Raw genomic sequence first — 115,343 nt, 5'->3', positions numbered from 1 at the left:
CAGCCCAAAGTCGATATCACGACCAAGCAGATAACCGCCATGGAGGCCCTGCTGCGCTGGCAGCATCCGACGCTCGGCCTTGTGGCTCCGTCGGAATTCATTCCTCTGGCCGAGGAGACGGGGCTCATCGTTCCCATCGGCGAATGGGTGCTGCGTGCCGCTTGTCTCCAGAATCGGAAGTGGCTCGAGATGGGGCTGCCGCCCATGAAGGTGGCAGTCAATCTGTCCGGTTATCAGTTCCAGCAGCCTAACCTGTTGGATATCATACGCACCGTGCTGGCTGATACCGGCCTTGACCCCGGACTTCTGGAACTGGAGATAACCGAGAGCGTCATCATGCAGAACCCGGATTTTGCCGTGGCGGTCCTGGCGGAAATCAGAGACCTGGGCATCCACATATCCATCGACGACTTCGGCACCGGTTACTCGTCTCTGGCCCACCTGAAGCGCTTCTCCATCAATACCCTGAAGATCGACAAATCGTTCGTGCGCGATGTGGAGATCAATTCAGCCGACGCCGCCATCGCCACGGCGATCATTGCCATGGGGAACAGTCTCAACCTTAAGGTAATTGCCGAGGGAGTGGAAACCGAGGGACAGTTGACGTTTCTGTCCGAAAACAAGTGCGATGAGGTTCAGGGGTTTTTGTTCAGTACGCCCATGCCTTCGGAGGATGTGGCCGATTTTCTTCGGGGCAGGACCACCTTGGTGGCGCCTGTCAGTCTGAACTCAGCCCCGTAACGAGCAGGTAGTCGTCGAGGATTTTTCGATGATCGAAACAGAGCGTGGCTGGGAGTTTGTTTGATGGAAAAACGGCGAGCCCGGCCGCGTCGTCGCCCGCCCGGGGCGTGCCCTGTGCGGTGGCGATGAAAACGGTTGATATGGTGTGCTGACGTGCGTCGCGCCGGGGGTCGGAATAACACCCCAGGAGCCTGAGCCCTGCCACACGGAGAGAGGTTTCTTCCCATGCCTCGCGGACGGCCGCGTCCTCAAGGGACTCGCCGTAATCCACGAATCCCCCCGGCAGCGCCCATCCCAACGGTTCGTTTTTTCGTTCAATGAGAACAATGCCGTCCGGCGTTTCGATGATAATGTCGACCGTGGGGACGGGATTGCGGTACGCACGGACTTTTTCCCCGCAACGGGGACAGGAGAGATACTCGAAGGGCATGGCGTCCTCCGGGGAAATGAAAAGGGGAGGAATCGCTTCCTCCCCCCTCGGTCTTGTTGCGGCCGGCCGGCTTACTTCTTCTTGCCGCCGGAGGCCTTCTTGGAGGCCTTGAGCGGGTTGACCCTGACGTCCTCGCTCTTTATCTCGACCTTCACGTGGGTGGCGAAGTTGCAGATACCGCCGACCCACTTTTTGCCCGGAGCCGGGTAGGCGCTGCAGACCTTGCCGATGGTCCCCTCGACGATCCGCTCGCATCCTTCGCAGTTCTCAACCACGTTTTGGCAGGAACCGCCGGTGAAGATGCAACCTTGTTTTCCCCAGAAGGTACACTCGGTACCGGGAAGTACCGTTTGACACAGCATCCTGAATCCTCCTAACAAGTGTTTTTTCCGTAAACCTGTGTAGTATCAAATCTAGCAATTTCAAAAGAATAAAGTCAACGGAAAAATCCCGCCGCCACAGGGATCGCGAAGCCTTTCGGACATACCCCTGGCGACCCGGTCCCTCGGGGCCGCATATGCAAATCAATGAGGCCACTCCGGTCGCAGGGTTGACTCCCCACGGGGTATGTATTACCCTTTGGTGGCCGGTTAATCACGGTCTCCACGGCTCGGTGGCGGCCATGCTCCCAGGGGAGGGACTTCATGCATCGCATTACCTTCGGCACTTCCGGTTGGCGTGGCATTCTCTGCGAAGATTTCACCTTCGAGAACGTAAAGGTGGTGAGTCAGGCCATTGCCGACCATGTGAAAGCAATAGGCGAACAGGACAAGGGGATCATCGTCGCCTATGACACCCGATTCATGGGAGAGCGTTTCGCCAAGGAAACGGTCCGCGTGCTGGCCGGTGCCGGCGTCAAGGCCTATTTCTGCCGGCGCGACACGCCTACCCCGGTAATTTCCTTCGAGATTCTGCGCCGCGGTACTGCTGGAGCAGTCAACTTTACCGCAAGCCATAACCCGCCCGAATACAACGGCATCAAGTTTTCTCCGTCTTGGGGCGGACCGGCGCTGCCCGAGACGACCGGCGACATTGAGCGCCGGGCCAACGAAATGATGGGCGAGGTCTGCTACCGGGAGATGGCCCTTGACGAGGCGGTGAAGGCGGGGCTGCTGGAAGAGATCGACCCCCGGGAGGAGTACCTGAAGGCCCTGGAGTCAAAGGTCGACTTCGACGCCATCGGTCGTGTCGGTTCCGTTGCCGTGAACGCTCTCTACGGGACCGGCCGGGGGTATCTGGAAGAGCCCCTCATAACTCGGGGACTGGACGTGAAGGCGATCAACATGCATCGCGATCCCTACTTCGGAGGTTTTCCGCCCGAACCGTCCGAGAAGTACATCCAGGATTTCATCCGGCTCGTGAAAGATGACCCGGCCATAAGGCTGGGGATCGCCACCGACGGCGACGCCGACCGCTTCGGTATTGTGGACGGCGACGGTACCTTCATTGAGCCGAATTACATCATTGCTCTGCTGTTCGACTATTTGGTCCGGGTCAGGAAAATGACCGGCGCGGTGGCCCGCAGCGTGGCAACGTCCCACCTTGTGGATGCGGTGGCTAAGAAGCACGGCATCGAAGTTATCGAGACGCCGGTGGGCTTCAAGTATATCGGCGAACTGATCAGCCAGGACCGGATCATTATCGGCGGAGAGGAGAGCGCCGGCCTTTCCATTAAGGGACACGTGCCTGAGAAGGATGGTATTCTCGCCTGTTTCCTGGTTGCCGAAATGGTTGCCAGGGAAGGGCTGTCCGTGAAGGCTCTGCTGGCAAGGCTCTATGAGGAGGTCGGCACCTTTGTGACAAAACGGGAGAACATTACCCTTTCTCCCGCCGTGGAAGAGGGCTACGCCGAAAAGCAGCGCCAGGCGCCCGATTCCTTTGCCGGCCTGAAGGTGACGCAAAAGGTTACCGTGGACGGCAGCAAGTTCATCCTTGAGGACGACAGTTGGCTGCTGTTCCGCAAATCAGGGACCGAGCCGGTGGTTCGCCTGTACGCCGAGGCGTCCAGCGAGGAGAAGCTCGCGGCGGTCATGGCTGCCGGGAAACAGTTCATCCTCGGCTAATCAGCAGACGAACAGACAGACGGACGGTGCAACGGCGCCCATCCGCCCAAGGCGGCGGGGCGCCTTTTTCTTTGCCGGGTGAAAACGGAGTATTGAATACCTGACAATTTTGCTATAGTATTATGAAGCGATGACTACAATCCGAGGAGGAATCCATGTGGGATTACACTGAGAAGGTTCGGGAGCACTTCCTGAATCCCAGAAACGTTGGAGAGATACCCGATGCGGATGCGGTGGGCGAGGTGGGAAGCCTTGCCTGTGGCGATGCGCTCAAGCTCTATATCAAACTTGACGAGGCCAAGGAGAAGATCGTCGATGCCAAATTCCAGACCTTCGGTTGCGCCAGCGCCATTGCATCGTCGTCGGCCCTGACCGAGATCATAAAAGGAAAGACCCTCGACGAGGCCCTGGCAACCACCAATCAGGAGATCGCCGAGTTTCTGGGAGGGCTTCCCGAGGAGAAGATGCACTGTTCGGTCATGGGGCAAGAGGCCCTCGAGGTGGCAATTGCCAAGTTCCGCGGCGGTCCGGTTCCGACTCACCATGACCACGGTCACGAGGAGGCCGAGGGTGAGATTGTCTGCAAGTGCTTCGGTCTGACCGATGTCTTCCTGCGCAAGGTGATCGAGACGAACAAGCTGACCACTGCCGAGCAGGTGACCCATTTCACCAAGGCCGGCGGAGCATGCGGCGGATGTATCCCTAAAATCAAGGAGATCATCAATGAGGTTCTGGGCGCCAAACCAGCGGAAGAACACAAGCGGCCCGAGAAGCTGACCAACCTTCGCAAGATGCAGCTTATCCAGGAGACCCTGGAGAAGGAGATTCGCCCTCAGCTCTGGGCCGATGGCGGAGATCTTGAGTTGATAGATATTAGCGGCAGCGAAGTGCAGATTGCATTCCGCAAAGCGTGTGCCGGGTGCGCCGCTTCGGGCAATACCGCCAAGTTCGTCGAGATGAAGCTGCGCGAGCTTGTGGCCGAGGATATCACTGTCACGGAGGTGGAGGGATGAAGGAGATCTACCTGGACAACAACGCCACCACCAAGGTGGACGAGGCTGTTTTCGAGGAGATGCGTCCCTATTTCTGTGACCTCTACGGCAACCCCAGCTCCATGCACTATTTCGGCGGTCAGGTCCAGAGGAAGGTGGACGAGGCCCGGAATCGGGTCGCAGCGCTCCTGGGCGCCCTGCCCGAAGAGATCATCTTCACCGCCTGTGGTACCGAGAGCGACAACGCGGCCATCCGTTCGGCCCTTGAAGTTTTCCCGGAGCGCCGCCACATCATTACCACCCGTGTGGAGCATCCGGCAGTCCTTACCCTCTGCCGCAACCTGTCAAAGCGGGGGTACCGGGTCACCGAACTGGGTGTTGACGGGGAAGGCCGGCTTGACCTGAATGAACTGCGGAGCGCGATTGACGAGGATACCGTCGTGGTATCAGTTATGTGGGCCAACAACGAAACAGGCGTGATCTTCCCGGTTGAGGAGATCAGCCGGATCGTCAAGGAGAAAGGAAAGGGGGCGCTGTTCCATACCGACGCGGTTCAGGCCGTGGGGAAAATACCCATCAACATGGCCACGTCGTCCATCGACATGCTTTCCATTTCGGGACACAAGCTCCATGCTCCTAAGGGTACGGGGGTTCTTTACCTGCGCAAAGGGGTACCGTTCAGGCCGTTCATGGTCGGCGGGCACCAGGAGCACAGTCGCCGGGCCGGCACCGAAAATACCGCAGGCATCATCGCGCTCGGCAAGGCATGCGAACTGGCAGGACACTGGATGGAAGACGAAAATACGCGGGTCAAGGCCCTGCGCGACCGGCTCGAGGCAGCGCTGCTCGAACTGATCCCCCGGGCCAGGATCAACGGGGGCGAAGCTGAGCGCCTCCCCAATACCCTCTCCATTGCCTTCGAGTTTGTGGAAGGGGAGGCGATCCTTATGCTGATGTCCGAGAAGGGGATTTGTGCATCGTCGGGGAGCGCCTGCACCTCCGGCTCCCTTGAGCCGTCCCACGTGCTGCGGGCCATGGGGGTTCCGTTTACCTGTGCCCACGGTTCCATCCGATTCTCGTTGTCTCGTTACACCACGGACGAAGAGATCGACACCATAATCCGCGAGTTGCCGCCCATCATCCGTCGGTTGCGGGAAATGTCGCCCTTTGGTCGGGAGTTTCTCAACGCCTGAACCGACCGACATTACAGAAGAAAAGGAAAAAGGGGGCCGTCACTGACGTGTCCCCTTTTTCCTTTTCAAGCGGTTTGTGAGTTGTCTGGCCAGTCCGGGCCGTGAGCCCAGGGTGCCGACTTATTTCTTGCAGGCATCCGGGTCCTTGCAGATCTCGATCAGTGCCTCAAGAGCGTTGGTGACGGTGAGGATTCCGACCAGCCGGTCGTTGTCGTCCACCACCAGGACGCCATTGAGTTTGCGATCGTGGAGAAGTTGGGCCGCCTCGGTCAGATCGGTGTCGGGTTTTACCTTGTAGGGTTTCGGATTCATGGCCTCGGTGACCGAGGTTTTGGAAAGAATGTAGTGGACCTCCCAGGTATCCAGCGACGTGGCCTTGGACGGTCTGAAATCGGCCACCATCTTCTCGGTGAGGATTCCCACGATCGTTTCCTTGTCCATTACCGGCAACCGGCGGATGCTCTTTTCCTTCATCAGATGGACCGCCTCAATGACTGTGGCGTCCTTTTCGATGGTGACGGGATTCTTCGTCATCCAGGTTCCTACTTTAGTCATGTCAGTATCCTCCTATGGTTGCCTCTACATTCCCAGGAATGCTTTCTTCACATGTTCGTCGTTCAGGAGAGCCTCACCGGTGCCGGAGAGGACAACCCTGCCGGTCTCCAGAACATAGGCCCTGTGGGCGATTCTGAGCGACTGGAAGACGTTCTGCTCCACGAGGAGGATGGTGACCCCCTGTTTGTTGATCTCGGTGATGATCTCGAAGATGAACTTGACCAGGAGCGGCGCGAGACCGAGGGACGGCTCGTCCAGCAGCAGAAGCTTGGGGTTCGTCATTAGCCCCCGTGCAATGGCGAGCATCTGTTGCTCGCCGCCGCTCATGGTGCCGCCCAGCTGTTTTGCCCGCTCCTTGAGCCGGGGGAAGAGGCCGAAGACCCGGTCCACGTTGGCCTCCCGGTCGCCGCGGGTACTCTTGAGATAGGAGCCCATCCGCAGGTTTTCGAGAACTGTCATTTCCGGGAAGATCTTCCGCCCCTCGGGTACCTGGACGATTCCCTGAGCCACCACCTCGTGGGATTCCAGTTTGGTGAGATCTGTGCCGTTGAAGGTGAGGGTGCCCGAGTCGGGTTTCACGAGCCGCGAAATGTTCTTGAGTGTGGTGGACTTGCCGGCGCCGTTGGAGCCGACAACGGTGACGATTTCACCCTGCTTGACCTCCAGGTCGATATCCCAGAGGACCTTGAGGTCTCCGTAGCTGAAATTGAGTTTTTCTATCTTGAGCATGGCATATCCTTTGTCAGAACAGTGAAATCAGTGCTCGGAGCCCAGGTAGGCCTCAACCACCGCCTGGTTGTTGACGATCTCCTCCGGCGTTCCTTCTGCCAGTTTCTCCCCTGAGTTGAGGACCACGATGCGTTCGGAGATCCTCATGATCGCCTTCATGTCGTGCTCGATGACCATCTGGGTGATCCCGCCGCGCTCTTTGATGTCGAGGATCAGCTGGATGATCTCTTCGCTTTCGGCCGGGTTCAGTCCTCCCATAACCTCGTCAAGGAGCAGCATTTTGGGCTGGGTGGCAAGAACGCGGGCTACCTCCAGCTTTTTTCGCTCGCCGATGGGGAGCCCGCCGGCGAGGAAGTTGGACTTGTTATCCAGTCCCACCACCTTGAGCTGCTCGTGGGCAATCTCGCGGGCAACCTTGAGGGAGCCGGTCCGGCAGAGGGCGCCGACCATGACGTTGTCGAGCACCGAGAGCTTGGCCAGGGGACGGACCTTCTGCCAGGTGCGGACCATGCCGAGTTTGCAGACCTTGTCGGGCTCCATGCCGTTGAGTTTCCTGCCGTCGAAGATCACATCCCCCCGCGACGGGGGGTAGTAGCCGGTAATGCAGTTGAACAGGGTGGTCTTGCCGGCGCCGTTGGGGCCGATGAGCCCCATGATCATCCCCTCCTCCATGGAGAAGGAGACGTCCGAGTTAGCGGCGAGACCGCCGAAGAATTTACTGACGTGCTTTATTTCCAGTATCGCCATGGGATTGACCTCACATCGCCTTTTTCTTGGTGAGTTTCTTGACGTAGCCCAGGACGCCGTCGGGCATGAAGAGGATGACCACTACGACCAGGATACCGTAGATCAGGGCGTGGGCGTGGGCCAGGTGGTCCTTGAGGAAGATCCCGACTCCGGACTCCTCGCTGGCCAGGCCGATCTTGAATATTCCCTGGGCGATCAGGTTGCTGCGCAGGGCTTCGGAGAGAGGTACCAGCACCAGTGACCCCACCACCGGTCCCCAGATGGTGCCGATGCCGCCGATGATGCAGATAAGAACGATCTGAACCGAGATGTCCAGGGCGAGCACTGTAGGGGGGTCGATAAAGCCGATGTAGATGGCGTAGAAGCTGCCTGCCAGCGACGTGAAGACCGCCGAGATGGCCAGGGCGATGTTCTTGTAGATAGAGAGGTTGATCCCGAGAGAATGGGCCGCATCCTGGTCTTCGCGGATGGCCTGGAAGTAGTAGCCGAGTTTGGAGTGCTGCACCAGATAGGTGACTGCGATGGTCAGGATGGCGATCACCAGGCCGATGTAGTAGAAGGGGACCTTGGAGAGAAAGTCGGTGATTACCGTCCCACCCAGGGTGAAAGGGGGGATGTCTGTGGCCAGGATACCTTCGGCACCGTTGGTCAGGTCCTTCAGATTCATGGCGCAGAGGCGCATAATCTCGGCCACGGCAATGGACGCGAGAACAAAATAGGGTCCCCGGAGTCGGAAGCAGATGCTGCCGATGATGAGGGAAACCACCAGCGCCACTGCGATGCCGGCAATCATCCCGTACCAAGGGGGGATCTGCTTGAACTGCATCAGAACCATGGTGGTGTAGGCGCCGGCCCCGAAATAGGCGGCATGGCCCACTGAGTACTGTCCCGTGTAGCCGCCGACGATGTTCCAGCTCTCCCCCATGATGGTGCTGAGGAAGAAGAGGATCATGATGTGAAGGGCGTAGGGGCTCTCCACTGCTTTGGGAAAGAGGAATAGGCCCGCGAGGATGACCACCCCGAGGATGATCGACACCGGCGAGGCCCCCCGCGTATTGGTTATCAGAGCATTGATCTGTCTCATGTCAGTCGGACCCCGCTACATTTTGGATTTGCCGAGCAGACCCGCCGGCTTGAAGAGAAGCACCAGGAGGAAGAGGACGAACACGACCACGTCCTTCCAGCCGGAGGAGATGTAGACGGCCCCGAGGGACTCCGCCACCCCGATGATGACGCCGCCGATGGTGGCCCCCACGATGCTCCCCATTCCCCCGAGAACCGTGATGACGAATGCCTTGAGGGTGAAGGTGCTCCCGATCTGGGGGAAGATGTAGTAGGTAGGGGAGATGAGCGCACCAGCCGTGCCGGCCAGGGCCGCACCCATGCCGAAGGCCAGGATTGACATCCGCTTCACGTTGATCCCCATGAGCTGGGCCGCTTCCCGGTCCTGGGCCGTTGCCCGGATCGCCTGACCCGTGTCGGTCTTCATCAGGAACCAGTACAGGAGCAGCGTTATCGCCGCGGTGATCAGGAAAGAGATGGCCAGCGGCCATGAAATGGAGATGGTGCCGATATTGAAGCTGCTCGACGAATAAGATGTAGTCAGGATCTTGTAGTCGGAGGTATAGATGAACATCATCGTGTTGCTCATAATCAGTCCCAGGCCGATGGTAAGCAGTATTTGGTTCTGGGGCAGGGCTCCGAGCACGCGGTTGATGAATGTTTTCTGGAGAATGGCTCCGAAGAGGAACATGAGCGGGATGGTGAGGGCGATGGAGACGAACGGATCGACCCCCGCCAGGGAGAAGAAGTTATAGGTCAGGTACATGCCGATCATCATGATGTCGCCGTGGGCGAAGTTGATGACCCGCATGACACCGAAGATGATGGTGAGTCCTATGCCGATCAGGGCGTAGACGCCGCCGATCAGAATGCCGCTGATGAGCGATTGGAGGAAAATGGTCATGGATAGCTCCGGGTAAAAAATCTGGTTCACGCATCAAGGGTCAAGGGACGGAACGATGGAAAACCTCCATTCCGGCCCTTGACCCTTGACCTGCCTCAGTGGTCCTTCAGACTATTTCCAGCCGGGGAACGGATACACGGCCTTCTTGGTGGCGAACTTGGCCGGGTAGACCGTCTCGTACTTGCCGTTCAGGATTTGCTGAACCAGCATCTGGTGGTTGTTCTGGTTGGTGAATCCGGCGTAGTCCTCGAACTTGACCTCACCCATGATGCCGTTCCACTTGCCGGCCTTGAGCCCGGCGCGAGTCTTTTCTCGGTCACCGTTGGCAGCGGCCGCGGTCTGGGCCATGATCATCATGGCTTCGTAGGCGCAGGCGGCGTGGTAGGTGGGCTCTTTGCCGAACTTGGCCTTATAACGCTTGGCGAAGTCCGCGGCTCCCGGCCAGTTCACGTCATCAGTCCACTGGGTGCAGGAAAGGACGTAGTTGGAAATCTGCTTCTCGTTCGCAAACTGCACGGTGGTGAAGCCGGCGCCGCCGCCCAGGAACGCCTGGGGCTTCAGGCCGATTTCACGGGACTGGCGCATGAGAAGGATGGCATCTGCCACATAGGAAACCATGAAGACCAGATCGGGGTTCTTGGCCTTGACCTTGGTCAGGGTCGAGCGATAGTCGGGAGATCCCTTTGAGTAGGGCTCATCGGCAACCACCTGGATGCCTTTCTTGGCCACGTACTCTTTGGCGGTCTTGACCGTGGAGGTGCCGAAATCGGTGTTCTCATAGATGAATGCGATGGTCTTGGGCTTGCCGAGGCCGGTGGCAGCGTCGATGAGGCTCGCCGCATACTGGTCGGCCGGGGCATTCAAGCGGTAGACCCACTTGAGACCCTGGCGGGTGATTTCTTCCTTGGCGGCAGCGGGCACGAGCAGGGGCACTTTGTAGCGCTCGGCAAGCTTCGATACGGCGTTGGAGCAGGCGGAGGTGTAAGGGCCGACTACGCCGGCCACGCCGTCGCGGGTGGCGAGCTTTTCCATTGCGCTCATGGCAATCTGGGGCTTACCGGTGTCGTCTTCCCAGACGAGGTCGGCGTTGATTCCTTTCTTTTTCAAATCCTCCTGGGCAAGCTTGATGCCGTTGGTCAGGTTCTCGCCGATGGGGGCCTCGGGGCCGGTCATGGAGTTGATGACCCCGATCTTTACGTTGGCTGCCATGGCAAGGCCGGGAATGGCCAATGCGGCTGCCAGGACGCATGAGACAAGCTTCTTCATCATGTTCTGCCTCCTTGGTGGGTAGTGACTGACAATACTTTATAATAACACTTCAAAAATACATTTCCAGAACGCCCAGTTCGGGTATAACTGGGGCAAATCTGCTCTCTGACCGGCTTTTCGTGACGTGAGATATTGTTTTATTTTAAGCAACTACAGTGCCATCCCGTAAACGGTTTGTAACATGCCGAATTGCCGTAGTCGGGCAGATAAATAACAACCTTTTGAGTGTCGAGCGATGAGTTGGTGGCTGAAATTGGCCATCTTCCGGTGGCTAAAATTGGCCAGTTGTTACTATCACCGTTGACTTGAGCACTGGGCATAGTTAGAGTGCGGATGCATGCTTATCACCGACTGCCTGCATGGCTGAGCGGTCAATTGGGGAGGATCTGCGGGGCATGGGCTATCGCAATCTGCAGGAATGTGTGAAGGAGCTGGAACGGACCGGCCAGTTGATCCGGATCGACGTGGAAACCGATCCGTACCTCGAAATCGGCGCCATCCAGCGCCGCGTCTACCATGCGGAGGGGCCGGCCCTTCTGTTCACCCGGGCGAAGGGGTGCCGCTTTCCCCTGTTGGGGAACCTGTTCGGCACCATGGACCGCACTACCTTCATCTTCCGAGACACCCTGCGCGTTATTGAACGTCTCGTGGCTCTCAAGATCAATCCCACGGCGTTTTTGAGGGACCCCCTTGGCCATCTCGGCATTCCCCGGGCGGCACTCCACCTTCTGCCGCGCCACGTGTCGGACGGGCCGATTCTCGCCAATCACACAACCCTTGACCAACTCCCCTCCCTGGTTTCCTGGCCCCGGGACGGTGGTCCCTTTGTGACGCTGCCCCAGGTTTATTCCGAAAGCCCGTCCCGTCCCGGCTTCCGCTTCTCCAACCTGGGAATGTACCGCGTTCAACTTTCGGGGAACGAGTATGCGCCGAACCAGGAGGTCGGAATTCATTACCAGATCCATCGCGGCATCGGTGTCCACCATGCTGAGGCGATCGCCCGGGGTGAGCCCCTGAAGGTGAGCGTCTTCGTGGGCGGGGCACCTTCAATGGCCGTGGCGGCAGTCATGCCGCTCCCCGAGGGGCTGCCGGAACTTTCCTTTGCCGGACTCCTGGCCGGCCGCCGCATCGACATGATCTGCCGCCCCGACCGTCTTCCTCTTCCGGCCGAGGCGGATTTCGTCATCACCGGCACCATCGACCCGAACCGGACGCTCCCCGAGGGCCCCTTCGGCGATCACCTGGGGTATTACAGCCTCGCCCATCCGTTCCCGGTTCTCACGGTCGAGAACGTGTACCATCGTGCCGACGCCATCTGGCCCTATACCACCGTCGGCCGCCCTCCCCAGGAGGACACCACCTTCGGCGCCTTTATCCATGAGCTGACCGGCGCCCTGATCCCCGAAGTGCTTCCCGGCGTGAAGGCGGTTCATGCCGTGGACGCGGCCGGGGTCCATCCCCTGCTGCTGGCCGTGGGCTCAGAACGCTACGTTCCCTATGAAGAGGAACGCACACCCCGGGAACTTCTCACCATTGCCAGCGCCATCCTGGGCAATGGTCAACTCTCTCTGGCAAAGTACCTCTTCATTGCTCCCCATGAGGATGAGCCCCCCGACATCCACGACATTGACGGTTTTATCCGCTTTACCCTGGAGCGGGCCGACTGGCGCCGTGACCTTCACTTCCATACCCGCACCACCATCGACACACTCGATTATTCGGGTACAGGCCTGAACGAGGGGTCAAAGGTCATCGTGGCGGCGGCAGGTTCTCCCAGGCGCGAGCTGCCCGGCGAGCTGCCCGTCGGGCTGCGCCTTCCCGACGGGTTTAGCGCGCCCCGGGTCTGCTTCCCCGGCGTTCTGGCAGTGCAAGGCCCCGCCTTCCCCGGCTACCGCGACTGCGTTACCCCGGACATGGAGCGCTTCTGCGCCGGCATTTCCGTCGACGATCCTCTGAACCGCTTTCCCCTGGTGGTCATCGTGGACGACAGCGATTTTGCCGCCCGGACCCTCAATAATTTCCTCTGGGTTACCTTTACCCGCTCCAATCCTGCAGCGGATATCCACGGCATCGGCGCCTCGGTCCGCTGCAAACACTGGGGGTGCGACGGCGCATTGGTCATCGATGCCCGCATCAAGCCGCACCATGCGCCGCCCCTGGAGGATGTCCCCGAGATTGAACGACGGGTCGATGAGCTTGGTGCTCCCGGAGGTCCGTTGCACGGCATCATCTGAGCAGCGTTCGATGGCTGTTCATGGCGGGAGGTGTTTCGTGGCGCGATACCTCTGTATGGCGATTCTCTTTCTTCTGCTGGGTCCATGGCGCTCGATGGCCTTCACTGCCCACCAAGTGACGACCGACGCGCGAATCGCGTTTGAGCAGATTCTCGACTTGTGGCGGGCGGAGGATCTGGAACGGCTGTACGAGCGCCTCGATCATCCGGCGGCATGGGGATGGGACTACTTTGCCGAGCGCATGGTCTACGCTTCCCGGGTCCCGGCTTGCTGCTGGGAAAAGCTTCAGGATGTATCCGTAGCGGCCCGTGATGCCGACTATGTGGTCATCAATGCCAAGGTCGGCTTCGAGGTGGAAGGGGTAGGGACCAGGTTCGTTACCCGCGATTTCCACCTGCGACGGATCGACGGTATCTGGAAGCTCCCCATGAATGATGTCCTCACCCTCTCCAAATACAATTTCCAGCGCATACCCAGGAAAATTTACCAGCGGACACCCTGAGCCGCTGTCTGAACAGCCGGAAACGCATCCGGGCGGACGGAGACGGTTGCTGACGGAAGCCGTCCCTTGACGCCCAATTCAGTCGATTGACGCAGCGGCCAAAACGGGGTATCGTCAAAAGTCCTCGGGGAGTTCCTCCGGGGGTTTTTGCTTTTGGCCGAGGGTGCACCCTGGCCGGTGGAGGTGCAATGGAACAGCAGATGTATGACGTCCTCATCGTGGGGGGCGGTCCGGCAGGGATCGCCTGTGCCTACCTGTGTCACAGAAACGATCTCTCCTATCTCCTCATCGAACAGGGGAAGAGTGTTTTTCAGGGAATCACCAACACCTACCCCGAAGGGAAGAACGTCTACCCGTCGCGGCCCAAGGAGAGCCCCGAGCCGTTCCTGGTTGAAGAGCTCCGCCCCCCCGACAAGCCGGTGGCCGTGGAAAAGTACATCCAGTATGTGCAGCACTTCGTCCAGCACGAGAACCTGAATATCCGGACCGAGGTCCAGTTCGAGGACCTAAAGGACGCCCGCGATCACCTCATCGTCCAGACCTCTGTGGGGAATTTCGCCGCCCGCAAGGTGGTCCTGGCCTTCGGCAGCAGCATTCCCCGGGAACTTTCGGTCTACGGCGATGCCAAGATGGTGGCCAAGACCCTGGATGACCCGAAGAAGTACGTGGGGGCCCGGACCCTGGTCATCGGCGGCGGCAACACGGCGGCGGACGTAATCATTTCCATCCTCAGGGCCAAACGCGAGGCCGGGGACACCCAGTCGGTCTACTGGGCCCATGTGGCGGAAAAATTCGACGTGAACAAGGAGACCGCCCAGCGCCTGGGGGAGGAGATCCTCCTGGGTGGCAATATCAGGCTGCTTCCCGGCGCCATCCCCCGCATCGGCGAGGTTGACCAGGAGGGGGTCGACCGGCTCGTAATCCGGGTGAACGAGTTCACCCAGCCCGACGGCATCGAGATCTACCATGCCATGAGCTTCCCCATGAAGAACGTCATTGCCTGCATCGGCTCCCAGGGACCGCTTCCTATCTTCGACAAGATCGGGGTCCAGACCATTGCCTGCGCCGAAGGAGTCTGCACCGTGGCCAAAGAGGGGGACCGGCTCATCCTGCTCAACGCCGAGTTCGAGTCGACCCGCAAGGGGGTCTACGTCATCGGCGGCGCCATCTCACCCTCGTTTATGAAGATCTGCGGCGGCAGCATCCAGGAGGAGAAGCATCCCAACCTGATCTACACCGCAATCAACGATGCCTTCCACGTAGTGGAAGCCGTCAAGAGGAAGCTTGCCTGATGCCACACCGGATCAGGATACTGCCCGAGATACTCACCAACAAGATCGCTGCCGGCGAGGTGGTGGAACGCCCCGCATCGGTGGTGAAGGAACTGGTGGAGAACGCCCTGGATGCCGGCTGCGGCGAGATAATCGTAGAGATCGAGGGGGGAGGGCGGCGCCTCATCCGGATCACCGACGACGGCTGCGGCATGTCGCGGGAAGACGCCCTCATGGCCCTTGAGCGTCACGCCACCAGCAAGATCGCCACGGACGACGACCTGTTCTCCCTGGCCACGCTCGGCTTCCGCGGAGAGGCGCTCCCCTCCGTGGCCTCGGTCTCCCGCTTCACCCTCGCCACCCGCGAGCGGGGGAGCATCGAAGGAACCGAGATTTACGCCGAAGGGGGAAAGATCCGCGAGGTGAAGGCCTGCGGCATGGCCGAGGGGACCGTGGTCTCGGTCCGCAATCTCTTCTTCAATACTCCGGCCCGTCTCAAGTTCATGAAGAGTGTTGAGACCGAGGGGGGCCACGTGGCAGACCTGGTCACCCGGCTGGCCCTTTCCCGCCCGGAGGTTCGCTTCACCTGCGTGAGCGACGGCAAGACCCTGTTCCGGGCCCTGGACGGCACCCTGCTGGACCGGGTGGCCGCACTTCTGGGCAAGACCGTTGCCTCAGCCCTCCACCCCGTGGATCTGGCCACCGAGGGGGTGCGGGTGACCGGACTCGTGGCTCGCCCCGATGTGAGCCGTTCCGCGGCATCGCACCTCTACACCTACATCAATGGTCGTTTCATCCGCGACCGCGTCGTGCAGCACGCCATACTCCAGGCCTATCGCAACTTCCTGGAGCGGGGGCGCTACCCGGTGGTGGTTCTCTTTATCGAGGTTTCTCCCGGCGAAGTAGACGTGAACGTCCATCCTACCAAGCACGAGGTCCGCTTCAGGCAGCAGGGGATCGTGCACGATGTGATCCAGGGGGCCGTGGAGGAGACGCTCCGGCTCACGCCCTGGATTCGCCGCTCCGAGTCACCCGTTGCTGCGCCGCTGGCGGTGCCCCGGCCGCAACAATACGTTCAGGGCACGGGTGCTCGTCAGGTGGAAGAAGTGCGGGAGCTTCTGGAAAACTACCGTCCCGCCGTGGCTCCCCATCGGCCGCTCTTCGCGCCACAACCCGCACCGCAGCCGGATCGGGAGCCGCCTTTGCCCGATTCTGGCAGCCGGATGCTGGACGACACGGCCGTGCGTCGTCACGGGGGCTATTTCTCTTCCCTTGCCGTCATCGGCCAGTACAACGCATCCTACATCCTGTGCCAGGATGGCTCTGATCTGGTCATCATCGACCAGCATGCGGCCCACGAGCGGGTCGCCTTCGAGCGCCTCAAGACGCAGTTCGCTGCCGGCCGGGTCGAGGGGCAGGGGCTTCTTTTCCCCGAGACCGTGGAGCTGTCTCACCGGGAATCGGCGGTGGTGCGGGAACACGGCGGCGAACTGGGCCGGCTCGGTTTCGATCTAGAGGATTTCGGGGGTACTACCTGGATCGTAAAGGGGATTCCGCGCCTGCTGGCAGGCACCGACTACCTGCGCCTGCTACGCGACACCCTTGAGGAGCTCCAGTCCCTCGGAGCCAGCCGCAGCATCGCCGATGCCGTGGAGGATATCCTGACCCGCGTCGCCTGCCACAGCGTTGTGCGGGGCGAGCACCCCCTGACCACCGGCGAGATTGAGGCCCTCTTCGCCCATATGGACGCCACCGACTTTTCCACCAATTGCCCCCATGGCAGGCCCGTCCTCCAGCGACTTACGCTGGGGGAGGTGGAGAAGATGTTCAAGAGAGTGTGACCGCTATCATGGGCAATCAGGCCGGGTCAAAGACAAAACTCGTCATAATCCAGGGGCCGACTGCATCGGGCAAGTCAGAACTTGCGGTCCGGCTGGCGGAGGCCTGCGGCGGGGACGTGGTGAATGCCGACTCCATGCAGGTCTACCGGGGAATGGACATCGGCACGGCAAAGCCGTCCCCGGAGCTCGTGGCCCGGGTTCCCCACCACCTCTACGACATCGTCGACCCGGACGTGAACTTCACCGCAGCCGACTATCGCAGAGAGGCGGGGCGGGTCATCACCGAGATCCACAGCCGGGGAAAGCGCCCCATTCTCGTGGGTGGGACGGGACTTTACATCAAGACCCTTATTGGTGGGCTCGCCCCATCGCCCGGCGCTGACGATACGATCCGGGCCGAGTTGGAGGAAGATGCCCGGAGCGAAGGGGCGGCTGCGCTCCACGACCGGCTGGCACAGGTGGATCCGGCCGCGGCGGCGCGGCTCCACCCCAATGATCGGGTCCGGATCGTCAGGGCGCTGGAGGTGTTCCTAATGACCGGGAAGCCTCTTTCGGAGTTCCAGGAGGAGCACCGTTTCGCCGATGAGCCTTATGATTGCCTGAAATTAGGCATTTCCGTGGAACGTGACGATCTTTACCGGCGCATCAACGAGCGGGTGAACCGGATGTTCGCTGAAGGCTTTGTCGAGGAGGTGAGCGGTCTGTTGAATGCGGGCTATTCGCCTGACCTCAAGGCCATGGGGGCCATTGGTTACAAGGAAGTCTGCGCGTATCTGGCCGGAACCTGTTCGCTGGACGAGGCGCGGGAACTCGTTCAACGGAACACCCGCCGCTATGCAAAGAGGCAATTGACGTGGTTTCGCAAGGATCCTGCAATAAAGTGGGTTGAATATCCGGCCAATTTTGATAGTATCTCTACCATTGCGATGAAATTTTTTGGATGAAGGAGCGGCACTATGGCGAAAGCACCATTCAACATTCAGGACCAGTACCTCAACCAGTCGCGTAAGGAGCGGATCAAGGTCGCCGTGCGGCTCATGTCGGGCGAGAAGCTAGAAGGATACATCAAGTCGTTCGACAACTTTTCCGTGCTCATGGAGATCCAGGGTGACATGCTCATCTACAAGCACGCCATTACCTCCATTACCTCCGTGGACGGTCACTTCAGGCTGCACCAGTAGCACACTGTTCGCCGGTCCGGGACGTCGCGGATTCCCGTGGTCTCCCGGACCGGCCGTACTCATCTCCCCCTGGTTGATTCCTTGAAAGAAAAACTACCCTACATCCTGTGCGGGCTCCTGGCCCTGGCGGGTGTTCTCCTCGTCTGGTCCCTCGGCTCGACCTTTCTACCGGTGCTCCTGGCCCTGATTCTTGCCTACGTGCTGAATCCGCTGGTGACGTGGCTGGAGGCCAGGCGGGTTCCGCGCGTTGCGGCAGTGCTGCTGGTGATGGCTCTCATCGTTGTGGTTACGGCGGGCGCCGTTACGTTTTTCGCCGTCTCCATCCAGAAGGAGGTGGCTCGGGTCGAGATAAACCTGCCCGCCTACGCCACCCGGCTCTATGATCTCATTCCCGGCCAGGCCAAGGCCTATCTTGAGATCGAGACCCCCGACAAGCTCTACGCGCGCATCGATAGCCTTGTGGACGAACTGCGCGGTGCCTCGTTTGACCTGGTCAAGGGGGCACTCGGCGTGGTCCAGCGCGCCTTTTCATCAACCCTCGGCTTTCTCCTGACAGTGGCAGGCTACTTTATTACACCAGTCTATCTTTACTACTTCCTGGCCGACCTGCCCCGGCTCAGGGACGGGATCATGGCCCTCGTCCCCGGCCGCGCCCGCGACCGGGCAGCCATGCTGGGCTCCGAGATCGACGGTGTCCTGTCGGGATTCGTGCGCGGGCAACTGGCGGTCTGTGCCATTCTGGCGGTGCTCTACAGCATCGGTCTCGTCATGATCGGCATCGACCTCGCCATCGTCATCGGCAGCCTGTCGGGGTTCCTCTTCATCATTCCCTACGTGGGGACCGTCTTCGGCATCGTGGTTTCCATGATCATGGCTTTTCTCAAATTCCACGACATGCTCCATCCACTCCTCTGCCTCGGCTGGTTCGCCATTGTCCAGGCCATCGAGGGGGCGCTCATCACACCGGCCGTGGTCGGCAACACCGTGGGACTCCATCCGGTTGTGGCTATCCTCGCCCTCTTCATCGGCGGCCAGTGGTTCGGCATCTTCGGCATGCTCCTGGCGGTCCCCGTGGCTGCAGTCATCAAGGTGCTGCTCCGGCATGGCGTTGAGTGGTACCGGGCCACTCCGTTCTTCGAGCGACCATGAGCGGGGGGCTCCTGATAGAGAGCGTCATCCCCGGCAGCATTGCCTCGGAGCTGGAGATCGAGCCGGGGGACCGTCTTGTTGCCGTCAACAACCGCCCCCTGCGCGACATCGTCGACTACAATTTTCATGCGGACGGCGAAGAGCTTCTCTTGGAGATTGTAAAGCCTTCCGGCGAAGTGTGGGAGGTGGAGGTCGAACGGGACGACGACGAAGCGCTGGGCCTCGTTTTTGCCGCGCCCGAGCCGGCCCGTTGCGGCAACAGGTGTGTGTTCTGTTTCGTTCACCAACTGCCGAAGGGGCTTCGTCGACCGCTCTATGTAAAGGATGAGGACTACCGGCTTTCCTTTCTCTACGGCAACTACGTCACCCTTTCGAACATTGGTGAGGAAGACCTGCAGCGCATCATCGAGCAGCGCCTCTCCCCCCTCTATATTTCCGTGCATGCCACCGATCCGGCCCTGCGTGAGCGTCTTCTCGGCAGAAAAGGCATCATTCCCATTCTCGACATCATGACCCGGCTCGCCGAGGCCCGCATCACCATGCATACCCAAGCGGTCCTCTGCCCCGGCTGGAATGACGGCGATGCCCTTCGGCGGACCGTTGCCGATCTCGCGTCCTTGTATCCCCGGGTTGCTTCCCTGGCCATCGTGCCGGTGGGGCTCACACGGCACCGGGACCGCCTGCCCCTGCTGGAGCCGGTCAGCGCCGACTATGCGCGCGACTTCATCTACGAATGGCTGCCTGAGGCCCAGAGGCTCGCCGATGCCTTTGGCGAACCGTTCCTTTTCCTGGCGGACGAGTTTTTTATCAAGGCCGACGCACCCTTTCCTCCTCTGGACTTTTATGGCGACTTCCCCCAGATCGAGAATGGAGTCGGGATGATTCCCCTCTTCATGGATGAAGCTGATCGGGTGCTGCGCCGCGCCCGCCGCATGAAACCTCGTACCCTCACGGTTGTCACCGGCCATTCACCCTATCGCTACCTGGCCGATTTTCTCGCACGGCTCTCCGCCCGAACCGGCATCACTTTTCAGCCGGTGGCGATTCCCAATCGGCTGTTCGGTGAGTCGGTCACGGTTACCGGTCTTGTTGCCGGCCGCGATATTCTGTCCGAACTGGCGGGGAGGAATCTGGGCGATGGGGTCCTGATCCCTGATGTGATGCTGAAGGAGGGGGAGGGTGTGTTTCTCGACGACCTGACCATTGGCGCGCTGGAGCAGGGACTCGGCGTACCGGTTGTTGTGGTCCCGTCATCGCCAGCAGGGGTGATGGAGGGGATTAGGGCTCTTCGCCCCTGACCCGGAGAGGGAACAGATAGCAGGAATAGAGAAAGGCGGGCGCCGGAGCGGCCCGCCTTTCTTTGTGCAAAAGCCGGAAAACGGCTGCGTTACATGTTGTGGCACTTCACACAGTCATCGGCCACGCTGAAGGCATCCTTGCCGTTATGGCAGACACCGCACGATTTGCCCTTCTCCATGTCGGCCATGGTCGCCGGCGCAGAGCCCTTGCGGTACTTGAAGACCTTGGTGTGGCAGTCGGCGCACTTGAACATGCTCAGGTGAATATCATGGTCGAAGTAGGCTTCACCCACGCTGGTCTTGTAGGTGAGTTTGGCCGGCTTCAGACCCGGATGGCATTTGCCGCAGTCGCTGGCGGAAGAGAAGGCGTCCTTGCCGTTGTGGCAGGCGCCGCAGGACTTGCCCTTGTCCATGTCGGCCATGGTGAAGCGCTTGGCGCCGGCCTTATAGGCGAAGAGCTTGGTGTGGCACTCATTGCACTTGTACATGCCCAGGTGGAATTCGTGGCTGAAGGCCGCATCCGCCACGCCCTTCATTTTGAAGTTCACCGTTTTCGGCGGGGTCATGCCCTTGTGGCACTTGCCGCAGTTGCCGGCAACGGTGAACGCCATCTTGTCATTGTGACAGGCCCCGCACGATTTGCCCTTTTCCATCTGGGCCATGGTCACGTTACGGCCGCCGGTGATCTCACGGTTCGAGTGGCAGGTTCGGCACTTGCCCTCCAGCATGGGGACGTGGACTTCGTGGCTGAACACCGCTTCTCCGGCACCCTTCATCCGGTAGGCCACGGGGCGTGCTGAGCCACTGTGACAGCGCACGCACTGGGAGTCGTCCGCAACACTGAAAGCTTTCATGCCCGTGTGGCAGGCGCCGCAGGACTTGCCCTTTTCCATGTCGAGCATCGTGTAACGTTTCGGCTTCCGCAGGTCAAAGAGAGCGATGTGACAAATTCGACAGTTGTTGTTATACTTTTTCAGGTGAATATCGTGGCTGAAGATGACCGGTGCGGCGTTTTTGAGCTTGAAAGGAACATTTTTCGTCTCCTTGGCCATTGCCACAACCGCCACAAGCAGAACCAGCGACACGATACCCGTCACGACCCCGTTGAGACGCATTTTCATGATAAGCTCCTAATATAGTGAATTTGTTAAATAAACGCCCTTTAAACGCCGTACTATACATGGCAGGGGAGAGGTCGTCAATGCGAAATGTCGCATGAAGAGCCCCTTTTCGTGGCTTGTTTACCGCACAAGCGGCAGTACTGTTTGTCAATTCATAGAGGAGATGCCGTGATCCGCACATGCACCGGATTTGCCGTAATTGCCGTATTGTCGCTGCCTGGCGCCGCTTTGGCGGAAACGTACCAGTGGACCGACGATGCGGGCATTGTTCATTTTACCGACAATCTTGAACGGATACCATCCAAGTATCTCAAGCGGGTGAAGGAACTCCCTTCCGTCAAGGGAGAGACGCCTTCGTCTCCTTCCATGGAATCGCCTGGCGCTCCGGCAGAGGTAAAACCCGCCCTCAAGTCTCAGCCGCCCCTTCTCTATGGTGGCCTGGACGAACGGGGCTGGCGTTCGCGCTTCAGTTCCCTGCGGGAAGAACTCAAAGTAATAGAGGAAAGTCTTCCAAAGAAGAGGGAAGAGTTGAATCAACTCCACCGTCGTTGGGTTATCAGCATGGGCAGAGTTCCCAGCCAGGGAGAGCTAAAAGATTTTGCCGAGAAACAAGCCGAGGGTTCCGCCACTGTCGAGGACAACCCCTATGTCAACAAGAGTGCGCTCAGCACGCCGGGGCGCCATCGTGAAGCTTACTACGCTAAGCTTCAGGAGGTACGCCAGGAAGAGGCGCGGGTCGGAGAAATCAAGAAGCAACTCGAAGATCTGGAACTTGAAGCCTCGCGGGTGGGAGTGCCGTTCGAGTGGCGGAGGTGATGTCGGGCAGGTCGGAATGCAGAAATAAAAAGGGGGAGCTCACGGGCTCCCCCATTGTGCATCCGGCGAAACGAAAGGTTTATGCTCTTTTGCGTCTGATATACAGACCGACACCAACCAGCCCTGCGCCGAGCAGCATGATGGTTCCCGGCTCGGGGACAGGAGCGGCGACAGTTTCAAAGGTGTAGTCCTGGCCGGGAAGGGGGACTATGGCACCAATGTTGAAACCGAGTCCCTTCACGTTGCTGAGGTCAACGTTGAGTCCTGTGAAGTCAAGCTTGAGGGTGCCTGTGCTGCCATTGTTTATTGTCGACCATGCACTTTGTACAAGGTAGTCGACGCCGTTTGTCTGACCGGTTATGTAGAGGCTGTATGCCCAGGGGTTTTCGTTGAAGTTGCCGATCTGGAGCATGAAGGAGTCATAGGAGGAAAGGTCAAACGCGCCGGTTGTCCCCAGCCGGATCTCTGCCCAGCTGCCGCTGGTTGTCGGGTAAATGTTGCCGATGAACTTCGCCCCGTTTTCCAGTGCCTGTACGTCGAACAGCTTTGTCCCAGCGGTTACCGGGTTTTCGGATATGTAGCCAAAATTCTGAATCAGGGATGAGGTCGGGGAGTACGGTGTTGCGTTGCCGAGCATGGGCAGTGCCACGAGGATGGCCAGCAACAAGAGTGCGGATAGGGTCTTTTTCATGACGTCTCCTTTTGTGATATATTTTACTTCATAATTTGGCTAAACTCGGATAGCTCATTTGAGCATTAGCATTTGTTGTGCCCACAATGAAAAATCAACAAAAACAGTGCGATATGTGGGATAATATATTAATGAACCTTATTTTTGTAAACAAATCCGACGCACATTTCGGACAAGCTTACATGGTGCTGATGCGAGAGAATCCGCAACGGCCGGTCTGACCCGGCACGCAGAGCCGGTCAGGCTGTAAATGAATTGCTGGCATGTATTTTCATACGGTATGAACACCGAAGTTCAGACACTACTGTAAACGGTTGCCGAGACGGGCGTACGTGGTCAGACGCGGTTGGATAGAACTATCCGCCGGAACATGGTGGACGAGCTGCCGGGAAAGGGTGATTGCTCATGGCGCACGCACAGGAAGGAATCAAACAGGCGGAAGTGGAGCGTATTCTCGGGCGCCTTCCTTTTTTTTCGTCGCTCTCGGGGGATGAACTGCTTTCTTTGAAAGCGGCACTCAGAAAAAAGAGTTTTCCCCGAAACGCCATGATTCTTTGTGAAGAAGATTCAAATCGTTATATGTATATTGTAATATCTGGTAAGGTGAAGGTCGTCCGGACCGGGAGCGATGGTCGAGAGCGGATTTACGCGATTCACAAGCGGGGGGACTTTTTCGGCGAGATGGCTATGTTGGATGGTAAAACGTCACCGGCAGCGGTTGTGGCGCTTGAGGACACAACCGTGGGGCTGATTGCCAAGGATGACTTCGACCGGTACCTGATGTCCAACTCCAAAGTTGTTGAGAGAATCATCGAGATGCTTTGCGGACGGCTGCGCGAATCGTGGCTCATGCTCAAGGTGCTGAGCAGCTCCGATGCCGAGCAACGGGTACGGACCGTGCTCGGTCACCTTGCCGACACGCATGGTGTGAGCGACGCCCGTGGAACCATCATTGCCATGAAGCTTACCCATAAAGAGATTGCGGGTTACGCGAACCTTGCGCGTGAAACGGTGAGCAGGCTGTTGACGTCATTGCGGAAGGGGGAGGAGATAGAAATTCTCGACTCGCACCAGATCGTGCTCAAGCCGGACTTCAGGAGAGATGACCCTGCGGCCGTGTAGGCTGCTTACCAGAAGTGCCACGCCTGGCGGTTGATCACGTGGAGGCCGAGCGCCAGGTTCGTTACCGCATGGGCGAGTATGCAGAGCACGATGCTCCCGGTAAACCTGAGCAGCAGGGTGTAGGCAATACCGGCCATGATCCCGGCAACGATGTAGTGGTGCTCCAATCCGAACAGGATCGTCGAGAAGAAAAATGCCGGCCAGGTAAGCTTGCCGATCGGTACGGTTTCGAATTCCTTGTCGATCAGGTAGCGCAGGAGAAAAGACCGCCAGAAAAGTTCTTCAAGTACGGGGATTATGAGGGCGGCCCCCAGCAGCCTGAAGACGATCATCGACATCCTGAGTGCATCATTGTCGATGCCGGTCGGATCAAAGCCGGGGGGAGGGGACTGGAACGGAAGGAGCCAGTCCATGCCTACCCAGAGGACGTAAACCGCAAAGCCGGTTGCCACGCTCGCGGCCGCGTGCAGCGGCCGGCGCAGATCAGACAGGTGCAGTTCGTCACAGCGCTTCAAGCAGAAGGCAAGTACTGCCCCCGCAATGATTATCCTCACGGGGTACAGGTAAAGGAACCACCCGGGGGGAAAGGGCACGATGCCCCGTGTCGTCATGGCCCGGAGCACCTCTTCCACTCCGATAAGGGTCATGAGCGAAGCGAAGGGGAGAATTCGCGGGGCAGCACTGGAACTGAGAAACGTGACGGCCGCGGAGCCGGAAGGATGGTTCGAGGGCATTGATAGTACTCCAGGGCGGGAGACGGACACTGCTGCTTCCACGCCGGCGGCGGTAGCTTTTCGGTAAGAACTGTAGCCTATCACGGGCAGATCGTAAAGGACCGATGTAAAACAGGGAGGTTGAACGGCATACGCGAGAGTCCGCTTCGGGCAAATCGCTCTTTGCCGGAATGGATGGTTATGAGACGATACTCATTTATGGTCGACGATCAACTGCGGCTCGTGGCACGAGACGATCTGCACCGTTCGGTGGGGAACGATCCCTTGTTGGGTATTCCCTATTACGAATGCTATCCCCGGCTTTGGAACGGCAACGTTGATGCCGTTCGTACCGTCGTGGATCAGGGAGAGCCTCTGGTTCTCAACGGTTATCGCCACTACTGCTTTTATGGCGAGTTCAGTGCGGCAGACATTGAAATTCGCCCCGTTTTCGATGGTGCCTCCCGATGCACCGGCGCAATGGTGCAGGTTTCCGTGCTCCCTGGATGTACGGTCTATGGTGAAATGGACAGCGCCCGGGCGCTGATAGACATCGGCAAGATGTCGGTGACGCTTGCCCATGGCGTACGCAACCCGCTCAATGCCATCAAGGGCGCCGTGGTCTATCTCAAGGACAAGTACTGCACTGACGCAACCTTTGCCGAATTCGCCGATATTATCGACGAAGAGATTTGCAAGCTCGACGGGTTCATTACCGAGTTCCTCGGTACCTCGCACCTGGAACCGGTCAGAGAGGAAATCCAGCTCAACGATCTCCTTGAGCGCGTCGTAAAATTCGTTTCCCTGCAGGCAGATGCGAATCATGTGCGATTTGACGTGGAGTACGGTGAGTTGCCGCTCGTCATGCTCGATTCGTTCAATTTCGGTCACGCCATACTCAATATCGTCAACAACGCTCTCGGGGCCATGGAGGCGGGAGGCTCCCTTACCATGCGAACCAGCACATTGCTGGAAGGTGGAGTGGAGATGATTGTGGTCGAGGTGGCCGATACGGGGTCGGGCCTTCGGTCGGGGGGCAAGGGGATGCTTGGCAGTTTTCCCGGAGCCGGCAGCAGGAAGCAGGGGAAAGGGTACGGCCTGTTCATCACCCGTGAGATTGTACGCCACCACCAGGGGAAGATTGAAATAACCGGGAATCATGAAGGCGGAACCACCGTCAAGATCATGTTGCCGGCGGTATAGCCGGATCGGTGCGGTCCAGGAGGAGCGAAGTGCAGGGTCTTGTTCTTATCGTCGACGATGAGCCGAATGCGGCCAGGGTTCTTTCGGCAATCCTGGCCGGTGAAGGGCATACCGTACTTACCGCTTCTGATGCCTCAAAGGCAGAGCATATCCTCAAGTCGCGCGACGTTGACGCTATCATAACCGACCTGCGCATGCCGGGCAGGGATGGCATGCAGTTGTTCGAGCACGTGACCGAACATCTGCCGGATATTCCGGTGATTTTTCTGACCGCCTACGGAACGGTCGACTCCGCCGTCAACGCCATCACCCGTGGCGCCTTTTACTATTTCATCAAACCTCCTGATTACGTGAAGCTCAAGAGCATGGTTGCGCGAGCCGTGGAGCAGCGCGCACTCAAGCGCGAAGTGGCCGAGCTGCGCAAACGGGTGGCTGCGGGCAGCGGGGCTGATCGGATTATCGGTGTCAGTCCGGGAATGCTCAAAATATTCAATACGATCGAGGCGGTCAAGGACTCCATGAGCAGTGTGCTGGTCAGTGGGGAAACCGGAACCGGCAAGGAGCTCATCGCCCGTTCGCTCCATTACGGCAGTGTGCGGCGCGATCGCCCTTTCGTGGCCGTAAACTGTGCAGCCATACCCCGCGAGCTCATGGAGTCAGAGCTGTTCGGTTATGAGAAAGGAGCGTTCAGCGGCGCTTCCGCCCGTCGAATCGGGCGCTTCGAAGCTGCTGCCGATGGCACTATATTTCTCGATGAAATCAGCGAGTTGGAGCTCTCTCTCCAGGCAAAGCTGCTGAGAGTGCTCCAGGAAAAGGAGGTTGAGCGGCTCGGCAGCAATCGCAAGATCAAGGTTAACTTCCGGGTGATTTCATCCACAAACCGTGATCTCATGCGTGAAATAGCTGCCGGTACGTTCCGGGAAGATCTTTACTACCGGCTCAATGTCGTCCAGTTGAATGTACCGTCTCTGCGCGAACGCAGAGAGGATATTCCTCTCCTGGTCTCCGAGTTCGTCAAAGAGTTTGGTCTCAGGGAGGGCAAGTCCCTTACTCTTTCTGACGATGTGTTGCGCGCTCTTGTCGGCTACGAGTGGCCCGGCAATATCAGGCAGCTGCGTAACACCATCGAACGGGCCGTCGTCCTCGCCCGCGGAGCTAAGATCACCCTGAAGCACTTGCCTGAGGAGGTTGCCGCTGGTGCCGGTTGTCGCGACGTAGCCGAGCCGCGGACGCTCCGCGAACTTGAGGAGGAGGCAATCCAGAGTGCCCTGCGGGAATGCCGGGGCAATAAATCACTGGTTGCGAAGAAGCTCGGCATATCCCGCAAGACCCTTTATAAGCGTCTGGAGCAACTGGGACTTTGAGGGGCGGGCAGGCAAAAGGGCGGGCAGTGTTACCATTGGAGACATTGCCAGGTTGAATACGTGGGAAGTTTCGAAGGCTCCGTTAAAAAGGTGTATCCATTGGATACACCTTTTTTCTTTGTCATGGCAGTTCGGTGTCAATGTGTTTCCCTTGGAAACAATTATGATGTTTTGATGCCGCAAGGTGCAGATTACAGCCATGTTTGCCGGTGAGATGCAAGAATATGGCAAAAAGAAACCTGAATAAAATATGGCTGTAAACATAATACGTTATATGCAACGGGAGGTTGCCGCGCCGGCAAAAGCTCCGTAAAACTGCATGGAACTGCACAAAGGGTATCATTATTGCTCTCTCAATAAACGCAATGGAAAAAGAAAAGATTCTTATCATCGATGAAGACGGTTTTTCCCGGGTATGCGCCGCCATTCTCGCTTCGGAGGGGTATACGGCGGAACGCCTCCTCCACGACACCAAGCAGGTGGCCGGTGATCGCGTCGGTCTCGTTATCGCCAGTTATCCGTTCGGGGAGAGCTACTCTACCGATCTGAGTCAGATCAATCAGCCCGTCATCGTACTTACAGACCACATCAGTCGGGATCTCCTCTCGTTTCTCGAGGGGCTCGACCGTTCCTACTGCCTCATGAAACCTCTGAATTTCGAAAAATTTGTTCTGCTCGTGAAAAATATCATGAGCGGAGTTCAAACCTGTCCGGGAGGGTACAGCATTGTCTAGATCATTCATCATCACGGGCCTCGTCGTTCTCATGTTCACCCTGTCCGGTTGCGGGGGCAAGAGCAGGGACGAGTTGTACACCGAGGGGGTGAAACTGCTCCAGGAGGGGAATCCGGGCGGTGCGGTCGTTCTCTTTAAAAGCGCCCTGGAAAAAGATCAGAATTTCCAGGATGCACGCTACCAACTGGCCAAAGCGTATCAGGCCTTGGGCAAATACGAACAGGCTGAGAAAGAATATCTCAAAGTTCTGAAGCAGAATCCGTCCAAAACCGACATCGTTCTTGAACTGGCCAAGCTCTACAACTCACAGAGGAAGCCGGATCAGGCTGTCGAGCAGGCCGGTAAATACCTCCAATCAAATCCCGGCTCTGCAGAGGCCCTTGAAGTACTGGGTCTCGGTTATGCACTGAAGGGGATGCCTGCAGAGGCTGAACGGAATTTCCTGCTTGCCCTCGAAAAGGAGCCGCGACGGACTTCCGCGAAGCTCCAGTTGGCGGTTCTCCTGATGGAACAGAAATCGAGCCGTGAAAAGGAAGCCCGTGCACTCATAGACGAAATCCTGACGGCTGATCCCGGCAACGTGAAGGCCCACAATCTTCTGGCCAGCTACGAGCTGTCTCTCGGCAATCGCGAACAGGCGCTGGAGATCTATCGGAAGGTTGCGGCGCTGACGCCTGGGGACCCGGCCCCACTTTACCGCCAGGGGGTCATTCTCCTGGAAAAGGGTGAGATGGATAAAGCCGAGAAGACTGCCGAGACTCTGGTGCAAAAGTTCCCCCAAAAGTCCGAGGGAGCCCGTCTGAAGGGACTGATAGCGTACCAGCGCAAGAACTATGCTGACGCTATTACCGCTCTCCAGACTTCGGTGAAGATAGCGCCTTCCCTGGAAGGGCTCTACTACCTCGGGTTGAGCATGTACAGCCGCGGCGAGCTCGAGAATGCTCTGAGCCAGTTCCGCCGCATCCTGGACCATACGCCGGATTTCGTCCAGGCCCGGCTCCTGACCGCCTTGATTCTGCTCAACCAAAAGAGGGTCGACGATGCCATTGCCGAGGCAAACCGGGCCATCGAGACCGACAGCCGGAGCGCCCTTGCCCGCAATATACTCGGGAGTGCGTATCTTGCCAAAGGAATGTACGACGAGGGCATTCGCGAACTCAACCGTGCCACCGAGCTCGATCCGAAAATTGTCGATGCCCATCTTAAGAAAGGCATTTTCAATCTCAGCAAAGGACGCGTACGCGAGGCCGAGAGCGATTTCACCACAGCCGTCAGAGTTGCCCCGGAGATGCTCAACTCGCGGTTGGTGCTTGCTTTCCACTACATGCGGCAGCACCGCAGCGACCGTGCCCTGGCCACTCTGAAGGAGGGGCTGACGGGCACCAAAGGGGATGCCTCCCTTTACAACACCATGGCCGCCATCATGTTCAACGAGCGGAAGCCGGCCGAAGCCGTCAAGTACCTCAATATGGCGAGAAAGAGTGACCCGGCGTTCCTGCCGGCCCGGTTCAATCTGGCAACCTATCACGCCTCCACCGGAGATCTGGATGGGGCAATAGCCGAGTATTCCCGCATGGTTCAGGAATATCCCCATAACCTCAGGGCAATTCTCGGACTCGCTTCCCTGTCTGAATTGAAGGGAAGGGAAAGTGATGCTCTTGCCTGGTACACCAAGGCCCGGGATACGGGCGAGTATGCCGGCTATCTCTCTCTTGCCGGTTACCATGAGAAAAAGGGGAACCTCGACAAGGCCCTTGCCGTGCTGGACGATGCTGTCAAGGCAAAGCCCCGCGCGGCAGAGGCGTTCGTAATGAAAGGACGGATTCTCCTCGCTCAGAAAAAAGGGAAAGACGCAATCAGAGTTTTCACCGACCTGGAATCGATTGCCCCCGAGCAGGGGCTTGCCCTGAAAGTGGCGGCCTTCGTTCAGATGAAGGAGTCTGCAAAGGCCATCGAAGAGGCGCGCCGTGCCGTGACACTCAAGCCTGGCGCCGCCTTTGGTCATTCGATTCTCGCGTCGGTCTATGCGGAACAAGGGGATCTCCCGCGGGCAATTCAGGAGGTGAAAGCCGGCCTCAGGGCAGAACCCGGCAATATCGGGGCTGCCATGCAACTGGGAGAGTATCTCGGCCGCAGCGGCAATACCGCCGCCGCCATGGCGCAGTACGAAGCCGTCCTCAGAAACAACCCCAACCATGCTCCGGCCCTTTTTGCCCAGGGTATGCTCCTGGAAATGGGCGGCAAAAAGCGGGAGGCCGTAACGAAGTACCGGCAGACCCTGGAGAAGGCCGAATCCTTCGCGCCTGCTCTCAACAACCTGGCGTTTCTTTACGCCGAGGGCTACGGTCCCCGTGAAGAGGCCCTCCGCATGGCGCTTACCGCTCTCAAGCAGGAACCTGCCAATGCTGCCATTGCCGATACCTACGGTTACGCCCTCGTGAAAAACGGCCGGGCCGGCGAGGCCGTAAAGATTCTGGAAAAAGTGGTCAAACTCATGCCGTCAAATCCGGCGGTTCGCTACCACCTGGCGCTTGCCTATCGCGACACGGGCGATCGTGCCCGCGCTGCGACGACTCTCCAAGAGGCTCTCAATCAGGGGGACTTCCCCGAGTCCGGCCAGGCGCGCATCATGCTCGCCGAGCTTTCCGGTGCTGCTGGAACGGTGAAAAAAGGGAAATACTGATATGAAACGTTCAATTGCACTAATGGTGGGGGATGGTTTCTGTGCAGTTACGGCCATACTGGCGGCTCACCTCTTCCGCTTGGGCGAAATACCCGGAGTGGAAAGCTTTACCGGCCAGGGAGGAGTGAGGCTGGCATTGTTCGTAATCGTCATGCTTTTCTGCGCCTTCTTTGTCGAGGTGTACCACCAGGAGCGGGAGCTGACCCCGCTGGATCTCATCGGGCGCATCAGCATCGAGCTCGTTCTGGCGTTTTTTGTCCTTTCGGCGCTTTATTTCTTCCTGCCGATCGTTATGGACGGACGGGGCGTGCTCATGATTGCCACGGTGGTATTCGGATTTTTCCAGTTCCTCTGGCATGCCGGCAGCAGGGGGGGCTTCATATTCCCCTCGTTCGCCAAGCGAGTGCTTATCCTCGGTACCGGTCCCCTGGCAAACCAGATGGGCAGCCTCGTCACGGCCTCGGGCGCCCGGTACGTGCTTTCCGGCTACGTGGCCTGCTCCCGTGAGCCGGTCTATGTCCCGGCCCAATCCATCGTCGGGAGCGAGGACGGCCTCTACGAAACGGTTCGTCGCGCGCGGGCCCACAAGATCGTCGTCTCCCTGGGCGAGCGCCGCGGCGTCTTCCCGCTCAAAGATGTTCTCAACTGCAAGCTGAGCGGAGTGGAGGTCATGGACGCTCCCTCCTTTTACGAGCGGGTCACCGGCAAGCTGCTCATCGAGAGCATCAACCCCAGTTGGTTCATCTTCTCGTCCGGTTTCCGCGTAACCGCCCTCAACCGCCTCCTGAAGCGGGCTCTCGACATTTTCTGCGCACTCTTGGGCGGGGTGCTCTTCCTGCCGTTCCTGCCGATTGTTGCCTTGGCCATCCGGCTTGACTCGCCCGGCACGATCCTTTTCCGGCAGGAGCGGGTCGGTGAGCGGGAAAAGCCGTTCCATCTTTTCAAATTCAGGACCATGCGCCAGGACGCCGAGAAGGGGACGGGTGCGGTCTGGGCGCAGAAGGATGATCCGCGCGTTACCAAGCTCGGCCGTTTTCTCCGCAAGAGCCGCATTGACGAGATACCCCAGTTGTACAACGTTCTGATCGGCGACATGAGCCTGGTGGGACCCCGGCCGGAGCGTCCCGAGTTCGTGGAGCAGCTCAAGAAGGTCATTCCGTACTATTCCGAACGCCATTTCGTCAAGCCGGGCGTGACGGGGTGGGCCCAGGTACGATATCCCTACGGGGCATCGGTGGAAGACGCCGTTGAAAAGCTGCGCTACGATCTCTACTATATCAAGAATCTGTCAGTTGCCTTTGATATAATGATTATCTTTGAAACCGTGAAGGTCGTACTGTTCCAGCGGGGGGGGAGGTAAATCCCCTGGGGACATCCTAAAGGAGATGCGATGCGATTGAAATTTCTGATCTGTGCCCTGTCCCTGCTGTTGCCGATGCTCGCGTGGAGCGCGGACTATGTCATCGGCGAAGGGGACGGTCTCGATATCTCCGTCTGGGGAGTGAAAGAGCTCAATGTCGGAGTCAAGGTCCGACCCGACGGGAAGATCACCATCCCCGGCCTGGGAGATGTGGTGGCAAGCGGCTTTACCCCGGCCCAGCTGCAGGCTGATCTGGCGCATCGGCTCAAAGAACTGGTGAAGAACCCCATAGTGACAGTTACGGTACGAGAGATAACCAACAGCAAGGTCTACATTTTCGGTGGCGGCGTGCAGTCCGGTGTGGTTGACCTGAACCGCCGCACCACGCTGCTCCAGTTACTCTGCTCCATCGGAAACGTCGGTGCCGGCGACGGCAAGGGGGGCGGTTCCGCTGCCGGTCCTTCCACCAAGGTGGCCGACTACCGCAAGGCCTACGTTCTGCGCAACGGCAAAAAAGTGAAGGAGGATTTCTACCGGCTCTTTATAACCGGCGATACGAGCGAAGATATCGTCATCGAGTCCGGCGACGCCATCTTCATCCCGCAGGCACAGGAAAAGAACGTGTACGTCCTCGGCGCTGTCACCAATCCCCGCTTCATCGAATACCGCGAGGGGATGACCGTCATGGAGGCCATTCTCGAATCGGGCGGTTTCACCAAATTCGCCCGCCAGAACGATACGGTGATCCGCAGAAGGGACGGCGACAAAGAGGCACTTATCGAGGTGAAGGCCAAGGATCTGGTCAAGGACGGCGACCTGAGCCAGAACGTAAAGCTCAGCCCGGGAGATTACATCATCGTTAAGGAAGGGATGTTCTGATGCAGCAGTCCGAATTCGACTACCGGCACTATCTCACGCTTATCGTCGCCCGTAAGCGCCTTTTTGTCGTGGTGGCCCTCGCGGTCATGGCTGCCGCAGTGGTCTACAGCTACGTCCTTCCCAAGAAGTATGAGGCCAGGAGCACCGTATTCATCGAGAAAAATGTCATCAGCGAACTGGTCAAGGGGATTGCCGTAACTCCTTCCATGGAACAGGCCATCAAGGGCCTTAGCGAGGCAATAACCAGCCGTACGCTCGTCACCAAGGTGATCAATGATCTCGACCTCGACGTGACCACCAAAAGCAATGCCGAGATCGAGGCCCGGGTTCGCGCCATCCAGCAGAACATAACCATCAAACTCAAGGGCGACAACATTTTCACCATCTCCTACGTGGACAAGGATCCCCGAGTGGCCCGCGATTTCGTCAATACCCTGGTCCGGCGCTACGTGGAGGAAAACATATCCTCCAAGCGGGAAGAATCCTACGGTGCCATCAAATTCCTTTCCGAGCAGATCGACACCTTCCGCGGCAAACTCGAAGAAGCCGAAGGCGAACTCAACCGGTACAAAACCGAGAAAGGGGGGGTCATCGCTATCGACGAAGCAAAGCTGTTCGAGGAGATCAACGTCGCTCAGCAGAAACTCTATGATATCCAGCTGCGCAGGCGCCACCTGGAAGGACTTCGACCGGTCACGCGCAAGGCGGGAGACCCCCTCCAGGTAAAGCTCGTCGCCCTCCAGAAGCAGCTTGAAGAGCTCCGTGTCTCTTACACCGACAGCTACCCCGAGGTGCTCCGCGTCAGGGGAGAAATCGAGACCCTCAAGGAGCAGATGAAAAATCGTTCGCCCCAGCAGGAAACGGTCGTTGACCCCCAGGAGTACGAGAAGGCCGAAGCGGAACTCCAGGCGCTCAAGGTCAGTGAAGACGGCCTCAAACGCTACATCGCCACCAATCAGGCACTGCTCAGGAATATCCCTTCGGCCAAGGCCGGGCTTGAAAAGCTCGAACTGGAAAAGAAGAACCGCAAGGACCTTTACGACCAGCTCATGGCGCGTCATGGCCAATCCGAGGTGTCGAAGCAGATGGAAGTCCAAGACAAGACAACCACCTTCCGCATCGTCGACCCGGCGGTCACGCCGTCAAGTCCCATTAGCCCCAACCGGGTCAAGATCATGCTGATGGGGATTGTCGCTGGACTCGGCTGCGCCCTGGGACTCATCGTCCTCCTCGACCGGCTTAATAATTCAGTGCATTCGGTTGATGCGCTGAAGGAAACCAGGATTCCCGTCCTGGCCGTCATCCCCAAGATTCGCACCATCGAGGCGGTTGCCCGGGAGCGGAGCGAGAACATCAGGGTATTTGCTGCGGCTGGGGCGTGTTTCATGGTTATTCTCGCGTTTCTCGTCATGGAACTGCTGAATATCTCACCCGTGGATCGGATCATCAGCAGGTTGCATGGAATGCTGTAACTCATTTCTATCGCAGCATTGATGTGATGTCTGAATGGAGAAAGGAAACGCATGAGCAGAATTGAACAGGCCCTTGAGAAAGCGGCAATGCTGCGGGGGACGACTGATCGCGGCCAGGCCGTCGCTCCGCGTCAAATGGAAGACCTGCAGCCGCTCGAGCGTGCAGAACTGCCGCCGCTTCCTGCGGAACCGCTCGAAGGCATCCGCCACGACAATCCGCTTCTTGCCACCCTCAATGATCCCCATTCGTATGTGAGCGAAGAGTACCGGAAGCTGAAGTCGGCCATAGTTGCTGGGACCTCGGTGGGGGAGTTCCGCAATACCATCATGATTACCAGCACCCTTGGCGGGGAGGGTAAGAGCATAACCGCCCTTAACCTGGCCATAACCCTTGCCCAGGAGTATGACAACACGGTATTGCTGATCGATGCCGATCTCAGGAAACCGATGACGGCACAGTATCTCGGCATTCCGGGGGAGCGGGGGCTTTCCGAGTATCTCAGCGTGGGCGCCCATCTGCCGGAGCTGTTGGTCAGGACAGGCATCGGCCGGCTTTCGATCCTGCCCGCCGGCAAGCCTGCCGCCAATCCGGTTGAACTTCTTTCATCCCAGCGGATGAAGGATCTGCTGGACGAGATCAGGCATCGCTATCCCGACCGCTATGTCATCATCGATGCTCCTCCGGCGCTGCCGTTTGCCGAGGTGCGCTCACTGTCCAACCTCGTCGACTCCATCGTCTTCGTGGTCAGGGAAGGGCAGAGCTCCCTGGCGAACATCGACGAGGCGATCAGCGCTCTCAACCGCAAGAAGATCCTCGGCATCGTTTTCAACGAAGCCAGTGCCGTGGGAATAAGCTCCAAATACGGGTACGGCTACGGGTATGGCGGTTACGGCCCGAGTGCCGAGCCGGCTGAGGCCCGATCCACGGCGGAAAAAACGGGCAAACTCTCCAGGATTCTGGGTAAGCGCGGGAGCAAGTGACAGAGGGACGTGAGATGGCGAAGCGCCAGCCGTGAGTGAAAGCGAGAATCATGTACGAGGCCTATTTCAACCTGACAACTAAACCGTTCGAACTGCTCCCGAACCCCGACTTCATCTTTCCGAGCAAATCCCACAAGCGGGCGCTCATGTACCTTGATTACGGCATCAGCGAGCGGGCCGGCTTCATCCTGCTCACGGGCGACATCGGGACCGGCAAGACCACCCTCATTCGCAACATGATTCAGCTCAAGGATGAACGGACAATCATCTCCCGCATCTTCAACACGCGGGTGGAGCCCGAACAGCTTCTGGCCATGATCTGCCATGACTTCGGCATTCCGGCCGAAGGCAGGGGCAAGGTTGCTCTCCTCAACGAACTGAACGACTACCTGATTGAGCAGTTCGCCCTCGGCAACAGGCCGGTGCTCATCATCGACGAGGCCCAGAATCTTTCCGCCGATCTTCTGGAAGACATCCGCCTCCTTTCCAACCTTGAGACCAGCGATACCAAGCTGCTGCAGATCGTTCTCGTGGGGCAGCCGGAGCTTCGGGAAGTCCTTGCCCTGCCGCAGCTTCTCCAGCTCCGTCAGAGGATCAGCATCAACTGCCACATAAGCCCCCTGTCCCGAGAGGAAACCGAAGGCTATATCTTCCATCGCCTTGACCGGGCCGGCAATCGTAATGCCGTTGCCTTTTCGAGCGATGCGCTCGATATCGTGTACCGTTACAGCAGGGGCATCCCGCGGCTCGTTAACATCATCTGCGATTTCATCCTCCTTTCCGCCTTTGCCGAGCAGACAACCGAGATACCGGGCGAGATGGTCCGCGACATCATCGGCGACCTGGATTTCGAGAACCATTACTGGGGGGGAGCGGAAGTGGCCGCTTCCGAGCGCGCACCGGAAGCGGCCCGGTTGGCGCCGGGTCGTTCCGACGAGGCCACCGAGCTTGTGGCTACCCTGCGTGCCGTAATCGACCGGCTTGAATCCCTTGAGGGAGACTTTGCCCGCATGAGCCGCGGCGTGCTCGATGAGATGAGTGAAAAAGTCGCTTCCCTGGAGAACGCCTTCCGGTTCCACGTGGATGAGACCGACAGCCATATCTCCGAAATCAGAAGGCGGATCGAAAAGGTCCAGAACCTGGAGGTCGGGACCACCGGCGAATGCCAGCCGCAGGACTCTCCCAAAGGGCTGCTGAAGAGGATGTTCGGTGCCTGACGGTGCCTTGTGCAATGCTATGAATAGTACCTCAAGGGAGAGAACCATGAAACAGGCAGCCCCGCTTCTCATCTGCTGTGCATGCGCCGCGCTCGTTCCGTTTCCAGCCAATGCCGCTGATTTCCGGTTTACCCCCAACATAACCGTGAGCGAGGAGTTCACCGACAACGTCTTCGAGACGGCCGAGGGGAAGCGCTACGACTTCATTACCCGCCTGCTTCCGGGCCTTTCACTTGATTATAAGGCCCCAGTTCTGGACCTCTCCGTGGCGTACAATTACGACTACCGCTACTATGCACGCAACAGCCGCAGCGACGACACCACCCACAACCTTGACGCCCGTGGCCTGGCGCGAATTGTCGACGAGTTCCTCTTTCTGGAAGCCAGCGATACCTACAAACGTGTCTCCCTCGACGTTTCCCGCGATACCAGCAACGAAAGCCTGTTCCGCAACCAGTCGGACCAGAACATCGTCACCGCTTCGCCCTATTTCGTCATCAGCACCATCCCCCACTACACCATTAAGGGTGGGTATCGCTACACCAATACCTGGTACAAGGATCCATCCGGCATCGACAAGACCGAGCACCGCGCCTTTGCCGACCTCAGCTATGAGGTGACCAAGCAGCTTTCCCTGACCGGCACGTATTCCTACGTGATCGAGGACACTGCGGAATCGGACCTGAACCGCCACGAGGCCATGGCGGGCGGACGCTATGAGTACGCCGACAAGAGCTTCGTCTTTGCCAATGGCGGTGCTTCCCGCATTTCCTACCGGGGAGGGGACACCTTCACCAATCCCATCTGGAATGCCGGGCTTACTCATGCCTTCGATTCCTTCACCGTTACGCTGTCCACCGGCGTCCAGTACAGCGAAGACCCCCTGCGCGCCTCCACGGAGGAGACCTTTTACTCGGCCGTATTCGATATGCCCCTGAAGCGTGGGGCGCTGAACCTGAACGCTTCCTACTCTGACTTCGTCAATACCGCAACCGATGAGCGGGAAACCAGACGGTACGGCGGTGGATTCACCCTGCACCATGAGCTCACTCAACGTCTTACCGGCACCCTCGGCTTTGCCGCCGAACGTTACGAACAGAACCTGCTGGATGCCTATACCCGCAAATTCTTCGTGGATGCCGGCCTTCGCTACGAACTGGGCGAAGGGTTTTCCCTGGGGCTTACCTACCGCTACATCGATTACCACTCCCCCCGGATCGTAGCAGACAACTACACCGTAAACCGGGCGATGGTGGAGATCAGGAAGGTCTTCTAGTGCGTAACGCGCTCTCTATAGATGTGGAGGATTACTTCCAGGTAAGCGCCTTTGAAGGGTGCTCTCCTCCGGAACAGTGGGACTGTTTTCCCCTTCGGGTGGAGAAGAATACGTCCCGTATCCTCGACATGCTCGATGCCGGGGGCGTTAAGGCCACGTTCTTCGTCCTCGGCTGGGTGGCGGAACGCGCGCCGGAACTGGTAAAAGAGATAGCACGACGGGGCCACGAGGTTGCCAGCCACGGCTATGGTCACCGCCGGGTTTCTACCCAGACCAGGCAGGAATTCCGGGCCGACATCCGCAGAAGCAAGGCGCTGATCGAGAATCTTACCGGCAGTCCCGTCCACGGCTATCGCGCGCCCAGCTATTCGATCTCACGAAAAGTCCTCTGGGCCTTCGACGAACTGCTCGACGCCGGTTACTGTTACGACTCCAGCGTCTTTCCCGTCCGCCATGACCTCTACGGCATCCCTGACTGGCCGAGCCACCCCTTTCGGGTCGTGAAGGGGAACGGTGGGTGGGAGCCGTCCGCAACTGCCCCTGACAGCGAAGACGGCATCACCGGCCAGATGCCGTCCATCCTTGAAATGCCGATAACCACCCTTACCCTCGGGGGCAGGAACATTCCCATTGCCGGGGGCGGCTATTTCCGCTTTTTCCCCTATGCCTTCACCCGGTGGGGACTGCGGCGCATCAACCGGCGTGAGAAACGGTCGTTCATCTTCTATCTCCATCCCTGGGAGATGGACCCCGACCAGCCCAGAATGGCCGGTGCTCCGGCCAAGAGCCGCTTTCGGCATTACCTGAACCTGCACCGGACCGAAGAGCGGTTCCGCCGACTGTTGGGAGAATTTCGCTTCACCCCCGTGATGGACCTTCTGGCCGTAGGGATGGTTGAACCATGAATACGAACGAGATGACCACGAACGGGAACATATCCATGGGTGGTAAAAGCGCCGGGGCCAGGCTCGGACTGCTTGCCCTGTTCTGCTGCGCCTTTGTGGCGGCGTTTCTGCCGGTGATAACCGGACTGGTGCAGGCATGGTCCGGCTCCGAGGACTATTCCCATGGGTTTCTGATCGCTCCGCTGTCGGCCTATATCATCTGGCAGAAGCGGGAGATCTTCTCCCGCCCGGGTTCCGCCGGCTCTTCGGGCGGGCTGGCGTTGGTGGTTCTGTCTCTCGCGGCCTATCTGTTCGCCCATGTCGCCGGTATTACGACCCTGGCCGCCCTGTCCATGGTTGCATTTCTGTGGGGCACGGTTGTGTACCTGTTCGGTTTCCGTGTCTATTGCCAAGCCTTGTTCCCCTTGACACTGCTCCTGTTCATGATTCCGATCCCCGCGCAGATCTATGCAGCCCTCACCATCCCGCTTCAGCTCATCGTGAGCAAACTGGCGGTGGGGCTGGCATTGGCGACAGGTATCCCGGTGTATCGCGAGGGCAATGTCATTCACCTTGCCCAGGGGACATTTGAGGTCGTGCAGGCCTGCAGCGGTCTCCGCTCTATCATGGCGCTACTGACCATCGGTGCCGTTCTTGGCTACTTTTCTCTCACCTCGAATTTGCTGCGGGCCATCCTGTTCGCGACCGGCATTCCCATTGCCGTTGCCGTGAACATTCTGCGGGTATTCGTGCTTATCGTCGCGTTTCATTATCTGAACATCGATCTTGCCAAAGGGACCGCTCATACCGTCCTTGGACTGGCCCTGTTCGTGGTGTCGTTCGGCCTGTTTCTGCTGATCCGGAAGGGGTTGTCGCTATGCGATCGGTGAGTTGCACGAAACTGCTTGCCGTCTCTGTTCTGCTCGCGGTTACGGCGTTTTTAATCCATGGTCGTTCCCAGGCAGTGACGGCGAACGGTTCGGGCGCGCCGTTGCGCTCTGAATTCGAGCGGGTGGCAGGCTGGAACCCGCTGGGCGATCAGCCTCTGGAACCCCGTGTTGTCGAAGAACTCAGGCTCGACGACTATCTTTACCGCAGTTTCATCCGTGACGGAGCCGTGGTGACCCTCTACATCGGCTATTACCATACTGCCGGAAAAGTGGGGGCCGCCCACGATCCCCTCGTCTGCTTCAACGGGCAGGGGTGGCGCATCACGGGGCGCAGTAAGGGGCAACTGAGCCTGGCCGGTTCACCCGAACTCCGGGTGAATTACTCGTCCATGATCGTTGAGCGCGATGGCCAACGGGAACAGATCGTCTACTGGTTCCAGACGAACGGCAAGACCGCCGCCACTACCTTGGCCCAGAAGGTTCACATGGTTCAGGACCGCCTGTTCGGCTCAGGTGAGAATAATGCCTTCGTGCGGATCAGTACGCCGGTCGCCGGTGATTCAACCGCCCGTCCCCTGGAGCGTATCACGCATTTCGTCGAAGCGTTTTATCCCTCCTTCCACCGCTACGCGGCTGGGGCCGGTCCGTTGGAGACGAGATAATGATTGAACTGGTGCTGCTCATATCGCTCTTCATGGTGTTCTACGTGTATGGAGGATACCCGGTGCTGGCCGCAGCGCTCGGTCTGGTCGCGGGGCGTCCGGTTCGCAAGGGCTCCATCGAGCCCATGGTTACCATCGTCATTGCCGCATACAACGAGGAAGACGTCATCGGTGCCACCATTGAGAACAAGCTGGCACTGGACTATCCCCAGGGCCGCCTCGAAATCATCGTGGTTTCCGATGGCTCTACCGACCGTACCGACGAGATTGTCGGCATGTATGCCGTGCGGAACGTCAGGCTGATCCGCCAGGAGCCCCGCGCCGGCAAAACAAGCGGCCTCAACCTGGCAATCCCCCAGGCGCGTGGCGAGATCATTGTCTTTTCCGATGCCAATTCGCTCTATGCTCCTTCGGCCCTGCGCCACCTGGTGGCGAACTTTGCCGACGAGGAGGTGGGCTACGTGACCGGCCGGATGATGTATGCCAATCCCGACGGCACCACCATCGGCGAGGGGTGCAGCACCTACATGCGCTATGAGAACTATTTACGCGTCATCGAGAGCCGCATCGGATCGGTGGTCGGGGTGGACGGCGGGGTCGACGCCATGCGCAAGCGGCTCTACCGCCCCATGAATGCCGACCAGCTCCCGGATTTTGTCCAGCCGCTCAAGGTCGTCGAGCAGGGGTACCGTGTCGTGTACGAGCCCGAAGCGCTCCTGTGGGAGCCGTCTCTCAAGGAGGCCGGCGACGAGTACCGGATGCGGGTCCGCGTTTCCTTGCGGGCTTTCTGGGCCCTGTTCGACATGAGAAAGCTCCTGGCCCCGTGGCACGATCCCCTGTTCGCCTGGCAGCTCTGGTCGCACAAGGCCCTGCGTTACCTCTGCTTCCTGTTCCTGGTGGCCGCTTATGTCTCCAACCTGGCCCTGCTGGGCAAGGGAACCGGGTACGTGGCCCTGTTTCTCCTCCAGAGCGCCGGCTATCTCGCGGCGGTGACCATGCCCTACCTGGAGCGGACCGGCAAGGGGTGCCGTCTCTGCACCCTGGCCCGCTACTTTTTCCTGCTGAACCTTGCCGCCGCCCACGCCTTCGGCAAGTTCCTCAGGGGGGAGAAACAGGTCATCTGGACGCCGCGGAAGGGGTAGCATGAAGGTTTTGCACGTCATCGACAGCGGTGGCCTGTACGGAGCCGAAGTCATGCTCCTCAATCTCGCTGCCGAGCAGGCCGCCATGGGGCTTGAACCGGTCATCGCCAGCATCGGCGATCCCCTCTGCGGCGAAAAACCGCTGGAAAAGGAGGCAGTACGGAGGGGGTTGCGGGTGGAGAGATTTCGCATGAGGCCGGGGGCGAATATTGCCGGCGCCTTCAGCGTGCTTCGTTTCGCGTGGCGTGAGCAATGCGACGTGCTCCATTCCCACGGCTACAAGGGGAATATCCTGTTCGGCTTCATGCCGCGGGCGCTCCGCCGGCTGCCAATGGTCACCACTCTTCATGGCTGGACCTGGACTGGCGGGATGGACCGGATGGGCCTCTACGAATGGCTCGACCGACTGAGCCTGCGCTTTGTGGATGCGGTGGTGATGGTGAACGACGCCATGCGCCGGAAGATCGACCTTCCCGGCATTCACGTGGTGCCTAACGGCATCCCGCTCGCCGGAGAGGCCGAGCGGCCCGCGGTGCCCCTCGACCCCCGGATCGTAGAGTTCTGCCGGGGAGGCATCACCCTGGGCGCAATAGGCCGTCTGTCCCCGGAAAAGGGGTTCGATATCCTGCTGGACGCGGTCAGGGAGGTGGCGGAGACGAATCCCGGAGTCCGGCTGGCACTCCTCGGGGAGGGAGTCGAGCGAGACGCCCTGGAGGCGAAGATCCGGGAACTGGGGCTGACGGAAAGGGTGCTGCTGCCGGGATATGTGCCGGACGCCAATCGCTACCTGCCCCTGTTCCGGGCGTTTGTGCTCTCGTCGCTGACCGAAGGGCTTCCCATGGTCATACTTGAAGCAATGCTGGCCGGGGTCCCGATTGTCGCCACAAGGGTAGGGGGCGTGCCCGAAGTGCTGGATGGCGGTGCAGCCGGTCTTCTGGCTGAACCGCGCCATGCTGGCAGCCTTGCAGGGTGCGTGTCGCGCCTGATCGGAGACGACCTACTGGCCGCGCGTCTCGCGGAGCGGGGAAGACACTTGGTCGAAACACGCTACGCAGCCGGCGCGATGGCCATCAAATACAGCGAAATCTATGACGGTGTTCATCCCGCCATACATCGAAAGTGAGCATTAATGGATCTCAAAGGCAAAAAGATACTTGTAACCGGCGCCGATGGCTTCATCGGTTCACATCTCACCGAAGCACTCCTGATGCGGGGGTACGATACGCGGGCATTCGTGTACTACAACTCGTTCAACTCCTGGGGATGGCTTGACCACCTGGACCCGGAACTGCTGAAATCGCTGGATGTCTTTGCCGGCGACATCCGCGATCCCCACGGGGTCAGGGAGGCCATGAAGGGGTGCGACGTGGTCCTCCACCTGGCGGCGCTCATCGCAATCCCCTATTCGTATCACTCACCGGATACCTACGTGGACACCAACGTCAAGGGAACCCTCAACGTGGTCCAGGCGGCCCGGGAGTTGGGGGTAGCCAAGGTCGTCCATACGTCCACCAGCGAAGTGTACGGCACTGCCCGATTCGTCCCCATCACCGAGGAACACCCGCTCCAGGGTCAATCACCGTACTCCGCGTCCAAGATCGGTGCAGACCAGATCGCCATGTCCTTCTACAGTTCGTTCGACACACCCGTCGCCATTATCCGTCCCTTCAATACCTATGGACCGAGACAGTCGGCGCGGGCATTCATCCCAACCGTCATCACCCAGATCGCCTCCGGCGCCCGTACCCTCAGATTGGGAGCCCTGCATCCGACCCGCGACCTGAATTACGTGGCCGACACCGTCGCGGGCTTCATCGCGGTGGCTGAGAGCGAGAAGTCGGTGGGGGAAGTGATAAACATCGGCAGCAACTTCGAGATTTCCATGGGTGAGACCGCCCGAATGATAGCCGATGTCATGGGCGCCGATGTGGAGATCGTGACTGATGCGGAACGTCTCAGGCCGGACAAGAGCGAGGTCGAACGGCTTTGGGCCGACACGTCCAAGGCAAAAAGGCTCCTGGATCATGGGCAGAACTATGGCGGGAAGGACGGATTGCGCAGGGGGCTCGTCGAGACGGTCGAGTGGTTCGTCCGACCGGAGAATCTCAAAGCTTACAAGGCCAATATCTACAACATCTGAAAGACCGCGAAAGGGACCCGATGATTCCGCTGTCAGTGCCAACCCTTAAAGGGAACGAATGGAAATACGTCAAGGAATGCCTGGATACGGGATGGGTATCCTCGGCCGGCAAGTTTGTTGACAGGTTCGAGTCGGACTTTTGCGCTTTCACCGGCTCCCGCCACGCAGTGGCCTGCGTGAACGGAACGGCGGCTCTCCAGGTGGCTCTCAGGATCGTGGGAGTCTGCGCCGGTGACGAGGTCATCGTGCCGACCCTGACTTTCATCGCCACGGTCAATGCCGTTACATACCTGGGCGCCGAACCTGTGTTCATGGACTGCGATGAGTTCTACAACATCGATGTCCGCAAGACGGCCGAGTTTCTCGAGCAGGAGACCGAGTTCAGGGACGGCAGTACCTGGAGCCGGGTCACGGGACGGCGAATTGCTGCGATCGTGCCGGTCCATGTCTTCGGCAATGCCGCCAGAATGAGCGAGCTCGTAGCCCTCTGCCGAGAGCGCAACATCAAGGTGGTGGAGGATTCGACCGAAAGCCTCGGCACCGTCTACTGCTCCGGCGAGTTGGACGGGAAGCACACGGGTACCGTGGGTGACATGGGGTGCTTCTCGTTCAACGGCAATAAAATCATCACCACCGGCGGCGGCGGGATGATCGTCACCGATGTCCCCGAATACGCCGAGCGGGCCAGGTACCTCACCACCCAGGCAAAGGATGACGAGGTCAGGTACGTCCACAATGAAGTGGGCTACAACTTTCGCCTGACCAACGTTCAGGCGGCCATCGGCGTGGCCCAGTTGGAGCTGCTCCCCGAATTCCTTGAGGCGAAACGCGCCAATTATCTCGCCTACCAGGAGAGGATCGACCGCATCGACGGACTCATCCTGGCGGAAGGCCCCGCCTATGCCCGCAACAACCACTGGATGTACGCGTTGCAGATAGATCCGGCCGTCTATGGCAAGGACCGTGAGCAGTTGATGGAATATCTGAAAGGGGAGGGAGTCCAGACCCGTCCGGTCTGGTACCTGAACCATCTGCAGGTCCCCTTCCGCGACTGCCGGAACTATCGCATAGAAAAGGCGTTCCAGTTGCTGGAGGCGACCCTGAGCATCCCGTGCAGCGCCAACCTGAGCGAAAGCGACATCGACTTCGTCGCCGAAAGGCTGCGCCGTGGCTAGCATTGTCGTGATCGGGGGGGGCGGGCACGCCAAGGTCGTCATCAGCGTGCTGAAAAAGGCCGGCTGCCTGGTGGCAGGCTATACCGACCGCCAGGATCGGGGGCCGGTCCTCGGCATCCCCTGGCTGGGCGGCGACGGTGTTCTGCCGGGCCTTCTCGGGACGCATCCGACCTGTGGCGCCATTATCGGCATCGGAAAAGTCGACGCGTCGCAGTTGAGACTCACCCTGCAGGACGACATCTCCGGACTCGGCTTTGACTTCCCGGTCATCGTGTCGCCGCATGCGGTGGTCAACGAAGACGTGGCGCTCGGCGCCGGCACGGTCGTCCTCGACGGCGTCGTGGTCAACAGCGGCACGGAGACCGGCCGTGCCTGCATCCTCAACACGAACAGCACGGTCGAGCACGACTGCCGGCTCGGCGACAACGTCCATATCGCACCGGGGGTAACCCTCAGCGGGGGGGTCGCGGTGGGGCACAACACCATGGTCGGCACCGGAGCCACAGTCATCCAGTCCGTTTCCATCTGCGAAGACTGCATGATCGGCGCCGGCTCCACGGTGGTGAGGGATATAACGGTTCCGGGAACCTATGTGGGGAGCCCGGCCAGGAGGATCAAGTGAGAACGGGGAGGAGGCACACCGATGCCTGACGCATGTATCGCGGTGATTCCGGCGCGGGGAGGCTCCAAGCGGGTTCCCGGGAAAAACATCAAGCCGCTCATGGGCAAGCCCCTGATTGCATACACCGTTGAGGCTGCAGCCGACAGCGGATTGTTCGAACGGATCGTGGTCAGCACCGACTGTCAGGAAATCGCGGAGGTGGCTCAACGGCACGGGGCGGAAGTTCCGTTCCTGCGGGAGGCATCCCTGGCGGACGACATTACTCCTGTCTCGGCAGCGACGGTGGACATGCTGGTGAAGCTCGATCCCGACGGCTCCACCTACGGCTTCGTGTGCCAGATGATGCCCAACTGTCCCCTCAAGACCTCAGCCGACGTGCGTGACAGTCATCGTCAGTTCCTGGAGTCCGGCGCTGATTCACAGTTGTCCGTGGTGCGCTACGGCTGGCAGAACCCCTGGTGGGCCATGCGCCGGGACGACTCGTTCCGGCTCGATCCGCTCTTCCGGGAGGCCATGACCCAGCGCAGCCAGGATCTGCCCGAACTCTTCTGCCCGACCGGCGCCATCTGGTGGGCGAAAGCCGACGTGCTGCGCCGGGAGGGCACCTACCACATCCCGGCGAAGACGGGGTGGGAAATACCCTGGCAACGGGGACTGGATATCGACACCTATGACGACTGGGACATGGCAGAAATCCTGTTTCGTCTCGACAGCGCGGGCGGGCGCTGAACCTGCCCGTTGCCGCGGGGCCCGATGAGCGAGGGAAGACCCATTAAGACTCTGGCGCTGTACACAACCATTTATCCAGGCGTAGAGCCCTTTCTGCCCGACTGGTACCGCTCCGTGCGGGAGCAGGCCGACCGTGACGTGGCGCTCTGGATCGGGCTCGACTCCCTGACCGTGGAGGCCGCCATCGACGCCATGGGTGGAGATCCTGGTGCCATGTGGGTGCCGGCTGCCCCCGGCGACACTCCCGCGCAGGTCAGGCAACGGGTCTTAGAGCGCCTGGTGGACGTGGTTGACGGTGTGGTGCTGGTGGACAGCGACGACATCCTTCATCCCAGCCGGGTCGCCTCGGCCCGCCTTGCCCTCCGGTCAAGCGACCTTGTCGGTTGCGCCCTGCGCCTGGTGGATCAGGACGGGGGCGACCTGGGACTCGTCTACGGCCTACCGCCCGAGTCCGGTCCCGCCGACGTGCTGCCCAGGAACAACGTTTTCGGACTGTCCAACACGGCCTTCCGGTCTGATCTGCTGCGTCGCTGCCTGCCCATACCATCCGACGTGGCGCTCGTGGACTGGTACCTGGCAACGCGGGCATGGCTGCTGGGAGCACGGCTGGACTTTGACAACGCGGTCAGGATGGACTATCGGCAGCACGGCGCCAACATGGCGCGGGTCAGGCCTCCTTTCGGTCTGCCGCAGGTGATCAGCGACTGCGGGCGGGTGAGACATCACTTTCAGGTCGTGCTGGCCACGCTGACCGAAGGCGTGTTGGCCGATCGTTGTGCCGTCGTGGAGCAGGTGGCTCGCGACGTCGAACTATTCTACCACCGCGTGGTCCTTCAGCCGCCGCGGCTCGAGCAATACGTACGTGCCCTGAACGAGCTGGATCCGGCACCGCTCTGGTGGTCAACCGTTGCCTATCCCGCGTTGCAGAACATGTGGACGCATGAAAAGGAGACAGAATGAACAGCATGAAATTAGGAAATGTTCCGGTTGGAGCGGAGAATCCCCCCTATGTGATTGCCGAAATCGGTTCCAACCATAACGGAGACATGAACCTCTGCCGTCAACTGATCGATGCCGCGGCCGAGGCCGGCGCCCATGCCGTGAAGTTCCAGTCGTGGACGGAAAACTCGCTCATCGCCCGGGAAGAATATGAGCGAAATACCGAGTATTCCGACAAAAAGCGTCACTTCGGTTCGCTCAGGGATATGGTTAAGACCTATCAGCTCACGACAGACCAGCATAGGGAGGCCCATGCCTACTGCCGCGAACGGGGGATAGCCTTTTGCTCCACCCCCTTTTCGCCCGAAGAGGCCGATCTGCTGGAATCGCTGGATGTGCCCTTCTTTAAGATCGCATCTATGGATATCGTCCATCTGCCGTTTCTGAAGTACGTGGCGCGCAAGCGGCGGCCGATGCTGCTCTCGACCGGCATGGCGACCCTGGCGGAAATCGAGGCGGCCGTTGAAACCGTGCGTGCCGAAGGTAACGATCAGGTCGTGCTGCTGCACTGTGTATCAATCTATCCGCCCGACTACGAGATGATCCATCTGCGCAACATGGCCACGCTCCAGCAGGCGTTTGATGTCCCGGTCGGGTTCAGCGACCACACCATGGGCACGGCCATCCCCCTCGCGGCCATCGCCTTGGGAGCCTGCGTCATCGAGAAGCACTTCACCCTCGACCAGGACATGGAGGGATGGGATCACGCCATCTCCGCCACGCCGACCGATTTGCGGACCATCGTGGAGGAGGGGAGAAACATCCGGATAGCGCTCGGCGGCGGCAAGCGAATCGTCACCGAAGCCGAGATGGAAAAGCGCAAGAAATTCAGGCGGAGCCTGGTGACGCGCCGCGCCCTTCCTCAGGGGCATGTGCTCGTGGAAGCGGATCTGGACGCCAAGCGTCCCGGTACCGGCATTTCTCCCGCCGAGATGACCTATGCCCTTGGCCGCAGACTGGCCCGGGACATGCAGGAAGATGACGTTATCCGCTGGGAGGATCTGGTGTGATGCGTCTACTGCGGCATGAGCAAGGGATGGGCGGCGCGCGCCGCGTGAATGTCAGAGGTGAGCTTGATGTCTGAAACCGTGTATGTCGTTCATTGCATCGATACCGAAGGTCCTTTGCACGAATCGACCGAGGCCACATTCGATCGTCTGAAATCGATCTTCAAGCTCGATCTGGAGCCGAGCACCGCCCTGCTGCGCCGTCTGCAGGCCGGCGAGGTGGACCTGGGAGGGATCGAGTCGGCGGTAATGAAGGTAGTGGACCCCCATCTCCTTGCCTACAACGATACCTGGGACAAGGTGGATGCCATGCTGGCGGAATGCCTCTCGGACGAGTTCCGCATGCGGGTGCGCGACTCCTTCGGCGGCGGATGGGTCTACAACTGGTTCTGCGTTGATCATGTGGATTACGATTACAATCCTCGCCGGCGGGACATGGGATACCACAACGTCTTCGATCACTACCGGCACCTGATGCGTGAAACGGGATCGATGCAGGACGGTCTCCACTTCCACTACCATCCGCACCCTTTCAACAGAGAGGCGCATCGCTGCGCAACCCACTGGTGGGCCAATTCGGACAGCCTGCCCCAAATCCTGTCGCGACGGGTCATTGACCGGAACTGGTTCCCGTCTGCCCACCGGCCCGGGTTCCACGTGATCCGGCCGGACAGTCACTGGTTCCTGGAGCAGTTCATCCCCTTTGACTTTTCCAGCCAGGCCATGGTCCCGACCGATGACGACAGGGCCCAGTTCGGCCTCAAGGGGGGACGATTCGGCGACTGGCGCCGGTCGCCGGTGAATTGGCAGCCGTTCCATCCCGCGCCCGATGATTATCAGGTGCCCGGCTCCTGCCGCCGCTGGGTGGCGCGCTGCCTCAATGTGGGCACGCGGTTCAGGCTCATGACCGAAAACGATGTGCGCCAGGCCTTCCGTGAGGCCCGGGACGGCAAGCCCGTGGTGCTTTCATTCACCAATCATGATTTCCGCGATATGCGGCCGGACATCGAAGGCGTACTGCACCTGCTCGGCCGCGTGGCCGCCGAGTTCCCGGATGTCCCGTTCCGGTTCGCCGAGGCGCTGGAGGCCATGCGTGGCGCGCTCGGCCTGCCCCTGCCGCCGCCCTGCGAGCTTGACCTTACCCTGACCACCATCGGCGATTCGGCCCACGTGCTGGAGGTCAGCTCCGAAACGCCGACCTTTGGCCCGCAGCCCTGGCTTGCCCTTAAAACGGCGGCCGGAACGTACCACTATGACAACTTCGACATCGAGATACCTTTCCACCGCTGGCAGTATGTGTTCGACGAGGAAACGTTCCCCCTGAAAGCCCTGAGCGCCGTGGGGGTCGCCGCCAACAATGCCGCGGGCACTACGACCGTGGCCGTGATGGACACAGCGACCGGTACGGTTACCAGACGCCACTGGAATGGAACATCATCCGCCAGCCACCAGGAGTGAGCCATGACCTCCGATATCAAAGCCATTCTCGAACAGGTCGTCATTTCTCCCGACGTCCCCATTGCCGAGGCCATCGCCCAGCTGGACAGGGCAGGTACCGGCTCCCTCGTGGTCTGCTCGGCGGACAAAAAGCTCTACGGCCTACTGACCGACGGTGACGTGCGCCGCGCCTTGCTCAAGGCGGTCGACATGGGTGCGCCGTGCGGCGACATCGCCAACCGGAAGCCGGTAATCACGTTCGTGCCGCTGCTGCCGATCGAAGCCCTCCGGCTCATGAACCATCACGACATCAACCACCTGCCGGTGCTGGATGCCGAGGGGAGGGTTGTTGATTTCCTGTTGCGCCGCGACCTGGTTGCCGAGGACGAATTGGCCGCCCGGGCAAGACGCCGGCTCGACAGCGTCGTCATCCCCTGTTCCGCCTCCATCGCCGAGGCCATCGCCCAGCTGGACAGGGCAGGGACCGGCGCGCTGGTGCTCTGCTCGGAAGGGGACCGGCTCCACGGTCTCCTGACCGACGGCGACATCCGCCGGGCCGTGCTCCGCGGCATCTCCCTCGATGCTCCCTGCCAGGATGTCGCCAGCCGCAGGCCCGTCACAGTGGAACCCTCGTTTTCGGCAGCCCAGGCCCTCCACCTGATGAACCAGCACGATATCAACCATCTGCCGGTGGTGGACGACACGGGCCGGGTCGTCGACTTCCTGCTTCGCAGGGATCTCATCGCCGATGACCAACTCAATCTGTCGGCGGTTGTCATGGCGGGAGGGTACGGCAAGCGGTTGCTCCCCCTCACGGAACAGGTTCCCAAGCCGATGCTCCCGGTGGGTGATCGGCCCCTGCTGGAGCGGACCATCGACCAGCTCCGCCGGTCGGGCATCAGGGAGGTCAACCTGACCACCCACTACCTGCCCGACAGCATCGTGGAGCATTTCGGTGACGGTGATTCGTTCGGCGTGAAGCTGAATTACCTGAAGGAAGACCATCCCCTGGGCACCGCCGGCGGGCTCAAGCTGATGAAAAAGGCGAGCGACCCCTTTCTGGTGATGAACGGTGACATCCTCACCGGCGTTCCGTTCCAGGAGATGTTCGCCTACCACCGCAAAAACGGCGCCGAGATCACCGTGGGGGTCCGGAAATACGAGGTTCAGGTCCCCTTCGGCGTGGTGGAATGTGATGATGTCAGGATCACGGGGCTGAAGGAAAAACCGTCCCTCACGTTTTTCATCAACGCGGGAATCTATCTGCTGGAACCGTCGGTCTGCGATCTGATCCCTGAGGGGGAGCGCTTCGACATGACCGACCTGATCCAGAAGCTGCTGGACGAGGGCCGCTCCGTGGTCAGCTTCCCCATCATGGAGTACTGGCTCGATGTGGGGCGGCACGAGGACTACCAGAAGGCCCAGGAAGATGTGCGGAGCGGAAAGATACAGTGATGTGCGCCGACAACCATCCGTTGCCGGGCGGCATGGCGGGAGCCTGCTGACCATGGAGCGAGACCGGAGAATTGATACCATTCGCGGCCTGCTGGTGGCGATCATGATCATCGACCACGTGGGGGGCTACCTGAAGCTGGCCACGGCACAGACCTTGGGGTATGTCTCGGCTGCGGAAGGGTTCGTCTTCCTGTCGGGGTTCGTCTGCGCCAAGGTTTATGGCCGATACCTGGACAACACCAGGCAGTTGTTGACAAAGACCTTCAGGAGAAGCTTCCTCATCTACCGGTACCACATTGCCGTGGCGCTGCTGCTGCCCCTGCTGGCGCTGCTGATTCCTCCGTACCAACGGTCGTGGATGGAACTTCTGCACCCCTACGATGTGGCCCCGCTGAAAACGGTCCTGCTCGATCTGGTGCTCCTCCACCAGGGTGATTATCTCGATATCCTGCCGCTCTATGCCTGGTTGCTGCTGTTGTGCCCCGCGCTGCTTCTTCTGGTGCGCCGGGTGGGAGCGGTTCCGGTACTGGCCGTCAGTTTCGGTTTCTGGGTTGCCGGCCAGTTTGTCGATCCGATGCAGCTCATTGCCAGTTCCTTTGGCGCCCAGTATGGTACCGGCTTCTTCAACCTGATCTCATGGCAGTTTCTGTTTACCCTCGGTCTCTGTCTCGGCATATCCGGCCAATGGCTGGACAGGCTGTGCGCCAATAAGATGATGCTGGCTACCGTTGCAGTGTGCTGCCTTGTATTTTTTGCCTTCAGGCATTCCGATCTGGCGGTCAATCACTCGCTATTGGTCGACAGGAGCAAGCTGCCGATACATCGCCTGCTGAACTTCTGTTTTCTCATGGTGCTGCTCCGCCAGATGCTCCAGAACGTGCCCCGCGATTTCTTCGTGCCGTATGTCGAATATATCGGTCGGCATTCGCTGCAGATATTTTCCCTGCACGTGCTGGTCATTTATCTGTTCAGACCCGTGGCCTGGCGGATGGATTCCATGTTCGGCGAGGCAGGGCTCACCGCCCTGTCCCTCGTGATCTTCGCCCTGAGTACCCTTCCGGTCTATGTGTATAACCGGTACCGGCAAACGTCCTCCCTTCTGTTCCGGCAGGGGCTGGACAGCGGTCTGCGCTGAGACGGCGCAGACCAAAACGTTGATGACGGATTGAACTGTATGCCGATTGATATCACTTCCTTTGATTTCACTGCCTGCGGCGAGGAGATGTACCGGCTCTTGGCCGAGCTGTTTCCCCTCTGTCGCAGCATTACCGGCGACGGTGTCCGGGAAACCCTCCGGATCATCCAGGGGCAGATCCCTCTCCGGCTCGTGGAGGTGCCCACCGGCACGCAGGTATTCGATTGGACCGTTCCCCGCGAATGGGCGATCCGCGACGCCCATATCAGCGACAGCAATGGCAAACGGATTGTCGATTTCCGGAGTAATAACCTCCACGTGGTCGGCTATTCCGTGCCGGTGGACAGGACGATAAGCCTTGCCGAACTACAGAACCACCTCTATTCGCTGGAAACTATGCCCGACGCCATCCCGTACGTCACATCCTACTACCAGGAGCGCTGGGGGTTCTGTCTTACGCACCGCCAGCGCTCCGGCCTTCCCGACGGCGAATACCGGGTCTTCATCGACAGCGAACTGAAAGACGGCCATCTGACCTATGGCGAGTTGATCATTCCGGGGGAGACCGACCGGGAGATCTTCCTTTCAACGTATGTCTGCCACCCGTCCATGGCCAACAATGAGCTGTCGGGGCCGGTGGTGGCAACCATGCTGGCCAGGTGGATCATGAGCCGGCCGCGCCGGTTCACCTACCGCATCGTCTTCGTCCCCGAGACGATCGGTTCCTTGACGTATCTGAGCAGGAATCTGGACCGGATGAAGGAGAGCATCGTGGCCGGGTTCAACCTGACCTGCATCGGCGACGACCGGGCCTATTCCTTCCTCCCCTCGCGAAGCGGTTCGACCCTGGCCGACCGGGCAGCCCTGAATATACTGGGGCACAAGCATCCGGACTTCATCAGGTACTCCTTCCTCGACCGCGGCAGCGACGAGCGCCAGTACTGCAGCCCAGGGGTCGACCTCCCAGTGGTGTCGGTCATGCGTTCCAAATACCGCGAGTACCCGGAGTATCATACCTCCTTGGACAATCTGGACCTCGTGACGCCGGCCGGCCTGCAGGGGGGATTTTCGGCGGTGCGGGACTGTCTCGAACTTCTGGAAAACAACCGCGTCTACCGGACAACGTGCCTCGGCGAACCCCAACTCGGCAGGAGAGGGCTGTTCCCCACCGTGGGCACCAGGGATTCCCACAGCCAGGTGGCCGATATGCTTAACGTCCTCGCCTACGCGGACGGAACCAACGATCTGATTGACATCAGCAACACCATTCAGGCGCCGGTCGGCCGGCTCTACCCGATAATTGGCAAACTGGCCGCCGCCGGTCTGTTGGTCGAGCAGGCGGCGGACCTCTCCTCCCGAGACGTCGTGGAGGCCGGCGTATGAAAGTCTTCTTCATCAATGACTCCACGAGTAACCACAACTGGGGAGACCGGGCCGCCGCCATCGCCCTCAGGAAGATGATCTGCGCCAGCGGTGCCCGGATCGTCGGTGCGGTAACCGAAGATGACCTCAAGTTTTCGCTGCTGTACAAGCAGAGCGATCCGACGGAGAGCCTGGCGCAGAAAATCGTCAAGCAGTTCATCCCACCGCTGGTGACCAAGGCCAGGATGCTGATTGACAGGATTTTGCCCGCTGCCGGCAGCGACGATATGATACCTGCTTCGTGGGATCAGTTCGAGAGCGCAGCCGATACGGTCCTGAGGGACCCCCATGTTCGCTCCTCCCTGGTGAAGGTGATCGAAGATGCTGATCTGGCGGTGATCCACGGCGACGGCTGCATGGTGGGCAATACCCGGATTGCGCGGGCCGAATTGTTTTTGAGCTACCTGATCAAAAAGCGGTTCGGCAAGCCGGTGATCATGGTGAATCACACCGCGGATTTCGATCACCCCACACTGCGCGCCATGGCCGAGAATGTCTACCCGCTGTTCGATGACGTGGTGTTCCGCGATCCCATTTCAGCCCAGCGCTGCACGTCTCTGTGCCGCGGCAGATTCAGCGCCGACACGGCGTTCCTGTTCAAGCCCGCGCCCCTGGCCGACTGGCTGCCCGTTGCTCAACGCCCTACCTATTTCGACGTGTGGCCCGATACGGCCTGCTTCGACCCGGCCAAGCCCTACCTCTGCATCGGCGGCTCGTCCATTTTCTCGTACAACGGCACGCCGCAGGAGCTGATCGAGCGCGTTGCAGCGCTGGTAACCCATATCGGCTCCATCTACCGGGGGCAGATTGTCCTGACCGTCTCGGACATTGTAGATCAGGCGGTCTTCCGCCCCATTGCCCAGCAGTTGAATTTGCCCCTGGTGGGCCTGACGACGCCGGTGCAGCAGGCCGTCGATATCATCGGCAATGCCCAGGCCTACGTGGGAGGGAGATGGCATCCGAGTATTTTCGCCCTGCGCGGCGGGACTCCGGTTGTTCCCATATCATCCAAGACCTTCAAAATGCAGGCGCTGATCGAAATGTCGGGGCTGGCGTCGTGCACCTTTGACGCCTTGAGCATCGATCAGGAGAAGGAACGGATGGGACAGCAGCTCATGAGCTACATTGCACAAGGAGATGGGCTGAGGCATCAGCTGAAGCTATGGGCTGAGGAAAAATCGAAGAACTGTTGGGACAACGTGACATATCTGAAACAATTCCCGGGCTCGGCAACAACTGCCTGATTGAAGAAGGATCCCCACATGCACCGGAGCACGTTATGACAGTATTTGTAATAGAATCGCCATTTCAGGTGATGAATGCCATAGAGGCGGTCCATCATTTCAAATTCAAAGACAATGTCCTCATAGTATTGTTGTCAGGACTTTTCAGCAAGGAAAGCTATGAAAGAATTATCGACAAGAAACAGTGGAAGGAAGTCAGGTATATCCCTTTTCGCTATAAATTGACCAACAGTGATTTCGGACTTCATCCGCCGAAGAACGTCTATGAAAGGATGCAGGAGCTTTACTTGACGCTGGATCGATCAGTCAAGAAAAAGGTCATCAATAACATGTGCCGGTCGTTGGGCCGGGTTGACAATCTTGTGTTGGGCAGTTACCGGCGGTATTACGACATTCATATGAGGCACATCGCCAACAATGTCGATCACAACAGACTGTTCCTGATAGATGTGGGAACGGATACTCTCGAAATCGGCAGGCAGAGGATTGAAGAACACAATGCCGGCTCCGGTGTCCTCGGGGATGAACCGGCTAAATCGTTGAAAAGTATGCTTCGCGACAAGTTGGTGGAGTGGGACGGGACCGGTGTGGACTCGCTTACCTTTTTCACCAGCTATGATTTCGAGGTATCCGACCCGGATCGAGTCATCAAGAACGACTATCGTTATTTCAAGTCGCTCGCCGATAGGGCGGCAGTCTCCGACTGTGTCTGGTTCATCGCCCAGCCGCTGGTGGAGCAGGAATACCTGACCCATGAAGTCTACGTCCGTTACCTGGCAAAGGTGAAGCAGTATTTCTCCGGTCGACCGGTCTTCTATATTCCCCATCCGCGTGAGTCGGGCAGGTATATCGACTTGGCACGGGATGAGTTCGGCTTTGAAACGAAACGATTTGACGTTCCGGTCGAGTACGCCGTTACCGTAGGCGGCAGCCGGCCCCAGTGCATCGCATCATTCTTCTCCTCAGCATTGGAGAATTTTGCCGTAATTTTCGGGAACCGTATCGATATCAAGGCGTTTTACCTGCATGTTTCCGATCTCCTCAAGAACCATGAGAGTGTTGACGAGGTGTATTCGCTTTACGTGTCAAAGGGGATGGACATCGAGGTCGTTTCCTGATGCCGGGCGCATTGCCTGCCGGCCGGGACGGAGATTGAGGCATGGGCCTGGGTCGCCAGATATTCAAACATACCGCCATCTACAGTGCGGCGACCATAGTCGGAAAGCTTGCCAGCTTCCTGATGCTGCCCTTCTATGCGCACATCTTCCAGACAAAGGGATACGGCGTTATCGGCATGATCGATGCCAGCCTCGGCATCCTGACGGTCCTGTTCACCGGCGGCTTCCAGATGGCCATCCTGCGCATCTACCACGAGCAGGAGGTCCATCGCAAGGAACTGGCCCTCGGCACCGGAGTTCGCCTGGTGTGGGGCTTGAGCGCCTTGACCGTAGTGCTGCCCATCCTCTTCAGCTCACCCATCAGCCGGTTCGCCCTGGGCAGTGCCGAGTACTACCCCCTTGTCTGTCTCGCGCTGGTAACGTTCGTCATCGACGTGGCCGGTCAGAGTGCCAGTACCTTTCTGATTATCCGGCAGAAATCGCTGCTCTTTTCCGCGGTCGGTCTCGTGCGTCTCTTTCTTGGCCTCTCCCTCAACATCTGGCTGGTGGTCATCCTTCAGGTCGGTCTTATCGGGGTATTCATCTCTTCCCTGGTGTCCGCCGCCGTGAGCACTCTGATATTCCATGTGGTGGCCCTGAGAGACCACGGTTTCGGCTTTGACCGACAGATTGCCGGGAGCCTGCTCAGGTTCCAATTACCCCTGCTTCCCGGTGAACTGGTCGGTTTTCTCGGGCGTCAGGCCGAGCGGGTTCTGGTCCGGTTTCTGATCGGACTCGAAGGGATGGGCGTCCTGGAGATGGCTTATAAGTTCGCGCCGTTGCTGAACCTGCTGATCAATATCCCCTTTGGCAGAAGCTGGCGCACCAAGAGCATCGAAATCGCCGAGCAGGAAGACGCGCCCCGTGTCATGGGCGAGATGTTTACCCGCTACCTGTTCTTCATGATTTTTGCCGGGCTCGTCCTGGCCGTGGTCATGCAGGACATTCTGGAACTGATGACACCTCAGTCGTTCTGGTCAGCCAAGCGGATCGCCCAGGTGGAAATCGTCACCACCATCCTCACGGGATGTACCACGTTCCTGTCGTTCGGAATCCTCTACCGCAAGGAAACCAAGGTTTTTACCTATGTTAAGTCGGTGCTCACCCCGGTCAAGATAGCTCTCGCCTTTACGCTGATCTCCCTGTGGGGGTTGTCGGGCGCGGCCTATTCGGCGCTGATCATCGAAGCGGTCACCCTAGTATGGATATTCCATAGATCCCAGTGTCTTTACCGAATTCCCCTTGAATACCGCCGTATTGGGGTCATGGTGGGCGGAGCCGTCATTATCTTTGCTCTGCTGGACGGCAACCGCTATGAGCATTTCGGTCCGGCGGTCTATGCCCGGGAATACCTGCTGCCCGGAGTGACCGGCTTTCTGCAGGGCACCCCTCTGGGAGAGTGGAAATCCGGCAAACTGATCCACTTGTTCAGGATGAAGGAGGGGCTGGTGGTTTCGCTCTTCTTCAACATGCTCGCATCCATGATGTTTCTGGCCGTTATTCCCCTCCTGAGAGGGAAAAAGCTGCTGCCTGGCCAGCATGAGGTCAATAATGCCTAAACTGAGCATCATCATACCGGCCTACAACAACGCCCACCTTCTGCCGGAGACGCTGGACAGCATTTTCAGCCAGGACTGCGAGCCGTTCGAGTTGATTGTCGTTGACGACGGCTCCACCGACAACACGCGGGATGTTGTTGAAGGCTATGGCCGGGGTATCGTCTACCTGTGGCAGGAAAACAGCGGCGGCTGCTCAAAGCCGCGCAATGTCGGCATTCGCCATGCAACCGGCGAATACATTGCCATGTTCGACTCCGACGACATCATGAAGCCCGGCAAGGTCAGAAGCCAGATGGACTTTCTCGACCGCAACCCCGATGTGGATTTCGTGTTCACCGATTTTTGTGATTTCCGCGGCGCCGAGGTCCTGGCCAGCCACATCACCACCTGTCCGATCTTCAACAGCCTGCCTAAACAGAAGGTCGGCGAAGATGCCTATGTGATCAGCAGCACCGCTGCCTACGAGACTCTTCTGGTGGAGAATTTCATCGGCGGCTCCGCCATGATGTTCAGAAAGAGCCTGTTCAACGAGGCTGGCCCCTTCGACGAAACCCTGGAAGTCAGCGAAGACATCGATTTTACCCTGCGGGTGGCGCGCACGCATGCCCTTGGCTTCATCAACAGGATCGGGCATCACCGTCGCCTGCACGACGGCAACATGACCTCCAAGGCGGAGAAGATCCTCACCAGAAGCCTCAGGGTCTTTGGTGGGCATCTCAGCGCACCGAAATCGTCCAAAGCCCAGCAGCGGCTGATTGACAAGGTGGCTGGCCTGCACGGAGCCCTCGCGTATCATTACCGGGAAAACGCCCGCTATGGCGAGGCGCTGGCCGAATACCGGGCTTCATTGAGTCTGAGGCCCGCCTGTTTGGGGACCTACAAGGCGATGGCAAAGCTTGCGGTCATGGCCCTCACCAGTGGCGGGAAATAGCAGCCCAGTTTGAATCGGAAAGGCAGGAACGGCATGAAACAGCCAAAAGTCAGCGTCATTGTTACTTGTTACAATTACGCCACGTATCTGGAAGGGTGCCTGGCGTCCATTCTCAACCAGACCTATCAGGACTTCGAACTGGTGATCATCAACGACGGCTCCACCGATAACACCGACGAGGTTATCTCCAGGTTCCTCGATAATGACAAAGTCAGATACATCAACCAGAAGAACACCGGCCAAGCCATTGCCACCAACAACGGTATTGCGGCCGCCGCCGGAGAGTTGATTGCCTTTCTGGACGCGGACGATCTGTGGGAGCCCACCAAGCTTGAGAAACAGGTCCGCCTGTTCAACCGCGATTCCATCGGCGTGGTCTACAGCCGCATCAGATTCATGGACGCGGAGGGGTGTACCCTTGATATGCAACTGGAGGGCAAATACTACACCCCCCGTTCCGGCCGCGTGACAGATGCCCTCCTGTTCGAAAACTTCATTCCCTACTCATCCACCGTGGTGCGCAAGGAGTGTTTCGACAAATTCGGGATGTTCAACCCCGAATACAAGAACGGCCTCGATTGGGACCTGTGGCTGCGGATATCCCGGGAGTACGAATTCGACTTTGTGGACGAGTACCTGCTCATCTACCGGATCGGTCACCCGGGGCAGCTGACCTCCAATGTGGAGCGGAGCGTTCGGTGCGCGGATCTGATTTTCGACCGCTTTCTCGAAGAAAACCCCGGCATCGTTCCTGACAGCGTGGTCAGGAAGGCCATGGCCTATTCCTACTGCCGGCGGGGCAATCAGTTCCGGAAGATCGACCGCAAACGGTCCAACGGTTTCTTTCTGAACGCGTTGGCCAAGAACCCGGCCGAAATCGGAGCCTACGTGGGGCTGGTGAAGAACTTCCTCAACATGTAGGAAAAGGCAACAGTCATGAAATGGTCTGACTACACATATACGGTTTCAGCCGATCTCTACCGCTACGGCGGCCGGCGCGACAGGGCCGCGTTCCTGAAGAGCCTCGCCTGCATTCCCGGTTTCAGGTACACGTTTCTCATGCGCACGGCAAAATACCTGAAAAGCCGGGGCACGCTCCTGCTGCCTCTCTACGCGCTCTCCCGTTTTCTGCTGAACCACTACCAGTACAAGTACGGCATCAGCATTCCGTACAACACCGACATCGGCCCCGGGCTCTACATCGGGCATTTTGGCGGCATCATCGTCAATGCCGAGGCAACGATCGGCCGTAACTGCAATATTAATCAGGAAGTGACCGTCGGCGCCACCTATGGCGGGAAATATCCCGGTACCCCCGTCATCATGAACAACGTCTACCTGGGCCCCGGCAGCAAGATCATCGGAGGCATCACCCTCGGCAGCCACGCGGCCGTCGGCGCGAACTGCGTGGTGACGAAGCCGGTTCCCGACCACGGCGTGGTGGTGGGGATCCCCGGCGAAGTGGTTTCCACCAAGGGTTCCGGTGAGTATGTGGTGAATACGGTGGCAGACGATGTGGCGTAATTCTCTGTGCAACAGCACGCCGGACAGAATCATATGAAACCGGCTTTTACCGTAGAACGTTTCGACGGGAGCAATCCGCATGAGGTGTGGGCGCACTGTAGCGCCATTGCCCGGACCATGGTCTACCCCAGCTTCTTTTGCAGCGGTGACTGGTTAAAGGTTGCGGCGGAGAATCTGTGCCCGGGGGACGAAGCGTATATCCTTCTGGCCAAAGATGCCGACGACATCCGGGGGGTGCTCCCCCTGGTCAGAAAGCGCAACGCCCTCGGAGGTACCGACCTGCACTACCTGGGCTCGGATTTTTATCCCGATCCGCTTGGCCTGATCTGTTCGCCTGCCGATCGGGCCGATTGTGCCGCTGCCCTGAGAAACCATCTACTCAATGCCCCCGATTGGGACCGATTGATACTGGACTTTCTGCTGGAGGACGAACCGGCTGATTGGACTCTGCCCGGCAAGCCGGTTTCAGTGGCGCCGTTTAAAGTGCTGCCACGGGACTTTTCCGAGCTGCTGGGAGAGTTCAAGAAGAAAAAGCGCTACAACCTGAGAGCGATGGTGAAAAAGCTCCTTGATGCCGGTGGAGAGCTTGCTGCTTCTTCGGGGCCGGAATCGAACATAGCGTATCTGGACGCCTTGTTTTTCCTGCATGAGAAAAGGGCGAGCGAAAGGTCGCTGGACAGCAGCTTCACTGGACCGAGGGTGCAATCGCTCCACCGAGCCCTTGTTGCTGCGTCGGATAATGTGAGGTTTTTCGGACTCAGGCTCAATGGGCAGATGATAGCTGTGATCTACGGCTTCGAGTTCTGCAATCGCTTTTTCTACTACCAGGTGGCCCACGACCCGGACCATGGCCACCTCAGCCCGGGGACGGTGCTGCTCTATCTCGTGATTGAAGCCTGTTGCGTCAACGGACTGACGGAATTCAACTTCCTCCAGGGAGATGAAACCTATAAAGGCATCTGGACCAACGATTCGAGGATACTCTATCGCTGCGTACTCAATCGAAGCACGTGGCGCTCCCGTGTGTTCAGCGCCGTGGAGGAATCCAGAGGTTACGTCAAGCGGGCAATGGGGTTGATGTCTCGTGGGAATTAAGACTCGGATAAGCAGACACTTTTTCCCTGATGCCGTCGCTGCCGCGGCTATCCGCCGCTTTCCCCCGGCATCAGGGCTCGTGCTGATGTACCACGAGGTGTTGCCTGACGATATTGCCTTGCCCGCGTGGACGGTCGTCCGGGAGTCTGATTTCCATCGGCAAATGCAATGCTTGGCAACGCATTTCGATGTCGTGTCTCTTGACGAGGCCGTGGACCGGGTTTCCGGAAAGGCTGCGTCAACGCGGCCATTTGCCGTTGTGACGTTTGATGACGGCTACCAAGGGAATGCGCGTACCGTGTTGCCGATAATGGAGCGGATGGGGCTTCCCTTTACCGTTTATGCGGCAACCAGGGCAATCGTCGAGAATGATCTCTACTGGTACGACCGGGTCATAAGCGCACTGGCCGTCAATAGGGAGATACGGGTAACGGTGAAGGTGAATGGCACCCCGGAGAGCTACACAATCCCTTCTTCCGGAGAAGATGGTCGCTGGGTGCATGTGCAGAGGCTCCTGAGCCGCATGAAGCTCATGCCGGCGGCAGAGCGGGACGCGACGGCAAGCGAAATTGCCGCCGACCTCAGCTTGTCGGACTCGCCCTTGAAGATGTTGACCGAGGAGGAGTTACGGCTGCTTTCTGCATCGAGTTGCGTCACTATTGGCTGTCATACCCACGGTCATGAACTGCTCGATCGGATCAGCCCCCGTGAGGCGGGCGAGACGCTACGTCTTTCAAGCGACCTGCTCACGCGTATCACGGGAACGCATCCTCGACATTTTGCCTACCCCAACGGCAACGTTAATCAGGTTGTACGCGGCATTGTTCAACAGTCTGGATTTGAAACCGCTGTCACAACTGCATCAGGCTTATGGTCGGGAGAGGTGAGCATGATGGAGATTCCGAGAGTTGGCGTCGGACGATTCGAAACTATTACCAGTTTTAAAGCACTCATCTCACGATGGGTGTAATATAGATTGATAGAGTTGATACGATGAAAATTGCGTATGTTATAGATTACTTGTACAGCGTAAACGGAGGGACTGAACGACAGCTCTATATGCTCATAGAGGGTATGGTGTCCCGTGGACATACTGTTGATCTTTATGTGTTCAGAGATACGGAATTTACTAAAAATCTGCCGGATTTTCCCTGCCCGGTTCATTGCTTGAATGTTGAGTCGGTTCTGTCGCCAGGCGGGCTTATTCGACTGATTCAGTTCAGAAAGCGGATCATCGCCGATAACGTTGATGTTCTGCATGGTTTTTTCAATGATGTTGCCCTGTCATTACCGCCGTTGATGCTGGGTTCAAACGTAAAGACTTTCACCTCGCGAAGAGACATGGGGATATGGTATTCCCCGGCCAAGTTGCTGTTTTTAAGACTTTTCAGGTTTTCAAGCATCCGGTTGATCTGCAATAGCATTGCGGTGGCGAAGTTTACGTTCGAGCAGGAATGGAAGGCCAAGGAGTCGATACGGGTGATATACAACGGCATGAATCGCTTCAATGTCGACCCTTCGTCCTGCTCCTGTGACTGGGCTCCGGAGAAAGGAAAGAACATCAACATCATCCTCGTCGCCAACGTGCGGCCCGTCAAGCGTGTAGAAGATCTCATCAGGGCGGCGAGCCTGATCGTCGAGCATGGCTACCATCCTCAGTACTATGTCGTCGGGCATCTGCAGAGTGACGGTTACACAGACTCTCTCCGAGAGTTGCTGAAACGGCATCACCTTGAAGCGGATTTCCATTTTACCGGTCCCGTATCTGAGCCACGGGGAGCTTTGGAAAGATTTGATATCGGGGTGCTGACCTCAGCCTCTGAGGGGTTCTCCAATACACTGATGGAATATCTCGACGCCGGCTTGCCGGTCGTAGCTTCAAAGGTCGGAGGCAATCCGGAATTGGTGGACGACGGAGAGACCGGTTTTCTGTACGAAGCCGGAGATGTGAATGCCCTGGCCGACTGCATTCTCAAGCTTATTGCAGATGACCGGACGAGGAACCTGTTTGCCGCCAATGCGAAACAGATGATAACCCGCTTTGACCGGGCAACGATGATTGAGTCCCACGAAAAGGAATATCTGCGTGCTTAGTAGGATTCTTGAGAAATACAGGGAAAACGGGATTCAGGGTATCGTCCTCGCGCTGATCTCACGGTTTCCGGGTGTTCGAGCGGTATGTGTGTATTACGTCTACCGTCTACCGTTTGACAAACTGGTCCGGAAGCAGTTGTCAGTTGGGAACCTGAAAGTCGTGCAGGTTAAGAGTGATTCAATGGGGGATTTGATCAGGGTTCAGGACAAACCGGACATTTTTGGCGAAAGATTCCAGATGGGCCATTATGGTTTTGTGGCATATGTCAACAATGATCCCGTCGCGTATTTGTGGGGGCAAGAAGGGCCGGTTCACGTTGAACGACGTTTTGGTTTCGAAGTTCCCATAAAGGATAATCAGGTTTTTTATTATGACAGCTATACGATTCCCGAATGGCGCAAGTCTGGCGTGGGAAGGGCTTTGATTCAGGAATCGATAGATTTCTTCAAGAATGGGCTCGGTAAGTCAGAGCTGATCGCCATTATTGAAACCGGTAATCTGGTTTCACAGAAGACATATGAAAGAATGGGATTTGTTAGGGAAGCAATGCATATCCACTTGGATATAATTGGCAAAAAAATAAATAAACAGTTGGCGAGGATGGTTACTCAATAACGGGATGGTTGATAACTTGATGCGGTGGCTAGCTCTATGATGGCGCTAAATGGAAATGGATTGTCATGGCTTAGACGTGCTGTGTTCGAGCCTCTCTATTATTTGAGGGCTGGCAGTCCATTTCTGGACTACTGGATAACCCTTGAACAGACGCAGTATCTGCCTGAAACGGTGCTGCGTGAAAGGCAACGGCGAAGATTGCGTGATCTTCTCCGGTATGCTTGGGAAAACAACGCATTTTACCGCTCCAGATTCGAGAGTGCCGGCGTAACGCCCGGCATGCTGGACACTGATGACTGTATTGCAAAAATTCCGATACTTACCAAGGCTGACATTCGCTCTCATACAGCCGATATGATCAGCCGCGGATTTGACCGTGGGGAGTTGCTCAATTTCAAGACCGGCGGCTCAACGGGCAAATCGCTCGATATCTATGTTACCGAAGAGTGCAGTGAGTTGAGAAACTCCTGCGCGCGGCGTCACGACCTCTGGACCGGCTGGAAGTCGGGGGAGCCGATTGCAGCCGTGTGGGGTAATCCCTATCTGCCGCACGGTGTGAAACAGAAACTCAGGGATTGGCTCGTTTCTCCGATGATCTACCTGGATACCATGTGCATATCGGAAGAGGCGATCGTGCGCTTTGCCGACGAATGGAAGCGGGTCCGTCCTACGTTGTTGTTCGGGCACGCCCATTCCATCTATGTACTGGCTCAGTACGTTAGAGACCTGAAACTTTCCGGCATACGTCCGACTGGAATTCTGTCGACGTCGATGATGCTTATGCCCCATGAACGCAGGACCATTGAGTCGGTGTTCGGCATCAAGGTGACGGACCGCTACGGGTGTGAGGAAGTCAGCTTGATCGCCTCCGAGTGTGAGAAGCACGAGGGGATGCATCTGAATATCGAGCACCTTTATATCGAGTTCGTTCGCGATGACGGCAGCCCTGCGGCCTCCGGAGAACCGGGTGCTATCGTTGTGACCGACCTGATGAATCGGGCAATGCCGTTTATCCGCTATCGGGTTGAGGATGTCGGAGTGCCGACAGATAGAAAATGCAGTTGTGGTCGGGGACTTCCTCTCATGGAGAGCGTTACCGGGAGGGTGGCCGATTTCCTGGTGAAGAGCGACGGGTCGCGAGTGGCGGGGGTGTCATTGATCGAAAACACCCTGACGAAGATTCCGGGGATCGATCAGATGCAACTTGTGCAGGAGGCTGTAGATTCGCTCGTTGTCAGGGTGGTGCCCGGCGCTGAGTTCAATGATGCTACACGGCGTGAACTACATGACTACTTCAAGGAGCTTTTTGGCGGACAGACAAAGATAGAAGTCACGGCCGTCGAAGCCATCCTGCCTGAAGCTTCAGGAAAGTATCGGTTTTCAATATGCAGGATATGACATTAGACCGCCGGTCGGCCATTGGGCCGAGTGGGGAATATACGGACAACCGTCCGGTCGAATACCCGTATGTTGGTAAAACGCTGCTGTTGCTGTTCTGCGGTTATGTACTTACGTGGTATCTGCAGCTAGGCTACAGGATTCCAGCCCTTGGTGACATAAGGTTCGAGTTTATTTACGCGTTGGTGTTGACAGCGCTGGCATTTCTGGCGACGCCAAAGGTCGACACTAAGTGTCCTCTTCTCCCGTATGTTTTGTTGTACTTTCTGGTGATAGTTATTCAAGTACCATTTTCTCATGATTTTGCCAGATCGTGGGACGTATTTGTCGACCGGATTGTCAAATTTGCCTTCATGGCGTTTTTCATCGTTTCATTTGTGCGCAGCCCGAATAACATGAAGTATTTCCTGGGGGCATTCCTCTTGGCTTGCCTGAAGATGGGACAGGAAGGATTTGTTGGGCGAATATCGGGTGGGTTGATCTGGGAAAATCAGGGAATTCCACGTCTCCATGGTTCAACTCCCCTCTATGCCCACCCAAACTCCTTTGCCGGTATGGCGCTCGGAACGCTGCCCTTTGTCTATTTTCTCTGGCCGCTGAGCAACAAATATATCAAGGCTGTTTTGTTGGCACTTGCCGGCCTCTCGCTGCATATTGTGCTGTATACTGGCTCCAGGACGGCATACTTAGGTATATTGGCATTTGTTGCGTTTGCATTTTACACCTCGAACTACAAGAGGAAGTTTATTGGTTACATTGTGTTGGTCTTAGCACTGTCCGTACCGCTGATTCCGTCTGATTATCAGGATAGATTCAAATCCATCTTCACCCTTGAGGAAAAGGAGGGGCGGTCAAGCGAAGCAAGAATACAAATACTCGAAGATGCGTGGGAAATCTTCACGGATTATCCATTCGGCGTTGGTGTCGCGGCGTTCCCCAAGGTGAGAGCGGAGCATTTCGGCAGATCGCAGGATACACATAACCTGTATCTTGAAATAGCTACTAATCTAGGAATACAGGGGCTGATCGTTGTAGGGCTTATGATATATAAAATGCTTAGCATTTTGAATTATATCCGAACTAAAAGTAAACATAGTTTATATCAGTTAGGTGTTAATGGCGGTTCGGCCAGAATTAAAGAAGACCTCTGTTTTATAGAAGCTGTTGCCTCATCAATTATAGGATTTTTGATTATAAGACTCACTCTTGGTTTGTTCGGAATGGATCTTTATGAGATTTACTGGTGGTTTGCTATAGGAATGACTTTCTCACTCCATTCTATGTTCAATAAAATTGAAAGTAACTTTGTTAAATTTTAATTTAAATTTGTGGTTATGACGACAAGAAATATAACATGAATGATTCAAGGAAACTATAATGTGCGGAATTGTAGGTAAATATTATTTTAATAAAAATGCCGGTGACAGCAGTGATATAGATGCAATGATGCAGGCAATTTACCATCGGGGTCCTGATTCCTCGGGGAAATACATAAATGGGAGGGCTGCGCTCGGGTTTCAGAGACTGAGTATTATTGATACGGTTTCAGGCCATCAGCCACTTTATAATGAAACAAAAACCATCGTCCTGCTTGCCAATGGGGAGATATACAATTACAAGGAATTCGTTCCGTTTCTGGAAAGCAAGGGCCACGTGTTTTCCACGCGGAGTGATTGTGAAGTAATTATTCACCTGTACGAAGAATACGGGATCGAGTTCATAAGCAAGCTCAACGGTATGTTTGCATTCTGTCTCTACGACACACGCAACGACGTCATGTTCATTGCGAGAGACAGGGTCGGCATCAAGCCCCTCTACTATCATCTCAACAAGGAAGCCATTATTTTCGGTTCGGAGATAAAGGGTATTCTGGCGTCTGGCGAGGTTGTAACCGAGGAGGCTAATGACTGCCTGGCGGAATACCTTTGTTTCAGGTATGTTGCAAATTTCAGGACGTTCTTCTCTTCCGTCAACGCCCTTGAGCCGGGCACGTATATCAAAATTTCTCCTAACGGTTGTACGTTCGAAAAATTCTGGGATTTATCCAAGTACGTGTTGAACTATGCTCAAGACGGAGATCTCGTCGAGACGGTTGATGCCGCGTTGACAGCATCGGTGCAGCGCCAGATGATGACGGACGTTCCCCTTGGCACTCAACTAAGCGGGGGGGTCGATTCGAGTCTTGTCAGCAAACTGGCTGCTGGATACTCACCCGGACTGAAGACCTTTACGGTCAGTTTTTTCGAAAGTGCCTATGACGAGTCAGCCTATGCACGGCTGCTGGCGGATTCGGCGGGGCTTGAGTATCACCAGATCAGAGTCGACGGCAAGACCTTTGCCGACACTCTGCCCAAGGTTATCTGGTATCACGACGAGCCCCTCTGTCATGCCAACTCCGTGCATATGTACCTGCTGTGCACGTATGCACGACAGTTTGTGACGGTCCTGCTGACCGGCGAAGGGGCCGATGAACTTTTTGCCGGTTATCCCCGTTATCAGATTTGCAGGTTCGGCGATGCATATAACAAGTTGAATCCGAGTGTTGCTTCGCTGGTGAAGTCGGTCCTGAAGGGCGTTCCTGCACGAAAGATCGTCAAAATAGTCGACAACCTCGGTCTTGGTGCCCGTGAACTGGCCTTGTGGAATTCATCCTTTACCACTAAGGAGAAGGTTTCCTGGCTGCTGGATTCCGGCGATGTCACTCTCGATGCCCGATCCGCCCTGGTGGACAGCGTCTGGAACGATGAGTTGAGTCTTTTCGACAATCTGCTCCTCTATGAACAGAAGTCCTATCTTCAGCCGATTCTGATGCGGCAGGACAAGATGAGCATGGCCGCCTCAGTTGAGTCCAGGGTCCCGGTCCTTGACAACGAGATGCTGGACGTGGCCAACACAATTCCGTATCAGTACAAAGTCCGGCACTTCACTCCCAAGCACGTGTTCAAGAAGGTTGCGGAAAGGCATATATCCCGAAAGATCGTCTACAAGAAAAAGGTCGGCTTCGGTGTGCCCGTGGACGAATGGCTGCGTGACCATAGCGGTTTGGGCAGGTACCTTGATCTTCTCCTCGATACCGCCCGTGGCATCAACGGCGTCAGCAGACCGCGGATTGAGCAGTTGATTGCGGAGCATGCGAGCCGAAGATATAACCATGGCGATGTGTTATGGCCCCTGGTCAATTATGCAATCTGGCGGGAACAATTTTTCAAGTAAGGAATTATGAGCTGCGGGGCCACTGAATGAAAAAAGCTGTTTGGATTACCTGGGAACATCAGATACGCAACAAATCGATGGCTGCCATGCTTGGTGCGGAACTTCATGTTATTGCTCACAGCGGTGCGAGATTGCGGCGCTATCTCTTTTGCGCATACAACACCATAGCCGCGGTCCGCAGGGAAAAGCCCGATGTGGTGTTCGCCCAGAACCCTTCCATCGTCCTGAACTACCTGCTGTTGCTGGCTCGGGTGTTGTTCGGGTATAGGTTTGTCACCGATGCCCACTTCGGGGGCGTCATCGCGTACAACGGCAATTATCTGTTTCAGAAAGCTCTCGATCTCTGCAACAGATCGGCGGATCTGGTCATCGTTACCAATCGGGACCATGCCGCCCATGTGGAATCCATCGGTGGGCAGGCGCTGGTATGCGAGGACCCGCTGCCCGACCTGGCCCGCTATGATTCTGGTGCCGCCCCTGAGGATAGGTCGGTCTTTTTTATCTGTTCCTTTGACATTGACGAACCGTACGAGTCGGCTTTCGAGGCTGCCCGTGAGCTTTCTGCCGAAAACTTCAGATTTTATGTCTCCGGCAATTACGCCAAGGTCGGCATTGATCCGTCCGATTACCCCCATGTGAGCTTCCTGGGATTTGTGCCGGAACAGCACTTTTATGAGAGGCTTTACCAGTCGGATATCGTTCTCGATCTGACGGAGCACGAGAACTGTCTCGTATGCGGTGCCTACGAAGCCATGGCTGCTGAACGGCCGCTGGTCACGTCCGACAGGGCCTGTTTGCGGGAATATTTCAATCAGGGAACGGTGTTCACCGCACACGATAGCTCCAGTATCGCTGAGGCGATAAGGGAAGCGTATCGGGACCGTTTCCGCCTGAGGGATAATATCCGGGAGTGGAAAGGGCGAGCTGTACGAACGCAGAATGAACGACGGGATGTGCTCAGAACGACACTGGGGATGGACCGATAATCCGGGGAGTTGCCATGAAGCCCATTAAGTGCATCTTTGTCGGCGATATCGCTCTTGGGGATCACCCGAAATCAGTCGGGTTCGGTTTCTATTCCAGGTACCGCGACGGCGTTCCACCGGATAAGGCACACGCGCTGTTCCGGAGAGGCTGCGAACACGACATCCTGTTCGGCAATCTGGAGTTCACGCTCGGGACTGCCGAGTTGACGGCCGCGTCGCACGAGGAGCTCAACTGCAGGGGGATAGCGGCATATGCCGACTTTCTGGAGCAGGCGGGTTTCAATGCCGTCAATATCGCCAATAACCACATTTACCAGCATGGGATTGATCCATTCGACAAGACTCTGAAGGTGCTTGCCGACAAAGGGATCGGCATCGTGGGGCTGGGGCGCAATGGTGGCAGTTCAAATATAGTCGGAACCGGCGACCGCTCCGTATGCTTTCTCGGCTGGTCAGCACGGCCCCGCCAGGGATTCTCCGATAAACCACCGTACCGCGAATTCGACGAAGCGAACTGCTATGGGGAGATAGCCGAGGCGGCGAAAGCACATCCGATCGTCTGCGTTTCCCTGCACTGGGGGGACGAGTTCATCGAGATCCCCAGTGAAGACGAAAAGCGGATTGCGCGAAGGATGATCGATGCGGGGGCGAAGGTGGTCGTGGGGCACCACCCCCATGTCATGCGGGAGGTTGAGGAGTATGGCAGCGGCCTGATCGCCTATAGTCTGGGTAACTTCATCTGCGATATGATCTGGAACGAAAGCACCCGTAAAACGGGCTATCTTTACGTGGAGTTCACTGACGGTGCAATCTCGAAATGGGAGATTGTGCACGGAAGGATCGGAGACGATTACTTCCCCGACTTTGACGGTACGGTTCCCGATCCGTTCGATACGTACAAGCAACTGTACTCAAAACTGAGTGGCAGTTCCTATGACCGTCTGGCGCGGCATGCGCTGCGCCGCCACCAGGTGCTGACCCTTTTGCACATGCTTCGTAACTGCGGGAAATACAGGGCGGGGGTATGGCGGTCTATGCTTGAGGGTGCCATCAAGAGCCGCCTCACCGCAAACCATCAGTCATGATGTCGCTTAAAAAGAATATTTAACCCAGCCACTAAGGGAGTCCCTTGATGTCGATATATACAGCCATGTGCGAGAATGTGTTGTTGCCCCTTGCAGATTATGCGACCCGGAACTGCACCATGCATTATTACCGTCTGTACAGTGACATGCAGTGGTTGGGCAGGGAAGAGCTTCAGCGCCGCCAAGACGAACTGGTGCGCGAGACTGTCCGGACCGCCTATGCAGACATACCCTTTTATCGCGAACTCTATGACAGGCACGGGGTGAACATCGCCGGCGTCCTCAAGGCTGAAGATCTGTCTTTGCTGCCGATGGTGACAAAGGACATGCTCAGGGAAGCTTATCCCCATTCATGCACCAGGGATACCGGGTGGCCCTGGCGCGAGTATTGTACCAGCGGCTCATCGGGAAGCCCCTTTGCCGTTCGGGTGGATAACGAAACGATGAGCATGGCCCGGGCACTGATGTTTCTCAGGGCCAACTACTCGGGCTGGAACATCGGTGACCCGTTCCTCCAGACCGGCATGACCCTGGAGAGGGGAGCGGTCAAGAAGCTGAAGGACATCCTTCTGAGAGTAGAATACGCCTCTGCCTTTGATTTGTCGGATCGGGTACTGGATAGGTACCTGGACCTCATCGACAGCAAAAAGTTGGACTACGTCATGGGGTATGCCGGCAGCCTTTATTGCGTGGCCACGAGAGCGTTGGAGGTGGGATTCAACAGGCCCCTGACCGGAATCGTTTCGTGGGGCGACAATCTCTATGCCCATTATCGCGAGAGGGTCGAAAGCGCGTTTAAATGCCGCGTTACCGACACATACGGTTGCGGAGAGGGCATCCAGATCGCCGCCCAGTGTGGAAGAAGCGACGGTGCATACCACATCTTCATGCCCCATGTGGCGCTGGAGGTGGTGGATGATGAGGGCAACCCAGTGCCTCCCGGTCAGGTGGGGAACATTGTGCTGACTCGCCTGCACCCCGGCGCCATGCCACTGATACGATACCGCGTGGGAGACCTTGGCGTTAAAAGCGCCGGTGAAACCTGCCCGTGCGGGCGGGGGTTCGAACTGCTCGCCAAGGTTGAGGGACGTGACACCGATGTGGTTGTGACGCCGCGGGGCAACCGGCTGATCGTGCATTTTTTTACGGGGATATTCGAGTACTACAAGTCCATTGATACGTTCAAGGTCATTCAGGAGGAACGGGCCCGGATCACCGTTTTGATCGTGCCTCGACCGGATTTCAAGCCCGAACACTGGACTAGCCTCAAGTCCGAAATCCTTGAAAAAGGTGATCCGGAACTGGTCATAGACATGAAGCTGGTGGACGAAATACCGCTTGAAAGATCGAACAAACGTCGATTCGTCGTGTCGAAAGTCGGCAGGTGAAGGGATAAAATATTCCACCCCATGACCTGTTTCTGGCCATGATTCAGGTTGTGCCGAACTAGTAGTTAAAAGTACTTCTTTCTTCTGAGAAGGATAATTCCGGCAAGTCCGGCCCCAAGAAGTGCGAAGGTTGATGGTTCGGGCACGGGAACGGTTTCTGCGTTCGTTATTTGAGCCAGGAAGTAGAATTTGGAACTGTTACCGAACTCGTCGAAAATGGTGTTGCGCATGGTGCCGGCCCCGAAAGCGCGAGCGGAACTTGCCGACCACCCCCCGAGGGCATCCGGTTGCAGCAGCATGTCGTAGAACGAAAGATAGTTGTTTCCACTGCTCACACTGAGCCAGCGTTCAGAAAAGGTGCTGGTCAACCACTTGTTCCCGCCATAGTTGTTTTCGGATATTCCATTGTATGAGCTCAGATAATTGTCAGAAGTGATGGTCGAGCCCCCGGCGTAGTGAGCATAGAATGTCCCTCTACCATACGGGTCTGTCCGCTCGGTTACGGTGCCGTCACTCATTAACACCGTCCCTCTGGCATCCAGGTCTATGACAACGGTGTAGGAAACATGACTTCCCACGGTAATCCCCATATTGTCAAGAAAGCCTGCCGAATCATCAATGCCGGGGCCCTGAATTACGTACCCATCCAACGTGTATTGCACGGGGTAGCTCCACGCGGAAGGCCCCGCCAGTAACAATGTTAAAAGCATAATAAGAGATAACTTGCCTGGGGGTATCATTGTTGACCCTCCTCATGTATCTTTTGAGTATGTATAGGGTATTAGCAATTTGTGTACCGTAAAAACGATTACGTTCCGCTGTTATTATACCCCGTAATTCAGAGCGTTGTAGGTAGTTGCTTGAAATTTTTCAAATTTTCTTTACATGCACATGTAAATTTCACCGACACCCGATGATGCAGTCGATCGGGGAGGTATATTGTGTATATGCAGCTTAATAATCTATTAAAATTATTACAATGAAATTGTTATGTGTTGACTTGAACCGTCAACTCATGTACTAAAAGCACAAAGCAGGCGGTAGACGATAATACTAAACCATTCGCGAGAATGGGGCGGAAAGCCTATAGGGTCTCCACGAGACAGCCGGGTTGCCGAAATACCAGTTCATGGGTAGCGGCTCCCGGCATTTTTTTTGTCTGATAGGTCAAATGGGGCTTTGGTGACACGAATCACATTTAATTTTTAGCAGGTGGACGAAAGTATAAACAAATAAAAAAATATTCGCTCTGTTTCCGAAGAGGTAAAACCAGGGTAACCTGGTGACACAAAGCCACGGGTCCTGAAATCGTCCTAGGTATTTCAGGATGGCCGGGTTGGCGAAGAAACAGCCCATCTGTCGACAAGTCGTACCATTGCCGCGGGGGGCTGTTTTTTGTTGGGAAAAGTCTCGGTGTACGCCGGGAAAACGAGTAAACTATTGAGTAGCAGGGAGGTAGTTAAACATGAAAACCAAGAGGACTCTTCAGGCGTTAGTCCCGTCACTCCTCATTCCACTTCTGGTTCCGCTCGGCGCTCTCGCTGCCCCGTCGATTACATCGGTGAGTAACTCAACGCTCTCCAATGGCCAAGTAGTTACCATCTCGGGTAGCGGATTTGGCGCAAAGACTACGGTGGCGCCCCAGTTCTGGGATACCGTGGAAAACCAATCAGCGTATTCGGGACTTGCCAATGGGGCAACTGTCCCGACTGGGTCAGGTAAGCCTTGGGAAACACAATGCACCTGGGATGGCGGCGCTTGTGTAAAGTATTCAACTACGGCCAGCGAACAGCGTGGGTTGAGCACAGCGACTTACAGAGCCACAAGTACAACCCAGGGATTACTGGAGGGTCGGCGAATTGCTGGAACTAATAAAATCTATGTCTCTTGGTGGTGGAAGCCTGGAACCAATCCAGTATCAGGTGATCATTCCAGTAAGTTTATAAGATTGTCCAGTAGCTCTGATGTGTCTAACAAAACCATGTCATGGACCCAGATGCACAATTATATTTATAGAAGCGATACAGGTTATTGTAATAACGAAGGCTGGGCTAATTGGAATGGCAATGTTGGCCAATGGAACTTTCACGAAGTAATGATTGATGGTGCTAGCAGAACGTATTCGCTTAAAATAAATGGCAAATATTTAGCTAACAATTCTTCTTGGGCTAATTGTGCAGCGTTTAACTTTGACTATGTTTGGATGATTGGGTGGGATGCTGGCGGAAACTCTCCACCAGCAATCACTTCGTGGATGGACGACATATATGTTGATAACACCTTCTCTCGTGTCATGATATGTGACAATGCCAACTTCTCCAGTGCAACTAAATGCGAAATGCAGATTCCCACCAATACCTGGACTGACGGGCAGTTGCAGGTTACGGTTAACCAAGGAAGTTTTCCCACCAACTCTACGGCGTATCTCTATGTGGTTGATGCCAATGGTAGTCCCAGCGCCAGCAAGCAGATTACGTTTGGTACCAGCTCGGGTGGGGGAACCGCAACAATAGCGCCTCCCAGTGGTCTCAAGGTTGTTAACTGATTCGAACAGTCTCTATGGGAGCCGGAGTGAAGCGCATGGAACTTTCATTCACGAGAACAGGTTGCCTCGTTTCAGCCTTTTTGTTGCTCGCCGCCGGCATGGCGTCGGCAGGCATCTCGCGGAACGAATGCTCGAATCCCCCTGCAGGAACAGTTTTTTGCGAGGATTTCGAGGGAACTAATCCCAAGGCCAACTTCAGCGACTACGACGGCAATCCTGACACGGAAAACCTTATTGTGACCAACACGGGACCAGCAGGTGATCCTGCGAACCGGGCAATCCGTTTGCGGGTGCCTGCAGGGCAGGGCGGGGGATCCGATCTGTTTAAAGTCCTATCTTCCGGGTATGACAAACTCTATGCTCGCTGGTACTTCATGTATGAACCAGGGTTCAACTTCAGTGCCCGTAATCACGGCGGTGGTTTGGCGGCTGGAGACCGGAATCTGGTCGGAGCATCCGGCATCAGGCCAACCGGTAGTGACTGGGCCGGCTTTTTCGTGCAGTACATGGAAGGTCCTGCAACGCCCTATGCCTACAGCTACTACCGGGGCATGTACCAGGACTGCTCCAATCCGTCTGGCAATTGCTGGGGCGACTCATTGCCCTGCGTCTACGACAGCGGGGCATATTACTGCAAACAACCGCAGCATCGTCCGACAGAATCCCTTCCTAACTTGGTGGCGGGGCAGTGGTACTGCGTCGAGCAAATGCTCGATATGGGCACGCCAACCACTACGGGGGTGGGAGCGGACGGTCGCCTGGCGACTTGGCTGGATTCAAAGCTGCTGGGTGACTATCAGGATCTGTGGATCAGAACCACATCGTCCCTCAAAATCCGGAATCTCTGGTTGAGCCTTTATCATCATGACGGTACCCATTCAACCGTCGGAGAGCTTATCGATAACGTAGTCGTATCGACCCAGCCCATTGGCTGCGGATCGGTGCCGCCGGAAGTTTTGTCGGCGCCGAAGAATCTCAGGATTTTCAAGGTCGTGCCCTAACAGGCTGATGCCCTCAACACGATGAGGGTTTCGAGGAGTGAACGCCCCCCCTGATGCACGCACCGGGAGGTCGTTCGGTGCATATGCTGTTGAATTCTTTAGCGCCCCCCAAGGTTAAAAAGGTTGACAGGGGGGACAAAGGGGTGTATCAACAGCAGCTGAAAATTGAATAGGCGGTACACGATAATACTCAACCATCCGCGAGGATGGGGCGGAAAGCCTACAGGGTCTCACAGAGACAGCCGGGTTGCCGAAATGCCTGAAATGGTATACGGCCCCGGCTTTTTTTTGTTTTTTTTCGGGAAGCCAACCGCAACGAAAATAGACGGTAAATCATGTGGTTGAATCTTTTTTGCGACATGGCCGGTTTTGGTGATACGAGTCACAACGGTTCTGCAAAACAGGGCCGATAATACCAACAAAAGGAATAATCAAGCAGTACTGTTTCCGAAGGGGTAAACCCAGGGTAACCTGGGGACACAAAGCTACGGGTCCTGAAATGTCCTAGGGTTTTCAGGATAGCCGGGTTGGCGAGAAACAGGTTCCTCATTAGTCCATCAAAAGACTAAGGCGGGCTGTTTCTCTTTTTTGTGCTCGCGACTCGAAAGGCGCGGGCAGGAAAAGGAGAAGCGGACGCCGAAAGAAGTACAAAGGAGCCCGTTTATGAAAACCCGCACGCTAACAACTCTTATTCTTGCCTGGCTGCTCAGTTTTACCATGGTGGCAGCCAGCCAGGCCCGGGACGTGACCCTGCAGTGGGATGCAAACACTGAAACGACCGTTGCCGGCTACAAGGTCTACTACAACGCCGACTCGGCAGGCCCTCCCTTCAGCGGGACCGGAACGGTCGGCAAAGTGACCTCCACCACTCTCACCGGTCTCGACCCGAGCAAGACCTATTATTTCGCCGTCACCGCCTACGATGCCACCGGCACTGAAAGCACCTACTCAAATATCGTAAGCGCGGCCGAAGCAACTGCCCCCACCGTTTCGATTACATCCCCCGCCTCGGGCTCGTCCATCTCCGGTACCACCAGCGTTGCCATCAGCGCCACTGACAATGTGGGCGTCACATCGGTTGAACTCTATGTGGACGGCGTCCTCAAAGGAACCGACACCTCATCTCCGTACAGTGTGAGCCTGAACACCACCCAGCTTTCCGCCGGCACTCACACTCTCCAGGCCAAAGCGTACGACGCCGCCGGGAACGTGGGACAGTCCACGGCGTTTTCCGTGACAGTGGTAAATGATACGACGGCTCCTACGGCTTCCATTACCTCTCCGACCAGCAGTTCAACCGTGTCGGGAACCGTTACGGTAAACGTTTCCGCCACCGACGCCATGGGCGTGTCAAAGGTGGAGCTCTATGTTAATGGTTCCCTTTACGCGACCTACGGTTCGGCTCCCTACTCGATAACCTGGAACACCTCGTCGTATGCCAACGGGTCGTACACCCTCCAGGCCAAGGCTTATGACGCGGCGGGCAACGTTGGTCAGTCTTCCTCGGTGGCAGTCACCGTAAGCAATACGGTCGCCGACACCACGGTTCCGACCGTTGCCGTGAGCTCCCCCGCCAATGGCGCGACCGTGACCGGTACGGTGAGCATGGCCGCCACGGCGTCGGACAACGTCGGTGTGAGCAAGGTCGAATTCTATGTGAACAACGTGCTCAAGGGGTCGGATACGACGTCTCCCTACAACTACAGCTGGGATACCACCTCCACGGCCAACGGCAGCTACTCCCTGACCGCCAAGGCTTATGACGCGGCGGGCAACGTTGGTCAGTCTTCCTCGGTTACGGTCACCGTAAGCAATACGGTCGCCGATACCACGGTTCCGACCGTTGCCGTGAGCTCCCCCGCCAATGGTGCAACCGTGACCGGTACGGTGAGTATGGCCGCCACGGCGTCGGACAACGTCGGTGTGAGCAAGGTCGAATTCTATGTGAACAACGTGCTCAAAGGGTCGGATACGACGTCTCCCTACAACTACAGCTGGGATACCACCTCCACGGTCAACGGCAGCTACTCCCTGACCGCCAAGGCTTATGACGCGGCGGGCAATGTGGGGCAGTCGAGCAGCGTAACCGTGAGCGTGAACAATGTGACGACTCCCCCGTCGGGAAGCAACACGGCCATCTTCGGTAATGCCTTTGGCGCCAATTTCCCGAATACCGTGGAAGACACCTTCCTGAATATCAACGACGACGTGAACGCCACCGGCGTAAGCCTCAGCACCTATACCTGGCCCGCTGCCACGCCGGCCAACGCAGTCGTGATGAAGTGGGACGTTTCCGCACTGCCTGCCAATGCCGAGATCCAGAGCGCCACGCTCTACCTCTACCTGACTGAAGGCGGTGGTGACGACGCTTACGAAATTCCGGTCTCCGCCATCATCAACAAGAACCCGGTTGTCGCTTCAAGCACTGGCAATACCTACGACGGGACCAATGCCTGGACCGCGAGCAGTGTGGCTTACGGCGGGGTGCCCCTGGCCCAGTCCGATATCGACACGCCGGTTGATGCACCTCTGGTTGACAAGACCGTTGGTTATAAAGCCTGGAATATAACCAATCTGGTCAAGACCTGGCTGGCGACGCCGGCCGCCAACAGGGGTGTTCTGCTCAACTCCTCCAACAAGGCCGCCGTTGACAGCTACAGGCTCTTCGCTTCCAGCGAGGCGTCCGATACCAATCTGCGGCCGAAACTGGTGGTAACCTACAATCTGCCGTCCGATACTGCTGCTCCGACGGTGGCGGTGAGTGCCCCGGCTAATGGTGCGACCGTGAGCGGAACGGTGACCGTCAGCGCAACAGCCTCTGACAACGTGGGCGTGACCAAGGTGGAATTCATGGTGAACGGCACGGTCGCTTCCACGGTGACAACCGCCCCTTACAGCTACAGCTGGAACACCACGACCTCGGCCAACGGCACCTACACCCTGACTGCCAAGGCCTATGACGCTGCCGGCAACATCGGCCAATCTACCTCCGTATCGGTAACGGTGAACAACCAGATCGGCGACACCACTGCGCCGACCGTATCGATCACTTCTCCGGCCAATAACGCGACCGTCAAAGGAAGCATTACCGTCAGCGCCAGTGCATCGGACAACGTGAAGGTGACCAAGGTCGAGTTCTACCTGGACAACGTGCTCAAGCGCACCGACACGAGCTCGCCCTTTACCTACAGCCTCAACACGACCTCCGTAAGTGATGGCACCCATACCCTGACCGCCAAGGCCTATGATGCGGCAGGCAATATCGGCGAGACAACCGTGACGGTGAAGGTCGCCAACGATGCAACCGCGCCGACCGTGTCACTGTCGGCCCCGACCAGCGGCGCAACGGTAAGCGGTGTCGTCTCCGTCAATGCCACCGCAACGGACAACCTGGCAGTTGCCAAAGTCGAATTCTACGTCAACAATGTCCTCGCGAGCACGGATACGACCTCTCCCTACAGCTACAGCTGGGATACCTCCACCGTTGCTAACGGCGTCTACAGCCTGACCGCCAAGGCCTATGATGCGGCCGGCAACTCGAAGGTTTCGACCGCCGTAACCGTAACCGTCAATAACATCGTGATCATCAAGGGCGATGTGGATGGCGACGGAGCGATTACGGCCAATGACGCGCTCATCGTTCTCAAGGCGGTCGCGGATCCCACCCTGTTGACCTCGACAGTGCAGAGCATGGGTGATGTGGCGCCGGTCGATCCGGTTACCTCCAAGCCGGTCGGCAACGGCAAGATTGACATCAACGATGTACTGATTCTTCTGCGCCGGGCGGTTGGTCTGACGACCTGGTAACCGATCCCTGATCGGGGACCCCGCTGTGCGGAGGTCCTGAAACGAAGCCGCCTTTCCCGCTCTGCCGGGGGAGGCGGCTTTTTTCGTCCCGTTGACGGATCAAGATTATAGTGATTCCAAGATGACTAAGAGCGTCGAGATATCTGACAATTTTTTGGGATATTGCACATGTCGTCACTGATATTGTTTGCAAAACAGTCGGTTGTAAGGTGGTACGTATTATGCTGTTCATCATTAGTGGGCATGCTTAGAGCAAGGTACGTGCTTTGATTTCTCGCAATAGCCTCTAAATGGTCTTCTTTTATGTGCCGTTAGTGATGCATTCGCATGCACACACAAACGGTGGAGATCCCTCTCCACAGGCATTTAAGGAGGTTGGCCATGAAGGTACTCGTTTTTCTCCTCGTGACATTCCTATCCCTCACATCGGTCGGCGTTCACGCAGCTCCATTGACCTATCTGTTTGGCGGCAAGGTAACCAGTAGCACCATGGGTGCCTTTGAGTTCTCTGAGGTCCAGGTGCAGGTCGGCAGTCCCTTCATTGGTTCGTTCACCTATGACAGCTTAGGTAGCAACCCGCAGCCTGTGAACTTTGAAGTCGCTGTCCTGTATGAATATATCACGGGACTTGGACAAGGTTGGACCGTGCTTGTCGATAAGACTCAGGCTCAATTAGGTGTATCCACCCCTGATGTTCTTGGTTTCGATAGTCTAGCCATTGTTTCGAATGCTCCGGTTTTTGGTGTCTTTGCCGGAAAGCTGGAAAACAACCAATTGCTTCTTTACGAGTCCACATATTGGCCAAGCATTCTGTCGGATACAACTAATACCGCTGCAAATCTGTTGCTTCAGGGGCCAGGTGGAGCAATGGATTATTGGCTCAATCTCGACGCATTCACCATACAAAAGTTTTTTGGGGTTCATGGGCTCTTCGAAGGAGAACCCTGGAATTTCGTCGGACAGATTGAGTATCTGCAGCAAACAAGCTCGCCGGTTATCGTTGGGGTGGTGCCGGAACCGGGGACGGGGTTGCTTATCGCCTTCGGCCTTGCAGGGCTGTGGGGGGTAACCGCATGCTGCCGCAAGCAGAATAAAGGTTGAGGCCAACTATCGCTAGGGGTGTATGAGTGATCGACGATCTTGTCGAATTAGTTTACATTTTGAACAAAAATATATTCTGGCGATTGAATGTAATGCGTTGAATTTGCAGTGATGAATGGATTGGTTTGAAAATTGAATTTAATGACTGAATATCATCACGCAGGTGACGAACCACAAGGAGATATACATGAAAAAATTGATAGGTTTGGTGGCAGGGCTGCTTCTCATGGGAGGCGTAGCCCAGGCCTCGCCGCTTACCTTTACGGACACCACGCTTTTCACTTCTACAGGAACCCTCGCCGCCCAGGATTTGGTGAGCTATGGGGGGAGTAGTGTGAACTTCCTTGAAGGCACCGGGGATTACGTCGCCTGGAAGCATCAATTCACCTTTACGCCGCCGGCCCAGCAGATATTGAGTGGCAGACTGACTCTTACCCTCCTTGACGACGATGCCGACAAACTGCTCAACCCTCTTACCTGGGAACTCGCCTTCGGCTATGCCGAGGATGGTTCCTGGGCCCTTGGCGGAGTGAACACCGGCGCCTATGGGTATAATGTGAATGTGGAATTCCTCAAAGACGGGGAGTTTAACGTGAAGCTCGCATCGCTGCTGGGAGACTTCTACATCACCCGCTCGGATCTGACCATCACCTACGAGCCTGAGTCGGCTCCCGTTCCCGAACCAGGGACGATCGTTCTGCTGGGCGCCGGCCTGTTGGGGCTCGGAGCGTACAGCCGCAGGCGTATGAAGCGACAATAGTAACCCGGACTGATAACCCTTTCCAGAGTTCCCAGGGAGGCGGTGCTTCGGCACCGCCTTTTCTTTTTCCCCCGGAGTCCCACCCATAACGCCCACAACCGTAGGTATTTTGTAAAGTAATTACATACCCTCCTTGTGCCTGCACAAGATTTGGTGTAAATTTTATCGACAGTTGGTAGAAGATAACCTTGGAACTGCACGTGATTCATGGGATCGAGCAAAAGGAGCGCTCAATGACCGCTGACCGCACCATTTCCGTTATCGGACTCGGCTACGTGGGACTCCCCGTGGCGGTTGCCTTCGGCCGTGTCCGTCGGACTGTCGGATTCGACATCAATGCCGGCCGCATCGCCGAGCTCAAGCAGGGGATCGATCGAACCGGCGAGGTGACTGCTGAGGCCCTGGCCGCAGCGAACATCCTTTTCACCGACCGCATCGAGGAACTCCGTCTGGCGGATTTTCACATCGTGGCGGTGCCGACTCCCATCGATGAAGCGAATCAGCCCGACCTTACCCTGATGCTGAAGGCGTCGGAAACGGTGGGTAAGGCCCTGAAGCAGGGCGACATCGTGGTGTACGAGTCCACAGTGTATCCCGGTGTCACTGAGGACGAGTGCGTGCCGATCCTGGAACGGGTGTCGGGACTGCGCTGCGGCACCGATTTCACCGTGGGCTACAGCCCTGAGCGGATCAATCCGGGCGACAGGGAGCATACTTTCACGAAGATCACCAAAGTAGTGTCGGGGCAGGATGCTGCGACACTCGACGTAGTTGCCCGAGTGTATGAATCAGTGGTGACGGCGGGGGTTCACCGGGCGTCGAGCATCAAGGTGGCCGAAGCGGCCAAGGTGATTGAGAACACACAACGGGACCTGAACATCGCCCTCATGAACGAGTTGGCCCTGATTTTCGACCGGCTGGGCATCGACACTAGCGAGGTGCTGGAGGCGGCCGGAACCAAGTGGAACTTCCTCAGGTTCAAGCCGGGGCTCGTGGGAGGGCATTGCATCGGTGTGGATCCGTACTATCTGACCCACAAGGCGGAGAAGATCGGTTACATCCCCCAGGTGATCCTGGCGGGCCGCAGGATCAACGACGGTATGGGCAAATTCGTGGCCCAGAAGACGGTGAAAGAGATGATCCTGGCCGGACACCCGGTTCTGGGAGCCAGGGTGACGGTGCTCGGCCTCACCTTCAAGGAGGATTGCCCTGACCTGCGCAATTCCCGAGTGATCGACATTATCCGCGAACTTGAGGAGTATGGTGTGAAGGTTCAGGTCTACGACCCCTTGGCCGACCCCAACGAGGCCCTGCATGAATACGGGGTGACGCTTGTGCCGGCAGATGGTCTGGAGCCTGCAGCTGCGGTGGTTGCCGCTGTGGCACACCGTCAGTTCCGGTCCCTGGCCGGGGATGACTTGCTTCGATTGATGGGGCACCCCCCGGTTCTCATGGACGTTAAGGGTATGTACGACCAGAACATGCTGCGGCAGGCGGGAATCCGCTTCTGGAGGCTCTGAGCCGGTCATGATGCAGTTGGTCCTTTCAGCGGCGGCGGTACTGCTCTCCCTGGCCGTAATCGGAGTCACCATCCGCCGTCAGGGGCTTACCCTTTCAGTCTGCGCGACAGTTGCCGCCCTGACGGCGGCTTCGGCTCTCGAAGTCTTGGACCTTGTCGTAATGCTCGACCCGGATCGACTGTTTGAATGGAAACGGTGGGTTCTGGGGGTCGAATCCCTTTTGCCTGCGGCTTGGCTTACCTATAGCCTCACCCACTCCCGGCGGACTGCGACATCTGCTGTGCCCCGGTTGCAGCGGTTTTTCCTGGCCGCTACGGCTGCGTTCCCACTGGCCGCTCTGCTGCTGCCGCCGGAGGTTTTCTTCTATTCACCGGATTTCGCCACGGAGCGGGTCCTGTTTCTGACGGTTCACGGCTACTACTTTTATCTCGGCCTGCTTCTCTTTGCTGTGATTTCCCTCGTCAATCTGGAGGGGACGTATTCTCATGCCTCTCTCCTGGAGCGCTGGCGAATCAAATTCGATTTCATCGGCGCGACCAGTTACCTTGCGCTTCTGGTGCTCTACTACAGCCAGGGGCTGCTCCATCGCTCTCTCAACATGGGGCTGTTGCCGGTACGATCCCTGATTCTTGCCCTTGCCGCTGCCATGATGCTCTATTCGCTCCTCGCACGGGGCAGCGGCGTGCGAATCGCGGTCTCGCGGAACATGGCCTACAAGTCGGTGGTGCTGGTTGCCGTAGGGCTGTACCTGGTTGCCGTGGGGGTGATGGGGGAGGGGTTGCGCTACTTCGGGGAAGGCTTCCCCAAGGCAATGGCCATTGCCGCCCTGTTCTGCATGGGCATTGCCCTGGTGGTCATTCTCTTGTCAGAGACCCTGCGCCGCAGGGTCCGGGTCTTCATTCACAAGAATTTTTACCGGAGCAAGTACGATTACCAGACCCAGTGGCTCCACTTCACCGACCTGTTGGCCTCTGCCCGCAGCTCTGACGGTCTCATGGAGGCAATCCTCGCCGGCTACAGCGGGGTTTTCGGCATGAACAGCGGAGTTCTTTTCCTTAAAAGCGGAGACGACGGCTTATTCCGCTGGGCCGTCGCTCGGGAGCAGGCGCTGGCCGGTGCATTTTTCTCATCTAACGATCCTCCGGTGCGCCGGATGGCGGATGAGGGCTGGATCGTCAATCTCCGCGAGGCAAACCCTGAGGAGTTCTCCGGTGCCGGTGAGTTTGTGCGGGAGAACAACGTCGTATTCCTCATCCCTCTGTCGTCCGGCGAGGGGCTTGAGGGGATCGTTGCCCTGGGACGACCCGTGCATGAGGGAGAGTTCTATCACTACGAAGATTACGACCTGATGAAGACCATGGCTCGCCAGGCCGCATCGGCCCTCATGAACCTGCGCCTCTCCGAGGAACTGGCAAGCGCCCGGGAACTGGAAGTGATGGGGCGGGTATCGACGTTTATCATCCATGACCTCAAAAACCTGGTCTATACCCTGTCGCTTACCGTGGACAACGCCCGTGACCATATCGCCGATGCCGAATTCCAGGAAGACATGCTCGGCACCCTCGGCAATACGGTGAACCGGATGAAGCTGCTCATAGCCCGGTTGCGCGGCCTGCCTGAGAAGCAGTCCCTCTGTTTCGAAGAGGTCGATCTCCTTCGACTTGCCGAGGAGAGCGCGGGGCTTGCCGGCGGCCGGGGCAGCATCAGTGTCGGCGGATCTGCTGTTTCCGCCCGGGTCGACCGCGAGGAGATCCAGAAAGTGGTCGTGAACCTGGTGGTGAACGCCTTGGAGGCCACGGAAGGGAAGGGGCCGGTGGCGGTGGAGGTGGGCTGCGGCACCGCCCCTTACATCCGCGTGACCGATGCCGGCTGCGGTATCCCCGATGCGTTTCGTGCCCACCTGTTCTCGCCCTTCAGGACCACCAAGAAGAAAGGGCTCGGCATCGGGCTCTACCAGTGTCGCCGGATCGTGGAGGCACACGGCGGGAGAATAGACGTGGAGAGTACGCCCGGACAGGGTGCGATGTTTACGGTGTGGTTGTAAGGGGGTAGGAGATTCCATGGAAAAACTGCTGATCGTCGACGACAACGAAGATATTCGCAAACAGCTGAAATGGGGCATCGGCAAGGAGTACACGCTGTTCCTGGCGGCCGATGCCCGGGAGGCCATTGATGTTTTTCGCAAACAGCGGCCGACGGTGGTTACCCTTGACCTGGGGCTGCCACCCCATGAGGATAGCTCCGAGGAGGGGTTCCGCTGTCTGGAGGAGATGCTGCGCATCGCTCCCGATGTGAAGGTAATCGTCATTACCGGCAACGATGGCAGGGAAAACGCGGTCAAGGCGGTTCAACTGGGGGCCTACGATTTTTATCAGAAACCGATCAATCTCGACGAGTTGAAGGTGATCGTGAAGCGGGCGTTCCACCTTCAGACGTTGGAGGAGGAGAATCGGCGCCTCCAGAGTGCGCTGGACGGCGGCTCCACTGAATTCAGGGGGTTTGTCGGCCAATGTCCCGAGATGCAGCAGGTATTTTCCACAATCCGCAAGGTAGCGGCTTCCGATATCTCGGTACTGATCCACGGCGAGAGCGGCACGGGCAAGGAACTGGTGGCCCGGGCGATCCACGCCATGAGTCTGCGCAAGGACGGGCCGTTTATTCCCATCAACTGTGGCGCCATCCCTGAAAACCTTCTGGAGGCGGAGCTCTTCGGACACGAGAAGGGGGCGTTCACCGGCGCCCTCAATCGAGTGCTGGGGAAGGTCGAGTACGCCCACAAAGGGACCCTGTTCCTCGACGAAATCGGAGAGTTACCGCTTAATCTTCAGGTAAAGCTTTTACGTTTTCTGCAGGAGAAGGTTATCCAGCGGGTCGGCGGCAGGGAGGACATCGCCGTTGATGCCCGGATCGTGGCTGCCACTAATGTTGACATCGCCCGCTCCATGGCCGAGGGGACCTTCAGGGAAGACCTGTTCTACCGGATCGGTGTGGTTTCCATCACCCTGCCTCCCCTCAGAAGCCGGGGAGAAGATGTAATGCTCCTGGCGAATCTGTTCCTGAAACGATTTTCGATTGAGTTGCGCAAGAAGACCAAGGGGTTCAGCTCAACATCGCGTGAATATCTCGAAGCCTACGCCTGGCCCGGCAACGTGCGGGAGTTGGAGAACAAGGTCCAGCGGGCCGTGCTCATGGCAGCGTCGCCGATTATCGAGCCGGATGACCTGGGATTCACCGAACGGCCGATACCGAGGGCATCCACATCGCTGGAGGGCGTATCGCTCCGTGAGGCACGGGATCGAGTTGAGCGTGAGATGGTACGCGAGGCCATATCAAGGTGCAAGGGGAACATTGCCCGAGCAGCCGAGGAGTTGGGGATCAGCCGGCCAACTATCTACGACCTGATGAAAAAACACGGGATAAGTGGGTAAGAGGGATGTCAGGTCAGGGGTGCATTGACAGGGGCTCTTTCTTTTTGTCGCCTGCGGCCCGAGACCCGTTACCGGTTTTACCTTTAGGTTCATGGCCGGTTTCTTTGGCCTGTTCCCTCTGAGTCTCCAGAACGGCTTCAAGGGCATCCACGACGCGGGGATCGTACACGGTCCCCGCTTTTGTTTTGAGTTCTTGCAGCGCGTGCCGGACGGGTACCCGCTTGCGGTATGGGCGATCCGACGTCATGGCGCAGAAGGAGTCGACCACTGCCAGGACGCGCGAAATGAGCGGGATGTCGTCCCCCTGGAGACCATCGGGGTATCCGGTGCCGTCAAGGTGCTCATGATGGTGGAGGATGCCGCGCTTGACCTCTTCGGAAAACTCGATGGCATTAATCAGCCCGACCGTGGTGTAGGGATGGACCTTGAGGCTGTTGCGTTCGGCCGGCAGGAGCGTTTCCCGTTTGTTGAGGATGCTCTTTTCCATCACCACGAGTCCCAGGTCGTAGAGCATGGACGCATAGAGCGCTACCCTGCACATATCCTCTCCGGCACCCAGCCGTTCCATGATCCGTACCGTAAGTTCCGGCAGGATCGAATCCTTCTTGTGATACTTCTTCTCGGCCGTGATCAGGTTGTCGAACGACGTCATGAAGTTGCGGAAATTATCCTCATGGTGTTCGCCGGCATGAAGTCGCTCGATGAAGTATGATACCCGTTCGCTCAGAAGGGAGGCCACCTGGTAGTCACGCCGGGTGAAGGGGGTTGCGGTGCGCTTGTTGTTGAGGTTGAGCACGCCGATGACCTTGCCGCCGACCCTGAGAGGGAGCGAGATGAGGGATTTGTTGTTGTACTGGGAAATGTTTCTTCTGCCGAACCGCGGATCTTTCTCGATATCTTCGATGAAGAGCGGTTTCCCTTCCAGAGCCACCCAACCGGCGATCCGGTCGCCCAGCCGCACCCGCGTCTGCTTGATGAGATAATCTTCAAGCCCTCGGGCACTCTTGATGACCAGGTCGCCGGAGATATCGTCGCACAGCATGATGGAGCAGATGTTGAGATCGAGCACTTCCGCGATGAACTCCAGGAACATCTCGATGGTGTTGTTCATGACCGCGTCGACCTTCTGCCGGGTACTCTTGGGGATCGCCAGATTGACGATGAGACCCTGCTCCCCGTTCTCCGCGACCAACTCCCACTGGTGGAGGTCCACCACCTTGCGGGCAAGATAGAGCTTCAGCTTTTCATCGGGCTGAGTGGCCTGGAAGATGTGACTGGAGCTGAAAAGGAAGGGGAGGATTGCTTCAGGTATCTGGCGCGGGAGCTGGATCGAAACCTCCACGTTGTCATTTTCGCCCACCATTACGGTCACTGCATCGCCCCGCTCAAGGAAGTGGCAGAGTCCTTCGATGATATTCAGGAAAAACTGGACGATTCGCACCTTGTCGCCGACGATGTCCGATGTCTCCTCGGCGATCTTGATATCGACGGTGATATTCTTGCGGGCCAGGAACGTTTTGAGGTTTTTTGATCCGAGGACTTCGTTGAGAACCTCCTTGAGACTGACCACGGTCTTGGTGACGATCATGGTTTCATCTTCGAAGCGGAGGAAATCAAGCTGATTTTCAACGATGGCGATGAGCTTGTCGGTCTCGGTGGCAATGATGTCGTAGAACTCCTGCTGTTCCAACCGGGTGAGCCGGTCCGATTGCTGGAGATAGTAGACGGAGCCCTTGATGGAATTGAGGGGGGTGCGCAACTCGTGGGACACACGGGTGATGAATTCGGTCTTGGTAACATCGCTTTCAATGAGCTTGCGATTGATTCCCTCCTGCTCACCCGCCTTGTACCGCAACTGGTTGACCAGCATGGCGTTTTCCAGGGCAATGGCCGCCTGGTTGGCAATGATCTTTATGAGAGAGAATTCGTCATCGAGAAACGGCGTGCCGTCAGCCTTGTCGTTGATGTTGAGCAGGCCCAGCAGCCGATCCTTGCTGACGATGGGACATGAGATGAACGAGGGTGTCTTGTACCGGTCGCGGGTCATTCCCTGAAAACGGGAATCCTGGTCGATGTCCTTTACCAGGATGGGGACGCGACCCTTGGCGACAATGCCGGCAATCCCTTCACCGAGCCTTGCCCGGTAGGTCCTCATGAGCTGAAGGTCTATACCGCGGCCGGCAAGGATGAAAAGCTCATCCCGCTCGTTGAGAAGCAGGAGTGAGCCTTTTTCCGCCCTCGTATAGTTCACTGCCAGATCGAGCATCAGGTTGGCGATGGCGCTGATATTGTCGGTAACGACGAGCGCGTTCGAAATTTCCTGAAGGATCGCGAACTTCTTCTCGAAGAGGCGCAGGTTTTCTTCGGCGAGGGTCATGGTTGGCCGTTTCCAGGTTGCGTTACCGGCAGCATACCTATTGAGTTCACGTCATTACGTATGGCTGTATATTCCCTGATTAATAGAAAAAGCAACTAGGGTGCCAGAATGTTAATCTTTAAAATACTGGCTATTTCAGCTGGTTATATTGGTGATATAAGTCGTTGATGAATGGGGTGTCGAAAATGTTTACACTAATGGAGGTGTTTTCCTTGGTTTTGACGGAAAAACTGACACAATTTTACGGTTTGAGCTTTCGCTCCAACTCCAGGTCAAGGGTCTTGAGTTTTTCCAGGTTGAGTCTCAGTTCCTTGTTTTCCCTGGTCAGGGACAGGTTCAGGTCACGCAGTGATTTGATCTGGCGGCGCAGTTCGCCCGCTGCTTCGATGCGGGCTGGGATTTCAGCGATGAAGTCACTGAGGGGAAGGGCCTGGTGGGCCCAGGGGCTGTCGGGATAGTCGCGTTGCAGTTGGTCCAGAAGTTTTGTGGCCTTGGCGATGTCTCCGGTGCGGGGTTCGCTGGGCAGCCGGAGCAGTGCCAGGCGGAAAAGGGCTTCGTCAGTGACGCCGCGGACCGGCTTTTCGATGATGATGGCGTCGAGAAGCACTGTGGCGTTGTCGATTCGCCCCCGGGCGATGAGTTCCACCGCCAGGCTCAACTTCTCTTCCTGGGCTGAACGTTGCCGAATATCCGTCACGACTTTGCGTACGGGAGCGCACCCGGTCGGCAGGATCAGGATCAGGACAGCCGCGAGCAGGCGAAATTTCATCGTTTTCCTTTGCGCCGGTTGATAAGGTAATTGCTTCCCGGCGTGCTTTTCAGCAAGTCTTTGATATCAGCGGCCGCTTTGGCGATATCAACGGCTGAGGCGAATTCCTCGCGGCTGCAGATGACCACGGCGATTGAAATGCTCATGATGGGGAAGGTGCGCGGTACGCCGTAGCGGTCGACCCCCTCGATGGCACCTTTGGCCAGGTCCTCTGCGCTGTAATGCTGGCGGATGAAGTCGTCGAAGCGGGTGATGACATGTTCGCACACCGGCCCACCCTTGTCGGAAGCCACCACCATGACGAAGTCGTCGCCCCCCACGTGTCCCACGAAGGCATCGCCCCCCGCCATTTGCCGGACCGTGTCGTGGATCAGTTCTGCCGTTAATTTTATCACTTCACTTGCTTTTATATACCCGTAATGATCGTTGAACGCCTTGAAATTGTCCAGATCGGCGTAGCAGACCGCAAAGGGCTCACCCGACTGGAGCCGTCGGTTGAGGACCCGTTCGATGGCGATGTTACCCGGAAGCCTCGTGAGAGGGCTGGCGTCGAGGCTCATCTGTTCCAGTTCCTTCAGCTTTTTCCCCATGCGGACGAAGTCGCCGGCCAGAGCGCCGATTTCGTCTCCGGCCGGCAACTGGGGATCGTAATCAAAGTCCCCCTCGGCGATCCGGTGCATCCCCTTTTTGAGTTTGGTAATGGCGGTCGAAATTGAATGGACGGTCAACGAGGCCACGGTGAGGGCGAGGATAAAACCCGAAAAGGCCAGAATCAGGGCCAGCCGCACCGTTGCCGATTCGCGCCGGTCCGCTTCGGCCAGCTTCTGATCGAGGAGGGCGCGCCGCAGGGCCGAGATGGCGTCGATACGGGCGGCAACTTCGTCCGAGTCTTTTTTGGCGGCCAGGGGATCGCCGTTGCCGGTGGCGAAGATGCTTTCGGTGGCCTGCCGATACCTTTCATAGCTGGCAACCAGGTCGCGGAAGGGCTGATCGTTGCCCCGTCTCCCCAATTCGCCGAGAATTGTCATGAATTCGCTCTGGCGCTGGTTGAAAAGATCCTTGAATTCATCGCTTTTGAGGATCAGGTAGCGTCCGGCAAAGCGGTCCTGGGCGCTGAGCGACTCGCGAAGGCGATACGTGGCGCTGATGACGAACAGGTCGGTTCGGGCTATTTCCTTTGCGGTCCTGTTTTGGGAGTAGAGACCCAGCAAAGCGAAGACCAGTGCCGCTGTCGTGAGGAATATGACGACCGCGTAGCTGGCGATCAACTTCTGGACGATGCTGAAGCGTCGCTGGAATGTGGGCATTGAATGGCGCCTCTCTGATGAGAAAAACAGCTCATTTTAGTCCAGAGGGGGTGGTAAGTCAACGACTGGCTCTCTGCAGAAGCAATGGCCCACGCACCGCCGTAAACCGCGTGATGGCGCGCCCTCTTTGCGGTTGCGGGGTTCCGCGTCCTGTGCTATATAAGGCTCAATTTACCTGCGTGTCTGAAGCGCGCGGAGCCCAAGCGAGGTACTCCGGCATGACCGGTCTTGATCCCATTATCGACAACGCCCTCCAGGAAGATATCCATACCGGCGACATCACGACCCTTTCCGTAGTCCCTGAGCCCCGTCCGGCCCGCGCCCGCCTGATTGCCAAGGAGCCGCTCGTTCTGGCTGGCATCGGTGTGGCTGCCCGCGTTTTCCATCGCCTCGATCCGGCAATCAGGTTCGATGCCCGTTTCCCCGATGGCGCACGGGTAGAGACGGGTACACTGCTCGCCGAGATGGCCGGTGATTCGGCTATGCTGTTGCAGGGTGAGCGGGTGGCACTCAATCTTCTTCAGCGCATGTGCGGCATTGCAACGCTTACCGCCCGTTATGTGGAGGCGGTGGCCGGAACCGGCGCCCGTATTGTAGACACCCGCAAGACCATGCCGGGACTTCGAGTTCTGGACAAGCACGCGGTGCGCCTTGGCGGGGGCATCAACCACCGGACCGGCCTGTACGACGGTGTTCTCATCAAGGAAAACCATATTGCCGCTGCCGGCGGGATTACCGAAGCGGTCCGCCGGGCCCGGGCCTACATCCCCCACACCATGAAGATCGAGGTGGAAACCGAATGCCTTGAAGAGGTTGCCGAGGCACTGGAGGCCGGGGCCGACATCATTATGCTGGACAACATGGACCTGGATGCCATGCGCAGGGCGGTCGGCCTCATCGCAGGCCGGGCTCTGGTGGAAGCGTCGGGAGGGGTAAACCTGGAGACGGTGCGGGGAATAGCCGAAACCGGTGTCGATATTATTTCGGTGGGAGCATTGACCCACTCGGCGCGTGCCATGGACATCTCCATGCTGTTGGAGGCCGAGTGAGCGGAGAGCGCCCACGCCCTGCCGAGGCGACCGAGCGGGACATGGATCGGAAGATCCTGGAGCTGTTCCGGAGCCGTTCGGGGGGGGTCGTCTCCGGTGAGGCCCTGAGCACTCTGCTGGGTGTTTCGCGAACCGCCGTCTGGAAGCACATCAAAAACCTCAAAAATCTGGGCTACCGCATCGAGTCGGTCCCCTCCCGCGGTTACCGTCTCGTGGCCTCTCCTGACATCCTCATCCCGGCCGAGGTCTCCGCAGGGATCTCGGTGCGCCGGATCGGCACCCATGTGGTCTGTTTCCGGGAAACGGTGTCTACCAATACCGTGGCATCGCACCTGGCTGCCGAAGGCGCTGCCGAGGGGACCGTGGTGCTGGCTGACGCCCAGACCGGCGGCAAGGGCCGACTGGGACGGCGCTGGGAATCACCGCCGGGGGTAAATGTATACTGCTCGATAATCCTCCGTCCTCCCATATCGCCGCTTCATTCACCTCAACTCACCCTCCTGTCGGCCGTGGCAACGGCCGAGGCCATCGAGCGCACTTCGGGGCTTGTTCCCGCCATCAAGTGGCCCAACGACATCCTGGTGAACGGCTTCAAGGTGGCGGGAATGCTCAATGAGTTGAGCGCCGAAACGGAGCGGGTTGAGTACCTCGTCCTGGGGATCGGTGTCAACATCAACATGGAGCGGGACCAGTTTCCCGGCGATCTTCGCTATCCGGCCAGCTCACTGGCCCTGGAGGCGGGGCGGACCGTGGAGCGCATTCCGTTTGTCAGGGCGCTGCTGGAATCACTGGATCGCCTGTACGATGAGTATTTACTGAAGGGGTTCTCTCCCGTGCGCGATGCCTGGCTCGCCCGTAGCGCCGTCATGGGCCGGCGGGTGAAGGTCGATGGTGGTGCTGGTATCCTCGCCGGTACGGTTGAAGGGATAGATGAAATCGGAGCCTTGTTGGTAAGAACCGCCGGAGGTTCTCTGGAGCGGGTTCTGGCAGGTGACGTTTCGCTCGAAGGTTGAGGGGACGGCGGTAACGCGCCGTATTCCCGGGGGACGTCTCACCGTGTGGAGGAAGTGTGCTTCTTGTTATAGACGTGGGTAATACCAATATCGTGCTCGGGATTTACGATGGCGAGCGCCTGGTGAGGGATTGGCGGGTCTCCACGGACAAGGCCCGTACTACCGACGAGTACGGTATTCTCATAAATGAGTTGTTCCGCTTGGCGGGCCTTGGGCTCGATCAGATCCGCGCGGTGATCATCTCCTCGGTGGTGCCGCCCCTCACCGGCGTGCTGGAGCGTCTTTCCCTGGGGTATTTCGGGATGCGTCCCCTGGTGGTGGGACCGGGCATCAAGACAGGCATGCCAATCCAGTACGACAACCCCCGGGAGGTGGGGGCCGACCGGATCGTGAACGCGGTGGCGGGGTACGAGAAGTACCGCACCTCTCTCATTATCGTCGATTTCGGCACCGCTACCACGTTCGACTACGTGAACCGCAAGGGAGAGTACTGCGGAGGGGCCATCGCGCCGGGACTCGTCATTTCCACCGAGGCCCTGTTCCAGCGGGCCAGCAAGCTGCCCAGGGTTGATATCATACGTCCGTCCGCGATCATTGCCAGGAACACGGTCAATTCGATGCAGGCGGGAATTTACTATGGTTACGTGGGGCTCGTAGACGAGATCGTCACCCGGATGAAGGCCGAGAGCAAGGATGCGCCCCGGGTTATCGCTACCGGAGGGTTGGCGTCCCTCATAGCGCCGGAGTCCAAGACCATCGAAGCCGTCGAGGAATATCTGACACTGGAGGGATTGCGCATACTGTACGAACGAAACAGGGAGTGAGACAGCGGATAATTGCAGCGGATGTGAAGTGCCCACTGTGGGAATCACGGGTCGACGCCGACCTCTACCTTACACGTCACGGGAGGATGTATGGGCAAGTATGATACCGCGAAGCTGAGAAACCTTGGAATTGTGGCCCACGGGGGCGCCGGCAAGACCTCGCTCACCGAGGCCATCCTGTACACGGCCGGGATGATCGACCGCCTCGGCCGGGTGGACGACGGCACCTCCACCATGGATTTCGAGCCCGAGGAGATCAAGCGCAAGATCACGATTTCGTCCTCCCTGGATCACTGCGAGTGGAACGGTCATTCACTCCATATTGTCGATACCCCTGGCTACGGCAACTTCATCGCCGATACCCGGGCCTGCATGCGTGCTCTTGGCGGCTGCGTTGTCATTCTTTCTGCCATCTCGGGGGTCAAGGTGCAGACCGAGGAGGTCTGGGAGTGGGCCAACGAGTTCGAGTTGCCGCGCATCGCCTTCGTGAACAAGATGGACCGGGAATATGCCAATTTCCTGCGGGCCATCGACGATATGGAGAAATCACTCAAGGCTCGTGGGGTTGCCGTCCAGATGCCGCTTGGCGCGGCTGAGACCTTCGAGGGGGTCATCGACCTGATCACGATGAAAGCGTACCGTTACGCCAAAGACACCTCCGGCACCTTCAAGGAAGAAGAAATTCCCGCCGAGTATCGTGACGAGGCCCAGCGGCTCCGCGAGCATCTGGTTGAAACCGTGGCCGAGGCTTATGACGGCCTCACCGAGAAGTACCTGGAAACGGGTGAGCTGACCGAGGAGGAGATCCTGGACGGCCTGCGGGTGGGAACCCTGCGTTACACCTTCACACCGGTCTTCTGCGGTTCGGCCACCATGAACATCGGCGTGCGTCATCTGCTGGATTATATCTGCGCCTGCCTGCCGTCACCCCAGGATCGGGGAGCCGTTGCCGGTGCCAACCCCAAGAACGGCGAACCGATCGAGCGGCGCCCGGAGGAGAGTGAGCCCTTCTCTGCCCTGGTCTTCAAGACCACCTCTGATCCCTACACCGGCAAGATATCCATCTTCCGGGTCTATTCCGGCGTCCTCAATTCCGACTCCACCATCTACAATCCGGTCCGTGAATGCGAGGAGCGGATCGGCCAGATCTATGAACTGGAGGGCAAAAAGCAGAAGCCGATCAAGCAGGCCGTTGCCGGCGACATCGTTGCGGTTGCCAAGCTCAAGGAAACCCTCACGGGCGACACCCTCTGCGACAAGGATCACCCCATCATCTACGAACCGGCGAAACCGCTCCAGCCGGTGATTTCCTACGCGGTCCAGCCCAAGACCAAGAATGACGAGGACAAGATCCACGGTGCACTCCAGAGGCTCATGGAAGAGGATCAGACCATTCAGGTCCGCCGCGACGAGAAGACCCGGGAACTGATTCTTTCAGGCATGGGTCAAGTTCACCTGGAAGTGACCATCGAGAAGCTCAAGCGGAAGTTCAACGTAGACGTGGAAATGAAGACGCAGAAAGTTCCCTACCTTGAAACCTTCAAAGCCCAGGTCAAGGCCCAAGGCAAGTACAAGAAGCAATCCGGCGGACGGGGCCAGTACGGCGACTGCTGGGTTGAATTCTCGCCGCTCGGCCGGGGAGATGGGTTCCAGTTCGAGGATAAGATCGTGGGTGGTGTTATACCCCGACAGTATATTCCTGCCGTGGAAAAAGGGATCTTCGAGGCATCCCAGGACGGCTTCCTTGCCGGCTACCCCCTGGTGGACTTCAAGGCGGCGGTCTATGACGGCTCTTTCCACACGGTTGATTCGTCGGAGATGGCGTTCAAGGTGGCCGGCTCCCTCGCGTTCAAAAAGGCCATGGAGACGGCCAAGGTGGTGCTGCTGGAGCCGATGATGAACATGAAGGTCACCGTGCCCGAAGAGACCATGGGCGACGTCATCGGTGACCTGAACTCCCGTCGGGGTAAGGTGGTGGGGGTTGAGCCCAAGGCCAATTCCCAGATCATCCGTGCCGTGGTCCCCATGTCCGAGGTGCTGGCCTATGCCAACGACCTCAAGTCCATGACGAGCGACCGAGGGCTTTTCACCATGGAATTCTCCCACTACGAGGAAGTCCCGACGCATCTGGCGCAGAAAGTCGTTGCCGAGTCCCAGAAGGCGGAAGGCAAGAATAATCATTAAGCTGCAGCGGGTCACAGGCGGCGGACGCACCGACAGACGGCGCTCCGCGCCCTGCGCACGGCAGCGGTTTTCGGAGGAGGTAACGAGCGTTATGAACATCGAATTCGATCAGGAACCCGCAGGCCGGGAGCCGGAAAACAAAGGGGGAAACACGCGGGTACTCCTGCTTGTCCTCCTGTTGCTCGTGGCGGTATTCGGATACCTCTACTATTTCACCGGCTTCATCAAGCCCCGTGAAGAAGTGAAGGCTCCTGCACCGGTCCAACCGGCTCAGGTCAAGCAGCCCATCCCTCCGCGGACCGAGGCGCAGCCTGCTGGCGAGGGTGCGAAGGATGCGGCGAAAATCGAATCTGCCGCTGCCCCGAAAACCGAACCCGCCAAGCCGGAAGCTGGGAAAGCCGAGGCTCAGAAAGAGCCGGCCCCGAAGGCCGCGCCCTCCAAGGATGCCGCGAAAAAACCCGAACCCGCACCGGCCAAGACCGCGAAGTCGGCTCCCGCACCACAGGCAGTGGCCAAGACCGCCCCGGCGAAACCCGCACCTGCGCCTGCTGCAGACAAGGCTAAAGCGGAAGCCGCAAAGAAAGCAGAGCCGACCGCAAAACCGGCTGCCAACAAGGGGGCGAAGCCCGAAGCCGCTGTTGCCGCAAAGGCTGCTGCTGGTGCTCCCGGCAAGAAAAAGCCTGCACCGGTCGAGCCGGCCACAGCGGCCGCCAAGGCCGGCGATACAAAGGGGGCCGCTGCGACAGCCAGGAAGGACAAACCCAAAGCCGCCGCTGTCGCGAAAAGCACGGCCACCGTCTCAAAGGTGGCTGCTACCGGGCCGTATACCCTCAGAATCGGCGAATATGTGGTTCCCTCCGCCATGGACAAGGATAAGGACAGGGTCCGGAATGCCGGGCTCACACCGGTTGTGAAGGAAGGGAGCAAAAAGAAGGAACCGATGGTCCGCCTGTTGCTGACCGAGGCTGCTGATCAGGAAGGAGCCCGCCGCGAGCTTGCCCGCCTCAAGGACGCCACGGTGGAAGGGTTTATTCTGAACGAAGGCGGCACCTACCGGGTCTATGCCGGATCCTATTTCGTTGCCGAGCGGGCCCAGCGCGAACAAGCTCGACTGGCTTCCCTCGGGATAAAGGTGGCCCTCCGCAAGTCGTCGGTATCCGTGCCCACCCTTGTGCTGACCGCTGGCATGTTCGAGACGAAAGACGAAGCTCTCAAGGCTGCCGCAGCGCTCAAGAAGGCCGGGCTCAAGCCTGTCCTTGCCGGAGCCGGCAAGTAGCGGGAGGAAAGTCCTGGCAGTCACCCTGAGAATATCGTCCGCCGCCGCGGCACTTCTGCGCAGGGATGCACCCCGGGAGGAAAAACTCAGGTTCACCGCCGAAGAGCATGCGCTTCCCGCTGCCGAGGAGGTGACGGTCCTGTTTTTTCTTGCTCTGGATACCGACGCGGAGGTCCACGGGAGTGCGAGAAAGCGGTTGAGAGGCGTGCCGTTGGCCGTCCTGGCCGATGCTGTGGCGTGTCGCACCCTTCACCCCCGCGTTCTGGATGCCCTTGCACGTCTCCACTACCGGTACGGGGAATTGGCCACCCAGATCGCCGTCCACCCCAATTGCGACGACGGTACCCGTGCCTTTCTGGCAGAACGGGGGATTGCCGCGGCCGTGGGAGTGACGACCGTACACCCTGTGCATACTACGGAGCACCCGCCGCAGGATGAAGTGCCCGCCGAAGAGGATGATGAACCGGTGGACGAGGAGAGTGAGCAGTTCAAGAGCAAGTATCAACTCGCCCAGGTGATGGGGGTTGCCGAGAAGATCAAGATAGCCCAGACCGGCGACAAGGAATGGAGGATGATTCTCATCAAGGACTCCAATAAGCTCGTATCCGGGACTGTTATCAGAAACCCGCGCATCACCGAGTCGGAAGTCCTTGCCATTGTCAAGTCATCGATCCAGAACGATGAAATCCTCAGAGTCGTCTGCGCGAGCAAGGAATGGCTCAAGAATTACCAGATTCGCAAGGCACTGGTCGAGAATCCCAAAACCCCGATCCATTCCGCACTTCGCCTGCTGACGACCCTTACCGAGAAGGACCTGTCTCATCTGGCCAAGAGCAAGAACATCCAGACGGTCCTCTCAACCCAAGCACGGAAGCTGCTTATTGCAAAAAAGGAGAAGCGGTAGTGGGGGCTTACGCCGCCTGCCACGCCCTTTCCGGAGATTCACATGGCCCTGCTCAACAGCGCGAAACGCGAAATCAACGCCAAGATCGTCTTCTTCGGAGCACCTTGTTCCGGCAAATCCTCACTGCTACGCTACATCCACGGCAAGCTCAAACAGGAGTTCAGGGGGCCCCTCAAAACCGTCGGGGGACGCCAGGACCGCCTCTTTTTTTTCGACGTGATGCCGCCGGAGCTGGGCGAAGTGAACGGCAACCGGGTCCGGTTCCATCTCTATACGGTGCAGGGCGAAGTTGCCGATCCCGCCACCTGGAAGATGGTGCTCAAGGGGGCTGATGGGGTGATTTTTGTTGCGGACGCGTCCCCCGACGGCTTTGCCGGCACCCGGCGGAGCCTTGAGGATCTGCGGGAGATTTCCCGTGGGTACGGTCAGGATGTTTCGGCACTGCCGTTTGAGATGGTGTGCAATAAGAGCGATCTGCCGGATGCCGTTTCCGCCGACGACCTGCGCTGTGAACTGGGGGTCGATGCAGTTGCGCTTCCCTGCTCGGCGGTTACGGGGGAGGGCATACTGTCCGCCCTGTCACGCGTGGTAAAGTCGGTGATCCGGAACCTGCGGGATCGCCAGTCATCCGATGGCGGAGGGGTGGAGGGGCTCACGGAGGATGTGAAGGAGACCCGGGACGATGCAGTCGTCGCTCAACCGCCGGAGCACGGCGCTATGGCAATGCCCGTTTCCGATGGGCCGCACGTTTCCCTTGAAGAACCGGTCGGCCCCGCAGGATATCCCGAGTTGAGCCTGGTCGGCATTCCGACCGTAAGCGGCAGAGTCTGCCGCATGACTCTCGCGGTTCGGGCCGGTGACTGCGAGTCCCGCTACTCCCTGACCGTTACGCTCGATCCAGAGCCAACCGACGGCTGACATCACACTCTGTCGGACCATTTCCGGCGCCTGTGAGGAACCATGGATTTCACGTTTGAGATGATAGGAAGGCTTGTCCTCGCGTCTGTCCTTGGCGCACTCATTGGTCTGGAGCGCGAGCTGCACGGTCGTCCCGCCGGTTTCAGAACCCACCTGCTCGTTTCCCTTGGCGCCTGCCTCTTTGTTGTCACCTCTATCGAGTTCCATCGTCTCTATGCCAATACGAGCGGCGTAGGCTCCATCGGTGCCGACCCCGGCCGTGTAGCAGCCCAGGTGGTGGCCGGTATCGGCTTTCTGGGCGCCGGGGCCATAATTCGCGAAGGAACTTCAATCAGGGGTCTTACCACCGCTGCCTGCCTCTGGGTCGCCGCCGCCATCGGACTTTCCTGCGGTATCGGTCTGTTCGCCATCTCGCTGTTCGTCACTGCCATCTCGCTGGCGGCCCTGCTTCTGCTCAAGAGGGTCGAGGGGCTGCTTTCCCGCGATACGTACACCTCCGTCAAGGTCTGGAGCGACGATCTGGAAGGACAGCTGGAACGTATTGAACAGATTTTGCAAGAGTGTCGTCTTCAGGTACTCACAATGAGCGTGGAGAGGGATATGACGGCAGCAAGTCTGCGTCTCACCTATCAGGTCAAAGTCACTTCCCGCGGTCATGCATGCGGCATTATGGATGCAGTGGTGTCCGTGGCCGGCGTTAAGCGAGTCAGGATCGACTGATTTGCCGGCCGGCGTCACGAGTGAAGTGTCACGTGCTAAAACAGCGTGCAATTTTTAGCATTCTATTATGAAAATATTAAATGGTTGCAATAAATGCGCGGTTGAAGGTGCCGCGTCAGAGCATAACAGCATGGGACAGTACCTATGATGAGGAGGATACCCTTGTCCCTTGACCGCAGGCTGACACTGGTCACCATGGCCACCTGCGTGACGGTGCTGATACTGGCGTTTGCCGGGTTCGTGGTGCGGGACCTGACGATGGAGCCGCCAGAACTTCTGAGGCGGTTGGAGATCATTGCAGGTGTTGTCGGTGACAAAAGTATGACCAGCATCGTTTTTAACGATGTCCGGGCTGCCTCGGAGATGCTGGATGTCCTCAAGACGGATCCCCACATCATCGTTGGGCGCATCTACCTCAAGGATGGCTCGATTTTTGCGCATTACCGACGGAAGGGGTCACTGGCATCGCCTGCCGCAAACTCGTCGGCGGATGACGCAACCACCTGGATCGAGTATCGGCAACAGATGGTGGAGAAGATGGGAGATTCCCTTCCCAGTCATCATTGGCATGGCGACCACCTCGATATGTTCAGGCCGATAATACTAGACGGGGAGGTCATCGGCACCGTCTATCTGCGGGGCGATTACCGGGAGATATACTCGCGTTTGCGCTGGTATGCGGTAAGCGGAGGAGTGCTGCTGCTTATGCTCTCCGCCTTTGCCTACGTTCTGTCTTCAAAGCTGCAGCGACGGGTTTCTGCGCCGATTGCCGAATTGCTTGAGGTTACGCGGCGTGTTGCTGAGGAGCACAACTACTCGGTACGGGCCGCGGGGGGAGGGGTCGACGAGATCGGCGAACTCGTGTCCGGCTTCAATAGGATGCTTCAGATCATCGAAGAAAGTGACGCGAATCTGAAGCGGAACCGCGAAGACCTGGGGGAGGAAGTCGCCCGCCGCACCGAAGATCTGTCGCGGACCAACGAGGAACTGGAGCGGGCTGTTGCCGACCTGAGCAAGGCGAAAGAAGCCGCAGATTCCGCCAGTCAGTCAAAATCGCGGTTCCTGGCCAATGTGAGTCACGAGATCCGCACGCCCATGAACGGCGTCCTCGGCATGGTCAGTCTCCTTCTCGAAACCGACCTTCAAGCCAAACAGCGCGAGTATGCTGAGATCATCCGGTCATCCGGTGAACTGCTCATGCAGGTCATTAACGATCTGCTCGATTTTTCCCGTATTGAGTCGGGAAAACTGAAGATGGAGCAGCTGCCCTTTGCGGCGCGCCGTGTCATTGAAGAAATGGCCACCATTTATGGTGAGCGAGCCCGCCAGAAGGGGGTCTTCCTTGAATACTCCATGGCAGGAGAGGTGCCCGACCGCCTTCTGGGCGACCGCCACCGGCTCCGTCAGGTGTTGGGGAATCTTCTCGACAATGCCGTGAAATTCACCCTCAAGGGGACAATCACACTGACCGTTCGCGGGAGCGTGGAGGGTGGAGTCTGCCGACTCAGCTGCATCGTAAGCGATACGGGGATCGGCATTCCCCAGGATATGCTGCCCCGTTTGTTCCACCCGTTCACCCAGGCCGACGACTCCAATACCCGCCGTTTCGGAGGCACGGGGCTGGGGCTCGCCATTGTCCGCCATCTTGTGGAGCTCATGGGGGGCACGGTCAGTTGCGACAGTGAGCCGGGGTGCGGATCCGTTTTCCGGTTCACGGTCGCCCTGTCGGTGGTGCCGGATACGGGTGAGCCGGAACCGGAACCGTCCCATGAAGCTGCTGGGTCTTTTCCTTCTCGCCTATTGCTGGCAGAGGACAATGCCGTCAACCGAATGGTGTTGCAGGAGATGCTCCGAAGCCTCGGGGCGGATGTCATGGTGGTCTCTGACGGAGCCGAAGCCGTGGCTGCCGTCTCGGCTGAGCGGTTCGACATGGTGTTCATGGATTGCCAGATGACCGGTATGAACGGGATTGTCGCCACAGCCGAAATTCGCCGCATGGAGCGTACCGGACAGCTCACAGGCCGAACTCACATCATCGCCCTTACCGGAAGGGTGGAGGTGGGCGACCGGGAGGCCTGTCTGGCGGCGGGAATGGACGATTACCTCATCAAGCCGGTTATGCGCCACGATCTGGTGATGGTGCTCCGGCGCTGGCTGTCCCCGCATGACGAGACGATGCCATCCGCGGCATACGACAAGGCTCCCGGGGGAGTGAGTGAAGAGGCCGAATGTCTTCTCGACCGGGATATTCTGGATGGCATTCGTGCCTTGGAGGCGGGCGGGTCCGAGGGGCTCCTCGACCGTGTCATTGATATTTTTATTTCCGATTCGCCACGGCACCTGCGTGATATGAGGGAGGCCCTGGCGCGGGAGAACCTGCCTGCCGCCCGACGGGCTGCACATACTCTCAAATCCGGGTGCCTCAATCTGGGAGCCGTTGCCCTCGCAGCCTTATGCGGGGAGATGGAGCGACTCGGCGAAGGAGAAGACGTCTTGCCGTTGCGGCTGCTCTCACGTATGGAGTCGGAATTCATAAGGGTGTGCGCCGCGCTGGAGCGCGAGCGCACCGGGGTGTAAGATGCGAAAAGAGGGCAAGGACGGCGCTTCAGCTACCGTGATGATCATTGACGACGATGAGCTGGTGCGCGTTCTTGCCCGGCGCGCAGTAGAGCAGGGGGGCTTCGCGGTGATTGAAGCCGGCGATGGCGTCACCGCCATTGAGATGTTCAGCCGGCTTGTTCCCGACATCATCCTGCTCGATGTAGTAATGCCCGGCATGGGGGGATTTGATGTCTGCCGGCGTATTCGCCGTCTGCCGGGAGGAGACCGCGTCCAGATCCTCGTTATGACGAGTCTCGATGATACCGGTGCCATTGATGAAGCCTACGAGGCAGGGGCTTCGGACTTCCTGGCCAAGCCGATCGACTGGGTTCTGCTGCCCCGCCGTATCCGTTATCTACTGCGCGCCAAACTCGCTTTCGATGAGCTTCACAAGAGCAGGACCATGCTGTACAACGCTCAACGCATTGCTCGCCTGGGAAACTGGGAGTTCGACCTGGAGACCAACGTCTTTACCTGCTCCGAGGAATCGTGCCGCATTTTCGGCATCAGGGACCATCGGCAGGGGAAGAGTCACCGGGCCCTGATGCGCCGGGTGCATCCCGAAGACCGGGTAACGGTCAAGAAGGCCATCTTTCAGGCGTTCCGGACCGGTGTCGGCTACTGCATGGATCACCGGATCGTTCTCGATGATGGTGTTGAGCGGATCGTCAGCCAGCATGCCGAGCTTCTGTCCGCAGATGACGGGCGGACGTCAAGGCTGGTCGGAACGGTCCACGACATAACCGAGCGAACCCTTGCCGAGGAGCGGATTCGCTACCTTGCCCATCACGATACTCTGACGGCACTGCCCAACCGGTTCCAGTTCGAGGAGCGAATGGAACAGGCCCTGGCCTTTGCCCAGCGCAACGGCTTCATGATGGCAGTCCTGTTCCTGGATCTCGACCACTTCAAAAAGGTGAACGATACTCTGGGGCATCATGCGGGCGACCGGCTGCTTCAGGAGGCGGCCGGCCGGCTTATGAAATGCCTGCGGCGCAGCGATACGCTCACCCACGCTTCCCGCGAGGATGCGAGCCCCTTCATCTCCCGCATGGGCGGGGACGAGTTCACCATTCTGCTGACCGATCTGGCCCACCCCCAGGATGCCGCCAGGGTCTCGCAACGCATCATCACCGCCCTGTCCAAGCGTTATGTGATCGGCGGCCACGAGGTTTTCGTGGGGGCAAGCATCGGCATCAGTCTCTTTCCCTCCGACGGCGAGGACTGCGATCAGCTTTTGCGTAACGCGGATACGGCCATGTATCACGCCAAAGAACTGGGCCGCAATACCTATCAGTACTATTCGGGCTCTATGAACGCCATGGCGCTCGAGCGGCTGACCCTGGAAAACAACCTGCGCTGGGCGCTCAAACGGAATGAATTCCGCCTCTGCTACCAACCACAGCTGGATGCGGCCTCGGGGCGCGTGGTGGGGATGGAGGCTCTGCTGAGCTGGCATCGGCCGGGGTGTGATGTAGTCCCGCCTGACGATTTCATCCCCTTGGCCGAGGAAACCGGCCTTATCGCATCGATTGGCGAGTGGGTCCTCTGGAACGCTTGTGCCCAGGCGGTTACCTGGCTCCACGAGGGGCTCCCGCCGGTACGGGTGGCGGTCAATCTTTCCAGCCTCCAATTCCGGTCGCGTCGTTTGGCCGAGTTGGTGAGGAAGGTGCTGCGCGCCACCGGGTTGCCGCCATCGCATCTGGAGCTGGAGATTACCGAGGGGGTCTTCATGTCCAACGAAGAGGATGCTGCTGTTGTCATTCGCGACCTAAAGAAGATGGGGGTCCGCTTTTCCGTCGACGATTTCGGCACCGGCTACTCTTCCCTCAGCAGGCTGTCGCGCTTCCCGCTCGATGCTCTCAAGATCGACCGCTCCTTTGTCCGTGACATTTCAGCCGATCCGGCCGCGGCGGGCCTCACAGCCGCCATTATTGCCATGGCCCGCAATCTCGGCCTGAATGTTATTGCCGAAGGGGTCGAAACCCATGAACAGTTTGCCTTTCTCCGGGCAAACGGCTGCGCCGAAGTACAGGGATTCCTCTTCAGTCAGCCGCTTAACCCTGATGCAGCCGCAGCGTTCCTGCGCGCTCGGTCGCGCTAGGATGCTCCGTCACTCTTTTGCCACGGGCTTCCTCCTTCGCGGGATGAGCATCGGCACCTGGCGCCGGTAGCTGCGATAGGCGTCACCGAATTCCCTTTCGAGCCTCCGCTCCTCCACCACGGCCCCCATCACGAAATATCCCCCTGCCATAAGAGTAAACAAAAGCCATTTCACGGTCATGAGCGGGTTGAAGAGACAAAAGACCATGGCCAGTGTGTAGAGAGGGTGGCGGACTGTGCCATAGCATCCTGTGGTGACCAGTTCGTGGGCGGCATCCTCCCGGCTCGGGTGTCGGATGCCGAGGAAATCCGCCATTCCGGTCCGGGAGACGCAGCGTATCATCTGCAGCAGGGTGAACGCCTGCACCGCATGGAAGGCAAGGCTGGCCGATCCGGGCACCAGGTAGATAACCGGTGACAGGGGCCATGCGGCCATGACCCACCCGAAGGTGACCAAGGCAGCCAGATTGTAGGCTGCTCGATAGAAACGAAATCCCCTCGGAAACATGTTGCCGATGCGCTGCTGAACGCCCGGCAGGGCCGCGATTGAGTGAAGCATGGCAAACAGAAGGAACCGGATGACGAGATCAACGGCTCCGTTCACGACACACCTCGTCCACACACCGGCTTATAGCCTTTAACATGTTGTAATTGTTTATCAAAATAACTCCTTGTATACACCAATTCCTCATGCTAGGATTAGTCACTTTCCCCAGTACAGGAGGGCACATGGCAGTAATTACGATCTCCAGAGAGATGGGTACGGGAGCTTACCAGATTGCCCGCGAGGTGGCCAAGCGCCTCAAACATACCCTTGTCGACGGTAACAAGATCGCGGAGCTTGCGCCCCGTTACGGCCTTGACAAGGAGCTTCTCAAGCGAGTGGACGAAAAGCCTCCGGTCTATATCACTGCCGAGGACCGGATGCACGCCGCGCATCTCAACACGATCGAAATCATAATCCTCGACTGTGTCAAACAGGGAAACGTGATCCTTTACGGTCGCGGCGCCCAGGACCTTCTCTCCGATGTGGAGAATATTCTCAGAATCCGCTTTATCGCCCCCTTTGAGCACCGGGTTGAAAACTTTTCCGAGCGCGAATGGATTGATCCCGACCTGGCGCGGGAACTCATCCGCAAGAGCGACCATCAGCGGGGCGGCTTCATTCATTTTTACTTCAATCGTGACTGGAACGATTCGCTCGGCTATGACCTGACGTTCAACACCGAGCGTATGAGCCAGAGCGCGATTATCGAAAGCATCATCGCGGCGGCAAAGGATTCCCGCCTCAAAGAGGGGGAGGAACGTCTGAAGCAGGTGATCGATGAGACCATCCTTGCCAAGAAGGTGGAAACGGCCTTTCTCAAGTCTGGCGACATTGAGTACATTCATTTCAGGATCAGCGTATCCGGCAAGGTAGTGAGTTTCTCAGGCCACGTGCATTCCGAGGCGGAAAAACGGGAGGCGATCCGCCTCGCTACCGCCGTCGAAGGCGTCGAGAGGGTCGAAGGAGACTTGCAGGTCCTGAACTATAAGTCCCACAAGGGGTAGCCGAAGGTTCCGCACCCTCTGCCTTTCACGTATCAGACACATCCCGGCGCGCCGGCGGTTACCTTCCGCCCGGCGCGCCATTTGCTTCAGGGAGCGGATACCTGCACGACCGAACTGGTTTCGCCACCGGGATTGATGACCTGCAACCGCAGATCTTTGTCGGTCGGATCAACCGGATACCGCTGGTAGACCAGTTTCGAACAGTCCACGTAGATCAGCATGTCTCGTTCCCCTGTTGCCCCTGCCCTGATGCGTTTGCCCCCCCCCGCGTTAAGCCCCAGTTGCAGGCCGCTCTCCTCGATTGACAGCGTCGCCCCCGGCTGGAAGTTCCTGCCCTCGATCACTAGGTTGTAGTAATTCACCGAACTTTCGCCGCGTACTACGCTGAATACTTCTGGGGTACCGCGTACTACGAGGGTGACGGGGGTGGTGACCGTTTCCTCCGCGTTTTTTACCTGTATCTGATGAAGTCCTGCCTGGACGGGGGGGACGATAAAGGAGAGGGCCTGGGGAGAACCGAAACTGCTTCTCACTGCTGCACCGTTGAACAGGACTCTGCTCTCGGCCTGAAAATTCCTGCCGGTAATGGTGACCAACCGCTCACCCGATGGTGAGCATACATCCACGGTTTCGGGGTACAGGCTTTCCACGACCGGTTTCGGCGGCAGCACAGAGAAGTTGTAGGTGCGGCTTGTGATACCGTCTCCCCTTTTGACGAAAAGAGCGTAGAGTCCAGGTTGCAGGCGCGGTATCTCGAAGGAAAGAACGTCCGTGCCGACAAGCCGCGCGGGGATCTCGGTATTGCCGAGGTAGGCCGTGGTTCCGGAGGCAAAGCCGCTCCCTGAGAGGGTTACGGTCGTATTGGGCTCGCCTTGGGCGGGGATAATGCTAAGGATGTTGACCGGTACCGGCTCCGGTGCTTTTGTGGCGGCGGCCGCGGCAATTTGCTTCTGCTTGGCCGGACGAGTGGCGCCTCCGGCGGTGCCGGCAACCAGAACGGCGACCAGCATGAGCGGTACGATCATTCGATGGATCATGAGTTTTCCCTCTGCGCATCGCCTCGACGGGACGACTATCGTGCCCGATCCCGATGCGCCAAGTAGACCACGTCTCGCCGTCGTGTCAACGGTCCAGGGTCATTGCCAGCCAGATACCCGACAGGGCAAAGAGCACGTTCGCCGCCCATGCGGAGATCAGTGGCGGGAGGATGCCGGTCTGGCCGAAGGAAATGAGGATGGAGTTGGTGATGAAATAGGCGAACCCGATGCCGATGCTCGCTGTAATCCCCAGTGCGACCCCGCTTGACCTTCCCCCCCGCAGGGCGAACGGGATGCCCAGAAACGCCATGATGAGCGAGGCGAAGGGGAGGGATATCTTCGAGTGCATCTGGGCCTCGTAGCGGGTGGTGTCATATCCTCCCGCCTTCAGTTTCCGCACGTAATCGCGCAGTTTGAAAAAGCCCATGTTGTCGGCATACTTATCCACCACCTTCAGGTCCTCAATCTTGAGGTTGAGCTCCGCCGGCAGCGAGGCCAGCGTTCTCGTCTCCACCGAAGGCCCGGCGAGCCCCCGGACCGTCACCGTCTTGAAGGTCCACCTCGCACCGTCCCACGTCCCTTCAGCAGCATCAATTCTGCTGACGGGGCGCATGCCGTCCGAAAAGCGCCAGAGGGTGATCCCTCGCAGCGCCTGCCGACCCGGGTCAAACACCCTTGCCATCATGATCGCACTCTCGTCTTTGTGCCAGATGTTGTTCTGGCGGAAAAACGTGTTGGTCCCCTGTTTGCGGATCAGCACCTGGTCCACGTAGCGCATCTGCCGATAGCTGGAAGGCAGCACGAATTCGTTGGAAAAAATTGTGAGGAGGCTGACCGCGGCGGCAATGACGATGAGTGGCGCGCTGATTCTGCCGAGCCCTACGCCACAACCGCGCATGGCGACGATCTCGCTGTTGCGGGAAAGCATGCCGAGGGTGAGGAGCGTGGACATGAGCACTGCCAGCGGGATGACCTGGGTGATGATCTCGGGCAACTTGCAGATGAAGTACTGTATGATGTCGATCCACCGGGGCTGGAAACGGAGGAGCCGGCCGATCTTTTCCAGAAAGTCGATGACTAGGTAAATGGCGACGAAGGACGCCAGGCAGAGTCCCAGAATTTTCAGGTAGGCACCGGCAATGTAGCGGGTCAGAATGGTCACGTCTTCCTCCGCTCAAATCTGTGCCGCACCCATGCCAGGGCCGTTGTCACATACTCTGCCAGGGGGATCGCCCGGTCGAGTGCCGCTCGTTTCAGGAGGAATATCCCGAGGCCGAGGAACAGTACATTGGGGATCCAAACGGCAACGAATGCCGGAGCGATTCCCTTCTCGTTGACGGTTTTGCCGGCGGACATGAGAATGTAGTAGAGCATGAGCAGGATGATGCCGGCGGCAAAACCTCCTGCCCGCCCCGATCTCTGGTTTTGGATACCCAGAGGAACAGCAATGACCGCAAACACTACGCAGGCGAAAGGGAGGGCAAAACGTTTGTGAAGCTCGAAGTGCATCTCGCGGACCAGCTTGGGTTGTTCGCCGGGGGATTTCATGCGGGCAAGGAGCTCGCCCAGGGTCATATCTTCCTCGTTGAGGCGAGCCTTTTGCTGCTCCCGCTGCAGGGCAATGCTCAGATCATAGCTGGTGAATTCCACGAGACGGTAGCCGCCGGTTCCTATGCCCCGATGAATCCCGCCGTTATTCAGCCGCAGGCGAACGATACGTTCTTCGGGGTTGGTAGCCAGCTGGCCGGAAGCGGCGAAGATGGTCGACGGCTCGTCGGGGTTGCGCTCATCATGGATCAGGATGCCGCTGATCCGTCCGGATTTGGGGTCAAAGCCGTCCACGTAGATCACGAGGCCGGGAAATTCGTCGTTAAAGACCTTTTCCGTGATACTCATGGCGGCGCGCGTCTCTATGACACCGTGGAGGAACTTCTTGAACGCGGTGTTGCCCCAGGGAAGCGCGTAGACCGAGACAAACGTAGTGGCGGCGTATGTGATGACCCCGAAGGCGATCACCGGCACGGCGATGGTTCCTATGCTCATGCCGCTGGCCTTCATGGCGGTCACCTCGCTGTCGGCAGAGAGCCGGCCCATGGCCAGGAGCACCGCAAGGAGAAATGCCATGGGAATCGCCACCAGGAAAAATGAAGGAAGCATGTAGAGGATAAGGCGGGTAACGTCGAGGAACGGGACTCCGCGGGCGAAAACCATCTCGGCGAGCTTCAGGAGGCGTCCCATCAGCAGAACAAAGGTGAATACCGTTAGCCCGAGTGCAAAGGGGACCGCGGTTTCAGTGCAGATATAGCGAAACAGGAGTCGGGACATTGGGCAGTCATGATACACGAAGGGGTGCGGCATGTAAATATAAGAGCATAGCCTCGCCAATCTTTGGTGTTGCTAAAGCCGGGCGCTCTGTGGTATATGGATTTGCTGTTCAAATCACGCACGCCTTCCATCGGGCCGGCGGTGTCCCTCGCGGATTCCGGCCATCAACAGGAAGGCGGAGGCACAACCGAAAAGGAGAGAAAGCATGTCGAACATCACCATGAAGGAGCTTCTGGAGGCCGGTGTTCATTTCGGCCACCAGACCAAGAGATGGAACCCGAAGATGAAGCCATATATCTTCGGGGCGCGTAACGGTATTTACATTATCGACCTCCAGAAGACCGTACGCCTCTTCAAGAATGCGTATAATTTCGTTCGTGAGAACGCCCAGGCTGGCGAAACGATGCTCTTCGTGGGCACCAAGAAGCAAGCCCAGGATGCCATCGGCGAAGAAGCAGTCCGTTGTGGCATGTATTTCGTCAACCAGCGCTGGCTTGGCGGCATGCTCACCAACTTCGTCACCGTCAAGCAGAGCATCGACCGCCTCAAGCGGCTGGATGCCATGTTCGCCGACGGCTCCATTGAAGCGTACACCAAGAAGGAAGCTCTGCAGCTTGAAAAAGAGCGGGAGAAGCTGGAAAAGATTCTCGGCGGCATCAAAGGGATGGGCAAGCTTCCCGGCGCGCTCTTCGTGATCGACCCCAAGAATGAGACTATCGCCATCAGCGAGGCCAAGAAGCTGGGTATTCCCGTTGTGGCCGTGGTTGACACCAACTGTGACCCCGATCCCATCGACTATGTAATTCCTGGCAATGACGACGCCATCCGCGCCATTCGCCTGCTCACTTCCAAGATGGCTGACGCGGTCATCGAGGGCTCCCAGGCACGTGACGCCGTTCTTCAGACCGGCGACGAGGAGGCTATGGAAGCCGCTGCGGAAGAGAGTGGCGCCGAGGCCTGATCCGGTCTGATTAATCACATCGCATAATGATCGGGATGGCGCCTCGGCGCCCGTCCCTTCACCAGGGAGGATACAGTGAGCATTACAGCTGCACAGGTCAACGAACTGCGTAAAATCACCGGTGCCGGCCTCATGGACTGCAAGAAGGCCCTCACCGAAACCAACGGCGATCTTGAGCAGGCGGTCGATTACCTCAGGAAAAAGGGTCTTGCTGCCGCTTCCAAAAAGGCGGGCCGGGCAGCCACCGAAGGTGCTGTTGGCTCTTATATTCACGCCGGCGGCAAGATCGGTGTTCTTGTCGAAGTGAACTGCGAGACCGATTTCGTGGCGCGCAACGATAATTTCCAAGCATTCGTGAAGGATATCGCTATGCATATCGCCGCCGCTTCTCCTCAATATGTGCGTCGCGAGGAAGTGCCCGCGGAGCTGCTTGAGCGCGAGAAGGAAATCTACCGCGCCAAGGCCCGTGAGACGGGCAAGCCGGAAAACATCATCGAGAAGATCATCGAGGGGCAGATCAACAAGTTCTACGCTGAGATATGCCTCATGGAGCAGAATTTCGTCAAGGACCCGGACAAGACCGTTCAGCAGTTCCTGAACGAGACTATTTCGTCCATCGGCGAAAACATGTCGGTTAGACGCTTCGCACGCTTCGTTCTGGGCGAAGGGCTTGAAAAGAAAGAATCGGACTTTGCCGCGGAGGTTGCCGCCGCAGCGGGTCTGTAGCAAGGCACACGGGCCGGTCATGAACATGGCCGGCTCTTTTTGCGTTCGCGCCGACAGCGGCGCTTTAACAGCGTGTACGAGGACAGAACATCATGGGTACACCCTACTACGGACGAGTGCTGCTTAAGCTTTCCGGTGAAGCCCTGGCCGGCGATCAGGGATACGGTATCGATCCCCGAACCATTACCGCCATTGCTGCCGAGATTAAGGAAGTTGTGGCCACCGGCTCTCAACTGGCCTTGGTGATCGGCGGCGGTAACATCTTCCGCGGTCTTGCCGCATCTTCCAAGGGAATGGACCGCGCTAGCGCCGACTACATGGGCATGCTTGCGACTATGATCAACTCTCTGGCGATGCAGGATGCTCTAGAGAAGGTCGGTGTCGACACGCGAGTCCAGTCGGCCATCGCCATGCAGGAAGTGGCGGAGCCCTACATCAGGAGGCGGGCCATCCGCCATCTGGAGAAGGGGCGAATCGTTATTTTCGGCGCCGGGACCGGTAATCCCTACTTTACGACCGACACGGCTGCAAGTCTGAGGGCCATGGAAATCGGGGCAGACGTCATTCTCAAGGGGACCAAGGTCGACGGCGTCTATTCGGCCGACCCCAAGAAAGATCCGACTGCAATAAAGTACCCCCGGCTTACCTACCTCGAGGTGCTCAAGAAGGGGCTTCAGGTGATGGACGCCACGGCAACATCGCTCTGCATGGACAATAATCTTCCCATCATCGTGTTTGATATCACCACCTACGGCAATATCAAGAAAGTGGTGTGCGGCGAAGAGATCGGCACCATTGTGAAAGGAGAATGACATGACGAAAGACGTCATCAACGATATGAAGTCTCACATGGAAAAATCGGTCGAATCGTTGCGTCGCGAGTACCAAAAAGTTCGCACCGGTCGGGCAAACACCGGTCTTCTTGACGAGATCAGGGTGGATTTCTACGGTAACCCGTCTCCGCTCAACCAGGTAGCTACTCTTGCCGTACCCGAGCCGCGGACCATCACCATTCAGCCGTGGGAGACAAAGATGATCCCGGTCATCGAGAAGGCGATCCTGAACGCCAACCTCGGCTTCACCCCGTCCAATGACGGTAAGCTCATCCGGATCAGCCTTCCCCCCCTCACCGAGGAACGTCGTAAAGAAATCGTGAAGTCGCTTAAAAAGACGGCTGAGGATGCCAAGATAGCCATTCGGAACATCCGTCGAGACGCCATTGATGGTCTCAAGAAGCTGGAGAAGGACAAAAAGATATCCGAAGACGACCTCAAGCGCGCCGAGAAGGAAGTCCAGGATGTGACGAACGTCTATGTCGCCAAAGTTGATGAGGTCCTGGCACACAAGGAAAAGGAAGTCATGGAGGTGTGAGGAGGCGTGGCCAATGGCCGCGCAACCTGTTAATTTCGTTTTTTTCCTTGCGCCCATACTGCTTTTATGGTTTAATCCCCTTTAACCCCTCGTTTAAAGGGGATTTTTTGTTTCTGGTGACATATGCACGGCCTCATACCCGATAAACTCCCCAGGCACTTGGCCATTATCATGGACGGTAACGGCCGCTGGGCTCAGGAACGGATGCTCACGCGGATCATCGGCCACCAGAAAGGGGTGGAAACGGTCAGGATCATCGTCGAGGAGTGTTCCCGGCTCGGTATCGGATATCTGACGCTATTCGCTTTTTCAGCTGAGAACTGGCTTCGGCCAAAAACCGAGGTCAAGGCGCTGATGGCCCTGCTGAAGAAGTACATTGCATCTGAGGCTGCGCGGATGGATGCGAACAATATCCGGTTTAATGTCATCGGCAACCGTGATGAACTGCCGCCGGATGTGAATAAAGCCGTTCAGGGAGCAATCGACCGGACCAGCGGCAATACCGGTATGATCCTTACTCTGGCACTTTCCTACGGCGCGCGCCAGGAGATCATGACGGCGGCTACGCGGATAGCCTCCGATATTGCTTCCGGCGTGCTCAAGGCCGATGATCTCAGTGAGACTGCCTTTGCCTCGTATCTGTTCACCAGCGGGCTCCCTGATCCCGATTTTCTCATCCGCACGAGCGGAGAGATGAGGATCAGCAATTTTCTTCTTTGGCAGCTGGCCTATACGGAGTTCTACTTCTCCTCGGTCAACTGGCCAGAATTCACGCCGGAGGAACTGTACCGGGCATTGAGCGATTACCAGGCCCGCGAGCGGCGTTTCGGTCGCACAAGCGCCCAGATCAACACGAGGAGCTAGCCATTAAGCGCGTCATTACTGGAGCAATTGCCCTCCCTCTGCTGATTCTGTTCGTCCTCAAGGCGAGCTATGTTCTTTTTGCATCGTTCGTCGTTGTTCTCACGTTTCTTGGGCTCAGCGAATACTATCGTATGGCGCTTCCGGACCGCAGGGCGGAAGGAGTAGCTGCTTCCCTGGCCGGGGCACTTATACCCGCGTTCCTGGCTGCTCAGGATCGTATCATCGAAATGGTTCCTTTCCGCACGTCGGCAACCCTGTTCGCTTTTGTCCTGACGATTGTCTTCCTCGCATTCGCTCTCAGGGTTCTGTTCAGCTTTCGCGATGTCCGGTCGGCCGCAGTCGAAACGGCTCTGTTCGCGACGGGGTTTCTCTACGTGCCGCTGCTCCTGACCCACCTTGCATGGCTGCGCGCTCTTCCGGACGGGGTCGGCTGGATCTTCCTCGTTCTCGTTATCGTCATGTCCGGAGATACGGCAGCGTACTATGTGGGAAGTAATCTGGGCCGCCGCAAGCTTTATCCGTCAGTTAGTCCCAACAAGAGCGTTGAGGGGGCGATCGGCGGATTACTCGGCAGCCTTGCCGGAACCTTTGTGGCGCGTCTTACCTTTTTCCCCGGACTGACCGTCCTTGACTGCATTGCCACGGCGCTCCTGTTGGGAGTTCTCGGTCAGGTCGGCGACCTCTTCGAGTCGTTGCTCAAGCGCAGTTTCGGCGTCAAGGATTCGGGAACGATCGTGCCCGGACACGGCGGCATTCTCGACCGATTGGACAGTATTCTGTTTGCTGTGCCGGCTGCCTACTACTACGCTCTTTTCGTGTTCATGAACCGATAGGTTTGACAGGGTATCCATGAAAAACATCACCATACTCGGATCAACAGGCTCCATTGGGGTCAGCACGCTGGAAGTTGTCTCCGCCCACCCCGACCGCTTCCGTGTCGTTGCTCTCACTGCCGGCAACAACCTTGAGATGCTGAGACAGCAGATCGAGACGTTCCGTCCGCAAATGGTCAGCGTTCTGAGCGAAAAACTGGCCGTTGAACTGGACCGGAGTCTGCCGGGGTACAAGCCGGAGATCCATTATGGCGTTGAAGGGCTTATCGCCGCAGCCACGGCGGGGGATGCCCATATGGTTGTTGCTGCAATAGTCGGTGCCGCCGGGCTGGTTCCGACCGCTGCGGCTATACGGGCTGGCAAAGATGTGGCTCTTGCCAACAAGGAAACCCTGGTCACTGCCGGCAGGCTCATCATGGATCTTGTGCGGGACAAGAATGTCAGACTCTATCCCGTTGACAGTGAACACAGCGCCGTGTTCCAGTCCATGGAAGGACAGAGCCGCAAGGATGTATTGCGGATCATCCTGACCGCTTCGGGCGGGCCCTTCCTGAATCTGCCGCTTGATCAGCTGTCCCGGGTTTCGATCGACGACGCCCTGAACCACCCCAACTGGTCCATGGGGCGCAAGATAACCATCGATTCGGCCACCATGATGAACAAGGGGCTGGAGGTGATCGAGGCTCGCTGGCTTTTCGATACGCCGGCGGAGCGGATCGACGTGAACATTCATCCCCAGAGCATCATCCATTCCATGGTCGAGTATGTGGACGGCAGTGTCATGGCTCAGTTGGGTGTTCCCGACATGAAGGCTCCCATCGCCTATGCGCTGACCTATCCCGAGCGGGTCCCCACCGGGGTGAATCCCCTTGACCTCACCGCTCTGTCCGGGCTCACCTTTTTCAAGCCGGACTATCGCCGCTTTCCCGCCCTGAAGCTTGCCTACGACGCTTTGGCGGCAGGGGAAAGCATGCCCGCGGTCATGAACGCTGCCAATGAGGTGGCGGTAGAGGCTTTTCTGTCCGGGGTGATCGGATTCATCGACATTGCCGCCACTATCGCACGAATCATGGACGCCCATGAGGCACACACCCTTTCCACCATCGAGGAGGCGCTCATCACCGATCGTTGGGCGCGTGAGAAGGCGCGTGAGCTCGTAGGGCTCGTCCGCCGCTAGCCGCAGTACGAGAGGAGACTATGGTCAGCATCATCTCCGCCATCATCGTTTTAGGAATACTGATCTTCGTTCACGAGTTGGGGCACTTCATTTTTGCCAAACTCTTCGGTGTGGGGGTCGAAAAGTTCTCATTGGGATTCGGTCCCAAGCTCATCGGGAAGAAGGTGGGCGAGACCGAGTACCTCATCTCCGCCTTCCCTCTGGGGGGATACGTGAAGATGGTGGGAGAAGGCGCCGAAGGGGAACTTTCCGAAGAGGACAAGGCCCGTTCCTTTGCCGAGAAATCTCCTCTCAAGCGAATCGGTATCGTTGTGGCCGGGCCAGGCTTCAATCTGATCTTTGCCTGGATCGTGTTCATCGCGATCTTCATGATCGGCGTTCCTTCGGTAACCTCCAAGATCGGCGAAGTCGTCAAGGACAAGCCCGCTGCCAAGGCGGGTATCATGGCGAACGACATCATTACCGGCGTTAACGGCAAGGCTGTCTCCCGCTGGGATGAGATGGCGGCT

General features: G+C 57.9%; 101 protein-coding genes and 4 riboswitches (2 of these 105 running past the window's edge). Of the genes, 82 read left to right on the top strand and 19 right to left on the bottom strand.

Annotated elements, in window-relative coordinates:
- Positions 1 to 741: the 3' portion of a putative bifunctional diguanylate cyclase/phosphodiesterase gene (locus GS_RS10130; protein ID WP_010942659.1), read on the top strand. The gene continues 1,659 nt to the left of window position 1, outside the view; only the last 741 of its 2,400 coding nucleotides appear in the window; the start codon falls outside the window, past its left edge; the stop codon is at positions 739 to 741.
- Here the strand turns inward: GS_RS10130 and GS_RS10125 are convergent.
- Together GS_RS10125 and GS_RS10120 are read right to left on the bottom strand one after the other, a co-directional pair.
- On the bottom strand, positions 719 to 1,171 hold the full coding sequence (locus tag GS_RS10125) for an NUDIX domain-containing protein (protein ID WP_010942658.1): 453 nt from the start codon (positions 1,169 to 1,171) through the stop codon (positions 719 to 721). The two genes, GS_RS10130 and GS_RS10125, sit on opposite strands and share 23 nt — an antisense overlap.
- Positions 1,172 to 1,242: 71 nt before the next feature.
- Positions 1,243 to 1,533, bottom strand: coding sequence for a PxxKW family cysteine-rich protein (locus GS_RS10120; RefSeq protein WP_010942657.1), 291 nt, complete (start codon positions 1,531 to 1,533; stop codon positions 1,243 to 1,245).
- Between the two features lie 282 nt (positions 1,534 to 1,815).
- Between GS_RS10120 and GS_RS10115 the strand changes: the two genes are divergently transcribed.
- The 3 genes from GS_RS10115 to nifS all read left to right on the top strand — a co-directional run bounded on the left by GS_RS10115 (position 1,816) and on the right by nifS (position 5,419).
- A complete protein-coding gene (locus GS_RS10115) occupies positions 1,816 to 3,234 on the top strand; it encodes a phosphoglucomutase/phosphomannomutase family protein (RefSeq protein WP_010942656.1) in 1,419 nt (472 codons plus the stop codon).
- 155 nt (positions 3,235 to 3,389) lie between these two features.
- A complete protein-coding gene (gene nifU / locus GS_RS10110) occupies positions 3,390 to 4,247 on the top strand; it encodes a Fe-S cluster assembly protein NifU (protein WP_010942655.1) in 858 nt (285 codons plus the stop codon).
- Positions 4,244 to 5,419 carry a cysteine desulfurase NifS gene (nifS, locus tag GS_RS10105; RefSeq protein WP_010942654.1) on the top strand — a complete coding sequence of 392 codons (1,176 nt, stop codon included), beginning with the start codon at positions 4,244 to 4,246 and terminating at the stop codon, positions 5,417 to 5,419. The genes nifU and nifS overlap by 4 nt, the downstream gene beginning before the upstream one ends.
- Before the next feature lie 120 nt (positions 5,420 to 5,539).
- Here nifS and GS_RS10100 read toward each other — a convergent pair whose 3' ends face one another.
- From GS_RS10100 to GS_RS10075, 6 genes are all read right to left on the bottom strand, one after another.
- Entirely contained in the window at positions 5,540 to 5,974 is a 435-nt protein-coding gene (locus GS_RS10100; RefSeq protein WP_010942653.1) for a CBS domain-containing protein, read from the bottom strand.
- 24 nt (positions 5,975 to 5,998) lie between these two features.
- Positions 5,999 to 6,703: an ABC transporter ATP-binding protein gene (locus GS_RS10095; RefSeq protein WP_010942652.1), complete on the bottom strand. Its 705-nt coding sequence runs from the start codon at positions 6,701 to 6,703 to the stop codon at positions 5,999 to 6,001.
- Between the two features lie 27 nt (positions 6,704 to 6,730).
- On the bottom strand, positions 6,731 to 7,450 hold the full coding sequence (locus GS_RS10090; protein WP_010942651.1) for an ABC transporter ATP-binding protein: 720 nt from the start codon (positions 7,448 to 7,450) through the stop codon (positions 6,731 to 6,733).
- 10 nt (positions 7,451 to 7,460) lie between these two features.
- Positions 7,461 to 8,534, bottom strand: a complete 1,074-nt coding sequence (locus GS_RS10085; protein ID WP_010942650.1) for a branched-chain amino acid ABC transporter permease — start codon at positions 8,532 to 8,534, stop codon at positions 7,461 to 7,463.
- A 15-nt stretch (positions 8,535 to 8,549) separates the two neighbouring features.
- Complete coding sequence (locus tag GS_RS10080) at positions 8,550 to 9,416, bottom strand: branched-chain amino acid ABC transporter permease (RefSeq protein ID WP_010942649.1); 867 nt, start codon at positions 9,414 to 9,416, stop codon at positions 8,550 to 8,552.
- Positions 9,417 to 9,527: 111 nt separating this feature from the next.
- Entirely contained in the window at positions 9,528 to 10,685 is a 1,158-nt protein-coding gene (locus tag GS_RS10075) for an ABC transporter substrate-binding protein (protein WP_010942648.1), read from the bottom strand.
- A gap of 395 nt (positions 10,686 to 11,080) precedes the next feature.
- On the opposite strand from GS_RS10075, the gene GS_RS10070 reads away from it, so the two are divergent.
- From GS_RS10070 to GS_RS10035, 8 genes are all read left to right on the top strand, one after another.
- Positions 11,081 to 12,919: a UbiD family decarboxylase gene (locus tag GS_RS10070; RefSeq protein ID WP_010942647.1), complete on the top strand. Its 1,839-nt coding sequence runs from the start codon at positions 11,081 to 11,083 to the stop codon at positions 12,917 to 12,919.
- A 37-nt stretch (positions 12,920 to 12,956) separates the two neighbouring features.
- Entirely contained in the window at positions 12,957 to 13,421 is a 465-nt protein-coding gene (locus GS_RS10065) for a hypothetical protein (protein ID WP_010942646.1), read from the top strand.
- 188 nt (positions 13,422 to 13,609) lie between these two features.
- Entirely contained in the window at positions 13,610 to 14,713 is a 1,104-nt protein-coding gene (locus tag GS_RS10060) for an NAD(P)-binding domain-containing protein (protein ID WP_010942645.1), read from the top strand.
- Positions 14,713 to 16,533: a DNA mismatch repair endonuclease MutL gene (mutL, locus tag GS_RS10055; RefSeq protein ID WP_010942644.1), complete on the top strand. Its 1,821-nt coding sequence runs from the start codon at positions 14,713 to 14,715 to the stop codon at positions 16,531 to 16,533. Before GS_RS10060 ends, mutL begins: the two co-directional genes overlap by 1 nt.
- An 8-nt stretch (positions 16,534 to 16,541) precedes the next feature.
- Entirely contained in the window at positions 16,542 to 17,477 is a 936-nt protein-coding gene (gene miaA / locus GS_RS10050) for a tRNA (adenosine(37)-N6)-dimethylallyltransferase MiaA (protein WP_010942643.1), read from the top strand.
- 12 nt (positions 17,478 to 17,489) lie between these two features.
- Positions 17,490 to 17,714, top strand: a complete 225-nt coding sequence (gene hfq, locus GS_RS10045; RefSeq protein WP_010942642.1) for an RNA chaperone Hfq — start codon at positions 17,490 to 17,492, stop codon at positions 17,712 to 17,714.
- Positions 17,715 to 17,750: 36 nt separating this feature from the next.
- Complete coding sequence (locus GS_RS10040; protein ID WP_010942641.1) at positions 17,751 to 18,863, top strand: AI-2E family transporter; 1,113 nt, start codon at positions 17,751 to 17,753, stop codon at positions 18,861 to 18,863.
- The gene (locus GS_RS10035; protein WP_010942640.1) at positions 18,860 to 20,161 is read left to right on the top strand and encodes a DUF512 domain-containing protein; all 1,302 of its coding nucleotides are present in this window, start codon (positions 18,860 to 18,862) and stop codon (positions 20,159 to 20,161) included. The genes GS_RS10040 and GS_RS10035 overlap by 4 nt, the downstream gene beginning before the upstream one ends.
- An 89-nt stretch (positions 20,162 to 20,250) precedes the next feature.
- Here GS_RS10035 and GS_RS10030 read toward each other — a convergent pair whose 3' ends face one another.
- Positions 20,251 to 21,282: a cytochrome c3 family protein gene (locus tag GS_RS10030; protein ID WP_010942639.1), complete on the bottom strand. Its 1,032-nt coding sequence runs from the start codon at positions 21,280 to 21,282 to the stop codon at positions 20,251 to 20,253.
- 168 nt (positions 21,283 to 21,450) lie between these two features.
- On the opposite strand from GS_RS10030, the gene GS_RS10025 reads away from it, so the two are divergent.
- The gene (locus GS_RS10025; RefSeq protein WP_010942638.1) at positions 21,451 to 22,098 is read left to right on the top strand and encodes a DUF4124 domain-containing protein; all 648 of its coding nucleotides are present in this window, start codon (positions 21,451 to 21,453) and stop codon (positions 22,096 to 22,098) included.
- Between the two features lie 79 nt (positions 22,099 to 22,177).
- Here GS_RS10025 and GS_RS10020 read toward each other — a convergent pair whose 3' ends face one another.
- Positions 22,178 to 22,789 (bottom strand): PEP-CTERM sorting domain-containing protein, encoded by a 612-nt coding sequence (locus tag GS_RS10020; RefSeq protein ID WP_010942637.1) that lies wholly within the window; start codon positions 22,787 to 22,789, stop codon positions 22,178 to 22,180.
- A gap of 405 nt (positions 22,790 to 23,194) precedes the next feature.
- On the opposite strand from GS_RS10020, the gene GS_RS10015 reads away from it, so the two are divergent.
- Positions 23,195 to 23,911: a Crp/Fnr family transcriptional regulator gene (locus GS_RS10015; RefSeq protein WP_010942636.1), complete on the top strand. Its 717-nt coding sequence runs from the start codon at positions 23,195 to 23,197 to the stop codon at positions 23,909 to 23,911.
- Between the two features lie 5 nt (positions 23,912 to 23,916).
- Here the strand turns inward: GS_RS10015 and GS_RS10010 are convergent, their stop codons facing one another.
- Positions 23,917 to 24,645: a CAAX prenyl protease-related protein gene (locus tag GS_RS10010; RefSeq protein ID WP_010942635.1), complete on the bottom strand. Its 729-nt coding sequence runs from the start codon at positions 24,643 to 24,645 to the stop codon at positions 23,917 to 23,919.
- Between the two features lie 198 nt (positions 24,646 to 24,843).
- On the opposite strand from GS_RS10010, the gene GS_RS10005 reads away from it, so the two are divergent.
- The 41 genes from GS_RS10005 to GS_RS09805 all read left to right on the top strand — a co-directional run bounded on the left by GS_RS10005 (position 24,844) and on the right by GS_RS09805 (position 71,782).
- Entirely contained in the window at positions 24,844 to 25,827 is a 984-nt protein-coding gene (locus GS_RS10005; protein ID WP_235044864.1) for an ATP-binding protein, read from the top strand.
- A 29-nt stretch (positions 25,828 to 25,856) separates the two neighbouring features.
- Entirely contained in the window at positions 25,857 to 27,191 is a 1,335-nt protein-coding gene (locus GS_RS10000; protein WP_010942633.1) for a sigma-54-dependent transcriptional regulator, read from the top strand.
- Positions 27,192 to 27,556: 365 nt separating this feature from the next.
- Entirely contained in the window at positions 27,557 to 27,925 is a 369-nt protein-coding gene (locus GS_RS09995) for a hypothetical protein (protein ID WP_010942632.1), read from the top strand.
- The gene (prsT, locus tag GS_RS09990) at positions 27,918 to 30,608 is read left to right on the top strand and encodes an XrtA/PEP-CTERM system TPR-repeat protein PrsT (RefSeq protein ID WP_010942631.1); all 2,691 of its coding nucleotides are present in this window, start codon (positions 27,918 to 27,920) and stop codon (positions 30,606 to 30,608) included. Before GS_RS09995 ends, prsT begins: the two co-directional genes overlap by 8 nt.
- Before the next feature lies 1 nt (position 30,609).
- A complete protein-coding gene (locus GS_RS09985; protein ID WP_010942630.1) occupies positions 30,610 to 31,968 on the top strand; it encodes a TIGR03013 family XrtA/PEP-CTERM system glycosyltransferase in 1,359 nt (452 codons plus the stop codon).
- A gap of 30 nt (positions 31,969 to 31,998) precedes the next feature.
- Positions 31,999 to 32,847, top strand: a complete 849-nt coding sequence (locus tag GS_RS09980; protein ID WP_010942629.1) for a polysaccharide biosynthesis/export family protein — start codon at positions 31,999 to 32,001, stop codon at positions 32,845 to 32,847.
- Positions 32,847 to 34,319, top strand: a complete 1,473-nt coding sequence (locus GS_RS09975; RefSeq protein WP_010942628.1) for an XrtA system polysaccharide chain length determinant — start codon at positions 32,847 to 32,849, stop codon at positions 34,317 to 34,319. The genes GS_RS09980 and GS_RS09975 overlap by 1 nt, the downstream gene beginning before the upstream one ends.
- A 51-nt stretch (positions 34,320 to 34,370) precedes the next feature.
- Positions 34,371 to 35,300 carry an XrtA-associated tyrosine autokinase gene (locus tag GS_RS09970; RefSeq protein ID WP_010942627.1) on the top strand — a complete coding sequence of 310 codons (930 nt, stop codon included), beginning with the start codon at positions 34,371 to 34,373 and terminating at the stop codon, positions 35,298 to 35,300.
- Between the two features lie 50 nt (positions 35,301 to 35,350).
- The gene (locus GS_RS09965; protein WP_010942626.1) at positions 35,351 to 36,517 is read left to right on the top strand and encodes an XrtA/PEP-CTERM system-associated ATPase; all 1,167 of its coding nucleotides are present in this window, start codon (positions 35,351 to 35,353) and stop codon (positions 36,515 to 36,517) included.
- A 46-nt stretch (positions 36,518 to 36,563) separates the two neighbouring features.
- Positions 36,564 to 37,793: a TIGR03016 family PEP-CTERM system-associated outer membrane protein gene (locus GS_RS09960; RefSeq protein ID WP_010942625.1), complete on the top strand. Its 1,230-nt coding sequence runs from the start codon at positions 36,564 to 36,566 to the stop codon at positions 37,791 to 37,793.
- Positions 37,793 to 38,698 carry an XrtA system polysaccharide deacetylase gene (locus GS_RS09955; RefSeq protein ID WP_010942624.1) on the top strand — a complete coding sequence of 302 codons (906 nt, stop codon included), beginning with the start codon at positions 37,793 to 37,795 and terminating at the stop codon, positions 38,696 to 38,698. Before GS_RS09960 ends, GS_RS09955 begins: the two co-directional genes overlap by 1 nt.
- The gene (gene xrt, locus GS_RS09950) at positions 38,695 to 39,567 is read left to right on the top strand and encodes an exosortase (RefSeq protein WP_010942623.1); all 873 of its coding nucleotides are present in this window, start codon (positions 38,695 to 38,697) and stop codon (positions 39,565 to 39,567) included. The genes GS_RS09955 and xrt overlap by 4 nt, the downstream gene beginning before the upstream one ends.
- Positions 39,555 to 40,229, top strand: coding sequence for an exosortase C-terminal domain/associated protein EpsI (locus GS_RS09945; protein WP_010942622.1), 675 nt, complete (start codon positions 39,555 to 39,557; stop codon positions 40,227 to 40,229). The genes xrt and GS_RS09945 overlap by 13 nt, the downstream gene beginning before the upstream one ends.
- Positions 40,229 to 41,371 (top strand): glycosyltransferase family 2 protein, encoded by a 1,143-nt coding sequence (locus GS_RS09940; protein WP_010942621.1) that lies wholly within the window; start codon positions 40,229 to 40,231, stop codon positions 41,369 to 41,371. Before GS_RS09945 ends, GS_RS09940 begins: the two co-directional genes overlap by 1 nt.
- Position 41,372: 1 nt before the next feature.
- Positions 41,373 to 42,494: a glycosyltransferase gene (locus tag GS_RS09935; protein WP_010942620.1), complete on the top strand. Its 1,122-nt coding sequence runs from the start codon at positions 41,373 to 41,375 to the stop codon at positions 42,492 to 42,494.
- Between the two features lie 6 nt (positions 42,495 to 42,500).
- Positions 42,501 to 43,511: an NAD-dependent 4,6-dehydratase LegB gene (locus GS_RS09930; RefSeq protein ID WP_010942619.1), complete on the top strand. Its 1,011-nt coding sequence runs from the start codon at positions 42,501 to 42,503 to the stop codon at positions 43,509 to 43,511.
- A 20-nt stretch (positions 43,512 to 43,531) separates the two neighbouring features.
- Positions 43,532 to 44,686 carry a LegC family aminotransferase gene (locus GS_RS09925; RefSeq protein ID WP_010942618.1) on the top strand — a complete coding sequence of 385 codons (1,155 nt, stop codon included), beginning with the start codon at positions 43,532 to 43,534 and terminating at the stop codon, positions 44,684 to 44,686.
- Positions 44,679 to 45,308 carry an acetyltransferase gene (locus GS_RS09920; protein WP_010942617.1) on the top strand — a complete coding sequence of 210 codons (630 nt, stop codon included), beginning with the start codon at positions 44,679 to 44,681 and terminating at the stop codon, positions 45,306 to 45,308. Before GS_RS09925 ends, GS_RS09920 begins: the two co-directional genes overlap by 8 nt.
- A 21-nt stretch (positions 45,309 to 45,329) precedes the next feature.
- Positions 45,330 to 46,037, top strand: a complete 708-nt coding sequence (locus GS_RS09915; RefSeq protein ID WP_010942616.1) for a cytidylyltransferase domain-containing protein — start codon at positions 45,330 to 45,332, stop codon at positions 46,035 to 46,037.
- A gap of 24 nt (positions 46,038 to 46,061) precedes the next feature.
- Positions 46,062 to 46,997 (top strand): hypothetical protein, encoded by a 936-nt coding sequence (locus GS_RS09910; RefSeq protein ID WP_010942615.1) that lies wholly within the window; start codon positions 46,062 to 46,064, stop codon positions 46,995 to 46,997.
- A gap of 5 nt (positions 46,998 to 47,002) precedes the next feature.
- Positions 47,003 to 48,046, top strand: coding sequence for an N-acetylneuraminate synthase family protein (locus GS_RS09905; RefSeq protein WP_235044860.1), 1,044 nt, complete (start codon positions 47,003 to 47,005; stop codon positions 48,044 to 48,046).
- Between the two features lie 66 nt (positions 48,047 to 48,112).
- Positions 48,113 to 49,501: a hypothetical protein gene (locus tag GS_RS09900; protein ID WP_010942613.1), complete on the top strand. Its 1,389-nt coding sequence runs from the start codon at positions 48,113 to 48,115 to the stop codon at positions 49,499 to 49,501.
- Between the two features lie 3 nt (positions 49,502 to 49,504).
- Entirely contained in the window at positions 49,505 to 50,935 is a 1,431-nt protein-coding gene (locus GS_RS09895; protein WP_010942612.1) for a nucleotidyltransferase family protein, read from the top strand.
- 52 nt (positions 50,936 to 50,987) lie between these two features.
- Positions 50,988 to 52,070: an OpgC domain-containing protein gene (opgC, locus tag GS_RS09890; protein ID WP_010942611.1), complete on the top strand. Its 1,083-nt coding sequence runs from the start codon at positions 50,988 to 50,990 to the stop codon at positions 52,068 to 52,070.
- A gap of 39 nt (positions 52,071 to 52,109) precedes the next feature.
- Positions 52,110 to 53,453 (top strand): DUF4910 domain-containing protein, encoded by a 1,344-nt coding sequence (locus tag GS_RS09885; protein WP_010942610.1) that lies wholly within the window; start codon positions 52,110 to 52,112, stop codon positions 53,451 to 53,453.
- Positions 53,450 to 54,736 (top strand): polysaccharide pyruvyl transferase family protein, encoded by a 1,287-nt coding sequence (locus tag GS_RS09880; protein ID WP_164930435.1) that lies wholly within the window; start codon positions 53,450 to 53,452, stop codon positions 54,734 to 54,736. The genes GS_RS09885 and GS_RS09880 overlap by 4 nt, the downstream gene beginning before the upstream one ends.
- Positions 54,682 to 55,854 carry a polysialyltransferase family glycosyltransferase gene (locus GS_RS09875; protein ID WP_164930434.1) on the top strand — a complete coding sequence of 391 codons (1,173 nt, stop codon included), beginning with the start codon at positions 54,682 to 54,684 and terminating at the stop codon, positions 55,852 to 55,854. Before GS_RS09880 ends, GS_RS09875 begins: the two co-directional genes overlap by 55 nt.
- A gap of 41 nt (positions 55,855 to 55,895) precedes the next feature.
- The gene (locus GS_RS09870) at positions 55,896 to 57,452 is read left to right on the top strand and encodes a lipopolysaccharide biosynthesis protein (protein ID WP_010942607.1); all 1,557 of its coding nucleotides are present in this window, start codon (positions 55,896 to 55,898) and stop codon (positions 57,450 to 57,452) included.
- Positions 57,445 to 58,383 (top strand): glycosyltransferase family 2 protein, encoded by a 939-nt coding sequence (locus GS_RS09865; protein WP_010942606.1) that lies wholly within the window; start codon positions 57,445 to 57,447, stop codon positions 58,381 to 58,383. Before GS_RS09870 ends, GS_RS09865 begins: the two co-directional genes overlap by 8 nt.
- A gap of 33 nt (positions 58,384 to 58,416) precedes the next feature.
- Complete coding sequence (locus GS_RS09860) at positions 58,417 to 59,304, top strand: glycosyltransferase family 2 protein (RefSeq protein WP_010942605.1); 888 nt, start codon at positions 58,417 to 58,419, stop codon at positions 59,302 to 59,304.
- Positions 59,305 to 59,319: 15 nt separating this feature from the next.
- Entirely contained in the window at positions 59,320 to 59,907 is a 588-nt protein-coding gene (locus tag GS_RS09855) for a serine O-acetyltransferase (RefSeq protein WP_010942604.1), read from the top strand.
- Positions 59,908 to 59,940: 33 nt separating this feature from the next.
- A complete protein-coding gene (locus GS_RS09850; RefSeq protein ID WP_164930433.1) occupies positions 59,941 to 61,002 on the top strand; it encodes a GNAT family N-acetyltransferase in 1,062 nt (353 codons plus the stop codon).
- An 85-nt stretch (positions 61,003 to 61,087) separates the two neighbouring features.
- Positions 61,088 to 61,972, top strand: a complete 885-nt coding sequence (locus tag GS_RS09845) for a polysaccharide deacetylase family protein (RefSeq protein WP_164930432.1) — start codon at positions 61,088 to 61,090, stop codon at positions 61,970 to 61,972.
- Positions 61,973 to 61,995: 23 nt separating this feature from the next.
- Positions 61,996 to 63,096, top strand: coding sequence for a glycosyltransferase family 4 protein (locus GS_RS09840; protein WP_010942601.1), 1,101 nt, complete (start codon positions 61,996 to 61,998; stop codon positions 63,094 to 63,096).
- Positions 63,089 to 63,712, top strand: a complete 624-nt coding sequence (locus GS_RS09835) for a GNAT family N-acetyltransferase (protein ID WP_010942600.1) — start codon at positions 63,089 to 63,091, stop codon at positions 63,710 to 63,712. The genes GS_RS09840 and GS_RS09835 overlap by 8 nt, the downstream gene beginning before the upstream one ends.
- A 36-nt stretch (positions 63,713 to 63,748) precedes the next feature.
- Complete coding sequence (locus GS_RS09830; RefSeq protein WP_010942599.1) at positions 63,749 to 65,110, top strand: phenylacetate--CoA ligase family protein; 1,362 nt, start codon at positions 63,749 to 63,751, stop codon at positions 65,108 to 65,110.
- On the top strand, positions 65,107 to 66,429 hold the full coding sequence (locus tag GS_RS09825) for an O-antigen ligase family protein (RefSeq protein ID WP_235044859.1): 1,323 nt from the start codon (positions 65,107 to 65,109) through the stop codon (positions 66,427 to 66,429). Before GS_RS09830 ends, GS_RS09825 begins: the two co-directional genes overlap by 4 nt.
- Before the next feature lie 58 nt (positions 66,430 to 66,487).
- On the top strand, positions 66,488 to 68,323 hold the full coding sequence (gene asnB / locus GS_RS09820) for an asparagine synthase (glutamine-hydrolyzing) (protein WP_010942597.1): 1,836 nt from the start codon (positions 66,488 to 66,490) through the stop codon (positions 68,321 to 68,323).
- A 26-nt stretch (positions 68,324 to 68,349) separates the two neighbouring features.
- A complete protein-coding gene (locus GS_RS09815) occupies positions 68,350 to 69,309 on the top strand; it encodes a glycosyltransferase family protein (protein ID WP_010942596.1) in 960 nt (319 codons plus the stop codon).
- A 14-nt stretch (positions 69,310 to 69,323) separates the two neighbouring features.
- Positions 69,324 to 70,394 (top strand): CapA family protein, encoded by a 1,071-nt coding sequence (locus GS_RS09810; protein WP_010942595.1) that lies wholly within the window; start codon positions 69,324 to 69,326, stop codon positions 70,392 to 70,394.
- A 47-nt stretch (positions 70,395 to 70,441) separates the two neighbouring features.
- Positions 70,442 to 71,782 carry a phenylacetate--CoA ligase family protein gene (locus GS_RS09805; protein ID WP_010942594.1) on the top strand — a complete coding sequence of 447 codons (1,341 nt, stop codon included), beginning with the start codon at positions 70,442 to 70,444 and terminating at the stop codon, positions 71,780 to 71,782.
- Positions 71,783 to 71,847: 65 nt separating this feature from the next.
- On the opposite strand, the gene GS_RS09800 is transcribed toward GS_RS09805, so the two are convergent.
- A complete protein-coding gene (locus tag GS_RS09800) occupies positions 71,848 to 72,522 on the bottom strand; it encodes a PEP-CTERM sorting domain-containing protein (RefSeq protein WP_010942593.1) in 675 nt (224 codons plus the stop codon).
- Between the two features lie 302 nt (positions 72,523 to 72,824).
- Positions 72,825 to 72,901: riboswitch (cyclic di-GMP riboswitch) on the top strand.
- A 133-nt stretch (positions 72,902 to 73,034) separates the two neighbouring features.
- Positions 73,035 to 73,126: riboswitch (cyclic di-GMP riboswitch) on the top strand.
- Between the two features lie 121 nt (positions 73,127 to 73,247).
- On the opposite strand from GS_RS09800, the gene GS_RS09795 reads away from it, so the two are divergent.
- The 8 genes from GS_RS09795 to prsR all read left to right on the top strand — a co-directional run bounded on the left by GS_RS09795 (position 73,248) and on the right by prsR (position 85,944).
- On the top strand, positions 73,248 to 74,327 hold the full coding sequence (locus tag GS_RS09795; RefSeq protein WP_010942592.1) for an IPT/TIG domain-containing protein: 1,080 nt from the start codon (positions 73,248 to 73,250) through the stop codon (positions 74,325 to 74,327).
- 35 nt (positions 74,328 to 74,362) lie between these two features.
- Positions 74,363 to 75,328, top strand: a complete 966-nt coding sequence (locus GS_RS09790; RefSeq protein ID WP_010942591.1) for a hypothetical protein — start codon at positions 74,363 to 74,365, stop codon at positions 75,326 to 75,328.
- A 178-nt stretch (positions 75,329 to 75,506) separates the two neighbouring features.
- A riboswitch (cyclic di-GMP riboswitch) is annotated at positions 75,507 to 75,583 on the top strand.
- 189 nt (positions 75,584 to 75,772) lie between these two features.
- Positions 75,773 to 75,863: riboswitch (cyclic di-GMP riboswitch) on the top strand.
- Positions 75,864 to 75,991: 128 nt separating this feature from the next.
- Positions 75,992 to 79,135 (top strand): Ig-like domain-containing protein, encoded by a 3,144-nt coding sequence (locus GS_RS09785; RefSeq protein WP_010942590.1) that lies wholly within the window; start codon positions 75,992 to 75,994, stop codon positions 79,133 to 79,135.
- Positions 79,136 to 79,516: 381 nt separating this feature from the next.
- Positions 79,517 to 80,236: a PEP-CTERM sorting domain-containing protein gene (locus tag GS_RS09780; protein ID WP_010942589.1), complete on the top strand. Its 720-nt coding sequence runs from the start codon at positions 79,517 to 79,519 to the stop codon at positions 80,234 to 80,236.
- Positions 80,237 to 80,423: 187 nt separating this feature from the next.
- The gene (locus tag GS_RS09775) at positions 80,424 to 80,996 is read left to right on the top strand and encodes a PEP-CTERM sorting domain-containing protein (protein WP_010942588.1); all 573 of its coding nucleotides are present in this window, start codon (positions 80,424 to 80,426) and stop codon (positions 80,994 to 80,996) included.
- 233 nt (positions 80,997 to 81,229) lie between these two features.
- The gene (locus GS_RS09770) at positions 81,230 to 82,516 is read left to right on the top strand and encodes a nucleotide sugar dehydrogenase (RefSeq protein WP_010942587.1); all 1,287 of its coding nucleotides are present in this window, start codon (positions 81,230 to 81,232) and stop codon (positions 82,514 to 82,516) included.
- A 7-nt stretch (positions 82,517 to 82,523) separates the two neighbouring features.
- Positions 82,524 to 84,560, top strand: a complete 2,037-nt coding sequence (gene prsK, locus GS_RS09765; protein ID WP_010942586.1) for an XrtA/PEP-CTERM system histidine kinase PrsK — start codon at positions 82,524 to 82,526, stop codon at positions 84,558 to 84,560.
- Positions 84,561 to 84,576: 16 nt separating this feature from the next.
- Entirely contained in the window at positions 84,577 to 85,944 is a 1,368-nt protein-coding gene (prsR, locus tag GS_RS09760; protein WP_010942585.1) for a PEP-CTERM-box response regulator transcription factor, read from the top strand.
- A gap of 13 nt (positions 85,945 to 85,957) precedes the next feature.
- Here the strand turns inward: prsR and GS_RS09755 are convergent, their stop codons facing one another.
- The 3 genes from GS_RS09755 to GS_RS09745 form a co-directional block, all read right to left on the bottom strand.
- A complete protein-coding gene (locus GS_RS09755; RefSeq protein WP_010942584.1) occupies positions 85,958 to 88,321 on the bottom strand; it encodes an HD domain-containing phosphohydrolase in 2,364 nt (787 codons plus the stop codon).
- A gap of 241 nt (positions 88,322 to 88,562) precedes the next feature.
- Complete coding sequence (locus GS_RS09750) at positions 88,563 to 89,090, bottom strand: lipoprotein (protein WP_010942583.1); 528 nt, start codon at positions 89,088 to 89,090, stop codon at positions 88,563 to 88,565.
- Positions 89,087 to 90,397, bottom strand: a complete 1,311-nt coding sequence (locus tag GS_RS09745) for a diguanylate cyclase (protein WP_010942582.1) — start codon at positions 90,395 to 90,397, stop codon at positions 89,087 to 89,089. Before GS_RS09745 ends, GS_RS09750 begins: the two co-directional genes overlap by 4 nt.
- Positions 90,398 to 90,615: 218 nt before the next feature.
- Between GS_RS09745 and nadC the strand changes: the two genes are divergently transcribed.
- The 10 genes from nadC to GS_RS09695 all read left to right on the top strand — a co-directional run bounded on the left by nadC (position 90,616) and on the right by GS_RS09695 (position 103,990).
- Positions 90,616 to 91,446 (top strand): carboxylating nicotinate-nucleotide diphosphorylase, encoded by an 831-nt coding sequence (gene nadC / locus GS_RS09740; protein ID WP_010942581.1) that lies wholly within the window; start codon positions 90,616 to 90,618, stop codon positions 91,444 to 91,446.
- Positions 91,443 to 92,459, top strand: coding sequence for a biotin--[acetyl-CoA-carboxylase] ligase (locus tag GS_RS09735; RefSeq protein ID WP_010942580.1), 1,017 nt, complete (start codon positions 91,443 to 91,445; stop codon positions 92,457 to 92,459). The genes nadC and GS_RS09735 overlap by 4 nt, the downstream gene beginning before the upstream one ends.
- Positions 92,460 to 92,515: 56 nt before the next feature.
- The gene (locus tag GS_RS09730; RefSeq protein WP_010942579.1) at positions 92,516 to 93,283 is read left to right on the top strand and encodes a type III pantothenate kinase; all 768 of its coding nucleotides are present in this window, start codon (positions 92,516 to 92,518) and stop codon (positions 93,281 to 93,283) included.
- A gap of 90 nt (positions 93,284 to 93,373) precedes the next feature.
- Entirely contained in the window at positions 93,374 to 95,467 is a 2,094-nt protein-coding gene (fusA, locus tag GS_RS09725) for an elongation factor G (protein ID WP_010942578.1), read from the top strand.
- A 91-nt stretch (positions 95,468 to 95,558) separates the two neighbouring features.
- The gene (locus tag GS_RS09720) at positions 95,559 to 96,743 is read left to right on the top strand and encodes an SPOR domain-containing protein (protein WP_010942577.1); all 1,185 of its coding nucleotides are present in this window, start codon (positions 95,559 to 95,561) and stop codon (positions 96,741 to 96,743) included.
- Positions 96,724 to 97,647, top strand: coding sequence for a hypothetical protein (locus GS_RS09715; RefSeq protein WP_010942576.1), 924 nt, complete (start codon positions 96,724 to 96,726; stop codon positions 97,645 to 97,647). The genes GS_RS09720 and GS_RS09715 overlap by 20 nt, the downstream gene beginning before the upstream one ends.
- 42 nt (positions 97,648 to 97,689) lie before the next feature.
- Positions 97,690 to 98,565, top strand: coding sequence for a GTP-binding protein (locus GS_RS09710; RefSeq protein ID WP_010942575.1), 876 nt, complete (start codon positions 97,690 to 97,692; stop codon positions 98,563 to 98,565).
- A 42-nt stretch (positions 98,566 to 98,607) separates the two neighbouring features.
- Entirely contained in the window at positions 98,608 to 99,285 is a 678-nt protein-coding gene (locus tag GS_RS09705) for an MgtC/SapB family protein (protein WP_010942574.1), read from the top strand.
- 162 nt (positions 99,286 to 99,447) lie between these two features.
- The gene (locus tag GS_RS09700; RefSeq protein WP_235044858.1) at positions 99,448 to 101,862 is read left to right on the top strand and encodes an ATP-binding protein; all 2,415 of its coding nucleotides are present in this window, start codon (positions 99,448 to 99,450) and stop codon (positions 101,860 to 101,862) included.
- A 1-nt stretch (position 101,863) separates the two neighbouring features.
- Positions 101,864 to 103,990, top strand: a complete 2,127-nt coding sequence (locus tag GS_RS09695; RefSeq protein ID WP_010942572.1) for a putative bifunctional diguanylate cyclase/phosphodiesterase — start codon at positions 101,864 to 101,866, stop codon at positions 103,988 to 103,990.
- 9 nt (positions 103,991 to 103,999) lie between these two features.
- Here the strand turns inward: GS_RS09695 and GS_RS09690 are convergent, their stop codons facing one another.
- On the bottom strand, positions 104,000 to 104,593 hold the full coding sequence (locus GS_RS09690) for a methyltransferase family protein (protein WP_010942571.1): 594 nt from the start codon (positions 104,591 to 104,593) through the stop codon (positions 104,000 to 104,002).
- A 125-nt stretch (positions 104,594 to 104,718) separates the two neighbouring features.
- On the opposite strand from GS_RS09690, the gene GS_RS09685 reads away from it, so the two are divergent.
- Entirely contained in the window at positions 104,719 to 105,540 is an 822-nt protein-coding gene (locus GS_RS09685) for a cytidylate kinase family protein (RefSeq protein ID WP_010942570.1), read from the top strand.
- An 86-nt stretch (positions 105,541 to 105,626) separates the two neighbouring features.
- On the opposite strand, the gene GS_RS09680 is transcribed toward GS_RS09685, so the two are convergent.
- The 3 genes from GS_RS09680 to lptF all read right to left on the bottom strand — a co-directional run bounded on the left by GS_RS09680 (position 105,627) and on the right by lptF (position 108,902).
- Entirely contained in the window at positions 105,627 to 106,577 is a 951-nt protein-coding gene (locus tag GS_RS09680) for an IPT/TIG domain-containing protein (RefSeq protein ID WP_010942569.1), read from the bottom strand.
- 85 nt (positions 106,578 to 106,662) lie between these two features.
- Positions 106,663 to 107,739: an LPS export ABC transporter permease LptG gene (gene lptG / locus GS_RS09675; protein WP_010942568.1), complete on the bottom strand. Its 1,077-nt coding sequence runs from the start codon at positions 107,737 to 107,739 to the stop codon at positions 106,663 to 106,665.
- The gene (gene lptF, locus GS_RS09670; RefSeq protein ID WP_010942567.1) at positions 107,736 to 108,902 is read right to left on the bottom strand and encodes an LPS export ABC transporter permease LptF; all 1,167 of its coding nucleotides are present in this window, start codon (positions 108,900 to 108,902) and stop codon (positions 107,736 to 107,738) included. Before lptF ends, lptG begins: the two co-directional genes overlap by 4 nt.
- Before the next feature lie 205 nt (positions 108,903 to 109,107).
- Between lptF and rpsB the strand changes: the two genes are divergently transcribed.
- The 8 genes from rpsB to rseP form a co-directional block, all read left to right on the top strand.
- Complete coding sequence (gene rpsB, locus GS_RS09665) at positions 109,108 to 109,863, top strand: 30S ribosomal protein S2 (protein WP_010942566.1); 756 nt, start codon at positions 109,108 to 109,110, stop codon at positions 109,861 to 109,863.
- 75 nt (positions 109,864 to 109,938) lie between these two features.
- Positions 109,939 to 110,589: a translation elongation factor Ts gene (gene tsf / locus GS_RS09660; protein ID WP_010942565.1), complete on the top strand. Its 651-nt coding sequence runs from the start codon at positions 109,939 to 109,941 to the stop codon at positions 110,587 to 110,589.
- Between the two features lie 92 nt (positions 110,590 to 110,681).
- Positions 110,682 to 111,401: a UMP kinase gene (gene pyrH, locus GS_RS09655; protein ID WP_010942564.1), complete on the top strand. Its 720-nt coding sequence runs from the start codon at positions 110,682 to 110,684 to the stop codon at positions 111,399 to 111,401.
- A 1-nt stretch (position 111,402) separates the two neighbouring features.
- Entirely contained in the window at positions 111,403 to 111,960 is a 558-nt protein-coding gene (frr, locus tag GS_RS09650; protein WP_010942563.1) for a ribosome recycling factor, read from the top strand.
- Positions 111,961 to 112,083: 123 nt separating this feature from the next.
- Positions 112,084 to 112,824 (top strand): isoprenyl transferase, encoded by a 741-nt coding sequence (locus GS_RS09645; protein WP_010942562.1) that lies wholly within the window; start codon positions 112,084 to 112,086, stop codon positions 112,822 to 112,824.
- 2 nt (positions 112,825 to 112,826) lie between these two features.
- Complete coding sequence (locus GS_RS09640; RefSeq protein WP_010942561.1) at positions 112,827 to 113,657, top strand: phosphatidate cytidylyltransferase; 831 nt, start codon at positions 112,827 to 112,829, stop codon at positions 113,655 to 113,657.
- Between the two features lie 16 nt (positions 113,658 to 113,673).
- Positions 113,674 to 114,834, top strand: coding sequence for a 1-deoxy-D-xylulose-5-phosphate reductoisomerase (locus tag GS_RS09635; RefSeq protein WP_010942560.1), 1,161 nt, complete (start codon positions 113,674 to 113,676; stop codon positions 114,832 to 114,834).
- Between the two features lie 20 nt (positions 114,835 to 114,854).
- Positions 114,855 to 115,343: the start of an RIP metalloprotease RseP gene (gene rseP / locus GS_RS09630; protein WP_010942559.1), read on the top strand. 579 nt of this gene lie beyond the right edge of the window; the window shows 489 of its 1,068 coding nt (coding positions 1-489); it begins with the start codon at positions 114,855 to 114,857; its stop codon lies off the right edge, out of view.

It is taken from the genome of Geobacter sulfurreducens PCA (assembly GCF_000007985.2).
Classification (GTDB): domain Bacteria; phylum Desulfobacterota; class Desulfuromonadia; order Geobacterales; family Geobacteraceae; genus Geobacter; species Geobacter sulfurreducens.
This window is presented reverse-complemented; position numbering and strand designations above follow the sequence as displayed.

Excerpts from the sequence above, each read along its gene's own strand:
- GS_RS10125 (WP_010942658.1), bottom strand. The coding sequence starts at position 1,171 with ATGCCCTTCGAGTATCTCTCCTGTCCCCGTTGCGGGGAAAAAGTCCGT.
- GS_RS10120 (WP_010942657.1), bottom strand. The coding sequence starts at position 1,533 with ATGCTGTGTCAAACGGTACTTCCCGGTACCGAGTGTACCTTCTGGGGA.
- GS_RS10115 (WP_010942656.1), top strand. The coding sequence starts at position 1,816 with ATGCATCGCATTACCTTCGGCACTTCCGGTTGGCGTGGCATTCTCTGC.
- nifU (WP_010942655.1), top strand. The coding sequence starts at position 3,390 with ATGTGGGATTACACTGAGAAGGTTCGGGAGCACTTCCTGAATCCCAGA.
- nifS (WP_010942654.1), top strand. The coding sequence starts at position 4,244 with ATGAAGGAGATCTACCTGGACAACAACGCCACCACCAAGGTGGACGAG.
- GS_RS10100 (WP_010942653.1), bottom strand. The coding sequence starts at position 5,974 with ATGACTAAAGTAGGAACCTGGATGACGAAGAATCCCGTCACCATCGAA.
- GS_RS10095 (WP_010942652.1), bottom strand. The coding sequence starts at position 6,703 with ATGCTCAAGATAGAAAAACTCAATTTCAGCTACGGAGACCTCAAGGTC.
- GS_RS10090 (WP_010942651.1), bottom strand. The coding sequence starts at position 7,450 with ATGGCGATACTGGAAATAAAGCACGTCAGTAAATTCTTCGGCGGTCTC.
- GS_RS10085 (WP_010942650.1), bottom strand. The coding sequence starts at position 8,534 with ATGAGACAGATCAATGCTCTGATAACCAATACGCGGGGGGCCTCGCCG.
- GS_RS10080 (WP_010942649.1), bottom strand. The coding sequence starts at position 9,416 with ATGACCATTTTCCTCCAATCGCTCATCAGCGGCATTCTGATCGGCGGC.
- GS_RS10075 (WP_010942648.1), bottom strand. The coding sequence starts at position 10,685 with ATGATGAAGAAGCTTGTCTCATGCGTCCTGGCAGCCGCATTGGCCATT.
- GS_RS10070 (WP_010942647.1), top strand. The coding sequence starts at position 11,081 with ATGGGCTATCGCAATCTGCAGGAATGTGTGAAGGAGCTGGAACGGACC.
- GS_RS10060 (WP_010942645.1), top strand. The coding sequence starts at position 13,610 with ATGGAACAGCAGATGTATGACGTCCTCATCGTGGGGGGCGGTCCGGCA.
- mutL (WP_010942644.1), top strand. The coding sequence starts at position 14,713 with ATGCCACACCGGATCAGGATACTGCCCGAGATACTCACCAACAAGATC.
- miaA (WP_010942643.1), top strand. The coding sequence starts at position 16,542 with ATGGGCAATCAGGCCGGGTCAAAGACAAAACTCGTCATAATCCAGGGG.
- hfq (WP_010942642.1), top strand. The coding sequence starts at position 17,490 with ATGGCGAAAGCACCATTCAACATTCAGGACCAGTACCTCAACCAGTCG.
- GS_RS10035 (WP_010942640.1), top strand. The coding sequence starts at position 18,860 with ATGAGCGGGGGGCTCCTGATAGAGAGCGTCATCCCCGGCAGCATTGCC.
- GS_RS10030 (WP_010942639.1), bottom strand. The coding sequence starts at position 21,282 with ATGAAAATGCGTCTCAACGGGGTCGTGACGGGTATCGTGTCGCTGGTT.
- GS_RS10020 (WP_010942637.1), bottom strand. The coding sequence starts at position 22,789 with ATGAAAAAGACCCTATCCGCACTCTTGTTGCTGGCCATCCTCGTGGCA.
- GS_RS10015 (WP_010942636.1), top strand. The coding sequence starts at position 23,195 with ATGGCGCACGCACAGGAAGGAATCAAACAGGCGGAAGTGGAGCGTATT.
- GS_RS10010 (WP_010942635.1), bottom strand. The coding sequence starts at position 24,645 with ATGCCCTCGAACCATCCTTCCGGCTCCGCGGCCGTCACGTTTCTCAGT.
- GS_RS10005 (WP_235044864.1), top strand. The coding sequence starts at position 24,844 with ATGGTCGACGATCAACTGCGGCTCGTGGCACGAGACGATCTGCACCGT.
- GS_RS09995 (WP_010942632.1), top strand. The coding sequence starts at position 27,557 with ATGGAAAAAGAAAAGATTCTTATCATCGATGAAGACGGTTTTTCCCGG.
- GS_RS09985 (WP_010942630.1), top strand. The coding sequence starts at position 30,610 with ATGAAACGTTCAATTGCACTAATGGTGGGGGATGGTTTCTGTGCAGTT.
- GS_RS09980 (WP_010942629.1), top strand. The coding sequence starts at position 31,999 with ATGCGATTGAAATTTCTGATCTGTGCCCTGTCCCTGCTGTTGCCGATG.
- GS_RS09975 (WP_010942628.1), top strand. The coding sequence starts at position 32,847 with ATGCAGCAGTCCGAATTCGACTACCGGCACTATCTCACGCTTATCGTC.
- GS_RS09970 (WP_010942627.1), top strand. The coding sequence starts at position 34,371 with ATGAGCAGAATTGAACAGGCCCTTGAGAAAGCGGCAATGCTGCGGGGG.
- GS_RS09965 (WP_010942626.1), top strand. The coding sequence starts at position 35,351 with ATGTACGAGGCCTATTTCAACCTGACAACTAAACCGTTCGAACTGCTC.
- GS_RS09960 (WP_010942625.1), top strand. The coding sequence starts at position 36,564 with ATGAAACAGGCAGCCCCGCTTCTCATCTGCTGTGCATGCGCCGCGCTC.
- xrt (WP_010942623.1), top strand. The coding sequence starts at position 38,695 with ATGAATACGAACGAGATGACCACGAACGGGAACATATCCATGGGTGGT.
- GS_RS09945 (WP_010942622.1), top strand. The coding sequence starts at position 39,555 with ATGCGATCGGTGAGTTGCACGAAACTGCTTGCCGTCTCTGTTCTGCTC.
- GS_RS09940 (WP_010942621.1), top strand. The coding sequence starts at position 40,229 with ATGATTGAACTGGTGCTGCTCATATCGCTCTTCATGGTGTTCTACGTG.
- GS_RS09935 (WP_010942620.1), top strand. The coding sequence starts at position 41,373 with ATGAAGGTTTTGCACGTCATCGACAGCGGTGGCCTGTACGGAGCCGAA.
- GS_RS09930 (WP_010942619.1), top strand. The coding sequence starts at position 42,501 with ATGGATCTCAAAGGCAAAAAGATACTTGTAACCGGCGCCGATGGCTTC.
- GS_RS09925 (WP_010942618.1), top strand. The coding sequence starts at position 43,532 with ATGATTCCGCTGTCAGTGCCAACCCTTAAAGGGAACGAATGGAAATAC.
- GS_RS09915 (WP_010942616.1), top strand. The coding sequence starts at position 45,330 with ATGCCTGACGCATGTATCGCGGTGATTCCGGCGCGGGGAGGCTCCAAG.
- GS_RS09910 (WP_010942615.1), top strand. The coding sequence starts at position 46,062 with ATGAGCGAGGGAAGACCCATTAAGACTCTGGCGCTGTACACAACCATT.
- GS_RS09905 (WP_235044860.1), top strand. The coding sequence starts at position 47,003 with ATGAAATTAGGAAATGTTCCGGTTGGAGCGGAGAATCCCCCCTATGTG.
- GS_RS09900 (WP_010942613.1), top strand. The coding sequence starts at position 48,113 with ATGTCTGAAACCGTGTATGTCGTTCATTGCATCGATACCGAAGGTCCT.
- GS_RS09895 (WP_010942612.1), top strand. The coding sequence starts at position 49,505 with ATGACCTCCGATATCAAAGCCATTCTCGAACAGGTCGTCATTTCTCCC.
- opgC (WP_010942611.1), top strand. The coding sequence starts at position 50,988 with ATGGAGCGAGACCGGAGAATTGATACCATTCGCGGCCTGCTGGTGGCG.
- GS_RS09885 (WP_010942610.1), top strand. The coding sequence starts at position 52,110 with ATGCCGATTGATATCACTTCCTTTGATTTCACTGCCTGCGGCGAGGAG.
- GS_RS09880 (WP_164930435.1), top strand. The coding sequence starts at position 53,450 with ATGAAAGTCTTCTTCATCAATGACTCCACGAGTAACCACAACTGGGGA.
- GS_RS09870 (WP_010942607.1), top strand. The coding sequence starts at position 55,896 with ATGGGCCTGGGTCGCCAGATATTCAAACATACCGCCATCTACAGTGCG.
- GS_RS09865 (WP_010942606.1), top strand. The coding sequence starts at position 57,445 with ATGCCTAAACTGAGCATCATCATACCGGCCTACAACAACGCCCACCTT.
- GS_RS09860 (WP_010942605.1), top strand. The coding sequence starts at position 58,417 with ATGAAACAGCCAAAAGTCAGCGTCATTGTTACTTGTTACAATTACGCC.
- GS_RS09855 (WP_010942604.1), top strand. The coding sequence starts at position 59,320 with ATGAAATGGTCTGACTACACATATACGGTTTCAGCCGATCTCTACCGC.
- GS_RS09850 (WP_164930433.1), top strand. The coding sequence starts at position 59,941 with ATGAAACCGGCTTTTACCGTAGAACGTTTCGACGGGAGCAATCCGCAT.
- GS_RS09845 (WP_164930432.1), top strand. The coding sequence starts at position 61,088 with ATGTACCACGAGGTGTTGCCTGACGATATTGCCTTGCCCGCGTGGACG.
- GS_RS09840 (WP_010942601.1), top strand. The coding sequence starts at position 61,996 with ATGAAAATTGCGTATGTTATAGATTACTTGTACAGCGTAAACGGAGGG.
- GS_RS09830 (WP_010942599.1), top strand. The coding sequence starts at position 63,749 with ATGATGGCGCTAAATGGAAATGGATTGTCATGGCTTAGACGTGCTGTG.
- GS_RS09825 (WP_235044859.1), top strand. The coding sequence starts at position 65,107 with ATGACATTAGACCGCCGGTCGGCCATTGGGCCGAGTGGGGAATATACG.
- asnB (WP_010942597.1), top strand. The coding sequence starts at position 66,488 with ATGTGCGGAATTGTAGGTAAATATTATTTTAATAAAAATGCCGGTGAC.
- GS_RS09815 (WP_010942596.1), top strand. The coding sequence starts at position 68,350 with ATGAAAAAAGCTGTTTGGATTACCTGGGAACATCAGATACGCAACAAA.
- GS_RS09810 (WP_010942595.1), top strand. The coding sequence starts at position 69,324 with ATGAAGCCCATTAAGTGCATCTTTGTCGGCGATATCGCTCTTGGGGAT.
- GS_RS09805 (WP_010942594.1), top strand. The coding sequence starts at position 70,442 with ATGTCGATATATACAGCCATGTGCGAGAATGTGTTGTTGCCCCTTGCA.
- GS_RS09800 (WP_010942593.1), bottom strand. The coding sequence starts at position 72,522 with ATGATACCCCCAGGCAAGTTATCTCTTATTATGCTTTTAACATTGTTA.
- GS_RS09795 (WP_010942592.1), top strand. The coding sequence starts at position 73,248 with ATGAAAACCAAGAGGACTCTTCAGGCGTTAGTCCCGTCACTCCTCATT.
- GS_RS09790 (WP_010942591.1), top strand. The coding sequence starts at position 74,363 with ATGGAACTTTCATTCACGAGAACAGGTTGCCTCGTTTCAGCCTTTTTG.
- GS_RS09785 (WP_010942590.1), top strand. The coding sequence starts at position 75,992 with ATGAAAACCCGCACGCTAACAACTCTTATTCTTGCCTGGCTGCTCAGT.
- GS_RS09780 (WP_010942589.1), top strand. The coding sequence starts at position 79,517 with ATGAAGGTACTCGTTTTTCTCCTCGTGACATTCCTATCCCTCACATCG.
- GS_RS09775 (WP_010942588.1), top strand. The coding sequence starts at position 80,424 with ATGAAAAAATTGATAGGTTTGGTGGCAGGGCTGCTTCTCATGGGAGGC.
- GS_RS09770 (WP_010942587.1), top strand. The coding sequence starts at position 81,230 with ATGACCGCTGACCGCACCATTTCCGTTATCGGACTCGGCTACGTGGGA.
- prsK (WP_010942586.1), top strand. The coding sequence starts at position 82,524 with ATGATGCAGTTGGTCCTTTCAGCGGCGGCGGTACTGCTCTCCCTGGCC.
- prsR (WP_010942585.1), top strand. The coding sequence starts at position 84,577 with ATGGAAAAACTGCTGATCGTCGACGACAACGAAGATATTCGCAAACAG.
- GS_RS09755 (WP_010942584.1), bottom strand. The coding sequence starts at position 88,321 with ATGACCCTCGCCGAAGAAAACCTGCGCCTCTTCGAGAAGAAGTTCGCG.
- GS_RS09750 (WP_010942583.1), bottom strand. The coding sequence starts at position 89,090 with ATGAAATTTCGCCTGCTCGCGGCTGTCCTGATCCTGATCCTGCCGACC.
- GS_RS09745 (WP_010942582.1), bottom strand. The coding sequence starts at position 90,397 with ATGCCCACATTCCAGCGACGCTTCAGCATCGTCCAGAAGTTGATCGCC.
- nadC (WP_010942581.1), top strand. The coding sequence starts at position 90,616 with ATGACCGGTCTTGATCCCATTATCGACAACGCCCTCCAGGAAGATATC.
- fusA (WP_010942578.1), top strand. The coding sequence starts at position 93,374 with ATGGGCAAGTATGATACCGCGAAGCTGAGAAACCTTGGAATTGTGGCC.
- GS_RS09720 (WP_010942577.1), top strand. The coding sequence starts at position 95,559 with ATGAACATCGAATTCGATCAGGAACCCGCAGGCCGGGAGCCGGAAAAC.
- GS_RS09710 (WP_010942575.1), top strand. The coding sequence starts at position 97,690 with ATGGCCCTGCTCAACAGCGCGAAACGCGAAATCAACGCCAAGATCGTC.
- GS_RS09705 (WP_010942574.1), top strand. The coding sequence starts at position 98,608 with ATGGATTTCACGTTTGAGATGATAGGAAGGCTTGTCCTCGCGTCTGTC.
- GS_RS09695 (WP_010942572.1), top strand. The coding sequence starts at position 101,864 with ATGCGAAAAGAGGGCAAGGACGGCGCTTCAGCTACCGTGATGATCATT.
- GS_RS09685 (WP_010942570.1), top strand. The coding sequence starts at position 104,719 with ATGGCAGTAATTACGATCTCCAGAGAGATGGGTACGGGAGCTTACCAG.
- GS_RS09680 (WP_010942569.1), bottom strand. The coding sequence starts at position 106,577 with ATGATCCATCGAATGATCGTACCGCTCATGCTGGTCGCCGTTCTGGTT.
- lptF (WP_010942567.1), bottom strand. The coding sequence starts at position 108,902 with ATGTCCCGACTCCTGTTTCGCTATATCTGCACTGAAACCGCGGTCCCC.
- rpsB (WP_010942566.1), top strand. The coding sequence starts at position 109,108 with ATGTCGAACATCACCATGAAGGAGCTTCTGGAGGCCGGTGTTCATTTC.
- pyrH (WP_010942564.1), top strand. The coding sequence starts at position 110,682 with ATGGGTACACCCTACTACGGACGAGTGCTGCTTAAGCTTTCCGGTGAA.
- frr (WP_010942563.1), top strand. The coding sequence starts at position 111,403 with ATGACGAAAGACGTCATCAACGATATGAAGTCTCACATGGAAAAATCG.
- GS_RS09645 (WP_010942562.1), top strand. The coding sequence starts at position 112,084 with ATGCACGGCCTCATACCCGATAAACTCCCCAGGCACTTGGCCATTATC.
- GS_RS09635 (WP_010942560.1), top strand. The coding sequence starts at position 113,674 with ATGAAAAACATCACCATACTCGGATCAACAGGCTCCATTGGGGTCAGC.